107 protein-coding genes and 2 pseudogenes (2 of these 109 only partly in view) are annotated in these 115,343 nt (G+C 62.0%); 49 read left to right on the forward strand and 60 right to left on the reverse strand.

Features of this window, described 5'->3' with window-relative positions:
- The 3 genes in view from I7X09_RS10085 to I7X09_RS10095 are tightly spaced (at most 42 nt apart) and all read right to left on the reverse strand, a layout consistent with a single transcriptional unit that may run on beyond the window.
- On the reverse strand, positions 1–679 hold the 5' portion of the coding sequence (locus I7X09_RS10085) for a class I adenylate-forming enzyme family protein (protein WP_200316596.1). The gene continues 1,016 nt to the left of window position 1, outside the view; 679 of the gene's 1,695 nt are visible here — the first part of the coding sequence; its start codon is at positions 677–679; its stop codon lies off the left edge, out of view.
- A 42-nt stretch (positions 680–721) separates the two neighbouring features.
- Complete coding sequence (locus I7X09_RS10090; RefSeq protein WP_095968614.1) at positions 722–1,603, reverse strand: acyl-CoA thioesterase; 882 nt, start codon at positions 1,601–1,603, stop codon at positions 722–724.
- A 10-nt stretch (positions 1,604–1,613) separates the two neighbouring features.
- Entirely contained in the window at positions 1,614–2,975 is a 1,362-nt protein-coding gene (locus I7X09_RS10095) for an MFS transporter (RefSeq protein ID WP_442800595.1), read from the reverse strand.
- 296 nt (positions 2,976–3,271) lie between these two features.
- Between I7X09_RS10095 and I7X09_RS10100 the strand changes: the two genes are divergently transcribed.
- The 11 genes and pseudogenes from I7X09_RS10100 (at position 3,272) to I7X09_RS10150 (ending at position 15,148) form a co-directional block, all read left to right on the forward strand.
- Positions 3,272–4,438, forward strand: coding sequence for a thiolase family protein (locus tag I7X09_RS10100; RefSeq protein ID WP_200316600.1), 1,167 nt, complete (start codon positions 3,272–3,274; stop codon positions 4,436–4,438).
- A 37-nt stretch (positions 4,439–4,475) separates the two neighbouring features.
- Positions 4,476–6,008 (forward strand): acyl-CoA synthetase, encoded by a 1,533-nt coding sequence (locus tag I7X09_RS10105; RefSeq protein ID WP_200316602.1) that lies wholly within the window; start codon positions 4,476–4,478, stop codon positions 6,006–6,008.
- Between the two features lie 164 nt (positions 6,009–6,172).
- Positions 6,173–6,625 carry a MaoC family dehydratase N-terminal domain-containing protein gene (locus I7X09_RS10110; protein WP_200316604.1) on the forward strand — a complete coding sequence of 151 codons (453 nt, stop codon included), beginning with the start codon at positions 6,173–6,175 and terminating at the stop codon, positions 6,623–6,625.
- Between the two features lie 37 nt (positions 6,626–6,662).
- Positions 6,663–7,466 carry an SDR family NAD(P)-dependent oxidoreductase gene (locus I7X09_RS10115; RefSeq protein WP_124567733.1) on the forward strand — a complete coding sequence of 268 codons (804 nt, stop codon included), beginning with the start codon at positions 6,663–6,665 and terminating at the stop codon, positions 7,464–7,466.
- Positions 7,467–7,496: 30 nt separating this feature from the next.
- Positions 7,497–8,624, forward strand: coding sequence for a CaiB/BaiF CoA transferase family protein (locus I7X09_RS10120; RefSeq protein ID WP_234036874.1), 1,128 nt, complete (start codon positions 7,497–7,499; stop codon positions 8,622–8,624).
- A gap of 19 nt (positions 8,625–8,643) precedes the next feature.
- Positions 8,644–9,447 carry an SDR family NAD(P)-dependent oxidoreductase gene (locus I7X09_RS10125; RefSeq protein ID WP_095968607.1) on the forward strand — a complete coding sequence of 268 codons (804 nt, stop codon included), beginning with the start codon at positions 8,644–8,646 and terminating at the stop codon, positions 9,445–9,447.
- Positions 9,448–9,477: 30 nt separating this feature from the next.
- Positions 9,478–10,665 (forward strand): annotated as a pseudogene (locus I7X09_RS10130) (lipid-transfer protein).
- A gap of 1 nt (position 10,666) precedes the next feature.
- A pseudogene (locus I7X09_RS10135) lies at positions 10,667–11,048 on the forward strand (MaoC/PaaZ C-terminal domain-containing protein).
- A gap of 24 nt (positions 11,049–11,072) precedes the next feature.
- Entirely contained in the window at positions 11,073–12,230 is a 1,158-nt protein-coding gene (locus I7X09_RS10140) for an acyl-CoA dehydrogenase family protein (protein WP_200316608.1), read from the forward strand.
- 49 nt (positions 12,231–12,279) lie between these two features.
- Complete coding sequence (locus I7X09_RS10145) at positions 12,280–13,446, forward strand: thiolase family protein (RefSeq protein WP_200316610.1); 1,167 nt, start codon at positions 12,280–12,282, stop codon at positions 13,444–13,446.
- 31 nt (positions 13,447–13,477) lie between these two features.
- Complete coding sequence (locus tag I7X09_RS10150; protein WP_200316613.1) at positions 13,478–15,148, forward strand: class I adenylate-forming enzyme family protein; 1,671 nt, start codon at positions 13,478–13,480, stop codon at positions 15,146–15,148.
- Positions 15,149–15,231: 83 nt separating this feature from the next.
- Here the strand turns inward: I7X09_RS10150 and I7X09_RS10155 are convergent, their stop codons facing one another.
- The 5 genes from I7X09_RS10155 to I7X09_RS10175 all read right to left on the reverse strand — a co-directional run bounded on the left by I7X09_RS10155 (position 15,232) and on the right by I7X09_RS10175 (position 20,124).
- The gene (locus tag I7X09_RS10155; RefSeq protein WP_095968864.1) at positions 15,232–15,879 is read right to left on the reverse strand and encodes a GntR family transcriptional regulator; all 648 of its coding nucleotides are present in this window, start codon (positions 15,877–15,879) and stop codon (positions 15,232–15,234) included.
- A gap of 28 nt (positions 15,880–15,907) precedes the next feature.
- Positions 15,908–16,675, reverse strand: a complete 768-nt coding sequence (locus tag I7X09_RS10160) for an enoyl-CoA hydratase/isomerase family protein (protein WP_200316615.1) — start codon at positions 16,673–16,675, stop codon at positions 15,908–15,910.
- Entirely contained in the window at positions 16,672–17,742 is a 1,071-nt protein-coding gene (locus tag I7X09_RS10165) for an acyl-CoA dehydrogenase family protein (protein WP_200316617.1), read from the reverse strand. The genes I7X09_RS10160 and I7X09_RS10165 overlap by 4 nt, the downstream gene beginning before the upstream one ends.
- Positions 17,739–18,866 (reverse strand): acyl-CoA dehydrogenase family protein, encoded by a 1,128-nt coding sequence (locus tag I7X09_RS10170; protein ID WP_200316619.1) that lies wholly within the window; start codon positions 18,864–18,866, stop codon positions 17,739–17,741. The genes I7X09_RS10165 and I7X09_RS10170 overlap by 4 nt, the downstream gene beginning before the upstream one ends.
- A 109-nt stretch (positions 18,867–18,975) precedes the next feature.
- A complete protein-coding gene (locus I7X09_RS10175; protein WP_095968598.1) occupies positions 18,976–20,124 on the reverse strand; it encodes a TetR/AcrR family transcriptional regulator in 1,149 nt (382 codons plus the stop codon).
- Positions 20,125–20,326: 202 nt separating this feature from the next.
- On the opposite strand from I7X09_RS10175, the gene I7X09_RS10180 reads away from it, so the two are divergent.
- Positions 20,327–21,484: an acyl-CoA dehydrogenase family protein gene (locus I7X09_RS10180; RefSeq protein WP_095968597.1), complete on the forward strand. Its 1,158-nt coding sequence runs from the start codon at positions 20,327–20,329 to the stop codon at positions 21,482–21,484.
- Positions 21,485–21,574: 90 nt separating this feature from the next.
- Here the strand turns inward: I7X09_RS10180 and I7X09_RS10185 are convergent, their stop codons facing one another.
- Positions 21,575–23,020, reverse strand: a complete 1,446-nt coding sequence (locus I7X09_RS10185) for an aldehyde dehydrogenase (protein WP_200316621.1) — start codon at positions 23,018–23,020, stop codon at positions 21,575–21,577.
- A 185-nt stretch (positions 23,021–23,205) separates the two neighbouring features.
- On the opposite strand from I7X09_RS10185, the gene I7X09_RS10190 reads away from it, so the two are divergent.
- Complete coding sequence (locus I7X09_RS10190; RefSeq protein WP_095968595.1) at positions 23,206–24,159, forward strand: TauD/TfdA dioxygenase family protein; 954 nt, start codon at positions 23,206–23,208, stop codon at positions 24,157–24,159.
- 10 nt (positions 24,160–24,169) lie between these two features.
- Here I7X09_RS10190 and I7X09_RS10195 read toward each other — a convergent pair whose 3' ends face one another.
- On the reverse strand, positions 24,170–24,724 hold the full coding sequence (locus I7X09_RS10195; RefSeq protein ID WP_200316623.1) for a TetR/AcrR family transcriptional regulator: 555 nt from the start codon (positions 24,722–24,724) through the stop codon (positions 24,170–24,172).
- 185 nt (positions 24,725–24,909) lie between these two features.
- Between I7X09_RS10195 and I7X09_RS10200 the strand changes: the two genes are divergently transcribed.
- Positions 24,910–26,133, forward strand: coding sequence for a cytochrome P450 (locus I7X09_RS10200; protein WP_200316625.1), 1,224 nt, complete (start codon positions 24,910–24,912; stop codon positions 26,131–26,133).
- A 401-nt stretch (positions 26,134–26,534) separates the two neighbouring features.
- Positions 26,535–27,155 (forward strand): hypothetical protein, encoded by a 621-nt coding sequence (locus tag I7X09_RS10205; protein WP_200316627.1) that lies wholly within the window; start codon positions 26,535–26,537, stop codon positions 27,153–27,155.
- 99 nt (positions 27,156–27,254) lie between these two features.
- Here the strand turns inward: I7X09_RS10205 and I7X09_RS10210 are convergent, their stop codons facing one another.
- From I7X09_RS10210 to I7X09_RS10245, 8 genes are all read right to left on the reverse strand, one after another.
- Positions 27,255–27,872 (reverse strand): alternate-type signal peptide domain-containing protein, encoded by a 618-nt coding sequence (locus I7X09_RS10210; RefSeq protein WP_200316629.1) that lies wholly within the window; start codon positions 27,870–27,872, stop codon positions 27,255–27,257.
- A 41-nt stretch (positions 27,873–27,913) separates the two neighbouring features.
- Positions 27,914–29,512, reverse strand: coding sequence for a signal peptidase I (locus tag I7X09_RS10215; RefSeq protein WP_234036875.1), 1,599 nt, complete (start codon positions 29,510–29,512; stop codon positions 27,914–27,916).
- 82 nt (positions 29,513–29,594) lie between these two features.
- A complete protein-coding gene (locus I7X09_RS10220) occupies positions 29,595–30,191 on the reverse strand; it encodes a SipW-dependent-type signal peptide-containing protein (protein ID WP_200316633.1) in 597 nt (198 codons plus the stop codon).
- A complete protein-coding gene (locus tag I7X09_RS10225; RefSeq protein ID WP_095968588.1) occupies positions 30,184–30,819 on the reverse strand; it encodes a signal peptidase I in 636 nt (211 codons plus the stop codon). The genes I7X09_RS10220 and I7X09_RS10225 overlap by 8 nt, the downstream gene beginning before the upstream one ends.
- Complete coding sequence (locus I7X09_RS10230; protein ID WP_124567752.1) at positions 30,816–31,370, reverse strand: hypothetical protein; 555 nt, start codon at positions 31,368–31,370, stop codon at positions 30,816–30,818. Before I7X09_RS10230 ends, I7X09_RS10225 begins: the two co-directional genes overlap by 4 nt.
- A gap of 3 nt (positions 31,371–31,373) precedes the next feature.
- The gene (locus tag I7X09_RS10235; RefSeq protein ID WP_200316635.1) at positions 31,374–31,916 is read right to left on the reverse strand and encodes an alternate-type signal peptide domain-containing protein; all 543 of its coding nucleotides are present in this window, start codon (positions 31,914–31,916) and stop codon (positions 31,374–31,376) included.
- A 515-nt stretch (positions 31,917–32,431) separates the two neighbouring features.
- Positions 32,432–34,027: an amidohydrolase gene (locus I7X09_RS10240; protein WP_200316637.1), complete on the reverse strand. Its 1,596-nt coding sequence runs from the start codon at positions 34,025–34,027 to the stop codon at positions 32,432–32,434.
- Entirely contained in the window at positions 34,024–34,983 is a 960-nt protein-coding gene (locus I7X09_RS10245; RefSeq protein ID WP_124567754.1) for a DMT family transporter, read from the reverse strand. Before I7X09_RS10245 ends, I7X09_RS10240 begins: the two co-directional genes overlap by 4 nt.
- A gap of 51 nt (positions 34,984–35,034) precedes the next feature.
- Here I7X09_RS10245 and I7X09_RS10250 point away from each other — a divergent pair, with 51 nt between their 5' ends.
- Both I7X09_RS10250 and I7X09_RS10255 read left to right on the forward strand, forming a co-directional pair.
- Positions 35,035–35,592, forward strand: a complete 558-nt coding sequence (locus I7X09_RS10250) for a TetR/AcrR family transcriptional regulator (protein WP_200316639.1) — start codon at positions 35,035–35,037, stop codon at positions 35,590–35,592.
- A 207-nt stretch (positions 35,593–35,799) separates the two neighbouring features.
- Positions 35,800–37,440 (forward strand): ABC-F family ATP-binding cassette domain-containing protein, encoded by a 1,641-nt coding sequence (locus tag I7X09_RS10255; RefSeq protein ID WP_200316641.1) that lies wholly within the window; start codon positions 35,800–35,802, stop codon positions 37,438–37,440.
- Positions 37,441–37,509: 69 nt separating this feature from the next.
- Here the strand turns inward: I7X09_RS10255 and I7X09_RS10260 are convergent, their stop codons facing one another.
- From I7X09_RS10260 to I7X09_RS10285, 6 genes are all read right to left on the reverse strand, one after another.
- Positions 37,510–37,998 carry a nuclear transport factor 2 family protein gene (locus I7X09_RS10260; protein WP_095968581.1) on the reverse strand — a complete coding sequence of 163 codons (489 nt, stop codon included), beginning with the start codon at positions 37,996–37,998 and terminating at the stop codon, positions 37,510–37,512.
- A 27-nt stretch (positions 37,999–38,025) separates the two neighbouring features.
- A complete protein-coding gene (locus I7X09_RS10265; RefSeq protein ID WP_007731424.1) occupies positions 38,026–39,339 on the reverse strand; it encodes an MFS transporter in 1,314 nt (437 codons plus the stop codon).
- 76 nt (positions 39,340–39,415) lie between these two features.
- A complete protein-coding gene (locus I7X09_RS10270) occupies positions 39,416–40,873 on the reverse strand; it encodes an FAD-dependent oxidoreductase (protein ID WP_200316643.1) in 1,458 nt (485 codons plus the stop codon).
- Positions 40,870–41,652, reverse strand: coding sequence for an SDR family NAD(P)-dependent oxidoreductase (locus tag I7X09_RS10275; protein ID WP_124567757.1), 783 nt, complete (start codon positions 41,650–41,652; stop codon positions 40,870–40,872). The genes I7X09_RS10270 and I7X09_RS10275 overlap by 4 nt, the downstream gene beginning before the upstream one ends.
- Complete coding sequence (locus tag I7X09_RS10280; protein ID WP_007731420.1) at positions 41,645–42,481, reverse strand: SDR family NAD(P)-dependent oxidoreductase; 837 nt, start codon at positions 42,479–42,481, stop codon at positions 41,645–41,647. The genes I7X09_RS10275 and I7X09_RS10280 overlap by 8 nt, the downstream gene beginning before the upstream one ends.
- A 49-nt stretch (positions 42,482–42,530) precedes the next feature.
- Complete coding sequence (locus tag I7X09_RS10285; RefSeq protein WP_200316645.1) at positions 42,531–42,980, reverse strand: nuclear transport factor 2 family protein; 450 nt, start codon at positions 42,978–42,980, stop codon at positions 42,531–42,533.
- 138 nt (positions 42,981–43,118) lie between these two features.
- Between I7X09_RS10285 and I7X09_RS10290 the strand changes: the two genes are divergently transcribed.
- The 6 genes from I7X09_RS10290 (at position 43,119) to I7X09_RS10315 (ending at position 48,604) form a co-directional block, all read left to right on the forward strand.
- Positions 43,119–43,841, forward strand: a complete 723-nt coding sequence (locus tag I7X09_RS10290; RefSeq protein WP_200316647.1) for an IclR family transcriptional regulator — start codon at positions 43,119–43,121, stop codon at positions 43,839–43,841.
- 131 nt (positions 43,842–43,972) lie between these two features.
- The gene (locus tag I7X09_RS10295; protein ID WP_200316649.1) at positions 43,973–44,938 is read left to right on the forward strand and encodes a pirin family protein; all 966 of its coding nucleotides are present in this window, start codon (positions 43,973–43,975) and stop codon (positions 44,936–44,938) included.
- 1 nt (position 44,939) lies between these two features.
- Positions 44,940–45,686 carry a pirin family protein gene (locus I7X09_RS10300; protein ID WP_200316658.1) on the forward strand — a complete coding sequence of 249 codons (747 nt, stop codon included), beginning with the start codon at positions 44,940–44,942 and terminating at the stop codon, positions 45,684–45,686.
- A gap of 114 nt (positions 45,687–45,800) precedes the next feature.
- Positions 45,801–46,583: a pirin family protein gene (locus I7X09_RS10305; protein WP_095968860.1), complete on the forward strand. Its 783-nt coding sequence runs from the start codon at positions 45,801–45,803 to the stop codon at positions 46,581–46,583.
- A gap of 44 nt (positions 46,584–46,627) precedes the next feature.
- Positions 46,628–47,554, forward strand: coding sequence for a PaaI family thioesterase (locus I7X09_RS10310; RefSeq protein WP_124567760.1), 927 nt, complete (start codon positions 46,628–46,630; stop codon positions 47,552–47,554).
- A gap of 66 nt (positions 47,555–47,620) precedes the next feature.
- Entirely contained in the window at positions 47,621–48,604 is a 984-nt protein-coding gene (locus tag I7X09_RS10315) for an intradiol ring-cleavage dioxygenase (RefSeq protein ID WP_200316660.1), read from the forward strand.
- A gap of 13 nt (positions 48,605–48,617) precedes the next feature.
- Here the strand turns inward: I7X09_RS10315 and I7X09_RS10320 are convergent, their stop codons facing one another.
- From I7X09_RS10320 to I7X09_RS10330, 3 genes are read right to left on the reverse strand one after another with little or no spacing between them, the layout of a single operon-like run.
- Complete coding sequence (locus I7X09_RS10320) at positions 48,618–50,978, reverse strand: ATP-binding cassette domain-containing protein (RefSeq protein WP_200316662.1); 2,361 nt, start codon at positions 50,976–50,978, stop codon at positions 48,618–48,620.
- Between the two features lie 52 nt (positions 50,979–51,030).
- Positions 51,031–51,441, reverse strand: a complete 411-nt coding sequence (locus I7X09_RS10325) for a VOC family protein (RefSeq protein WP_095968859.1) — start codon at positions 51,439–51,441, stop codon at positions 51,031–51,033.
- Between the two features lie 5 nt (positions 51,442–51,446).
- Positions 51,447–51,896: a helix-turn-helix transcriptional regulator gene (locus I7X09_RS10330; protein WP_095968571.1), complete on the reverse strand. Its 450-nt coding sequence runs from the start codon at positions 51,894–51,896 to the stop codon at positions 51,447–51,449.
- 112 nt (positions 51,897–52,008) lie between these two features.
- Here I7X09_RS10330 and I7X09_RS10335 point away from each other — a divergent pair, with 112 nt between their 5' ends.
- Positions 52,009–53,967 (forward strand): M13 family metallopeptidase, encoded by a 1,959-nt coding sequence (locus I7X09_RS10335; RefSeq protein WP_166809173.1) that lies wholly within the window; start codon positions 52,009–52,011, stop codon positions 53,965–53,967.
- Positions 53,968–54,038: 71 nt separating this feature from the next.
- On the opposite strand, the gene I7X09_RS10340 is transcribed toward I7X09_RS10335, so the two are convergent.
- The 13 genes from I7X09_RS10340 to I7X09_RS10400 all read right to left on the reverse strand — a co-directional run bounded on the left by I7X09_RS10340 (position 54,039) and on the right by I7X09_RS10400 (position 66,830).
- Entirely contained in the window at positions 54,039–54,365 is a 327-nt protein-coding gene (locus tag I7X09_RS10340; RefSeq protein WP_003940244.1) for a YnfA family protein, read from the reverse strand.
- A gap of 16 nt (positions 54,366–54,381) precedes the next feature.
- Entirely contained in the window at positions 54,382–55,467 is a 1,086-nt protein-coding gene (locus tag I7X09_RS10345; protein WP_095968569.1) for an ABC transporter ATP-binding protein, read from the reverse strand.
- A 15-nt stretch (positions 55,468–55,482) separates the two neighbouring features.
- Positions 55,483–56,814, reverse strand: a complete 1,332-nt coding sequence (locus I7X09_RS10350) for an ABC transporter substrate-binding protein (protein ID WP_200316664.1) — start codon at positions 56,812–56,814, stop codon at positions 55,483–55,485.
- A 37-nt stretch (positions 56,815–56,851) separates the two neighbouring features.
- On the reverse strand, positions 56,852–57,754 hold the full coding sequence (locus I7X09_RS10355; RefSeq protein WP_200316666.1) for a carbohydrate ABC transporter permease: 903 nt from the start codon (positions 57,752–57,754) through the stop codon (positions 56,852–56,854).
- Positions 57,751–58,725: a carbohydrate ABC transporter permease gene (locus tag I7X09_RS10360; RefSeq protein WP_200316668.1), complete on the reverse strand. Its 975-nt coding sequence runs from the start codon at positions 58,723–58,725 to the stop codon at positions 57,751–57,753. Before I7X09_RS10360 ends, I7X09_RS10355 begins: the two co-directional genes overlap by 4 nt.
- Before the next feature lie 74 nt (positions 58,726–58,799).
- Positions 58,800–59,723, reverse strand: coding sequence for a L,D-transpeptidase (locus I7X09_RS10365; RefSeq protein ID WP_124567765.1), 924 nt, complete (start codon positions 59,721–59,723; stop codon positions 58,800–58,802).
- A gap of 215 nt (positions 59,724–59,938) precedes the next feature.
- Positions 59,939–61,621, reverse strand: coding sequence for an FAD-dependent oxidoreductase (locus I7X09_RS10370; protein WP_200316670.1), 1,683 nt, complete (start codon positions 61,619–61,621; stop codon positions 59,939–59,941).
- Between the two features lie 81 nt (positions 61,622–61,702).
- Positions 61,703–62,584, reverse strand: coding sequence for a hypothetical protein (locus I7X09_RS10375; protein ID WP_200316672.1), 882 nt, complete (start codon positions 62,582–62,584; stop codon positions 61,703–61,705).
- 10 nt (positions 62,585–62,594) lie between these two features.
- Positions 62,595–62,813, reverse strand: a complete 219-nt coding sequence (locus I7X09_RS10380; RefSeq protein ID WP_003939815.1) for a dodecin — start codon at positions 62,811–62,813, stop codon at positions 62,595–62,597.
- A 15-nt stretch (positions 62,814–62,828) separates the two neighbouring features.
- Positions 62,829–64,040: a serine hydrolase domain-containing protein gene (locus tag I7X09_RS10385; protein ID WP_095968563.1), complete on the reverse strand. Its 1,212-nt coding sequence runs from the start codon at positions 64,038–64,040 to the stop codon at positions 62,829–62,831.
- A gap of 109 nt (positions 64,041–64,149) precedes the next feature.
- Positions 64,150–64,665 (reverse strand): DUF6764 family protein, encoded by a 516-nt coding sequence (locus I7X09_RS10390; protein ID WP_095968562.1) that lies wholly within the window; start codon positions 64,663–64,665, stop codon positions 64,150–64,152.
- A gap of 78 nt (positions 64,666–64,743) precedes the next feature.
- Complete coding sequence (ligD, locus tag I7X09_RS10395) at positions 64,744–65,784, reverse strand: non-homologous end-joining DNA ligase (RefSeq protein WP_200316673.1); 1,041 nt, start codon at positions 65,782–65,784, stop codon at positions 64,744–64,746.
- On the reverse strand, positions 65,784–66,830 hold the full coding sequence (locus tag I7X09_RS10400) for an ATP-dependent DNA ligase (protein WP_039973226.1): 1,047 nt from the start codon (positions 66,828–66,830) through the stop codon (positions 65,784–65,786). The genes ligD and I7X09_RS10400 overlap by 1 nt, the downstream gene beginning before the upstream one ends.
- Before the next feature lie 109 nt (positions 66,831–66,939).
- Between I7X09_RS10400 and lppU the strand changes: the two genes are divergently transcribed.
- Positions 66,940–67,557: an LppU family putative lipoprotein gene (lppU, locus tag I7X09_RS10405; RefSeq protein ID WP_019745226.1), complete on the forward strand. Its 618-nt coding sequence runs from the start codon at positions 66,940–66,942 to the stop codon at positions 67,555–67,557.
- 104 nt (positions 67,558–67,661) lie between these two features.
- Here the strand turns inward: lppU and I7X09_RS10410 are convergent, their stop codons facing one another.
- Positions 67,662–68,813, reverse strand: a complete 1,152-nt coding sequence (locus I7X09_RS10410; RefSeq protein ID WP_007731382.1) for a magnesium and cobalt transport protein CorA — start codon at positions 68,811–68,813, stop codon at positions 67,662–67,664.
- A gap of 302 nt (positions 68,814–69,115) precedes the next feature.
- On the reverse strand, positions 69,116–69,733 hold the full coding sequence (locus I7X09_RS10415; RefSeq protein ID WP_200316674.1) for a TetR/AcrR family transcriptional regulator: 618 nt from the start codon (positions 69,731–69,733) through the stop codon (positions 69,116–69,118).
- A 100-nt stretch (positions 69,734–69,833) separates the two neighbouring features.
- Between I7X09_RS10415 and I7X09_RS10420 the strand changes: the two genes are divergently transcribed.
- From I7X09_RS10420 to I7X09_RS10475, 12 genes are all read left to right on the forward strand, one after another.
- Complete coding sequence (locus tag I7X09_RS10420; RefSeq protein ID WP_166809165.1) at positions 69,834–70,748, forward strand: SDR family NAD(P)-dependent oxidoreductase; 915 nt, start codon at positions 69,834–69,836, stop codon at positions 70,746–70,748.
- Between the two features lie 49 nt (positions 70,749–70,797).
- Positions 70,798–72,399, forward strand: coding sequence for a PucR family transcriptional regulator (locus I7X09_RS10425; RefSeq protein WP_095968858.1), 1,602 nt, complete (start codon positions 70,798–70,800; stop codon positions 72,397–72,399).
- A gap of 145 nt (positions 72,400–72,544) precedes the next feature.
- Positions 72,545–74,143, forward strand: a complete 1,599-nt coding sequence (locus I7X09_RS10430; protein ID WP_200316675.1) for an ABC transporter substrate-binding protein — start codon at positions 72,545–72,547, stop codon at positions 74,141–74,143.
- A 227-nt stretch (positions 74,144–74,370) separates the two neighbouring features.
- Positions 74,371–75,975, forward strand: coding sequence for an ABC transporter substrate-binding protein (locus I7X09_RS10435; protein ID WP_200316676.1), 1,605 nt, complete (start codon positions 74,371–74,373; stop codon positions 75,973–75,975).
- Positions 75,976–76,035: 60 nt separating this feature from the next.
- A complete protein-coding gene (locus tag I7X09_RS10440) occupies positions 76,036–77,049 on the forward strand; it encodes an ABC transporter permease (RefSeq protein ID WP_095968556.1) in 1,014 nt (337 codons plus the stop codon).
- A 1-nt stretch (position 77,050) separates the two neighbouring features.
- Entirely contained in the window at positions 77,051–78,931 is a 1,881-nt protein-coding gene (locus I7X09_RS10445; protein WP_234036876.1) for a dipeptide/oligopeptide/nickel ABC transporter permease/ATP-binding protein, read from the forward strand.
- Positions 78,928–79,719 carry an ABC transporter ATP-binding protein gene (locus I7X09_RS10450; RefSeq protein ID WP_003940215.1) on the forward strand — a complete coding sequence of 264 codons (792 nt, stop codon included), beginning with the start codon at positions 78,928–78,930 and terminating at the stop codon, positions 79,717–79,719. The genes I7X09_RS10445 and I7X09_RS10450 overlap by 4 nt, the downstream gene beginning before the upstream one ends.
- Positions 79,716–83,075: a serine hydrolase gene (locus tag I7X09_RS10455; RefSeq protein ID WP_200316677.1), complete on the forward strand. Its 3,360-nt coding sequence runs from the start codon at positions 79,716–79,718 to the stop codon at positions 83,073–83,075. Before I7X09_RS10450 ends, I7X09_RS10455 begins: the two co-directional genes overlap by 4 nt.
- A complete protein-coding gene (locus tag I7X09_RS10460; RefSeq protein ID WP_200316678.1) occupies positions 83,072–84,235 on the forward strand; it encodes a M20/M25/M40 family metallo-hydrolase in 1,164 nt (387 codons plus the stop codon). The genes I7X09_RS10455 and I7X09_RS10460 overlap by 4 nt, the downstream gene beginning before the upstream one ends.
- A complete protein-coding gene (locus I7X09_RS10465; RefSeq protein ID WP_021345496.1) occupies positions 84,213–85,034 on the forward strand; it encodes a GNAT family N-acetyltransferase in 822 nt (273 codons plus the stop codon). The genes I7X09_RS10460 and I7X09_RS10465 overlap by 23 nt, the downstream gene beginning before the upstream one ends.
- The gene (menC, locus tag I7X09_RS10470; protein ID WP_200316680.1) at positions 85,024–86,157 is read left to right on the forward strand and encodes an o-succinylbenzoate synthase; all 1,134 of its coding nucleotides are present in this window, start codon (positions 85,024–85,026) and stop codon (positions 86,155–86,157) included. The genes I7X09_RS10465 and menC overlap by 11 nt, the downstream gene beginning before the upstream one ends.
- Before the next feature lie 120 nt (positions 86,158–86,277).
- A complete protein-coding gene (locus I7X09_RS10475) occupies positions 86,278–86,958 on the forward strand; it encodes a 3'-5' exonuclease (protein ID WP_200316682.1) in 681 nt (226 codons plus the stop codon).
- A gap of 30 nt (positions 86,959–86,988) precedes the next feature.
- On the opposite strand, the gene I7X09_RS10480 is transcribed toward I7X09_RS10475, so the two are convergent.
- The gene (locus tag I7X09_RS10480) at positions 86,989–88,416 is read right to left on the reverse strand and encodes an amidase (protein ID WP_200316684.1); all 1,428 of its coding nucleotides are present in this window, start codon (positions 88,414–88,416) and stop codon (positions 86,989–86,991) included.
- A 115-nt stretch (positions 88,417–88,531) separates the two neighbouring features.
- A complete protein-coding gene (locus tag I7X09_RS10485; protein ID WP_200316686.1) occupies positions 88,532–89,398 on the reverse strand; it encodes a helix-turn-helix transcriptional regulator in 867 nt (288 codons plus the stop codon).
- Between the two features lie 131 nt (positions 89,399–89,529).
- On the opposite strand from I7X09_RS10485, the gene I7X09_RS10490 reads away from it, so the two are divergent.
- Positions 89,530–91,134: an AMP-binding protein gene (locus I7X09_RS10490; protein ID WP_200316688.1), complete on the forward strand. Its 1,605-nt coding sequence runs from the start codon at positions 89,530–89,532 to the stop codon at positions 91,132–91,134.
- A gap of 15 nt (positions 91,135–91,149) precedes the next feature.
- On the opposite strand, the gene I7X09_RS10495 is transcribed toward I7X09_RS10490, so the two are convergent.
- Positions 91,150–92,490, reverse strand: a complete 1,341-nt coding sequence (locus I7X09_RS10495; protein WP_200316690.1) for a cytochrome P450 — start codon at positions 92,488–92,490, stop codon at positions 91,150–91,152.
- A 117-nt stretch (positions 92,491–92,607) separates the two neighbouring features.
- Between I7X09_RS10495 and I7X09_RS10500 the strand changes: the two genes are divergently transcribed.
- The 6 genes from I7X09_RS10500 to I7X09_RS10525 all read left to right on the forward strand — a co-directional run bounded on the left by I7X09_RS10500 (position 92,608) and on the right by I7X09_RS10525 (position 97,708).
- Positions 92,608–93,228 (forward strand): TetR/AcrR family transcriptional regulator, encoded by a 621-nt coding sequence (locus tag I7X09_RS10500; RefSeq protein ID WP_124567781.1) that lies wholly within the window; start codon positions 92,608–92,610, stop codon positions 93,226–93,228.
- Positions 93,229–93,300: 72 nt separating this feature from the next.
- Positions 93,301–93,993, forward strand: a complete 693-nt coding sequence (locus I7X09_RS10505) for a TetR family transcriptional regulator (RefSeq protein ID WP_095968854.1) — start codon at positions 93,301–93,303, stop codon at positions 93,991–93,993.
- 159 nt (positions 93,994–94,152) lie between these two features.
- On the forward strand, positions 94,153–95,310 hold the full coding sequence (locus I7X09_RS10510) for an acyl-CoA dehydrogenase (RefSeq protein WP_003939784.1): 1,158 nt from the start codon (positions 94,153–94,155) through the stop codon (positions 95,308–95,310).
- Positions 95,311–95,402: 92 nt separating this feature from the next.
- Positions 95,403–96,251 carry a 3-hydroxybutyryl-CoA dehydrogenase gene (locus I7X09_RS10515; protein ID WP_020909078.1) on the forward strand — a complete coding sequence of 283 codons (849 nt, stop codon included), beginning with the start codon at positions 95,403–95,405 and terminating at the stop codon, positions 96,249–96,251.
- A 137-nt stretch (positions 96,252–96,388) separates the two neighbouring features.
- The gene (locus tag I7X09_RS10520; protein WP_234036877.1) at positions 96,389–97,291 is read left to right on the forward strand and encodes an oxygenase MpaB family protein; all 903 of its coding nucleotides are present in this window, start codon (positions 96,389–96,391) and stop codon (positions 97,289–97,291) included.
- Between the two features lie 24 nt (positions 97,292–97,315).
- Positions 97,316–97,708: an RNA-binding S4 domain-containing protein gene (locus tag I7X09_RS10525; RefSeq protein WP_003940158.1), complete on the forward strand. Its 393-nt coding sequence runs from the start codon at positions 97,316–97,318 to the stop codon at positions 97,706–97,708.
- 17 nt (positions 97,709–97,725) lie between these two features.
- On the opposite strand, the gene I7X09_RS10530 is transcribed toward I7X09_RS10525, so the two are convergent.
- Positions 97,726–98,358, reverse strand: coding sequence for a GyrI-like domain-containing protein (locus I7X09_RS10530; RefSeq protein WP_095968533.1), 633 nt, complete (start codon positions 98,356–98,358; stop codon positions 97,726–97,728).
- Between the two features lie 121 nt (positions 98,359–98,479).
- Between I7X09_RS10530 and I7X09_RS10535 the strand changes: the two genes are divergently transcribed.
- A complete protein-coding gene (locus I7X09_RS10535) occupies positions 98,480–99,664 on the forward strand; it encodes a metallophosphoesterase (RefSeq protein WP_133727069.1) in 1,185 nt (394 codons plus the stop codon).
- 6 nt (positions 99,665–99,670) lie between these two features.
- On the opposite strand, the gene I7X09_RS10540 is transcribed toward I7X09_RS10535, so the two are convergent.
- From I7X09_RS10540 to I7X09_RS10580, 9 genes are all read right to left on the reverse strand, one after another.
- Positions 99,671–100,357 carry a TetR/AcrR family transcriptional regulator gene (locus I7X09_RS10540; RefSeq protein WP_200316692.1) on the reverse strand — a complete coding sequence of 229 codons (687 nt, stop codon included), beginning with the start codon at positions 100,355–100,357 and terminating at the stop codon, positions 99,671–99,673.
- A 47-nt stretch (positions 100,358–100,404) separates the two neighbouring features.
- A complete protein-coding gene (locus I7X09_RS10545; protein WP_133727070.1) occupies positions 100,405–101,232 on the reverse strand; it encodes a potassium channel family protein in 828 nt (275 codons plus the stop codon).
- A 46-nt stretch (positions 101,233–101,278) separates the two neighbouring features.
- On the reverse strand, positions 101,279–102,145 hold the full coding sequence (locus I7X09_RS10550) for a diacylglycerol kinase (protein WP_044480093.1): 867 nt from the start codon (positions 102,143–102,145) through the stop codon (positions 101,279–101,281).
- Between the two features lie 47 nt (positions 102,146–102,192).
- Positions 102,193–103,773, reverse strand: a complete 1,581-nt coding sequence (locus tag I7X09_RS10555; protein WP_133727401.1) for an FAD-binding oxidoreductase — start codon at positions 103,771–103,773, stop codon at positions 102,193–102,195.
- Between the two features lie 92 nt (positions 103,774–103,865).
- Positions 103,866–104,405 (reverse strand): DinB family protein, encoded by a 540-nt coding sequence (locus I7X09_RS10560; RefSeq protein WP_095968853.1) that lies wholly within the window; start codon positions 104,403–104,405, stop codon positions 103,866–103,868.
- 169 nt (positions 104,406–104,574) lie between these two features.
- Positions 104,575–106,503, reverse strand: coding sequence for a molecular chaperone HtpG (gene htpG / locus I7X09_RS10565; RefSeq protein ID WP_095968529.1), 1,929 nt, complete (start codon positions 106,501–106,503; stop codon positions 104,575–104,577).
- 131 nt (positions 106,504–106,634) lie between these two features.
- Positions 106,635–107,768 carry an acyl-CoA dehydrogenase family protein gene (locus I7X09_RS10570; protein ID WP_200316694.1) on the reverse strand — a complete coding sequence of 378 codons (1,134 nt, stop codon included), beginning with the start codon at positions 107,766–107,768 and terminating at the stop codon, positions 106,635–106,637.
- A 9-nt stretch (positions 107,769–107,777) separates the two neighbouring features.
- Positions 107,778–108,950 carry an acyl-CoA dehydrogenase family protein gene (locus I7X09_RS10575; RefSeq protein ID WP_200316696.1) on the reverse strand — a complete coding sequence of 391 codons (1,173 nt, stop codon included), beginning with the start codon at positions 108,948–108,950 and terminating at the stop codon, positions 107,778–107,780.
- Positions 108,951–108,978: 28 nt separating this feature from the next.
- Positions 108,979–109,440, reverse strand: coding sequence for a MaoC family dehydratase (locus I7X09_RS10580; RefSeq protein ID WP_124567788.1), 462 nt, complete (start codon positions 109,438–109,440; stop codon positions 108,979–108,981).
- Between the two features lie 94 nt (positions 109,441–109,534).
- On the opposite strand from I7X09_RS10580, the gene I7X09_RS10585 reads away from it, so the two are divergent.
- Positions 109,535–110,173 carry a TetR/AcrR family transcriptional regulator gene (locus I7X09_RS10585; protein WP_124567789.1) on the forward strand — a complete coding sequence of 213 codons (639 nt, stop codon included), beginning with the start codon at positions 109,535–109,537 and terminating at the stop codon, positions 110,171–110,173.
- A 19-nt stretch (positions 110,174–110,192) separates the two neighbouring features.
- On the opposite strand, the gene I7X09_RS10590 is transcribed toward I7X09_RS10585, so the two are convergent.
- Positions 110,193–110,639 carry a MarR family winged helix-turn-helix transcriptional regulator gene (locus I7X09_RS10590; RefSeq protein ID WP_200316698.1) on the reverse strand — a complete coding sequence of 149 codons (447 nt, stop codon included), beginning with the start codon at positions 110,637–110,639 and terminating at the stop codon, positions 110,193–110,195.
- Between the two features lie 12 nt (positions 110,640–110,651).
- A complete protein-coding gene (locus tag I7X09_RS10595; RefSeq protein ID WP_200316706.1) occupies positions 110,652–111,056 on the reverse strand; it encodes an EVE domain-containing protein in 405 nt (134 codons plus the stop codon).
- 145 nt (positions 111,057–111,201) lie between these two features.
- Here I7X09_RS10595 and I7X09_RS10600 point away from each other — a divergent pair, with 145 nt between their 5' ends.
- Together I7X09_RS10600 and I7X09_RS10605 are read left to right on the forward strand one after the other, a co-directional pair.
- Positions 111,202–111,879, forward strand: coding sequence for a TetR/AcrR family transcriptional regulator (locus tag I7X09_RS10600; protein WP_200316708.1), 678 nt, complete (start codon positions 111,202–111,204; stop codon positions 111,877–111,879).
- Positions 111,876–112,796 (forward strand): TIGR01777 family oxidoreductase, encoded by a 921-nt coding sequence (locus I7X09_RS10605; RefSeq protein WP_069145617.1) that lies wholly within the window; start codon positions 111,876–111,878, stop codon positions 112,794–112,796. Before I7X09_RS10600 ends, I7X09_RS10605 begins: the two co-directional genes overlap by 4 nt.
- On the opposite strand, the gene I7X09_RS10610 is transcribed toward I7X09_RS10605, so the two are convergent.
- A complete protein-coding gene (locus I7X09_RS10610; protein WP_069145616.1) occupies positions 112,754–113,722 on the reverse strand; it encodes an NAD(P)/FAD-dependent oxidoreductase in 969 nt (322 codons plus the stop codon). The two genes, I7X09_RS10605 and I7X09_RS10610, sit on opposite strands and share 43 nt — an antisense overlap.
- 95 nt (positions 113,723–113,817) lie before the next feature.
- Here I7X09_RS10610 and I7X09_RS10615 point away from each other — a divergent pair, with 95 nt between their 5' ends.
- On the forward strand, positions 113,818–114,330 hold the full coding sequence (locus I7X09_RS10615) for a MarR family winged helix-turn-helix transcriptional regulator (protein WP_024487435.1): 513 nt from the start codon (positions 113,818–113,820) through the stop codon (positions 114,328–114,330).
- A gap of 6 nt (positions 114,331–114,336) precedes the next feature.
- Here I7X09_RS10615 and I7X09_RS10620 read toward each other — a convergent pair whose 3' ends face one another.
- Both I7X09_RS10620 and I7X09_RS10625 read right to left on the reverse strand, forming a co-directional pair.
- On the reverse strand, positions 114,337–114,810 hold the full coding sequence (locus I7X09_RS10620) for a MerR family transcriptional regulator (RefSeq protein ID WP_020970761.1): 474 nt from the start codon (positions 114,808–114,810) through the stop codon (positions 114,337–114,339).
- Between the two features lie 10 nt (positions 114,811–114,820).
- Positions 114,821–115,343, reverse strand: the 3' portion of a protein-coding gene (locus tag I7X09_RS10625; RefSeq protein WP_200316710.1) for an SDR family NAD(P)-dependent oxidoreductase. Its footprint extends 338 nt past the window's final position; the window shows 523 of its 861 coding nt (coding positions 339–861); its start codon lies beyond the right edge, outside the window — the gene reads right to left on this strand; it ends in the stop codon at positions 114,821–114,823.

The following is a 115,343-nucleotide window of genomic DNA, read 5'->3' on the forward strand; positions in this document are numbered from 1 at the left end:
CGAGTTCGTCGAGTTCGGTGAGAAGCCCAGATCGCCAGGATGCCATCTGGATGACATTCGAGACCAGGTTACGGTTCAGTACGCGAACAGCTTTGGAGCGTCCGGTCGTACCGCCGGTCAGCTGAAGATGAGCGACGAGCTCCGGATCGACACTGTACGACGTCAGCGGATGCGCCTGCAACAGATCCCCGAATGCAAGAACGCCCTCCGGCAGAGCCGTTTCGGCCGTCGGCGCCGAAGGTGTCGCGGATACGCACACCACAGCGTCGACGCACTGCGCGGCCGCTGCCAGAACGATTCCGACGGATTCGGGGTGCGAGATGACCACGCGTGCCTCCACATCGTCCAACTGATCGCGGAGACCGGCCGGCGGGAGAGTCGGATTGACCGGCGCCACAGCAGCACCCGCACACAGCGCCCCGTAGTACGCCACGACATACCACAGGTTGTTCGCCATATGGAGCGCCACCACGTCCCCCGGTTGGGCCCCGAGTGCACGCAATCCCCCGGCCGCTCGCTGTGCACGGTCGTACAGCTCGGCGAAGGTGAGTTCAAGGTCGCCGTCTTGCAGCGCAATTCGGTCAGGGTACGCGCGAGCAGCCCCTGCCAGAACTGCGTCGATTCCTGTCGTCGGATAGTCGAGGCACCGAGGCATATCGGCCGGCCAGGCGAGCGTCATGAGTAAAACCTCCAGCTGTTCGGAATGGATGGAATGAATCTTCTAGTCGATCCGGCGGACCAACGACTCTTGGACCACAGTGGCTACCAAATCTCCTTTCCTACTCCAGAAATGCCCACTCGAGAGACCGCGCCCGTCGCAGGACGACGGACTGGTTTGCGAGAACAGCATCCAGTCGTCCGCCCGGAACGGGCGGTGGAACCACACAGCGTGATCGAGGGAGGTCACGATCGCCCTGGATTCTCCTTTGAGCATCGAACGATGCGGCTGGATATCGAGTGACGCTGTCGACGCCAGTGTCATGTCGGAGCCGTACGTGAGCGCGCAGACGTGGAGCAATGGATTGTCCGGCAAAGCCTGAGCAGGTTTCAGCCACACTGTCTGCTCCGAAAGTCCCGGTACTGCACGGTAGTCCGATACCCGATCCTGCGGTACGAAGCGCAGTGACATCACCCGAACCGTAGTCGCGGCCTGATATTCCTCAGGTCGCTCTTTCGCCCAGTGCTCGTACGGATCCGGAAGGTCCTCGGGTGGTGGCACTTCAGGCATGACCAACTGTCGATCCGCACCGTCTTCGGACAACTTGAAGGAGGCCGACAACGTGAAGATCGGTTCTCCGCCTTGTCTCGCGGTGACCCGACGACTCCGATACGACCGCCCGTCTCGGAGTCGTTCCACCTCGTAGACGATCGGCTTGGTGGGATCGCCTGCACTGAGGAAGTAGCCGTGAAGAGAGTGCGCGAGATTTTCCGATGGAACGGAATTTCCCGCTGCGGTCAGAGCCTGGGCTGCCACCTGCCCACCGAACGCCCTCATCGGATGCCCGGCGTGACAGTATCCGCGAAACTCCTTGCTGCTCAGCTTTTCCAAGGTCAGCAAACTCTCGAAGTCAGGCGAAACATGATGATCGAGGATGGAGGTCATCGAAATCGGCCTATCGGGCAGCGACAACGGGAGCGTGGGGGCGCACCGAGTTCTTGTCACGGGCAGGATCGATGATGACGATGCCGATGACGGCCACGACGAGCGCTACCCCACCGAGGATCTGGAAGGCGGTCGCGTAGCCGTCGCCTCCGTCACCGGCCGCGTCGACGATGCGTCCCATCATGTACGGCGCGATGAACCCGCCGAACGCCATGAGCGACAGGAACACCCCGAGTACCCCGGAAATTTGCTTCGGCGGGCACAATTCGCTGACACACGCATTGAGAAGCGGAAGTACCGGAGTACATATCGCGTAGCCCAACGACACCATGAACACAGCCATGACAGGCGCATCGACGAACGGCAGGAACACCAACAACGTGCCGCCGATCAGCATGCCGACCGCCGGAAAGACAACCCGAGCAGCACGCATACCGACGCCTCGGGTGATGAGCTTGTCGCTCAACCACGTGCTGCTCAACATGATCGCAAGACCGATGAGGCTGGGGATGGAGAACATCGATCCAGCCTGAAGTCGCGAATAACCAAGGCCCAGTTCGAAGTACGACGGCAACCAGGTGAGGACTACCGCTGCCAGTGCATAGGCGGCTGCAATGAGCAGAACACCACCGATGAAGGTGCGGGTGCGGAAGATGTGCAACCAGGGCACGGCCGGCTCAGCGTCAGTCGCAGGTGCTGCAACCATTTTGGGGCTCGAGCCGTCAGGGCCCGGGTCGGCATCATCTGCCTTACCCGAGTTGGCAGCTCGTCCGTACGGACCCTCCTTCCACACCGCCAGCCACAGCACAGCCCACAAAAGCCCCGCGATCGCCAATGCGACCAGCGCAGAGCGCCAGCCCCAGGTGACCGCGACGTACGCGAGAATGGGCGCGATCGCAATCTTGGCGATCGACGCCGAGCAGGTCAGGACGGCTCCGGGCAAGCCGCGGCGCGCCGGCGCATGCCAGGAGTACGCGGCGGAAAACAGTAGCGGCGAGTTGGGACCTTCGGCGAAACCGAGAATCATCCGACTCACGAGCAGGGTCACGAAACTGGCTGAGAGCATGAGCGGCAGCATCGCCACGGACCACAGGACGACCAGCAGAACGAGCGCCCAGCGCAGTCCGAGCCACTTGTCGAGGGCACCGGAGAACAAACCACCGAGCGAGAGCATCAGAAAGAAGGCACTTCCAGCCAGGCCGATGTCGGAAGCGGAGAGCCCCAATTCCTTGGCCAAGGGCTGGGCGATGATGCCGAGGACTGCTTTGTCGGCAAAGTTGATGACGTACATGGCGACCAGCACACTGGTCATTCCCCAGGCGACTGTCCTGGATTCGCCTGCTTCTCCGAGCTTGGCCCGAGGCCGACTCACCTGCTGTTCGAGTACCACTAAATCTCCTTGGACTGGTAAGGGAAGATTCGCCACGACTTCGCCTTTGGCGCTGACATTCCCAACCTGGTGATGGGCATCACATCGTGGACTGGGCAGAATTCAATCACTAAAAGAGCTTCCTAGCAAGGAATTCGCCGGATAATGTGAATTTGCCATAACTTGAAGCACGGTCGAGATCAATCTAGATACAAACCGCGAAACAAGTTATCGTCTATTCACTTAACTGTTTGTCTACGAAGAGCCGACCCCTCAGGTCGGCAACGAAGGAGCCCGCCATGAACGACGCCGTCATCGTCGATGCAGTTCGCACCCCGATCGGAAAGCGGAACGGAGGACTGTCCGGGGTCCACCCGGTCGACCTGTCCGCCCACGTTCTTCGCGCCCTCACCGAACGCAACGACCTCGATCCGAGCACGGTCGACGACGTTTTGTGGGGTTGCGTCAGCCAGGTCGGTGAGCAGGCCGGCGGCGTCGGCCGATACGCCGTGCTCGCCGCAGGTTGGCCCGAGTCGGTCACCGGTGTGACCGTGGATCGGGCATGCGGGTCCTCGCAGCAGTCCTTGCATTTCGCCGCGGCCGGAATCATCAGCGGCCACTACGACATCGCGGTCGCCGGTGGCGTCGAGAGCATGAGCCGCGTCCCCATCGGCTCCGCGCGCAGCGCCACGCAATTCGGCAAGCCGTTCGGCCCGTTGGTCCGGCAGCGATACAACGGCGTGGAGTTCAACCAGGGCGTGGGCGCGGAAATGATCGCCGAGAACTTCGGACTGACCCGAACGCAGCTGGATCAGCACGCTCTCGACTCTCACGAGCGAGCAGCCGCGGCCATCGACGCGGGTGCATTCGAGAGTCAGATCAGCCCCGTGAAGACCACGGCAGAGGACGGAACCGTGTCCATCGTCGACACCGACGAGGGAGTCCGTCGCGGGTCGACTCTCGGGCGGTTGGCCGCGCTGCCTACCCCGTTCAAGGACGACGGGCGTGTCACCGCTGCCAACTCGTCACAGATCTCCGACGGCGCTGCTGCACTACTGGTCACCAGCAGCGAATTGGCGGCTCGCCGAGGATGGAAGCCCATCGCCAGGGTCCACACCGTGGCATTGGCAGGCGTCGACCCGATCACCATGGCCACCGGTCCCATTCCGGCCACCGCCAAGGCCCTCGAGCGTTCGGGACTGTCGCTGTCCGACATCGGGGCATTCGAGATCAACGAGGCTTTCGCTTCGGTCACTCTGGCTTGGCTGCAGGCGACCGGCGCCGATTATGCCAAGCTCAACCCTCTCGGCGGCGCGATGGCGCTCGGTCATCCGCTCGGCGGTTCGGGCGCACGTCTAACGACGACCCTCGTACACCACATGCGCGACAACGGCATTCGGTACGGATTGCAGTCGATGTGCGAGGCTGGCGGTCAGGCCAATGCCATGATCCTGGAACTGATCTGAATCAGGCCACGCGCCACGGACTCCTTGGAGGAAGCACATGCAACTGACTCAATTCATTCACCGATCCATGCGAGCGGCCCCGGAAACCCCGATGACGGTGTTCGGAGATCGAGTCCGAAGCTGCCGGGAATCGGTCGAACGAATCACGAAACTGGCGGGCGGATTGCAGGCGATGGGACTGAAACCCGGTGATCGCGTCGCGATACTGGCATTGAATTCGGACTGGTATCACGAGGCACTCCTCGCCTGTTGGTGGTCGGGAGCGGTGGCCAGTCCCGTCAATACTCGTTGGAGCCCAGCGGAAATCACGTACGCGCTCGAGGATTCCGGCTCGACCTTCCTACTGGTCGACGACAACTTCGCTTCCGCCGTGGGCGCCCTCCGCGAATCGTGCCCGAGTCTGGCGACTGTGATCTACTGCGGCGACGGACAGGCTCCCGAGGGAATGCTCGACTACGAACGGGTGATCTCGGAATCGGTGGCCGTCGCCGATCTACGCGTCGGCGGCGACACCCTGGCACTGCTGCTGTACACCGGTGGTACGACGGGCGTACCGAAAGGTGTGATGGTCAGCCATCGATCGCTGATCACTTCGGCCTTGGGCACACTCGCCGCAGGAAATGTCGCCGTCAGCGGCGGAGTGAACCTCGCTGTCAATCCTCTGTTCCACATCGCGGGGATAGTCGGGTGGCTGGCCCAGTCGCTGATGGGCGGCACTCAGGTCTTCTTGTCGAGATTCAATCCGGCCGTATTCCTCGAGGCGGTCGACCGACATCGGCCGACAACCGTCGGCCTGGTCCCGACGATGCTTCAGATGTTGATCTCGCACGAGGACACGGCTTCCTACGATCTGACCAGTGTTCGAGTCCTGAGGTATGGGGCCTCTCCCATTTCTCCGACGCTTCTGGGGCAAGTCATGCAGATGTTCCCCAACAGTGCCTTCGCGCAGGGCTACGGGATGACGGAAACCGCCCACATCAGTGTTCTCAGCCCTGCCGATCATCTGGAAGGCGGCGAGTTGCTCCGTAGCGCCGGTCGCATTCTCCCGCACTGCGAGGTCCGGATCGTCGATCCGGCCGGCACGGAACTGCCTCCGGGTGAAGTAGGTGAAATCGTCACGTTCGGCAGCCACATCATGCTCGGGTACTGGAACAAACCGATCGAGACCGCCGAGGTACTACGTGACGGATGGATGCACACGGGTGATGCGGGATACCTCGACGAGCGCGGTTACCTGTTCATCGTCGATCGAATCAAGGACATGATCGTCACCGGAGGCGAGAACGTCTATTCCACCGAGGTCGAAAACGCCTTGGCTCGACACGAATCCGTGGCAGCGTGCTCTGTCATCGGCCTTCCCGATTCCCAGTGGGGCGAACGCGTACATGCCGTGGTTGTTCTTCGAGCGGATTCGAGCATGGACGCCGACGCCTTGCGCGCGCACGTGAAGACACTCATCGCCGGGTACAAGGTTCCTCGCTCCTTCCAGTTCGTCGATGCGTTGCCGGTCAACGGCGCCGGAAAGGTGCTCAAACGCGATCTGCGTGCCCTGGCCGCCGCGTCTGAGTAGTCAGCCTCCCCCGCCGAACTCGGGAATCAACCATCACTTGCATCAGGTTCTGAAACTTCTTGACAACTGCAGATATCTGGGTCAAAGTGAATATGCGCTAACCGCGATTCGAAGATCACTCATCAGCTGGCGGACACTTTCGCCCAGATTCCGAGGAGTTTGTCATGACCAGCCTCGACGCCGGAGTCATCGGCACCCGAATTCCCGAGCACTCGGTGGAGGTCGAGCGTGGGCGACTCGCCTTCTTCGCCCGCGCCACCGGACAGGACGATCCGATCTACACCGACCGGAGCGCCGCCGAGCAGGCCGGACACCGCGACCTCCCCGTCCCACCGACCTTCCTGTTCTGTCTCGACATGGAGCGGCCGAATCCGTCCACGTTCTACGCGGATCTCGGAATCGACATCAGGACGATCCTGCACGGCGAGCAGGAGTTCACCTACCTCCAGACCGCGTATGCAGGTGACACTCTCCAATTCTCCACAGCGGTCACGGATTGCTACGCGAAAAAGGCTGGTGCACTGCAGTTCCTGGTCCGCACCACCGAGGTGACCCGCGAGGGTCAAGCGATTGCAACCCTCCGCTCCACCACGGTCATCCGTGATCCTCGAGCTTGAAAACACTCATTCCACCTAGACTGCAAGGACATCGAACATGGGCACTCTCGACGGCAAGGTCGCCATCGTCTCCGGTTCCGGCCGCGGGATCGGCCGCGACATCGCACTCCGCCTCGCTTCCGAAGGCGCATCCGTGGTGGTCAACGACCTCGATCCCGAACCGGCACACGAAACGGTCGAAGACATCAAGGCTGCAGGCGGGCACGCAATCGCCTGTGTCGGATCCGTGACGGACACCGATTTCGCGGAGCGTTTCGTCGGTACCGCGATCGATGCGTTCGACGGGCTCGACATCATCGTCAACAACGCCGGATTCACCTGGGACACCGTCATCCAGAAGATGACCGACGAGCAGTGGGACACCATTCTCGACGTCCATCTGAAGGCACCGTTCCGCATTCTTCGGGCCGCACAGCCCTACATCAAGGCCAACCCCACCACCTACCACCGCAAGGTCGTCAACGTCTCTTCGGTGGCCGGCCTCTACGGAAACCCCGGACAGTCCAACTACGCAGCCGCAAAGGCTGGAATCGTCGGACTGACAAAGACTCTCGCCAAGGAGTGGGGACGCTACAAGGTCAATGTCAATGCGGTTGCCTACGGGTTCATCCTCACCCGAATGACCGAAGCGGTTGCCGGCGACGATTCGTTCGTCGAGATCGGCGGCCGCAAGATCAAGGCCGGTGTCAGCACCGCTGTCATGGAACGAGTCAAGACGTCCAACCCACTCGGTCGCCCGGGTACTCCCGCCGAGGCTGCCGGAGCAGTGTACGTGCTCTGCACGCAGGACACCGACTACGTCAGCGGGCAGTGCCTGACCGTCGATGCGGGCTCGCGCTAGTCTCCCTACCAGCGAAAGATGTCTATTTCCATGACGACTGACGCCAGTCCCAACGGTCCACTCGCGGGCCTTCGTATTGTCGAGCTCGGTGGTATCGGACCTGGCCCGTTCTGCGGAATGCTACTAGCCGATCAAGGCGCCGACGTGATTCGGATCGACCGAAGCACCGAGGTCGGAAACCAGTCCGGACATCCTGTCCTGCATCGTAACCGGCGTTCAGTAGCACTGGATCTCAAGGATCCGCACGACGTCGACACCGTCTTGAAGATCATCGACACCGCCGACGCGGTCATCGAGGGCTTCAGGCCGGGAGTCACCGAGCGTCTGGGGCTCGGCCCGGACACCTGCCTGTCCAGGAACCCGAAGCTCGTGTACGGCCGGATGACCGGGTGGGGCCAGGATGGGCCGTTGGCGCAGGAACCCGGCCACGACCTCAACTACATTGCCCTGACCGGCGCACTCGGAGCCATGGGAGCCCCGGGGAAGGTCCCTCCGGTTCCTCTGAATCTGGTCGGAGACATGGGCGGTGGCGGAATGTTGCTGGCACTCGGCATCACAACCGCAATGCTCCGGGCACGAATCGACGGCCGCGGACAAGTGGTCGACGCGGCGATGACCGACGGCACCGCCGTCCAGTTGGCATTGATCCACGGACTACTCGCGCGAGATCGCTGGGTGGACGAGCGCGCATCCAACATGTTCGACGGCGGCGCTCCCTTCTACCGGAACTATCGTTGCGCCGACGGCGGATTCATGGCTGTTGGTTGCGTGGAGCCGCAGTTCTACACCGCGACCATGAGAGTGCTCGGCCTGACCGAAGATCCACTGTTCGCACAGCAACACAACAGAGACGCGTGGACGGCGATGGCCGACCGACTTGCCGAATTGTTCGCGACCCGTACCCGCGACGAATGGGACGCTGCATTCGACATGCAGGGCGCCTGCGTCTCCCCGGTATTGAATTTCGACGAAGCAGCGGCACACCCGCACAACGCCTTCCGTGCGACGTTCGGCAAGTTCGGCAACGGGCACATCCAACCGAATCCAGCTCCGCGTTACTCCGATACACCGGCCGATGACCCGCGTCCCGCACCCGTCATCGGTCAACACACCGACGAAGTGCTCGCCGAAATCGGCGTAGTCACCGCCGCACGCTGAAACCGAAAAGGATCGCATCATGGGAACACTCGACGGCAAGGTTGCCATCGTCTCGGGCTCGGGCCGCGGCATCGGCCGCGAAATCGCACTCAAGCTCGCCTCCGAAGGAGCCTCGGTAGTGGTCAACGACCTCGATCCCGAGCCCGCCGCTCAGACTGAGCACGACATCAAAGCCGCAGGTGGACAGGCAGTCTCGTGCGTCGGTTCCGTTGCCGAGGACGGATTTGCCGAACGCTTCGTGGACACCGCCGTCGAATCATTCGGTGGACTCGACGTCATCGTCAACAACGCGGGATACACCTGGGACAGTGTGATCCAGAAGATGACCGACGAGCAATGGGACACCATCCTCGACGTCAACCTCAAGGCGCCGTTCCGGATCCTGCGTGCCGCTCAGCCGTTCGTCAAAGCCAATCCCACCGACTACCACCGCAAGGTCGTCAACATCTCGTCCACCTCGGGTGTCTTCGGCAATGCAGGACAATCCAATTACGGCAGCGCGAAAGCCGGCATCGTCGGTCTCACCAAAACGCTGGCCAAGGAGTGGGGCCGTTACAAGGTCAACGTCAACGCGGTCGCCTTCGGCTTCGTCGTGACCCGAATGACCGAGGTGACAGCCGATTCCGACACCAAGATCACGATCGACGGCCGCGACATTCGTGTCGGAGTCAATCCCGACCGCATGGCAGCCATGGCAACCACCATCCCCTTCGGCCGAGGAGCAACTCCGGTGGAAGCCGCAGGCGCCGTGTACCTGCTCTGCATACCGGAGTCCGACTACGTCAACAGCCAATGCCTGGTTGTCGACGGCGGACGAGTCTGACACCGCTCCCCTCGATCATTCGGAGAAACGATGAGCCGTAAGGCATTTGTAGTCGGGGTCGGCATGATCCCGTTCACCAAACCAGGTAAGAGTGACGACTACGACGTCATGGGTGCAAGAGCGGCCACCGCAGCGTTGAGGGACGCGGACCTCGAGTACTCGAAGGTTCAGCAGGCCTACGTCGGGTATGTGTACGGCGATTCCACCAGTGGCCAGCGAGCGCTGTACAACCTCGGCGAGACCGGCATTCCGGTGGTCAACGTCAACAACAACTGCGCCACCGGTTCGACTGCGCTCTAGCTGGCTCGACAGGCAGTCGAGAGCGGCGCGGTGGAATGTGCTCTGGCGCTCGGCTTCGAGCAGATGCAGCCCGGAGCCCTCAAGGGTGCCTGGACTGACCGCCCGCGGCCGCTCGGTCGCTTCGACGAGGTTCTCGAGGCTGCCGCCGGGATCGACGCATCAGTTCCGCGGGCTGCGCAGTACTTCGGTGTAGCGGGTATGGAATACATGGAGAAGTTCGGCATGAAGGCCGAAACGTTCGCCAAGGTTCAGGTCAAGGCACGCAAGCACTCGGCCGGCAACCCGTACTCGGTGTTCCGCACACAACTCACCGAAGACGAAGTGATGGCAGCGCCGACACTCTTCGGACCCGTCACGCGGTATCAGGCCTGCCCACCCACGTGTGGCGCCGCGGCAGCGATCATCTGCACCGAAGAATTCGCCCGCGCCAACGGACTTCGCACAGACGTCGCGATCAAAGCCCAGTCGATGACGTCGGATCTGCCCAGCACCTTCAACGAAGGAAGCATGATCAAGGCTGTCGGCTACGACGTCACCGCTTCGGCGGCTCACAACGTCTACGAGGCCTCGGGCGTCGACCCCCGCGACATCAGGGTCGTCGAACTTCACGACTGCTTCACGGTGAACGAGGTGCTCTGCTACGAGGCTCTCGGGCTCGTGGAAGAGGGCGGCGCCGAGCAGTTCATCCTGAACGGCGACAACACCTACGGCGGACGAGTGGTGGTCAACCCGTCCGGCGGCCTTCTGTCCAAGGGCCACCCACTCGGCGCCACCGGCCTCGCCCAATGTGCGGAGTTGGTATGGCAGCTTCGTGGCGACGCCGGCCCACGTCAGGTGGACGGTGCAACCCTCGCTCTGCAGCACAACCTCGGCCTCGGCGGTGCCGGAGTCGTCACCCTCTACGAAAAGGTGAGCTGAGATGAATACCGGAGACACCTTGGACCTGACGGTCCCGAAGATCACTCGCACCACACTTGCTCTGTACGCCGGGGCTTCGGGTGACCACAATCCCGTTCACATCGACACGGGATGCCTGTGCAGCAGTTGGTATTCCCGACGTCTTCGCCCACGGCATGTTGTCCATGGCTTACCTCGGACGACTTCTCACCGATCGCTACGAGCAGGATCGCATCCATTCCTTCTCCGTCCGGTTTTCTGCAATCACCCCGGTGAACTCGACGCCGCAGTGCACCGGCACGGTCGTCAAGGTCGAAGACGGCCTCGGTCACCTCGATCTCACCATGACGCTGCCCGACGGCACCGTGACACTGCGTGGTTCCGCAGTCGTCGCGGTCAACTAACCCTCCACGAGAAAGCAGAACGAGATGAAGCGCAACCTCTTCACCCAAGAGCACGAGGATTTCCGCGAAACGATCCGCACGTTCATCGCCAAGGAGGTCACTCCGTTCTACGCAGACTGGGAACGTGACAACCGCGTCCCACGTGAGTTGTTCAACAAGCTCGGCGATCTCGGTGTCATGGGTTTCGACATCCCCGAGGAGTACGGCGGAACCGGCACGATCAGCTACAAGTTCCAGGCGGTGATGGACGAGGAAACCTCGCGCGCGGCGGTGAGCTTCGGCCATTACACGGTCAGTACCGGAATCGTCCTGCCGTACCTCCTGCGTCTGGCGAACGAAGAACAGAAGCAGCGCTGGCTCCCGTCGATCGCTACCGGTGAGAAGACGCTGTGCATCGCCATGACCGAACCCGGCACCGGTTCCGATCTGGCCGGCATCCGCACCACGGCCAAGCTCTCCGACGACGGCACGCACTACGTACTCAACGGAGCGAAGACCTTCATCACCGGAGCGGTGAATTCCGAACTGTGCGTGGTGGTTGCACGCACGTCCGCGCCCGCAGAGGACGATCGACGCTTCGGGCTGAGCCTGATGGTGATTCCCACCGATGCGCCGGGATTCGAATACGGTCGCAAGCTCGAGAAGCTCGGCCTCCGCGCCAGTGACACCAGCGAACTTTCGTTCACCGACGTCAAGGTTCCGGTTGCCGATCTCCTCGGCGAGCAGGACAAGGGCTTCTCGTATCTGGGGCAGAACCTGCCGCGCGAGCGCCTCTCGATCGGTAGTCGCGGCGTGGCATCTGCCCGGGCGGCAATCGAATTCGCAAAGGCATATGTCCAGGAACGTCAGGTGTTCGGCAAGCCCGTCGCGGCGTTCCAGAACACCAAGTTCGTTCTCGCCGAGTGCTCTGCCGAGGTCGAGGCCGCGCAGGCACTCGCCGATCGCGGCATCGAACTCGACGATTCGGGCGAACTCACCGCCGCGGACGCCGCGCGCATCAAGCTGTTCGGTACCGAGGTAGCCGCGCGCGTCATCGACAAGTGCCTGCAATTGCATGGCGGCTACGGCTACATGCTCGAGTACCCGATCGCACGCCTGTACGCGGACACTCGTGTGAGCCGCATCTACGGCGGTACGAGCGAAGTCATGAAGACGATCATCGCCAAGGACATGGGTCTGTAGAGACCAGAGCTAGATCTTCCCAGTCACACGAACGATCGAAGGAGTTCCCATGCGTGACGCAGTCATCGTCGACGCCGTCCGGACCGCAGTCGGTAAACGGAACGGTGCACTTTCCCGAATGCATGCAGTCTCGCTGTCTGCACATGTTCTCGAGTCCTTGGCCGATCGCGTAGATCTCGATCCGGCGCTCGTGGACGACGTGATCTGGGGCTGTGTCGGCACGCTCGGGATGCAGTCCGGTTGCATCGCCCGGTCTTCGGTCCTGGCGGCCGGTTGGCCCGAACATGTACCCGGGGTTACCGTCGATCGCCAGTGCGGATCGTCTCAGCAGGCCGTTCATCAGGCGGCCGCTGGCGTGATCTCCGGCCAGTACGACGTCGCAATCGCGGGCGGCGTCGAAATGATGAGCGCTGTACCGATGGGCTCCGCGCGTGCGGACGCGCGTTTCGGTGAGCCGCACGGGCCACTTGTGTGGGAGCGCTACAACGGCATTCGTTTCAACCAGGGTGTGGGCGCCCAGATGATTGCCGAAAAGTACGGCATCTCGCGAGCCGAACTGGATCAGCACGCACTGGATTCACACGAGCGCGCCGCCGCCGCCGTCGACGAAGGTCGCTTCAAGGATCAGATCACTGCTGTGACGGTGACCGATGCCGACGGCCGCAGCAGTGTCTTCGAGAAGGACGAGGGTGTGCGCCGCGGTGGCACCCTCGAAAAGCTCGGATCGCTCAAACCTGCTTTTTCCGAGGATGGTTCGATCACCGCTGGTAATTCGTCGCAGATCTCCGACGGTTCGGGCGCGCTGCTCGTGACCACGAGCGAGTTCGCGAAGTCTCAGGGTTGGACGCCCATCGCGCGTATTCACACCGCGGTGGTCACCGGAACGGATCCGGTCACCATGCTCGAGGGTCCGATTCCGGCTACGGCGAAAGCTCTTGCAAAGTCCGGTCTCTCGATCGGTGACATCGGCGCATTCGAGATCAACGAGGCTTTCGCCTCGGTGTCGCTCGCGTGGCTCCGTGAGACCGGCGCCGACTACGAACGCATGAACCCAAACGGTGGCGCGATGGCACTGGGCCATCCGATCGGCGGTTCTGGCGCACGTCTGATGACCACTCTGGTACATCACATGCGAGAGAACGGCATCCGCTACGGATTGCAGTCCATGTGTGAAGGCGGCGGAATGGCCAATGCCACGATTCTCGAGCTGATCTGAGATGACGGCTACAGAGATCCAGAGCCCTGACATGAGTTCGAGTTGGCCACTCGGGCTGCCCCGCAGCTTGGACTATCCCGACTGTGGTGCCGATGCGATCCTGGCGGGAGCGGCCCGCTCGTACCCGGACCGCCTCGCGCTCGTCGACGGCGACACGTCGCTGACCTTCTCGCAATTGCATGATCAAGCGCTGCGCGTAGCGCAGGGTCTGCGGGAGCGCGGTGTCCAGCCGGGTGATGCAGTGGGACTACACATGCCGAATTCTATCTGGTTCATTGTCGCGTACTACGGCACACTGTGCGCCGGAGCAGCAGTGGCTCCGATAAATCCGGCGCAGCCTGTGGCCGAATTGAAGCGCCAACTCGACGACGTCGACGCCAAGGTCGTGTTCACCCATCCGTCCTGTGCTGCAACGGCAATCGAGGTCAACTCACAGTCCACACCGCCTCGCATCCTGGTACTGGTTCCGGGAGCCGACGCGCAGTCCGGCCATTGCGGAGGTCTCACCTCCATCACGGACCTCGCCTCGTCGAAACCACTGGCCGACTACCGGGTGGATCCCGAACTTGTTGCTCACCTGCAATTGACCGGCGGCACGACCGGAAAGTCCAAGGCCGTACGAGTACTCCATCGGAATCTCGTGGCCAACGTACTCCAATCCGCCTGTTGGCGCTCCGGTCATCGGACCGAACTCGTCGACGGTGCACTTCTCGTCCGACCGATCGACGGGGCAGTGACGCGTTACTCCATCGTTCCGGGTGAGGGTGCGTCGATCTCGATCGCACCTCTGTTCCACGGTCTCGGTCTGGTCAGCCACAACTTCACCACCTTGCTCGGCGGCACAGTGGTACTCGGGACGCGCTTCGATCCGGACCGATTTCTCGCCGACGTCGACAGGTATCAGGTGACGTACATCGGCGGGTCTCCCACCATGTACTACGCATTGCTACGCGCACGGACTCTGCGTGAGCACGATCTGGGTTCGGTTCGGATTCTCGGATCCGGAGCGGCCCCGCTCGACACCACAGCGATCCGCACATTGCGCGAGGTCTTTCCGAACGCGCTCGTCACCGAAGGCTACGGACTCAGTGAAGCAACAATGGGGCTGACGATGGGTTCTCCGTGCGAAGAACGCCCTACCCCGTTGGGGAGCGTCGGGCTCCCCTTCCCCGACACCGAGATTCAGATCCGCGACGAAGTCACCGAAGCTGTCCTGGCAACGGGTGAGACCGGACAGATCTGGGCCCGCGGGCCACAGATCACCGACGGATACCACAACGAACCCGAACTCAGTGCCGGTCAGTTCATCGACGGTTGGCTTCATACCGGGGACATGGGTTGGCGTGACGAGCAGGGCAATCTGTTCATCGGTGGCAGATCCAAGGACTTGATCATCTACAAGGGGTACAACGTCTACCCGCAACCGCTCGAAGAGTTGGTGTGCACCCACCCCGACGTACTGCAGGCGGCCGTGGTCGGCGCGCCCGACCAACTGGCCGGGGAGATTCCGGTGGCCTTCGTCGTGGTCGCCCCGGAGTCGATCGATCGCATCGAGCAGATTGCGACCGAGATCATGGATCACGTTGCCACGCAGGTTGCTCCGTACCAGAAGATACGCGAGGTGTACGTACTCGACGAGTTGCCGTCGACGCAGACCGGGAAGATCCGTAAGAACGAACTTCGTGACAGTCTGGCGCCCTGAGCGTTCGGCCGTCCGACGAATACCGATGCGCGGTATCCGAGAATCCCACGGATACCGCGCATCTGTCTGCTCCTCGTCAACGCTCAGCGAGGTCGACCGCCGCCGAGCCTTCGCACGACCAGATCTTCGGTAGCAGATCGGTGTTCGTCGCTGGCCCGGATCAGTTCGGCCGAATCCTGATCGCGAACGGCCTGGAGAATCCGGCCGTGGTCCTCGGAAACCTTCCGACGCGACGACGGTTCGTGGATGTACAGGGCACGATAGAAGTCCGACATGTACCAGAGCCGATCCACTTCCTGCAGCACACGCTTCAGGGGCGAGTACGAGAACAAGCGGAAGTGGAACTGACGGTTGGCTTCCTGAAACTCGGGGCCCTCCTCGCTCGGTTCGGCCTGGTCGACCTGCTCCTGTATTCGTTCCAACTCGGCGACGTCGACGCCACCGAGATCGATCGACGCCAGGATCTCCGTTTCGAGCAGACGTCGCATCAAGTAGAGCTCGGAAAGATCTTCACTGCTGAATCTGGTGACGGTGTACCCGGTGTTCGACTTGTGTTCGAGGACGCCCTCTGCCTGCAAGGTCGACAGTGCCTCACGGACCGGAATTCGGCTGACGTTCAACCGCTCGGCGAGCTCGCTTTGGTGGACTTTCTGTCCAGGCAGCAGCTCGCCCGAGACGATCATCTGCCTGATCTGTTGCAGGCAGCGTTGTGCACCGGTTGGTTCCTTCACAGTGGACACGATAGTGGTCGCGCCGACCTCACCTCGCGTTGAACTGCGGTTGCACTCGTGCAAGATTGGCCTCGATGCCGGCGACGCAGTCCTCGGTCCCCCACAGAACTACCTGCTCCGCCAACTCGCGCTCGAGGACAGTGGCGACCTCGTCCCGTAGCCCCGCGCGCAACGTCGCCTTCATGGAGCGGACGGCCAACGGTGCACTCGAGGCAATTTCGTGTGCATATTCGAGCGCCTCCTGCCGAATGTTCGCATCTTCGGCCAGACGGTCCACCAAGCCGCGTTCGTGCGCCTGTGTCCCCGTCAGCCGCCGCGCCGTGTACAGCAGGTCGGCTGCGCATTGTGCCGAGACGATTCGAGGCAAGGTGACGCTGAGCCCGAATCCCTGATGGAACCCCAACGCAGCGAAGTTCGCGTGCAACCGTGTCGACGGCCCGGCAACGCGAAAGTCCGCCGCGCAGGCGAGGCCGAGCCCACCGCCCACCGCGGATCCCTGCACTGCCGCAATCACGGGAACCGGAATCTCGAACAACCGCAACGCCTCGGTGTAGATCGCGCGTACCGTGTCGGCACGATCGGGCCCAAGTCCGCCCTCACCGAAGTTCGCGCCGGCGCAGAAGTGTTTGCCCGCCGAGGCGAGAACGATCGCTCGAATGTCTCCTCCCTCGACGAGATCAGCTGCTGCATCAGCGATTTGCCGCAAGAGTGCCTGATCGAAGTAATTGGCGGGCGGGCGTGAGAACTCGATGGTTCCTACGTGTCCGTCGATTTCCACGTGTACGGCGTCGGTCATGATTTCAGCTCCAAGGTCGGTTGCGGGTCGGTGATCAAGCGGGGCAAGGAGGGCGTCGCCGCGACGGCCGTTCCGAGCTGCGTCGCCAGTGCGATTTCGTCGCCGAACTCCGATCTCCAGGCATGCAGTCGACGGGTGAGTTGTTGCAAGCGGTACTCGCGGGTCATGCCGATCGCACCGTGCGCCTGGTGGGCGGCGCGCACGGTCGCTAGCGCATTCTGCGAAATCACCAATTTGGTTGCGTACACTTCGAAGTCGGCGTCACGGCTGGTGAGCGCATGCGCAGTGCGATCCACAGCCAGCGTCGACATCGATGCCATCTGCGCGAGAGTGACGACGTGCTGCTGGACGGCTTGAAATTGCGCGACGGGCTTGCCGAACTGCACCCGCTCCGACACGTAGCGCCGAGTCAACGTCGACACCGCCTCCATGGCTCCCGCCATCTGCACCGAACGCAAGAATGCGCCGAGTCTACCGAGAATTCGGGGATCAACCGGGTTTTCACCGTCAACGGTACGCGCTTCGGAGAACGTCAGACTCTCACTCGGTTGCCCCGCAAGATCCGTTCCGGAACCGATCTCGGCGTCGGAGATGTTCAGGAGTACGACTCGATCACCGAGAACTGCCGCCAGCACTGACGCGGCGCTCCCCCACGGCACATCGTGAAACGTTCCGGATACGAGACCGTCGCCGATCCGACGCGCATCGTCGCGCTGTGAACCCGGTGCGACGGTTGCGATTCCGGAGGGCACCGGTAGCCCGGCCGCGGCTGCCAGCCTGCCCGCCAGGTAGGTCTCGGCGAGCGGCAACGGCGCAGCGTGCTTGGCCGCCGCGCGCTGGACAGTCACGGCGTCGAGGAGCGAGCCACCGGAACCACCAGCAGATTCGGGAAGACCGACCAGCGGCAACCCCAGTTCCACTGCCGCATACCACAATCCGGTGGGCAGGCCGTCGATCTCCGCCTGCGCTACCACCTCGGTGCCGGACTTCTCGGAGAAGAATTGCTCGACCATCGCTTCGAGGTCGGCGTCGAATGTGTACGCGTTGATCTCTGACCTCGAATTCATCGGTTCAACCCTTTCACGATCACAGTGCGCAGAATTTCGTTGGTACCGCCGCGAATCGACCACGACGGCGCCACCAGCACGGCCCGGGCGAGCAGTGACTCGTACGGATCGTCGGATGCAAGGTCTGGTGCCCGGCCGAGGTGCCGCGCGACGGTCGCAACACAGTCCTGTTCGAAGCGTGTGGCCATCTCCTTGATCAGCGCCGCCTCCGTGACCGGCGAGCGGCCGCCGTCGACCATCCGTGCAATGGACAGCGACATTCCGCGAAAAGCCCAGCAGCGTGCAGCAATCGAGCCCAGATCGGCAAGGGCAGCCGGCCCGCCCTGCGCTGCTTGGTTGGCTGCCCAGTTCTCGAGGACCGGCATCAGCGACATCCAACGGTCGACGCCACCTCGCTCGAGTGCCAGTTCACCGGTGTTTTGTCCCCAGCCCGCTCCGACGTCGCCGAGGCGACGCGAATCCGGCACGAAAACGTCCTGGAACGACACCTCGCAGAAGTCCTCACTACCGTCGATGAACGGAATGGGTGAGACGGACAGGCCGTCGCTGTCGCGATCGACGATCAGCTGAGTGAGTCCGTTGTGCTTGTCCGCCGAGGTTCGGAGCAGGGCGAGTATGTGTGTGGCGTGGAAGGCGCCGGTGGTCCAGATCTTGGTGCCATTGACTTTCCAGCCACCATCGACACGTTCGGCGCGAGTGCGTACCGATGCCAGGTCCGAACCCGAGTCGGGCTCACTCATCCCGATCGAGAACGAGAACTCACCGCCGGCGATACCGGGAAGGAAGTACCGCTTCTGTTCCTCCGTGCCGTTGGCGGCGATGCTCGGACCAGACTGCCTGTCTCCGATCCAGTGATACCCGACCGGTGCTCCCCGCGCGAGAAGTTCTTCCACGACGACCAATCGATCCACTGCTGACCGTCCGCCCCCGCCGTATTCCTTCGGCAGCGACATGCCGAGCCACCCACGGCTACCGAGATCTCGCGAGAACACCGGGTCCACCGCCCCCGACATCCCGAGTCCGAGTGGATAGCTACCGGGGGTCAGCCGCTTGTCGAGGTATTCCCGTACTTCTGCCTGAAGTTCGAGTTCCTCGATCGTCAGTTCTGTTGCGTCGAAACGCATGGACGTCTCCGATCAGTTGATTCATCGACTGGGTTCATTGCAACGTATACAAAAATGTATACCATCTTGAATATGGCTGTCTGCCAACAGCACCCGGCTGATCGCGCGACTACCTGGCCAGCAAGACGGCGGAGCCGATCTCGAACAGACGCTCAGGCAGGTCGTCACGACGACGTAGTCGGCCGATACGCACGGCGTTCTCCACAACCGTCAGAGCAGCATTGACGGTGATTCTGGCCGTCGCGGGTTCAAGTCCCGGACGAACGTCGTCGAGCATCTTGACCCACAACGCGACGTACTCACGCTGATTCTGTTCACACGTGCGGCGGAACTTGTCCGGCAATTGGTCGAGCTCACTGATCAACAAACCGATCAGATGACGCTCGTTGATTGCGAAATCGATGTGTGCCGCAAGCAATCCCGCTAACGCGTCCTCCGGCCCGGTTGCCGCAGCGAGCGCCTGCGCGACACCGATCCGCCGCCGCTCACCACCCCTCGAGACCGCCGCAATCAGCAGGTCGATCTTGGCATCGAAGTGGTTGTACACATTGGGGCCCGTAGTTCCGGCGGCCTCACCGATGTCCTCGGTGTTGACCGCCTGATACCCACGCTCGTCGAACAGACGAATGGCTTCGGTCAACAAGAGTTCACGCCTCGGCATCGCGACCGGAACGTGACCGGTCGGCGTCTCCACCTTCGCCTCGGAGTGGCCGAGTTCCGTGTGCACCGCCCGCTCCGCCAACTCTGCCAACAGCAGTTCCATCTGACGTCTCGGCAGGGACACTCGATGCGAGGACACGCTGTTGAAGACAGCGATGAGAGCCCAGGCGAGCAGATAGCTGTCTTCCTCGTCGAGTTCGGGGCGTTCCGTTCGGATCAGCGCAGCATCGCGGGCCGCAGCGCTCTTGAGCGTCGCGCGCATTTCCTCCCGTTGCTCGTCGGGCAGGTAGCGAGCTTCGCGTTGCCACAGGAGCGACAAACCTCGACGACGAGATACCGACGCCGCAAGCTCGGCGATCATCGATTTCAGATCCTCGGACCCGGCGACCCGGTCGTAGAGCGACTCGATGCCCGCGTTGACCGCTGCGTAGAGAAGATCCGGCTTGTTCTTGAAGTGTCGATACAGGGCAGGCGCCGTGATTCCGACTGCCGCAGCCACCTGTGCAACGGACACGTTGTGATAGCCGTGCTCACGGAAAAGTTCGCCTGCAGCAGCAAGAATCTGCTGTTTGCGGTCGTGGGGCCGACGTACGACCATCGTGACTCTCTCCTTCGCGACAACTGGAAATCTCGAACAACCAAAGCTGCATCGTCAAACACACATCTATGAGTTATTATTCACTTATTGTCGGAAAACAACAGCTCATTCCGCAATCTTCTCTCAACATCTGGTTAGAGAACCTTACCTCACCTCAGAACCGGACACCTGGCTTCAGGGTACCGAGCCCAAGGAGAATCACGTGCAACGAACCGTCTACAACAGCGATCACGATACGTTCCGTCACATGATTCGGACGTTCATCGCCCGTGAGGTCGTCCCACACTTCCCGGAATGGGAGGAAGCCGGCATGGTTCCCCGGTCACTGTATCGACAGTTGGGTGACCTCGGAATATTCGGAATCGAGCTACCGGAGGAGTATGGCGGCGGCGGCGAGACGAGCTTCAAGTATCAGGCCGTGATCCGTGAGGAGACCGCACGGGCAGGGGTCACTTTCGGCGCCGACGTCGTCCACACGTGCCTCGTCCTGCCCTATCTGGTCGAGTACGGCAACGACGAACAGAAAGCGCGGTGGCTTCCCGGATTCCTCTCCGGTGAACTGATGACCGCCATCGCGATGACGGAACCGGGCGCCGGTTCCGACCTTGCCGGGATCAAGACAACCGCGAGACTGTCCGCCGACGGCAGCCACTACATCCTCAACGGATCCAAGACGTTCATCACCGGCGGAGTGCAGGCCGACTTGATTCTCGTGGTCGCCCGCACCAGTCCGGCAAGCGATGCAGACCGACGTGCTGGTCTGTCGATACTCTGCGTCGACACCACGTCGGAAGGCTTCAGCGTCGGCCGCAAGCTCGAGAAGCTGGGGCTACGAGCGCAGGACACCGCAGAACTGTCGTTCACCGATGTCCGCGTGCCGATCGAGAACCTCCTGGGCGACGAGGGTGCGGGGTTCGGCTACCTCACCCGAAATCTCGTCCGGGAGCGACTCGGCGCCGCGGTGGGGTCGTACGCGAATGCAAGCGCAGCAATCGAGTTCACGACCGCATACGTCAAGGAGCGCGAGGTCTTCGGCACGCCTGTGGCTCAGTTCCAGAACACGAAATTCGTCTTGGCAGAATGCTCGGCAGAGGTTGCGGCCGCGCAAGCTGCGGTCGACCGCGCACTCGATCTGGACGAGATCCGTGAGCTGACCGTCGCGGATGCGGCGAGGATCAAGCTCTTCTGCACCGAGACTGCCGGCCGCGTCATCGACAAATGCCTGCAACTACACGGTGGATACGGTTACATGCGCGAGTACCCGATCTCTCGTCTGTATGCGGACACACGGGTCAACCGAATCTATGCGGGTTCGAGTGAAGTGATGAAGACGATCATCGCCAAGGACATCGGAATCTGACGCCAGTCAAGGACATTGGCATCGGACACGAGCTGATTCAGCCCCACCTCGACAATAGAAGTGGGGCTGAATCTTTGTGATTTCGCCTGATCAAGCAGGGAGGAAGATGCTCTTGGCTTCGAGGTACGCCGCCAGACCTTCCGGGCCGAATTCGCGCCCCACCCCCGAATTCTTGTAACCGCCGAAGGGACCAACGACGTCGAATCGTTGGCAGTTGACCGAGAAGGTACCGGTCCGAATCTGCCGTGCCACCTCGACGCCGCGAGCAGTGTCCGCGGTCCACACCGCTCCCGAGAGTCCGAGGTCGGAATCGTTGGCAATCGCGATCGCGTGAGCTTCGTCCTCGAACGCGATCAGGCAGACGACCGGCCCGAAGATTTCCTCGCGAGCAATCCGCATGGAGTTGTCGACGTTGCCGAAGACCGTGGGTTCGACGTACCAGCCTGTCGAAAGCCCCTCCGGAACAGACCCTCCCGTCAATATCTTCGCACCCTCTGCCTCACCGATTTCGACGTAGTCGAGCACTCGTTGCTGCTGCGCCGCACTGGTCATCGGGCCGATCACAGTCGCCGGATCGGTCGGATCGCCAACTTTCATCGCCGCGACCGCAGCAGCACACTTCTCTGCGATCTCGTCATATCTGCTGACTGGCAACAGAATACGCGTCAACGCGACGCAGGCTTGACCACTGTTGGCAAAGGATCCGGCCAGAATGTTGGGCAGCGCTCGATCGATATCTGCGTCTTCGAGGACTATCGCAGCCGACTTGCCACCGAGTTCGAGTGTCACTCGTGTGAGATTGGCGGCCGCAGCAGCCATGATCGCCTTACCTGCTGCCACCGAACCGGTGAAGGCCACCTTGTCGATTCCGGGGTGGGACACCAGATGTGCGCTCACGTCCCGGTCGGCTGGCAAGACGCTGAGCACTCCCTTCGGAAGTCCTGCCTGTGAACAGATCTCGGCCAGCAAGTTCGAATCGAGCGGCGTCTCCGGAGCCGGTTTCAAGATCACCGCACATCCGCTCAGAAGTGCCGGTGCAAGTTTCGCAGCGATCACCAACTGTGGCACGTTCCACGGAACTATTGCTGCCACGACACCCACGGGTTCGTGACGGATCAACATCGGGCCGCCGACGCCCTCACGCGACTCTTCGAACGGAAACTGCGCCGCAACGGCACACGCCGCGCCGTATGCCGCAACGGCTCCCAACACCTGCGTGCGCATCGCCGAACTGGACGGAGCACCGTTCTGCCGCGAGATCAGCGCTGCGAATTCCTCACTCCTGGCGAGAATCGCGTCCTTGATGCGGGTGACGACCGCGATGCGATCAGCAAGGGGTGTCTGTGCCCACTGTCCGGAATCACATGCCGCTCTCGCGATCTCCACTGCGCGGTCGACATCTGCCGTCGACGCCGCTGGGACCGAACCGATCACGCTCTCCGTATGCGGCGATATCACCTCGATGACGCCGCTGTCGGATGGTGTAACCCATTCGCCGCCGATGAATAGTTCGGTGTACTCGACACATGCTTTCATGCTCGCCCACTCCTCAGATTTAGTGTTCAGCGGATCAGCGCTCAGATCTCGCCGGTATGCCGTAGACCATATCTTTCAGATAATAAAGTTAATTGACAATAATGCAAACACGCGACTCCACCACTCTTGACACGATTAAGGATTACGCCTTACCGTAGCGAAGCACTCCAACCGAACGAGTAAGGATGACGGACATGACGGCATTCGTGAACGGACAGATCTACCCGGTAGCAACCGATCCACTCGCTGCTTACGGGCCACTCGTGGCGTCGCGCACCGCGGAGGGATTCGACGTGTTGCCCTACACACGTTTCACACTCACTCCGACGACGCCTACCATCGGTGCAGAAATCTCGGGAATCCAACTGAGCGGGCAGCTCTCGGACGAGACGATGTCGGAACTTCGCCGAGCACTACTCGAATGGAAAGTACTCTTCTTCCGCGATCAAACTATCGACCGCAGCGAACACCGAGATTTCGCGAGTCGATGGGGCTCACTGGAACAGCATCCGTTTTTCAAGTACACCCAACCAGGCCAGAGCGAAGCCGACATCGTCACTCTCGCCAAAGATGCGATGACCGGCGGCGTGGAGAACAACTGGCACAACGACGTCAGTTGGCACGAGTTCCCCTCGTTCGCAGCGGTCCTGCGTGCGGTCGAGGTTCCTCCGGTCGGCGGCGATACCTTGTGGGCCGATACCGGAGCGGCGTACGAACTACTCCCGCAGGACATCAAAGAACGCATTGATCGGCTTGTTGCCGAGCATGATTGGATCAATTCGTTCGGCAAGCACATGGATCCGTCGACGGTGGCGAAGTTGCGCCCACAGTTCCCTGCGGTTCGACATCCTGTGGTGCGGGTGATCCCCGAGACCGGGCGGAAGGTCCTCTTCGTCAATCTCAGCTTCACTCAGAGGATCGTCGGGGTATCCGAAGCCGAGTCCAACGAGCTACTCACCCTGCTCTACCGACACGTACATCGTCCCGAGTTCCAAGTACGCCTCAAATGGCGGAAGAACACGATTGCGTTCTGGGACAACCGAACTTGTCAGCATTACGCGGCCAGCGACTACTTTCCCGCTCGCAGAGTGATGGATCGAATATCGATCGTCGGCGACAGGCCTGTGGGCGCTCGCTGACACCGGAGTCTCAGGAGCTGACGAACGACTCGACCATCCGTCGTTCATCGGTCTCGTCTGCGAGAGGCCATGCCAACAGCATCAACACGATCCGCACCACCCACTGCGACTTCTGCCCTTCGGGATCCAATCCGGCAAGTTCCAGTGCAGTACGCGGCAGCAGCGGCGAAGACACGAGATACTCGTCGATCCCGTTGGCCCGCGCTGCCGCAAGGCCGTGGCTCATGGCAGCGTCGGATCGTATCGCGTCGACGGCGACGAGAATCGACTCCACGATCCGCTCGTCGCCGTGCAGTGATTCGACGGCAGCCGCAACCTGCCTCGCCACGGAAGCCGCACCTCGGGACAACAGCCCTTCGCGAATCGCGGACTTGCCAACCACGTAGCGGTAGAGCGTTGCCCGCGAACAGCCTGCGCGCGAAGCGACGTCGTCGGCATTGAACCGATCGAATCCGTGTTCTCGAATCAGCTCTGCTGCAGCCGCGAAGATGCGCTCGGTAGCGAGTTCACGACGATTACCGCCGGCCAGCCAATCGGCGGCGTGGCGCTCGTTCGCACCGGTCACTCTCCGTCACCTCGTCTCACTCTGAGACAGATTCAATCAGAAATCTCTACGTTCCGGAAGGCGGGGAGCCTCTGACCTGGGAGAAGCAGGGAAGTCAGAATGTGCGTGAGATTTTCTCAAAATGCCAGTTCAGAGGCATTTTCTACCTGTTGACTTCTCCTTCCGGGGCGTGAAATCTTCCCTTCGTGACACCATCGACGCTCGACATCAATCCCTTCCTCCCGTCGAACATCGACGACCCGTACCCGCTCTACGACGTACTCCGGCGCGAGCACCCCGTGTACCGAATTCCCGATACCGACTTCTATCTGGTGTCGACGTGGGAACTGGTCACCGAGGCCGTTTCCCGTACGGAGGACTTCTCCTCCAACCTCACCGGCGTGCTGGTCCGTACACCGGACGGTTCGGCCCTGACCTTCGATATGGACAGCGGCGGGCAAGCTGTTCACTTTCTCGCGACTGCCGACGAGCCCGACCATCAGCACCAGCGCAAACTTGTGCTGCCGACACTGGTCGCCAAACGCATACGAGCACTCGAGCCGACGATGCTCGAGTACACGCAGCAGTTGTGGGACAACGGCTTCGACGGTCGACAGATCGAATGGGTCACGTCGGTAGCGGACACACTGCCGCTGCAGATGGTTGCCACACTGATCGGCCTGCCGGCACACGACGTCCCCCAATTGCTGGAGTGGTCGTACGACAGCACCGAACTTCTCAGCGGCATCGTGACGGCGGAACGGTTGACAGACGTCGTCACCTCGGCTACCGAACTCACCGGGTACCTCTACGGCAAGTTTCGTGAGGCGCGGACAAACCCGGTCGACGATCTACTCGGAGACCTCGTTCACTGCTGTGACGCAGGCGAACTCAGCGAAGACGTGGCCGTGCTGATGCTGGTGCAACTCGTCGGTGCGGGTGGCGAATCAACCGCCGGACTGATCGCCAACTCTGCACGGCTACCCGCCGAGCGCCCTGAGATCCAGATCCAATTGCGCGAGGACCCGATGCTCCTGGGCGCGTTCCTGGAGGAGACGCTCAGACTCGAGTCGCCTTTTCGCGGACACCACCGACATGTCAATGCGGACACAACACTCGGCGGAGTGGCGCTACCCGCCGGAAGTCATCTCATATTGCTGTGGGGCTCGGCGAACCGCGACCCGGAGTCGTTCGCCGAGCCACAGGTGATGAACCTCGACAGGGCCAATCTCCGAGCGCATTTCGCCTTCGGCAAAGGCACACATTTCTGTGTTGGGGCCGCGCTGGCTCGCCTGGAAGCTAAGACCGCAATCGCAGTCCTTCTCGAGAACAGTTCACACGTCTCAGTCGATTCCCAATCCCCACCCCGTTGGGTCCCCAGCATGTTCGTGCGCCGCCATCAGAGTTTGCATCTCGCTGTCACTGGATAAATTCACTCAGTTGTCGAAATCTGTGTAAGAAATACCAATACCGAATCAACATCGCTGCAGCGACTGAAGTCATTGCAGATGCTAATCCGTTACCCCGCATGGCCGGCATGGCACTAACTCGACAAGCGATCGACCAGCTATTCGCGCTCCCAATCTGCCTGCCACATCAGCTCCGGCCACAGTTTCTTTTCAGCTCTCACGTGTTTGAATGATCGAACTTTCGAAAATTGTTGTACAACATACCGATAACTCTCGCAACTCCTGACGCTTGGACGTTCGTCCGACTAGAATTCGGAGGTATGAAAACTATCAGTTACTCATTTCAGTGGCCTGGCGTGCTCTGGAGCACAGCCATAGGGATACTCACAGCCCTCGTACTTGCACTAATGGGTGGAGCACTGATGCCGTCGCTCGCTCATGCCGCAGATGGTGAGAGCGGAATCCTCGAGTACTCCGCCGACAACTCGACCTGGGGGGATACATCCAAAATCCTTTGGAGCACAGACATACTCATCCCCGGTGGGACCAACACAACCACATTCCACGTCCGAAACGCATCGGACCGCGCAGGTGAAGCACACTTCTACGTCGGAGATTACAAAATCAGCGACGGCATGGAAGCATTCCTTCGTGTCGACGTAAACGGCGCTGCCGGCAATCCGCTCACCGTTACCGGCAATGTCGCCACACCGGGGACCCAGTTGAACTCGGTCCGCCTAGCACCGGGCGAAAGCGCCAAGGTTGCCTTCGTCATCGGAATGCCCTTCGAGGCAGGGAATTCCTCGCAGAACGGCAGTATCACGCCGAATTGGAGCGTGGACCTCACGCTCGATTCCACCGATACCCCTGTCACGCCCGAAGGAACCGGATCACTCGATTTCGGTTCCCTGAGCTTCGGTTCGGCTGACTTCGGCTCGGCGAGCTTCGGTTCACTCGACACCGGATCAGTGAAGACTGGATCTGTCAGCTCCGGATCGCTTGATGTCGGGTCGCTCGGCAATCCGGTCACATACATCGGATAAGCAACCCCTACAACAACTCACAAAGTGAGGCCGGGTAGCAGATCTGCTACCCGGCCTCACTTCTGAACAGCTACAGCGCTCGTGCTGCCCGCACCGACATCATGCAGGAATCTGCACCAGGTTCACGTCGAATCGCGCCAAGTTCAACGACTGATCCATCGACAACGCTGTCGCGGCATCCTTGTCGAAGGTGAAACGTATTGTCACGTCGACGATCTTGCCGTCCTTCGACGTACTGACCACAGTTCCGTCGGCACCGACAGGCACTGGCACCCCGTCGAGCTTGACTTCGGTGACCGGCTTCAGCTGGGCAACCAGCGCAGCTCCCCCGGAGACCCCCAGATCACTGGTCGACAACTTCGCCTTCATTTCAGTTCCCTTGATCTCCAACGCGAAACTGGCGTGATAGGTCAGAATATCGCCCGGGACGACAACCATGGTCGACAGGTCGATCGGACCGTTCTGGTCCGTCCATGTTGGCGCGGCGACGGTTTTCAGCGCCAACGAACCGGATTCGACCGGAGTAGTCACGACAGGGGTAGTTGTAGCCGGAACGGACGTAGTCGTGGTGGGCTTGCCACCGCCGGACGAACCCAACGAGCCGGTATCAGCACAGCCAGTCAGGAAGGCTGCTCCGCCGAGCATGACCAGCGATACGCCGATCATTTTGGTACGTCGCGCATTCCATCGACTTGCGGGAACGATGCGGTCATTCATCCGAACTCTCCCGTCCCCGAATTCCGTCTCTTCTGTATGCATCACTTCTGCCCGTCGATCCAGGCAGCGATCTCTGCGGGAGCTTCGCCGGAGGGGTTCTTCTCCGAAACACCCGTTACGGCATTGACTCGATACACGTTGGCGCCGTCCACGATCCACAGCTCATCTGCGTCGGACTGCCACATCGCCGTTGCGGTAGCACTCACCGGCGTGCTCGACACCTCTGCACCCGAACTGTCCGTGACCACCACGGCGACGCTGGCGCCGTCCTGCATCAATGTTGCGCTGTAGCCCGTCAGCGACGTTTCCGCCGCACCCAATGCCACCGGCGCTTCCTTCGTGGTCGTGCTGATTGTCGTCGTTGCATCCGTTGTCGTTGTCGGAGTTGTCGACTGAGTCGTAGTGCTGGTCGAGGTCTCCGTTGTTGTGGTGGGACCGGTCGTGGTTGTCACGTCAGCCGTAGTGGGAGCCGTCGTCGACGTGCCTGTCGTTGCCGGCGTACTGGACGTGGTGGTCTCGGCAGCCGTCGTGGTTGTCGGTGCAACTCCGCGAGCAAGCTGCTCAGTTTCAGCGACAGCCGCGCCGGCGATCGAGCCTGCCTCACCTTGGCAGTAAATGCTTGTCTGAGACGCAGGTTGGCGTAGGTTCCACCCTCGCCAGTCCGTTGAAGACTCGCCCGTAATTCGATTGATCGTGTAGATGCGAAGCGTGTACGTATACGAGTTGAAAACGCTGTAACCAGCGTCTGTGTAGTAGATAGTGGATGAAACCTGGGTTCCTACTGCGGCACCAACACCCGGGTCGTATCCCCACGTTTTCATCAACGAGTTTCCGTTGTAGTAACGTGCCTCGTAGCGGTATTGGGGACCTATGTGACTCCACTTGACGGTGGATGATTGAGAGCCACCAATGCCGTTTGTCGTGCAACTGACGCTGCTCGTTGCGGGATTGATCTTCCCGCTCACGGTCATGGCACCACTCGTTGCGACCGCGGTGTCTGTGAAAGCCGCTGCGGTGCCACTAACCTGCGTGACACCGATCAGTGCAAATGCCGAAACACCGAGAATTGCAAACTTTCGCAGCGAGAACGCCGAGGGATATCCGCCTGTCCCGCTGCTCGACGAAACCATCGGAAATTCCATCGTTGCAGCGGCTTCCGTGTCCACGCTGCCAATTCCTCCGCTCGGACCGTCATCCGTATCCTTGCTGCGAGAGTTGGGCCGGAAGGCAATGACCACCAGTCCGCCGACCAGCGCACCACCGAGGAAGAGCGCGAGTGGACTGGAGAGCCAGGCAACTGCGTAGCCCAGACCCCCGACACTGTAGAAGATGCGGTCAGCTTCGGTGATGAAGTAGGGCTCCACGTCAGGCTTGGCATTTGCGTCACCCTTGAGAGTCACCGTGACAGAGTTGCCGGCCTGCTGGTCAAGTTCGTACACGCGGTGTGTGATGCGCGTGCCTTGTCCGTTGACGACGCTTACGACGTCGCCCACTGCGAGGTCGGTGGCGGGCACGGTACGGGCCAATGCCAAGGAACCAGTGGTGATTTCGGGAGACATCGAACCCGAACGGAAGACGAGCGGCTTGATGCCGAACAGCATCGATGCCGCGGCGGCGAGAACACAGATGAGTCCAGCCACCGCCCCTATTGTCAGAGCGAGTTCGCGACCAGCACGTGCCGATCTCGAACTGCCGGGAGTTGTGTGATCAGACATGGTCACCTCAGGCCGTCGTCGCCGCGAACTGGAACGAAACATTGATCGACTTGTTCTGTTGTGCCGAAAGCACTCCCGTATCGAGAGCAACCTTGAAGCACAGAGTCTCAGAACCTGTATTCGCAGCCAACTGACGGCCTGTTGTGATGATCGGAGTCGCGGCAGTCGTCGACAAGCCGACCGGGCCGGCAATCGGGGTTGTGCAACTCTGATCGAGAACAGTCACCTTCATGAAGGGGGCAAGCGCGGCCTCGCCTGTTGCGGTTGCTGCCATGGTGTATTTGAACTGTGCCGCGCCAGTGTTCTGTACCGGCAGAGTTGCTGTGACACTGTCGCCCGGCATCATGCCAGTCTTGGTCAACGCAGTGAAGCCGTAAGCAGTTGGATCTCCCGGGTCGCCGTTGAGCTTCATCTCGATCGAACCGGTGCTGAATACACCGGAAGTCGCTGTAGCGTTGTCAGTCCACGCAGCAAGAGTACCTACGGCGCCGAGGCCCAGGACAATTCCCGCGGACATGAACGCGCGTGCGCGACCGCTGGTTGCGCCCCGGACCAGACGTGTACCGAGCGAGGCGGGCGCCTGCTGCTCCTCGTGCTTAGACATGGCTGTGCCTTTCTTGCTGCTCAACTCGAGGCGCCGACGCACTCGGTTCGGAAGGTTGGGGGTCTGCAGACGCAGATCGCCGCCGGGTACGGTCACGGACCGATCCGACGAACATGAACACGGCATAGATCGACAATCCGCCGACGACAACCGTCAGCATCACCGAGCGCATCTGCCCTGTGATGGCGTTGTACACGTATCCGATATACGGCACGCTGTACCACACCTTGCCGCGAATCTGCTCCGGTACAACGGGATTATGATCCGCTATCGGATTTGCATCGCCTTGTGTGACGAAGGTGAGATCACCGGCGGAGTTGAGTCGCACCATCGTGATTCGGTGCGTAACCACATCGGGCTTCCCCGACTCGATTTGGTAGGTGATCGCATCACCTGCCTGCAATTGGGCAGCGTCCTGCGGTTTCACCACGATAAGGGTGCCGGGTGGATAGGTGGGCTGCATCGAACCGGTCAACACAGTGAAGGGCGTCGACCCCGTCAAACGTGGAACAACGACTGTCGACACCAGAATCGCCAGAACACCCAGCAGCAGAGCCCACGAGACGATATTGCGGATCCACCACCACGCGCCGGTTCTCTGATCAGAACCCTTCACTGCGTGCGTCATACCGACTCCGCTTCGAATGAGAAGTGCACACTCGTGGAGACACCAGAAGCAACGTCAGGACCGACAGTGCCACGCAGGCACAAGATATCGGTACCGCCGGCAGCGACCGTGCGCCATCCTGGAGCTGTCGGTACCTGAGCACCGACCATGGGCCCGTCGTAGATCGCGGTGCCGGAAGCTGCACCTTGGGCAGGGCAGCCAGCTTCGGAAGTCACCGGCGTCACCGCGAGTGAGAGCGGAACATCAGCGGAAGACTGCGTGACGTTCTGGATCCGATAAATGAGTGGAACGCTACCGGAGTTGTGAACTGTCAACGGAGCCTGTGCATATGCGTTGGGGAACATACCGGTAGCGCCCAGAGCAGTGAAGTCGTAACTGCTCTGGCCGCTACCGGCACTGCCCACCGTCAGGTCGAGGATCCCGGACTGGATCGTGCCACCGGACAGTGTTTCAGCGGCCGTCCACCGCGCGCTGGTCTGCTGCACCGATACGAAGATCAGTCCGATGACCAGCGCGGCGGCGGTTGCCCACCAACGATAGTGCTTACGCAAGCCTTAGACCTGTTCAAGCTTGACGTTGAAGTTCGCCAAGCTTGCCGACTGGTCCTGACTGGCGTTGTTGGCTGTGTTGTCAGGCAACACTGTGCCCTTGGGGAAGTCGAAGGTCACCACAACGTCAACTGTCGTGCCGTCGTTGGCTTCAGTCAGCTGAGTGAGCGGCTGCCCAGCGAGGGTGGTCGAGGTCGTGGTTGTCAGGGCAGTAGCCAACGAGCCGGTAATCGTGGTCGTGTCAGCAACAACTTGAGCCTTGAGATTCTTACCGTCGATACCGACCTTTACCTTGCCTGTGTAGGTGATCTTGTCACCGGGAGAAACGCGATAGGTCGCGATGTCGACATTGGTTTCCGTTGTTGCCCCATTGGTGACGGTCCAACTCGGCAGAGCAGAGGGGTCAGCGCTGAGAGTCAGATGACCTGCGGTGATCGTTCCGCCGGTCATCGGTGCGTTTGCATTCCACGCCGCCATGGTTCCCGCGCCACCGGCGAGGAGAAGTGCTGCTGCACCGGCCGCGACTGCGCCCTTGGTTGCCTTGTTCATGGAGAACACTCATTTCGTCTGGTCCCCGTGGCGGGGAGCTTGCAGGGTGAGAAAGCTGGTCGGATCCAGTCACGTGCGCCCTGGTACGGGCAGAGGGTTTCGTTCATCCGTGGTCAGTGAGGGGTCGTAGCGGTAAGTGCAGAGCGAGAGCGTGTTGCGGAAAGATTGCGAGCCGTTCTCACGAACGGGCCATTCCTCTCTCGTGCTGTCGACGTCCGCTTGCGTCGTTTAAATTTTTACCACACGTATCAGGAATTTTTGGCGAAAAGCTGGTCGAATGTCCAGAAGATTGTTGAAACCTGAACTTGACTACAGAATCGCCTCTCACCTGGACCATTGGAAAGTCGCTGCGCTTTGTTGCAACCCGTTTGCTGAAGTAACTTTCGACCGGATGGTCCTCGCCGCCCGAAAATCAACTGAAACAGGTTCTACAAACTTTTGGTCTGTTTTAGGAATCGCTCGATTGCCCCTGCTTCAAAAGCAGCGACAATCGAGCAACAACTAAGGCGAACGCCCTACGCCTCGAAGACGGTCTCACCGCCGACAACCGTGCGCAGAACCGATAGTTCGTTCAACTCCCCGGCAGCGCTGTGCAACGGATCTCCGTCGAGCACAACAAAATCCGCCAAAAGTCCCACCGCTATCCGACCTTTGTCCGATGACTCACCGGTGAGACGAGCAGCAGCGCTTGTGTAGCCGGCCAGCGCGTCGGACGTGGACACCCGTTGATCTGCACCCAGAACATGACCTTCTCGCGTCACACGGTGTACGGCGGTGTTCATCGTGAAGAGCGGGTTCACAGGAGTGACAGGACAGTCGCAATGCAGCGCGTAGGCAAGCCCGGCCGCCACGACCGAAGCCACGGGGCTGATCCGCTCGCCGCGACCCGGTCCGAGGAACCGATCACGGTGCCGGTCTCCCCAGTAGTAGACGTGGTTCACGAAGATCGACGCCACCACCCCGAGTTCGACCATCCGCGCGATCTGATCCTCCCGCAACGTCTGAACGTGCTCGAGTCGATGTGAAACCTCGACGCCCCGGTGCGCTGCCCGCGCCGCGGCAATTGCGTCCAGTGCGAAATCGATGGCCTGATCACCATTGGTATGAATCGCAACCTGTCGCCCGGCAGCGTGATGCTCCTCGACGAGCGCCCCGAGTGCGCCTGCCGGGATTGCCATTCCGCCGCAGTGGCATCCATCCAGATCGTAGTACGGCTCGGTCAGCGCAGCGGTGTGCAACTGAATCGACCCGTCCGAAATGAGTTTGACGCCACCCACCTGGACTCGGGTCGTCGGATCGGCGAGTTCGCCCAACTGATCGTGCACTCCGTGACCGAGATAGAGACGCGCACGCAGACGCAGATCACCATCGGCATCGAGTTGCCGGTACGCCTCGTACATCTCGGCCGTGACATACATGTCGTGGAAGCTCGTCACGCCCACCGACGCCATGACTTCCTGCGCCCGCAGCATCGCGATCTTGGACGCATCCGGGTTCATCTCCGGAACAAGGCCGTGCACCAGAGACATTGCCGGAACCTCGCACAGTTCACCAGTGGGTACACCGTCACTGTCGCGAACGATGACACCGCCCTCCGGATCGACCGTTGCGGAATCGATCCCGGCCTTCTCCAGTGCAACCGAGTTGACGTAGATCCCATGAGCAGACAAGTGCCGCAGCAGAATCGGATGCTCGGTGGAAGCCTTGTCCAGATCAGCCGCGGTCAGACCTCGATCTTCCGCCACGAGGCTGTCGTCGAAGCCCCACGCTTCGATCGGCTCACCGACTGGTGTGATCGCGGCCCGCGCAGCCAACGCCGTGATCAACTTCTCGACGGTCGGGCACGCACTTGTCGTTGCGTCGACCCCACTGAGCATCAAACCCCACATCATCGGATGTAGATGAGTCTCGATGAACCCCGGCACAACCACCGCGCCGGCGAGATCGACAACGGAAGTGCCCGAATCGGTCAGCGCCGAGATCTCGGCATCAGTTCCGAGGGCAACGAATCGGCCGTCCTTGACCGCCACAGCGGTCGGGTTTTCGCCGACCGCTCCGTCCATGGGCCTGAAGTCGCCGTTGATGTAGATGTGGTCAGCCGCCGTAGTCATACGCTTGTCTCCATTCGTTTTCCGACAACAGTCGTCGAGGACTTCTTCGCGGGCATCCGCGTCGCCACAACCACTCCGGCCAAAATCATTCCGGCACCCGCGAGTTGGACGAGAGTTGGGGTCTGCGCGAGCAGCACCGCGCCGAACACCATCGCCGACGCAGATTGCAACACAAGGCTGGCGGCGACTGCACTGGCAGGCAGACGCTGACTGGCACTGGCCACCAGCAGCCACCCGATCACCTGAGACACCAACGCGAGCAGCACAAGCCAGCCTTGAGCTGCGAGCGAAGGCGTCAGATCCAAGGTTCCACTCACGAGGCCGTATGCACCTGCGGTGAGGGCAGTAGCTCCCGTCGAGACGAACATCGGCAGAGCCGTTCTACCCGCCGCCCGAGTAGCCAGACCCATCAGGAAGATGTAGACCGCGTAGGCACCTGCGGCAATCACGGCAAACGACACTCCGACAGCGGGATTCGATCCCGTGAGCGTCGTGCTCGTCCCGGCTACCAGAGCAACTCCGACAAAGAGCAACGGAAGGCTGGCGACCAGTTCTCGGCCGATCCGTTGGCGCAGAACAACATAGCCGAGGATTGCGACGAACAGCACCTGCAGGTTCAGTATCACAGTCGAAAGACCGGCCCCGATCGAATGAATCGACTCGTGCCAGAGCACCAGATCGATTCCGAGGAAAGCGCCGGCGAGTAGAGACTTCACGATCCAGGGCGTTGCCGTCGACGGTCGTGGTGACCGGCGGCGCTGGACGAGCACGAGCACGCCGAGAGGGATGAGCGCATAGAGACACCGAAAGAATGCACCCGTCGACGGAGACACTCCCGAGAGTTCGTAGAGCACCGAGGTCAACCCGAGGATGCATGCTCCGGCGACGACTACGCGCAGGTCACGACGGCGTAGTTGACCGCCGGACAGCTCGCGCGGCGATACCTCATCACTCATGGTGATAATGTATCACCCGCACGGGGACCGTCATACGGGGAAGATGCGTGCATGAGAACTCCGGTGACCCGTGAACGCGTGATCGCTGCCGCAGCCGACCTGGTCGACAGCAAAGGCGCTGACGCTCTGGTACTGAGTCAACTCGCCGAGACCCTCGACGTCCGGCAGTCAGCCCTGTACAAACACGTCGACGGGGTCGACGACGTCCACCATCAACTCAGCCTCCTCGCACGCAACCTTCTCGCCGAACAACTGCGCGCTGCCGCGGTCGGTCTCTCGCGCGACGACGCCGTCATGGCGCTCGCGGACGCATGGCGTGCTTTCGTCCGAGTGCACCCCGGTCTCTACGCCATCACCGACCGCTACCCCACTGCTCCGCATCCCGATCTGGTCTCCGCCGTCGGCGAGGTGGTCGACGTCATCGACAAGGTGATCGCGGGATACGGTCTGAGCCCGGATGATTCGGAGCAGGCGGCGTGGTCTCTTCGCAGCGCGCTGCACGGCTTCTGCATCCTCGAATCGGTCGAGGGACAACCGGCCGGCACCGACCCGGATCGGGTGTATCGAAGACTGGTCGAACTTCTCTGCGCCGGTATTGCTCGTATGTAGATACCGGCTCCTGTTATCGTCGGATGAAACGACACAGACCACAAAGGATCAGACATGGTTGGTGAACTCGACATCTCCGGATAAAACCGGGCATGACGGCCACCGGCAGACGCCTCGAGCGCTGCCGTCGTGGCCATGTTGTCGTTCACTCACCCGACTTTTTGCGGAGCAGCGTAGCCGCGCCCGCACGACACCTGAGGTCTATTCATGTCCGATACCTACATCGTTTGCTCGAATCTGTCTTTTGCCTGGCCGGACGACACTCCGGTCTTCGACGAATTGTCCTTCTCCGTGCCCGGTGGCCGAACCGGGCTGGTCGCCCAGAACGGCGTCGGGAAAAGCACTCTGCTCAGATTGATCGCCGGCCAACTGCGCCCACGCGCCGGCAGTGTGTCCGTCGACGGCGTTCTCGGATACCTTCCGCAGGACCTGCCACTGACGGGCGATCTGACCGTTGCCGAGGTCTTGGGCATCGCCCCGACGCTCGCTGCGTTGGACGCAGTCGAATCCGGGGACACACGAGAAGAACACTTCACGACAATCGGGTCCGACTGGGATATCGAGGAACGAACGCGAGCCCAACTCGGTCGACTCGGTTTGGCCGACATGACGTTCGATCGTCGCCTCGACACTCTGAGCGGCGGGCAGGTCGTCTCGCTCGGACTGGCAGCTCAACTCCTGCGACGCCCCGATGTCCTTCTCCTCGACGAACCCACCAACAACCTCGACCTGGACGCGCGCCGCAGGCTTTACGACGTTCTCGACGACTGGAATGGTTGTCTGTTGGTCGTCAGTCACGATCGAGGACTACTCGACCGTATGGACCGCATCGCCGAACTTCACAGCGGCGAGATCAGCTTCTACGGTGGCAATTTCACCGACTACGAAGCCGCGGCACGCTCTGCTCGCGAAGTGGCGGAGAAGAACATCCGCAACGCCGAGCAAGAGGTCAAGCGCGAGAAGCGCGAACTGCAGCAGGCCCGAGAACGCGCTTCACGACGCGCAAGTAACGCCGCCCGCAATCTCGGAAACGCGGGCTTGCCCAAGATCTTTGCGGGGACCATGAAGCGCAATGCTCAGGAGTCGGCCGGCAAGGCCAACGAGACACACCTCGCCCGGGTCGACGCGGCGAAGGACCGGCTCGATCAAGCCGGCCGCGCTCTTCGAGACGACCAGACGATTTCACTCGAATTGCCAGGCACTCACGTACCCGCCGGACGCATGGTGTTCCTTGGTGAGCGAATGCAATTCGCGTTCGGCGATCGTGCGATCTTCACCGACCCCGGCATTGACCTGGCCATTCGAGGACCGGAGCGCATCGCGTTGACCGGGCCGAACGGCGTCGGAAAGTCGACGTTATTACGCATCGTCGACGGCGATGTGGCGCCGACTTCCGGTGAGGTCAAACGAGCCGACGGTCGAGTGGCATACCTGTCGCAGAGGCTCGACCTTCTCGACCCCGCGCAGACGGTCGCAGAGAACTTTGCATTGTCCGCTCCGGGACTTCCAGCACCAGAACGCATGAACATCCTGGCGCGCTTTCTCTTTCGGGGTGCGGGTGCTCACCTACCCGTCGCTGCGCTCTCGGGCGGTGAACGATTGCGGGCTACGTTGGCGTGCGTGCTCTTCGCCGATCCGGCCCCGCAACTGCTTCTTCTCGACGAGCCGACCAACAACCTCGACTTGGTGAGCGTCGCGCAACTCGAAAGCGCCCTGAACGCGTACCAGGGGGCGTTCGTGGTGGTCAGCCACGACGAGAGATTCCTGGCCGAAGTGAAGGTCGAACGCTGGCTGAGGCTCTCGGACAGCCGTTTGACCGAGGTCGCCGCACCGGAGGCAGCGGGCTGATCCGAGCAGTGAACAGACGAAAGGCCTTCACACACGATGTGTGTGAAGGCCTTTCGTCTGCATGGCCGGTCAGGGAGTTCTGGTAAAGACCGGGTCGTCGAACGATCGACGTTGTGTCACCCAGTCCGTGGGCAAGACGTTCTCGATCACGTCTTCACGGGACTCGTCGAACACGACGATGCGATCGGCGATTCGCCACTCACCACGGCGCCTTTCGAACCTGTCGACGTAACGGCACTTGATCGTCGCAAGCGTCTGCACCGACTCCGAACCGGAACGCTCCTGACGGAGGAAGCACAAGCAGTACGACTCGCACTGAGCGACATCGCCGTTGACGTCGATCAGTACGTTGGAGATGCAGTGAATCGACGAGTCGATCGTCTTGTGTCTGAGCTTCATGTCTTCGATGAGCCCGTCGACGGTTCCGATGTAACCACCGTGGTTGTCTATCGCGTCGTCGAAGTAGCAGAGAGCTACGCTGTCGAAATCCTTCCGATCGACGGCCCGAGCGTAGCGATACAGAACTTCGGTGATTTCTTGCTTGTCAGCGAGGGACACGGTCAGGCTCCTGTTCTCACGAGGTGATCAATCAACCTGCAGTTCGACACCCTTGGTCTCCTTGATGAAGAAGACCGTGACGAGGGTGATCACGGCACAGAACACGAAGTATCCGGCCGGGGCGAGAGAGTTACCGGTCAAGCTGATGAGATAGGTGGCGATGAATGGCGCGGTGCCACCGAGGAACATGTTGGTGACGTTGTTACCCAATGCCAGACCGCTGTATCGCACAGATGCTTTCAGCATTTCGACATAGGTCACGTACGAAGCACCGTTGACAACGGAAACGCAGATGAAGAGAACAGACTGACCGACTACCGCCTGCCAGATACCAGAACCGGCCATCATCATGAACATCGGGATTCCGAGAACCACTGCGGCGGCACTACCGGCGAACAGCACCGGTCGACGCCCGTACTTGTCTGCCATGTATCCCGAGATCGGCAAGGTGATGACGCCGAGAACCAGTGCAAGAGAAGTGGAAAGGAACGCAACCCGTGACGAATGACCGCCCGTGGTCTGCAGGTAGGTCGCGGCGTACACCGAGGCGATGTAGTAACCGCCGGTGATGAGTGCGCCCAGCAGGATGATCTTGACGACGCTGCCACCGGAGGTGCTGAGCAGTTCCCGGATGGGCAGCTTCTTGGTCTCACCCTTGTCCTGCAGTTCTTCGAACTGAGGAGTGTCTTCCATCTGGCTACGGATCCAGATACCGATGCCACCGATCAGCAGGCTGAGCAGGAACGGGATACGCCACGCCCATTCGAGGATCTGCTCCTGCGAGAACACCGAGGTCAGGCCGAGCGCCATGAGCGAAGCTGCCAGCGAACCCAGGTAGGTGCCGGTGTTGACCATCGACGTCTGTGTGGCACGCCACCGCTTGGGAGCGGACTCGGAGACGAACGCGTTGGCGCCTCCGAGTTCACCGCCTGCCGCGAAGCCCTGAAGGCAACGAGCCAGAACGAGGATGGACGTGGCCCACACACCCAGCGTGGCGTACGTCGGCAGCAAGCCCATGCCCGCTGTCGCCAGAACCATCAGAAGGATGGTCCAGGAGAGAGCATTCTTTCGGCCGTACTTGTCGCCGATGTGGCCGAAGAAGATTCCGCCGGGCACGCGTAGGAAGAAGGCCACGGCAAATGCTGCAAAGGTACCGAGCAGTGCCGCATTCGGGTCGTGGGAGACGAAGAACAGCGCGGCGATGGTGGTGGCCATGTATCCGTAGATACCGAAGTCGTAGTACTCGACGACGGTACCGACGATGGCCGCGCGAATTACCTTCGTCGTCGACTGTCGTTCGGTTGCCACGCTGCTGCCCTCGGTGGATTCGGCTCTCGCCATGGTCTCATTCTCTGACATGTTGTTCCCTGCCTGGATTGGATACTGACTGGATTCGGTGCCGCGCAGACGTCGGACGTCAGGAGTGCGCGATGGAATGGACCGGTGCGCTGTCAGCGCTGGTCCTTGTGTAGTTCGCCGCATTACGTCCCGCTACGCGGCCCATGGTCAAAGCGTTGGCAACTGCATTGCCGCCACCCACGTATCTCAGTCCGAGGATTCCGGCGCCGGCCTCACCCGCGGCGTACAGACCCTCGATAGGTACTCCGGTGCTGCCGAGCACGGCCGCATCGGTGTTGATCTCCATTCCCGCGTGCGTGCAGACGAGCTCTGCCGGAAGGATTTTCGCGGCATAGAACGGAGCTGCCGCAATAGGATCCGGGTTGCCGACGGCGCCCTTGTTACGCAGCGTGCGATGGCGGAGGAAGTCGTCGTCGTGACCGCTGGGCAATTGCTCGTTCCATCGACGCAGGGTTTGCGTCAACGTCGTAACCGGAACACCCGTCGCCACTGCGAGGTCTTCGATCGTGTCCGCGCGAATCGTGCCACCGGCGGCGACTTCTTCCTCGATACGTTCGGGATTCCAATCCGCATATCCCGGAGCCAGATTCACGCGAGCGTTCTCGTCGAAGATCATCCAACCGTATCCACCCTGATGGTCGATGATGCCGGTCGAGACCGCGTACGAGCTGTCCTCGTCCATGAATCGACGGCCGTCCTGGTTGACGTAGATCCGCGACTTCGGCGGAAAACCGGCCTGCCAGTGATGGAATCGTTGGAAGTAGACGGTGGGCAGCATCAGGCCCCATCCGTCGCCCACTACGGAAGCACCGAGGTCTTCGGCAAAACGAAGATGGTCTCCGCGGCTCCCCTCGGCTGCGACGACGAACAGTGAGTCTCCGGCCTTGTTCGCGTCCGGGAAGTGGCGCTTGACCAACCCCGGATCTTGCGCGAATCCACCGGATGCAACAACGACGGCGCCCGCAGGTACCTCGATGTCGTCGGCGACAACACCGACAACCCGACCGTCTTCCTCCATCAACTTCTGTACTCGCGTCCCGAAGATGACCTCGATGCCGTGCTTACGACGCGCTTTGTCGAGCACCTGAATCAGTCCGTATCCCTGATCCTTGGGCACGTGGCCGCGCCAGACGTCCTCGACGCCGGCCTGCGCGAGCCCCGGCTGGTGTGCGTTGCCCGAGATCGCCGCGGGAACCTCGACGCCGAGTCCGATCAGCCATTCCAGTGTCGGACCGGCGTTTTCGCAGAACGCACGAATCAGCCCGGGTGAGAGCATCCACTGGTTGAGGTCCATGTAGTGCTGGAAGAACTTCTCCGCCGAGTCGTCGACGCCGAGGCCGGCCTGCACGCTTGTTCCGGCGGCCGTGAAGATTCCGGCCGACAGCGCAGTGGATCCACCGAGTTCGGTTTCGGACTCGAACAGCAGAACGGATGCGCCTTCTTCAGCTGCGGACACCGCAGCGGCGAGGCCTGCTCCACCGCCGCCGATGACAACGACGTCCCAGTGCTCGGTCATGAAAGTTCTCCAGTCTCCGCGATGATGCGGTGGTAAAGACCGTTCGACACCAACCCGCCGTCGACAGTGAGTTCCGTACCGGTGGTGTAGGTCGAACTGTTCGAGAGCAGGAACAGCACTGCTTCGGTGATCTCGTCGAGAGTTCCCATGCGTCCGAAGGGAACCGACTTCAGTGATGCGGCGACGAAGTCGTTTGCGCCGCCGAGCAGCGCTGTGCCGACCAGTCCCGGGTGCACAGAGTTGACGCGAATCCCCCACTGCGCGAAATTGCCTGCGGCCGACTTCGACAGACCGGTCAGACCCCACTTGCTCGACGAGTAAGCCGGAGAAAAGTATCCGATCTGACCGGCAATGGACGAGATGTTGACGATCGATCCACCGCCACTCTCACGCATCAGCGGTGCCACCGCCTTCATACCGTAGAACGGGCCGAAGAGGTTGATCTTCATGGTCAGTTCCCAGATGTCGTTCGGGGTGTCCATGAATTCGAGCCGCCGCGAGATGCCGGCGTTGTTGACCAGTCCGCCGAGTTCTCCACGAGTAGTGCGAATTTCGTCGACGACCCGGACCCAAGCTTCGGCATCGGTGACGTCGAGGAGATGAGCCGAAGCTGATCCACCGGCCGAGACGATGTCGTCGACCACGCCGGATGAATCGGAAACATCGGCGATGCAGACGTGCGAACCACGGGCCGCGAGGGTCCGTGCGTGGTGCGCTCCCATCCCGGCAGCACCGCCGGTGACGAGAACGACGCCGGGGTATGTCATGGACTCAGACATGCCGCGAACCACCGTCGACCGCAATGCTGTGCCCGGTGACGTAACGCGCGCTGTCCGAGAGCAGGAACAGCAGCGGTCCGAAGACCTCTTCGGGCGAGCCCAGACGATGCAGCGGCACCGCGTCGAGTGCGTTCGCGAGTGCGATCGGATCTTCCTGAACCCACTTCGTCATCGCCGTGTCGATGTAGCCGGGCGCGATGGAGTTCACCCGAATACCCTTGTCACCGAACTCCACTGCGAGAGACTCCGTGAGGTGCGCGACGGCGGCTTTCGACGTGCAGTATGCGCCTCTCCCCTTCCGCACCCGCAGTGCAGATACCGAGGACATGTTGACGATGGCGCCGCCGGGACCGAGGTGGCGCGCCGCCGCCTGAGCGCCGTAGAGCACTCCTTCGACATTGACACTCAGCGTTGCGCCGATCTGCTCCGGGGTGATCTCCTCAGCCAGCGCGAACGGGAAGATACCCGCATTGTTGATCCAGAAATCGACCCTGCCGAACTCCTTCAACGCCAACTGCGCAAGCAGTTCGTGCTCGTCGGGCTTGGTGACGTCGACCCGAGCTCCGACGACGCGACCCGGCTTGTCCGCCAGTGCATTCGATTCCAGGTCCGTGTTGATTCGTGCGGCCGTGGCGAGCATCTGCTCTTCGTTGATGTCAGCACCGACGACGTGTACGCCGCGTGTTGCCAGTCCTTCGGCGAACGTCGCACCCATACCCTGGGCCGCGCCGGTCACCACTGCGACCTTGCCTGCCAACTCCGGGTACACCGCCGACATCTGCGTCACAACGGTACGGCCCGGGTTCGTCTGGTCAGAGCTTTCGGTCATGATGTACTTCTCCTACTGAATATTGTTGTGCAAGAAACTTTTCGGTACTTCAGACTTGTTCGGACACTCGAGGTGCGTCGTCTCGGGAGACGGTGCGGCGGGCGATCTTCCATTCCTCACCGACCTGAACCATGCGATCAGCAACAGTCGTCATCCGCACCAGTCGCGACTCGCCGCCGCGCGCTGTGGCAACGATCTGCAGGTACCCGTTCACTGCGAGGGCACTGTCGCCCACCGCTTCGACGACGACGTTCGTCACAACATGCCGATGCACCTCGTCGACGGCTTCCGCCGCAGCGTAGAAGCGAGCAGCGAACGCTGCAAGGTCGTCGAAACCGACCACGGGTTCCGGATAACTGGGGGAATGAAATTCACCGTTGTCGGTGAATGTCTGCGCCCAATCCTGGTGGCGCCCAGAGTCTATGCAATGACTCTGATGGCCGTACAGCTGATGGATTGCGACAACATCCTCCGTTGCCACGACGCGATAGTTGCTCATGAAGGTTCTCTCCGAACACGCTGCGCTGCATCTGCCCGAAGGTTGTGCAGCTCCGTAAAGTGTGCGATAATCGCACACACTGTGCGATATGTTCAAAGCGTAGGTGGCATACCTCACAAACGTCAAGAAAGGGATTTGATGTCAGAGCTGAGCGAGGAACACCGACCGCGCAAAAGTGCAGTTCAAGTGGACTCCAGCATGTCGAAAACGCTGCACCACGGACTCGAGATCTTGGAACTCCTGACGTCCTACCCGCATGGCCTTTCGGTCACCGACATCGCCGACGGAGTGGGAGTCCACCGAACCGTCGCCCATCGGTTGATTCGAACACTCGAGGCACATCACCTGTGTCGCAAGGACTCCTTCAAGCGCGTCACTCTCGGCGCCGGCCTGGTCACCCTCGCCGAACCGGTGGAACAGGATTTGCGCACTCTCGCCCGCCCGATACTTCAAGAACTCGCCGAGGCCACCGAGGCGACCGCGCACCTGGTGGTCCGCGAGAGCGCCACCGAAGTGCGCGCACTGATGGTGGTCGAGCCGCGCAGCGCCAAGGTTCACGTCGCGTTTCATCCAGGGCAGGTCGATCCGATCGACCGCGGCTCCGCCGGGCTTTCCATCCTTGCTTCACTCCCGCCGACGAGCGGGGAACGAGAGGAAGTGACGGCCGCCCGTGCTCGCGGCTACGCAGTGACCGTCGGCGAAGTCATCCCGTCCGTCCTGGGAATCTCGGCAGTGATCCCCGGCCGACGCCGCGACGCCATCTCCAGCCTCGGAATTTCCGTCTTCGACTCCGAGGACCAAGCAGCGCTGGGCGCCGAGGTCATGGCGGCTGCAAAGACCCTAGGCAGCATGTTGCGCTGATCCAGACAACAGGCTGATCCGAACACCAGTCGAGCCCCGGGAATACCCGGGGCTCGACTTTGTTGACTCCTGATGAGATAGTTGAACAATCAACTACCTGACATCAGCTTCACGGATACAAGGAGTACGACATGCCTGCTGTGACAGTCGAGAACATCTTGGCCCTGCCCCGTCTCGACGAGCCGGCAGAGTCAGCAGTCGACCGCCCCGTCAAGAGCATCACCACCGCACCGGTCGGATACGAAGGTGAAGGCTTTCCCGTTCACCGCGCCTTCGCGGGCATCGACCTCTCCGCTCTCGATCCCTTCATCCACATGGACCAGATGGGTGAAGTCAACTACGCCCCCGGAGAGCCCAAGGGCACTCCGTGGCACCCGCACCGCGGCTTCGAAACCGTCACGTACATGATCGACGGCATCATGGAGCACCAGGACTCCAACGGCGGCGGCGGTGTGATCGGCGGCGGCGACACCCAGTGGATGACCGCCGGCGGCGGCATCCTCCACATCGAAACTCCGCCGGAGCACCTCGTCGTCAGTGGTGGCCTGTTCCACGGCGTCCAACTGTGGGTCAACCTGCCCCGCGACAACAAGATGGCAGCGCCGCGGTACCAGGACATCACCGGCAACAAGGTGGCCCTGCTTTCCTCGTCGGACGGCGGAGCCCTGGTACGCGTCATCGCCGGAGACATCGCCGGCCACGCCGGACCCGGATCGACCTACACGCCCATCGCGCTCTCCCACACCACTGTCGCCCCGGGTGCGAGCCTGACTCTTCCCTGGAACCCCGAGTTCAACGCCATCGTCTACGTGCTCGCCGGCGAAGGAACGGTCGGAGCCGAGCGTCGACCCATTCGAACCGGGCAGACGGCTGTCTTCGGACGCGGTGACTCCATCACCGTCGCTGCTTCCGATCGCCAGGATTCACGGACCGAATCCCTCGAGGTCTTCGTCCTCGGCGGCAAGCCGATCCGCGAGCCGATCGCCATGGCCGGACCGTTCGTCATGAACACCAAGTCCGAGGTCATGCAGGCTTTCGAGGACTTCCAGGCCGGACGCCTAGGATCCATCCCGGCAGCACACGAGAAGCTGAGCTGACATGTCGTCGACGGTCGTCCAACGAGCGGACGAACGTAGGCACCTCGACTACGGCTGGCTCACGGCGCGTCACAGTTTCCCCTTCGCGGGAAACTTCGATCACGCCGCGTACGCGCACGGACTTCTGTTGGTGAACAACGACGACATCATCGAAGCCGACTCCGGTTTCGACACCCATCAGCACCGCGACACCGAGATCGTGACGTGGGTGCTCAGCGGATCGCTGGTTCACCAGGATTCCGCCGGGCACTCCGGTGTCATCCATCGTGGCCTCGCACAGAGAATGAGCGCCGGCTCCGGAATCCTGCACTCCGAGCGCAACGATCGCTGGCGGGCCGATGGCTCCCGTGTCACCGAACCCGTTCACCTCGTCCAGATGTGGATTCCGCCGGACGAATCCGGAGTCACTCCGAGTTATCAGGAACTCGACATCAATTCCGAACTCGACGGTGGCGGCCTGATCACCTTGGCGTCGGGGATGCCCGCGCATCGCGATCACAGCGCGATCAGTCTGCACAACAAACATGCGGCACTTCATGTTGCACGCCTCGAGACCGGCGGGTCGGTATTCCTACCGGACGCACCGTACGTGCACGGGTTCGTTGCCCGCGGCACCGTCGACGTCGAGGGAGTCGGACTACTCGGAGCGGGAGATTCGTTGCGACTCAAGGATACTGGAGGTCACCTCGTCCAGGGAATCGACGATGCCGAGATACTCGTGTGGGAGATGCACGCGTCGGCGAACTGACGACACCACCGAGTACGCCCAATGCTCGGACTACACAGCAGGTTCGTCGTAGGGTGGATGCCGGTAGTGGTGGATCCGGCAGTGGTGGATCCCGGTGGCACAGAAGGAGGAGCCATGGCATCTGGTCGAGCACAGGCCCCACGGACGACACCGCACATCGATGTGCACCGCTCCGGTGATCGCTTGAAATCCCGCGTCTCCTGGCTGGATTCGAAGCATTCGTTCTCGTTCGGACAGCACTACGATCCGGACAACACCCATCACGGACTGCTGCTCGTGAACAACGACGACACCGTACTGGCGGGAACCGGCTTCGACACCCACCCCCACAAGGACATGGAAATCGTGACGTGGGTGCTTCGCGGTTCACTCGTGCACCAGGACTCCATCGGCCACAGCGGCGTCATCTATCCCGGACTCGCCCAGCGTATGAGTGCCGGCACCGGAATCATGCACAGCGAGAAGAACGATTCGTGGCGCCTCGGCGGCGAACAGCATTCCGACCCCGTACATTTCGTGCAGATGTGGGTGGTACCGGACGAAGGCGGACTCACACCCGGGTACGAGCAACTCGAGATCGACGACGAACTGCTGCGCGGCGGTCTGATCCCGGTCGCCTCCGGAATGGACCGTTACAAGGATCATTCGGCGATTCGCATCAACAACAAGAACGCTGCCATGCACGTCGCTCGCATTCTGCCCGGCACCTCCGTTCATCTTCCCAGCGCACCGTTCCTGCATGTCTTCGTCGCGCAGGGCACCGCCGAGATGGAGGGTGTCGGCACACTGTACGAGGGCGATGCCGTCCGGTTGAGCGATTCGGGTGGGCAGCAACTGACCTCCGACGCCGGGGCCGAAGTCCTCGTCTGGGAAATGCATTCCCGTATCGGAGGTTGAGACCCGGTCTCGGCCGGACTGTGCGCGCTGGAGATACTCGACGGATGAGCATCGACAACTCCGCCGCGCCCGTCAAGAAGCTTGATCCCCTCAACACCTTGATGGGTGTGCGTGCCGTGTCGGTTGTGCCCGGGGACCTGGGCTTCGCCCAGTCCGTCGGCCCGCGATTCCACGATCACCGTGGCAAGACCGTGCTCGGTTCCATCGGAGTCATGATCGACGGAGCCATGGGCGGCGCGGTGTACTCGGGACTGACTTCCGGGCATCAGTCCGTACTCGCGCAGGTCACGGTCAGTGCCGGCGCAGACATCCCCGCCGTCGCGGACGTCGGTGCCACCGGCACACTCGTGCATCTCGACGACGGCGTCGGCCTGGCATCCGGGCAACTTCACGACGACAACGGCACCCTCCTGGCAGTGATGGCCGGCCGCGCCATGGTGGTCTCGCGTCCTCCCGTCGTCGGAATCGACGACTACGTGGAGGGTGAGCCACTGCCCGTCCCGGTACCGGAGAAGACCAGCGACCTGCGCGGGCTGTCCGGATCCGACGTCGTCGAAGGAATCCGCGACGGCAAACTCGAACGCGGCCCGCTCGCCGGACTCCTCGATCTTGCGGTCGTCGACGTGACCCCGGGTTCCGTCGTGGGCGAGTTCGCCCCGGTCACCTGGATGGCCAACCCACTGGGCGCTGTTCAGGGCGGTGTCTTGATCTCGGCGGTCGACGCGGTTACCGGCCTGGCAGCACAAACCCTGACCAGCATCGATCAGGACTATCGCGTCCTCGACCACAAGATCGACTTCCTGCGCTCGCCGGACATCGGTGGACCGATCATGCGCGCCGAGGCCGTCGTGATTCGTGCCGGGCGCAGGCTCGCGCTGATCGAAACTCGCATCGTCGACGCCGGCGGACAGGTCTACGTGCGGGCCACGTCGAGCATCCAGATGCTCTCCCAGCAAGTTCACAGCGGATAACCAGTTCCGCACCAGGCCGCCCGTCCACCATTGAGACAACAGCCCACACAATGGAGGTACAGCGGCGTGAACAAAGACATCGAAGCAAGCCGGCTACGCGTGAGCCGTCGACGGGCCCTCGCCCTCGGCGGAACCATCAGTCTCGGCGGGCTCATCGCAGCGTGTTCCGGTAACAGTGGCACCGCCACGACGACTTCAACTGCGGCTGCGTCGACGACACCCGCGTCCGGAACTTCCGCCGCTGCCACGTCCGGCGATGCCGTCACCGCGCTTCTGGCCAAGGCGCCGCAGTGCGTCATGAGCAAGGAAGAGACGCAGGGGCCCTACTGGTTCGACGTCGACTCCATTCGCGGCGATATCCGCGAAGACCGTCCGGGCACCACACTGCAGGTGGCAATGCGCGTGCAGGACAACAGCCAGTGCAACGTCGACGGCAGCATCGGCGCGGTCTCCAACGCCGTCGTCGAGATCTGGCACTGCGACGCCGGCGGCGTGTACTCCGGTTTCGAATCCGGATCCCTGAGCGCCAACGGCGGTGGCGGCGGCGGAACTCCCCCGGCCGGCGGAATGGGCGAACCTCCGTCAGGTGCACCCGGGGGTGGAATGGGCGAACCTCCGTCAGGCACACCCGGAGGGATGGGCGGCGGGATGGGTGGTTCCGGTGAGACCTCCGACGGTTCGTACAGCTTCGGTGACACCGAAGCAGCCACCACCGACGACGGCACCTACCTGCGCGGTGCCCAGACCACCGATGCAAACGGCATCGCGCAGTTCACCACGATCTTTCCCGGCTGGTACATGGGCCGCACCACTCACATTCACGTCAAGGTGCACATCGACAAGAAGACGGTCCTCACGTCGCAGACCTTCTTCGACGAGACCCTTCTCGACGAGGTGTACTCGCAGTCCCCGTACAGCGAGCACACCGGTCGTGAGAACAACACGAACAACGCCAGTGACGGCATCTACGACGACACCGGCCTCATGACCGTCGAGAAGCAGTCGGACGGTTCCTACCTCGCCGTCATCAACCTCGGTATCGACGCCTGAGGTAGGAGCCGACTCAGCTGCCCACGTATGCCGCGAGGTGCTTTCCGGTGAGGGTGGAGCCGTCGGCAACCAGCTCCTCGGGAGTGCCCTCGAAGACGATCCGGCCACCGTCGTGACCGGCGCCCGGGCCGAGGTCGATGATCCAGTCGGCATGCGCCATCACGGCCTGGTGGTGCTCGATGACGATGACCGACTTACCGGAATCGACGAGTCGATCGAGCAGGCCGAGCAACTGCTCTACGTCGGCCAGATGCAGTCCGGTGGTCGGCTCGTCCAGGACGTACACACCACCCTTCTCCCCCAGGTGTGTTGCCAGCTTGATGCGCTGACGCTCACCGCCCGACAGCGTCGTCAACGGCTGGCCGATCGTGAGGTACCCGAGCCCCACGTCGACCAGTCGGACGAGGATCTTGTGCGCCGCAAGCGTCTTGGCCTCACCGTCTCCGAAGAACTCCTCGGCCTCGGCCACCGACATCGTGAGAACCTCGTTGATGTCCTTATCACCGAATTTGTACTCGAGAACTTCCGCCTGGAAGCGCTTGCCCTCGCACTCCTCGCAGAGCGTGGCAACTCCGGCCATCATCGCCAGGTCGCTGTAGATGACGCCGTTGCCGTTGCACGTCGGGCAGGCACCCTCGGAGTTGGCACTGAACAGCGCCGGCTTCACGCCGTTGGCCTTGGCGAATGCCTTGCGGATCGGATCGAGCAGCCCGGTGTAGGTTGCCGGGTTGCTCCGACGCGAGCCGCGGATTGCGCTCTGATCGACCGACACCACGTCTTCGCGTTTCGCGAGCGATCCGTGGATCAGCGAACTCTTACCCGATCCGGCCACACCGGTCACCACGACGAGTACGCCGAGCGGCACGTCGACGTCGACGTCCTGCAGATTGTGCGAGTTCGCTCCACGGATCTCGATTGCTCCGGTGGACTCGCGCACGGTCTCCTTGATTGCGGCCCGATCGTCGAAGTGACGCCCCGTGACGGTGTCGCTGGCACGAAGGCCTTCGACAGTGCCCTCGAAGCAGACGTTTCCGCCGGCGCTACCCGCGCCCGGACCGAGGTCGACGATGTGGTCGGCGATCACGATCGTCTCCGGCTTGTGCTCGACAACGAGCACCGTGTTGCCCTTGTCCCGCAGGCGCAGCAGAAGGTCGTTCATCCTCGCGATGTCGTGCGGATGCAGGCCGGTGGTGGGCTCGTCGAAGACATACGTGATGTCGGTGAGCGAGGAACCCAGGTGACGAATCATCTTGGTGCGCTGAGCTTCACCGCCGGACAGTGTTCCCGACGGACGGTCGAGACTGAGGTAACCGAGTCCGATCTCCACGAACGAGTCGAGCGTTTCACCGAGCGTCGTGAGCAACGGAGCGACCGACGGCTCCTTCAATCCGCTGACCCATTCCGCGAGATCGCTGATCTGCATCGAGCAGGCGTCGGCGATGTTGACGCCCTTGATCTTCGACGACCTGGCACCCTCGCTCAGTCGCGTCCCGTCACATTCGGGGCAGGTGGTGAACGTGATCGCACGCTCCACGAAGGCCCGGATATGGGGTTGCATTGCGTCGACGTCCTTGGCCAGGAACGACTTCTGAATCTGCGGAATCAGACCCGTGTACGTCAGGTTGATTCCTTCGACCTTGATCTTGGTCGGCTCCTTGTAGAGCAGATCGTTCAGTTCTTTCTTGGTGTACTTCTTGATCGGCTTGTCGGGATCGAAGAAGCCGCAGCCGCGATAGATCCGGCCGTACCAACCTTCCATGCTGTAACCGGGAACCGTGATCGCACTCTCGTTGAGCGACTTGGTGTCGTCGTACAACGCGGTCAGATCGAAATCGTTGACCGCCCCTCGTCCCTCACAGCGCGGACACATGCCGCCGGTGATCTTGAAGCTACGACGCTCTTTCGTCTGACGGCCTCCACGTTCCATGGTGACCGCGCCTGCTCCGGAGATCGAGGCCACGTTGAACGAAAACGCCTGAGGCGAACCGATGTGAGGCTTTCCGAGACGGCTGAACAAGATGCGGAGCATCGCGTTGGCGTCGGTCGCGGTTCCGACTGTCGAGCGCGGGTCGACGCCCATCCGCTGCTGATCGACGATGATCGCGGTGGTCAGGCCGTCCAGAACATCGACGTCCGGCCGCGCGAGCGTCGGCATGAATCCTTGAACGAAAGCGCCGTAGGTCTCGTTGATCATCCGCTGCGATTCCGCGGCGATCGTACTGAACACCAGCGAACTCTTGCCCGAACCGGAGACGCCGGTGAAAACCGTCAGCCTCCGCTTCGGGATCTCGACGCTGATGTCTTCGAGATTGTTCACCCGCGCGCCTTGCACGCGGATCAAATCGTGGCTGTCTGCAGTGTGCAAGGCAGTCATCGTGTCTCCATCTATCAGTCGATCGCCGACGGTCTCAGCGCAGTTGACGGTCTCAGCGCAGTTCTTGAATACGGATCAGGTTTCCCGCTGGATCGCGGACGGCGCAATCGCGGACGCCGTACGGCTGCTCGGTCGGTTCTTGGACTATGTCGATGTCGCCGGCCTGAAGCCGCTCGAACGTATCGTCCAGATCTTTGGTGGCCAGGAGAAGTCCGCCGTACGTGCCCTTGGCCATCATCTCGATGATGGTGCGGCGCTCGTCGTCGGTGATTCCGGGATCGACGGCCGGCGGATGCAGCACGATGGAGGTGCCGGGCTGGCCGGGCGGCCCCACCGTGATCCAACGCATGCCGTCGTAGCCGACGTCGTTGCGAACCTCGAAGCCGAGGGTGTCGCGATAGAAGTTCAGGGCGGCGTCAGGGTCGTCCTGCGGAAGGAAGCTCGAGTGAATGGTGATGTCCATGGCGATCACGTTAATTGCGGTTGTGGGGTCTGCGCTTCTCGATTCCTGATCGGTCTGGTGACTTGTTTGGACACGCAGGATGGCATTCCGGCCGTCGACTGCTCGGCCTCGCGCCGATAGACGCTGGGTGGAACCCCCACCAATTCGGTGAACTTGCTGCTGAAAGTGCCGAGAGAGCTGCAACCGACCTCGAAGCAGACGTCCGTGACACTGAGGTCTCCGCGCCGCAGCAACGCCATCGCTCGCTCGATTCGCCTGGTCATCAAGTAGGCGTACGGCGGTTCGCCGTACGCCTGACGGAATTGGCGACTGAGATGCCCCGCAGACATGTTCACTCCCCGCGCGAGCGCCTCCACGTCCAGAGGCCGCGCGTACTCCCGGTCGATACGGTCTCGCACGCGTCGTAGTCGCGCGAGGTCCTGCAGGTGCGGATCTGCGGCAGGTCTGCTGGTCACGTATTCGATCGTGCCATGCCATACCGACGTTGCCCAGCACAAGAGATGAACTCGGCGTGGAGCGATCGCGCACACACCGAGCAGTTCGTCATGATCGTGTAAGGATGGAGAAATGACCACGGCTCATCGCTCAGGCATCGACCTCACCCACCTCGACGGCGACACACGGGCGCAGGACGATCTGTTCGTCCACGTCAACGGAAAATGGCTCGCCGAATACGAGATTCCGGCAGACCGCGCTGTCGACGGGGCCTTCCGGACGCTCTACGACAAGGCCGAAGAAGACGTACAGACCATCATCACCGAAGCCGCGGAGTCCAACTCTGCCGCCGGTACCGATGCACAGCGCATCGGCGATCTGTACTCGAGCTTCATGGACGCCGACGCCGTGGAGGCCGCGGGCCTCGGCCCCATCGACGACGAGCTCGACGCCGTCGCCGATGCGCCCGACCGGTCGTCGTTGGCCACCGTGATCGGACGCCACCAGCGCGTGGGCGTCGGCGGTGCCATCTCGCATTACGTCGACACCGATGCCAAGAACTCCGAGCGGTACCTGATCCACTTCAGCCAGTCGGGAATCAGCCTGCCCGACGAGTCGTACTACCGCGAGGACAACTACGCGGAGATCCGCGAGAAGTACGTCGCGCACATCGACAAGATGTTCACCCTCGCCGGCGTCGGCTACGACGCCCAGCGTGTGTTCGAACTCGAGAAGAAGATCGCGGCCGGGCACTGGGACGTCGTCAAGCGTCGTGACGCAGATCTGAGTTACAACCTCGTGGGCTTCGAGGAACTGACCGAACAGAACCCCGGTTTGGACTGGGCGGCATGGCTGTCCGGTCTCGGCGCCGATTCGGAGAAGTTCGCCGAAATCGTGGTCCGTCAGCCCGATTTCCTGCACACATTCACCGCACTCTGGGCGTCCGAGTCACTCGACGACTGGAAGGCCTGGGCGGCGTGGAAGGTGCTGCACGCCCGTTCCCCCTACCTGCATTCGGCGCTGGTCGACGAGACCTTCGCTTTCTACGGCACCACGCTCTCGGGAACCGAAGAGAACCGTGAGCGTTGGAAGCGCGGAGTCAGCTTGGTTCAGGATCTGCTCGGCGAGGCCGTCGGAAAGCTCTACGTCGACCGTCACTTCCCTGCTGAGGCGAAGACCCGCATGCTGGAACTGGTCGCCAACCTGCAGGAGGCGTACCGCCGCAACATCGCCGACCTCGAGTGGATGAGCCCGCAGACTCGTGAGGCCGCATTGGCCAAGCTCGAGAAGTTCACCCCGAAGATCGGTTACCCCGACAAGTGGCGTGACTACGCCGGTCTCGATATCTCGGCTACCGACCTGGTGGGCAACTACCGTCGTGGATACGCCGCCGAGTACGACCGCGACCTGGCCAAGCTTGGCGGCCCCGTGGACCGTGACGAGTGGTTCATGACGCCGCAGACCGTCAACGCCTACTACAACCCGGGCATGAACGAAATCGTCTTCCCCGCAGCCATTCTCCAGCCGCCGTTCTTCGACGCCGCAGCCGACGACGCTGCAAACTACGGCGGCATCGGCGCCGTCATCGGCCACGAGATCGGGCACGGATTCGACGATCAGGGCGCCAAGTACGACGGCGACGGCAACATGGTCGACTGGTGGACCGACGAGGACCGCAGCGAATTCGGCAAGCGCACAAAGGCTCTCATCGAGCAGTACAACGAGTTCGAACCCAAGGAACTGCCGGGCCACCATGTCAACGGTGAGTTCACGATCGGCGAGAACATCGGCGACCTCGGCGGTCTGTCGATCGCGATCGCGGCGTACAAGATCGCGACCGAAGGTACCGAACCGCCGGTCATCGACGGCCTCACCGGCTTGCAGCGCGTGTTCTTCGGGTGGGCTCAGGTATGGCGCACGAAGGCTCGCGAAGCCGAGGCGATTCGCCGTCTAGCCGTCGACCCGCACTCGCCGCCGGAGTTCCGGTGCAACGGCGTCGTCCGTAACCTCGACACGTTCCACGAGGAGTTCGACGTCAAGCCAGGTGACGCACTGTATTTGGATCCGGAGAAGCGTGTGAAGATCTGGTAGCAGCAGGGGCAAGCCCCCGTGCGCGCTTAAGGACCCTCTGGACTCCCTGAGCGCGCACGGGGCCGAAGGCCCTACCTGGCGTACATGATCACCCCGACACCGACCAGACAGATCAGCGCACCGGCGATGTCGAAACGATCCGGGCGGAATCCGTCCATCACCACCGCCCAGAGCAGTGAACCCGCTACGAAGATCCCGCCGTACGCGGCGAGGATGCGCCCGAAGTTGGCATCCGGTTGCATCGTGGCGACCAGACCGTAGAGGCCGAGCGAGATGACGCCGAGCCCTACCCAGATCCATCCCTTGTGTTCGCGAATTCCCTGCCACACCAACCACGCGCCCCCGATTTCGAGCAGCGCGGCGAGTACGAACAGCAACAGCGAACGTGCGACGGTCATGCCGCACACAGTATCGCTACAGACGTACCCCGGTCTCTGCGGAGAAGAAGTACACCTCGCCGGCCTTGGGCAGCAGATGAAGCGACTCCCCCGGTGCCACCGACATCTTCCGGTCGACGCGAATGACGATCCGTCCGGATCGGCTCTGCCACTGGCAATCCGGCGTACCCTTCGCGTACACGAACGATTCGGCGCCCAACTCTTCGAGCAGGTCGGCGTCAACGGCCAGCGAGCCCTTTCGCCACGCCCCCACCAGATCCCACGACTCCGGGCGGACTCCCACGACTACCCGATCCCGCTCGGACGCCCCGGTGGGCAGCGGAATCCGCAGGTCACCGAGCACTGCGACGGTGCCCTCGACCGGCGCTTCGATCAGGTTCATGCCGGGCGATCCGATGAAGGCGGCCACAAAGGTGTTGACGGGGTTGTCGTAGAGTTCCCGCGGCTTTGCCACCTGCTGCAAGCGACCGTCCAGCATTACCGCGACGCGGTCTCCCATCGTCATCGCCTCTACCTGATCGTGGGTGACGTAGACCGTGGTGGTGCCGAGACGGCGCTGCAAGGCGGCGATCTGCGACCGCGTGCTGACGCGCAGTTTGGCGTCCAGATTACTGAGCGGTTCGTCCATGCAGAACACCTTGGGATGACGAACAATGGCTCTACCCATGGCAACTCGCTGACGTTGCCCACCGGACAGCTTGGCCGGTTTGCGTCCGAGCAGCGGTTCGAGTTCGAGCATCCGCGCGGCCTCGAGCACCCGCTCTCGGCGCTCGGTCTTTCCCACTCCCGCATTCTGCAGCGCGAAACCCATGTTCTGCTCGACGGTCATGTTCGGGTACAGCGCGTAACTCTGAAACACCATGGCGACATCGCGCGCCCGCGGAGCGAGGTGCGTGACGTCCGTGCCGCCGATCTCGATCCGGCCGTCCGACGCGGATTCGAGACCGGCGAGCATTCGCAGGCTGGTGGACTTACCGCAACCGGAAGGTCCTACGAGTACCAGGAACTCACCGTCGGCGATGTCGAGGTCGAGACGGTCGACCGCCGGTCGATCGGTTCCTTCGTAGCGGTGCGTGACTCCCGCGAATTGCACGTTGGCCATGAGTGCTCTCTCCTACTACTTCGGCAGCTTGGGGGTGATCTGCCGGTCGATGATCTGCTGCAACTGGGTGGCAACGCCGGCGAATGTCGATGCGACGTCGGCCTTCTGGAGAGCGATCTGCTCGAGTCCCGTGCCGATGATCTGATCCCCACCCGGGACGAACACGCGTGCGTAGTCCTGCGAGCGCGTACGCGAAAGCTGATCCACGGCGGTACGGGAGTTGGGGTTCGCGTCGAGGAACGCCTTCATGCTCGGCTCCGAGGTTGCCGACTTGCGGACCGGCATGTAGCCGACGTTCTGCGAGAAGTACGCCGTGTTCTCACCGTTGGTGATGAAGTCGATGAACTTGAGCGCGTTCTTCTTACGCCGATCGGAGATCTTGGACGGGATGGCAAGTCCGGCGCCGCCGGTGGGGCAACCGGGAGTTCCGTCCACTGCCGGGAGGAAAGCGGTACCGAAGTCGAAGTTCGCAGTCTTCTTGATGCCGGAGAGGTCACCCGTGGACGCGATGGTCGACGCCAGAATGCCGGTACCGAATTCGTTGGCGATGTCGGTGGAGACCGCGGCGTACTTCTTGTCGTGAATCATGCTGGAGAGGAATTGACCTGCAGCAATGGTCTTCTCGTTGTCGAGCTGCAGATTCCACTGGTCGGAGTACGATCCGCCGAAGGTCCAGATGGGGCCTTCGTAGGTCCAGCCGAGGTAATCCTTCGCGTTGCCCCACCCGTGTGCCAATTTGCCGTTGCCCACGACCTTCTGCAGCTCTGGTCCCCACTCGTCGAACTCCTGCCACGTCGCCGGCCCACGGTCGGGAAGACCGGCCTGCGACCAGACCGCCTTGTTGTAGTAGAACAACGGCGTCGACCGTGCGTAGGGAAGCGCGTAGTGCTTGCCCTGGAACAGGTAGTCGGCGAGCAGTGAATCGACGTAGTCGGCCGAGTCGACGCCCACCTCGGAGAAGAGTCCGTCGAGCGGCTCGATCGCTCCGGCAAGTGCGTAGTTGAACCACCAGACATCCGACAGCACAACTACATCGGGCACATCTCCGCCGGAGAGGGCAGCGTTGAACTTTTGTGCCACCTCTTCGTAGTTCTTGCCGCCGTCCACCAAGTTGACCTTCAGGTCCGGGTACTTGGTCTGGAAGCGGTTGATCAGTTCCTTCTCCACGTCGGTGGACTTACCCGGGTGGTTCGACCAGAAGGTGATGGTGTTGGAATCACCCGACGCACCGGATGTTCCCGCAGCATCAGCGCTCGACCCGCCGGAACCCGCGCACGCGGTGAGTGCGGCGCCGGCGGCGATTGCACCGCCGAGGCTCAAGAATCCGCGCCTGTTCATGTTTGCCATTACTGCTCCTCGAAAAAGAAATGTGACGGAAAAACTGTCAGCCCTTGACCGCACCGGAGGTGAGGCCCTTGATCATGTGTCGTTGCAGCACAAGGAAAATCACCAGAATCGGCAGCATCGTCAGCACCGTTCCTGCCATGACCGGACCCCAGTTGGTGAGTCCGTCGTTGTTCTGCAGTTGGGTCAATCCGATCGGCAGCGGCGCTACCGAGGAATCGTCGGACATGAGGAACGGCCACAGGTACTCGTTCCACTCGTTGACCACCGTGATGATGCCGAACGCCACCATCGTGGGTCCGGAAACGGGGAGCACCACGCGCCAGAGAAGCCGCCAGTGACCGGCGCCGTCCATCCGCGCCGCCTCGGTGATCTCCGAAGGAATCGAGAGGAAGTGGTTGCGCATGAGGAACGTACCGAAGGCTACACCCGCGAGCGGAACTATGATGCCCTGGAACGTGTTACGCCAGCCCCACTCTGCCACGAGTGCGTAGTTCGAGATCACGGTGATCTGATTCGGCACCATCAAGGCGGCGATGATGCCGAGAAAGACGAAGTTCTTCCCCGGGAAGCGCAGGAACACCAACCCGTACGCACTGAGAGTGCCCAGAACGAACTTCGCCGCGGACAGAATCGTCGTGATGACTATCGAGTTCCGCAGAAACATCCAGAACGGGACCGATGTTGTTGCTTCGGAGTAGTTTTCGGGATGCAGCGACGACGGCCACCACGTTGCCGGCTGAGTGTAGATCTCCGGCCGCTCCTTGAACGAGGTCATTACGATCCAGTAGAGCGGCAGGACGATGATGATCAGGGCGATCACCATTACCGCGTACCCGAGGACCTTCACGCCGACCTCACGCCGGTCCACGTTCCTGCGGTCCGGGCCGGGTCGAACGACGGAAGTCGGAGCAGCGCTTTTCTTTTCCTCTACCGCTGTCATTTTTCTTCTCCCCGATCCATGGCACGAACCTGGTAGACGGTGATGATCAGCAGGATCAGGAACATGATGGTCGCAACCGTCGCGCCGTAGCCCGCCCGGAAGTTTCGGAACGTCTCGTTGTACACCTGGTAGACCATGGTCGTCGTCCCTGTCCCCAGCGGGCCACCTCGGGTCATGACGTTGATGATGTCGAAGACCTGGAGCGAGTTGAGCATGACGGTGATCGAGAGGAAGAACGTCGTCGGACGCAACTGAGGCAGAAGAACCCGGCGGAACTTGGTCCACGGCTTGGCGCCGTCGATTTCGGCAGCTTCGTTCAACTCCTGCCGAACTCCTTGCAGCGCAGCAAGGTAGATGACAAACGTGTAGCCGAGGTTCTTCCACATGTACGTCACGGTCACCATGAACAGCGCCCAGTGGGGATCCTGATAGAAGTCGGGCGATTGGAGTCCGACACGGTGCAGGAGATCCTGGATCAGACCGAAGTTGGGGTCGAAGACGAACTGAAACGCGACACCGATCGCTGCACCGGAGATCACGAACGGCGCGAAGATGGCCGACCGGACCAGGTTTCGCCCGACGAGCTTGCGATCGAGCAGCATGGCCAACGCCAAACCGATGACCATCGAACCCACAACGGTGACCAACGTGAATACCACTGTGTTGGTGACGATCTGCCAGGTATCGCTTCGTCCGAACCACTCGCGGTAGTTGCTCAGCCCGATGAACGTCGCCTTCGGGTCCGCAATATTCCAGTCGAAGAAAGAAAGTCGGATGTTGTCCACCAGCGGGCGATAAGTGAACAAGATCAACAACGCGAGATTGGGACCTACGAAGAGCGCAAAGAGCGCGTAGTCACGCCATGGTCTGCCCCACAGACCTGGCTTGCCTGAAGTGGGCAGCGTTCTTTCCGGACTCGATCTCACTGAGGCAGTCTGACCGCCCGCAACGAATGAATGGTGAACGTACAAGACACTCGAGTTGAACGCGACACGAAAAAGGCCCTGCGCGAATACTTCTCGCGCAGGGCCTTCGTCGACTGTGTCTAGCGGTTCCAGTCGCCCAATCCGTCGGCGCCGCTGAGGACTCCACCTGCGGTGTTCTGCACGATCACCGGGTCGCCCTTGCCTGCGTTCTCGAAGAACCACTTGGCGTCCTCGGTGCTGACGTTGAGGCAGCCGTGGCTGACGTTGGTGAATCCCTGTTGCGCAACCGACCACGGAGCAGCATGAACGAAGATGCCACTGTAGGAAATTCGCGTCGCGTACTCGACGTAGGTCCGGTATCCCTCTGGAGAATCGATCGGAACTCCGTACGTGGACGAATCCATGTACATGTCGCGCAGCTGCTCGCCGACGATGTACGTGCCGTTCGGTGTTTCGTGGCCCGGCTTACCGAACGACGTCGGCATGGTGCGCACGACCTCGCCGTTGCGGGTGACGGTGACCTGCTTGGTGTTGTCGTCCGCGACGGTGACGAGTGCGTCACCGATGTTGAACGTGGAGTGCGAATCACCGGCGTCGACGGTCACGGAGATGTTCGCCGGCCAGAACTGTGCCGGCTTCCAACGGACCTGGCTGTCGTTGATCCAGTAGAAGCTGCCCTCGACCGGAGGATCGGTGGTTACGCGAATAGCGCGTTCAGCCGTGGCACGGTCGCCGACCGCCTCGTTGAAACGAATGATGATCGGCTGTGCGATACCGACTGTCTCACCTGCGGACGGGTTGAGCGAAGGCGCGGAGAAGTTGGGAGCGCCGATGGGCGCCTGAATCGGTGTACCCGGGATGCCCGGAACCGGAATCGCCGGATCGAGGTACGGCACCCCTGGAATGACGGGCAAAGGAATGTCCGGTCCACCGGGGAAGAGAGGAACGGCCGCGGAAGGTCCGGCGAGAGCAAGGCCGGCAGCCACCGCTCCGACGATTGCCACGGCAACCCGTGACGTCCGACGACCCTGTTTGCTGCCCATGTCACTACCTTCGCTCGACTGACCACGTACTCACGTGGATTTTGCGCGGCCGGCATCGATACCCGCCTGGTACCGATGCCGATGCACATTCGGACGCACCCGCTGGGAGCACACCTACACACCCGAGCACGCCAAAGAGAGCAAACCGCACATTTCCATAGTCATTAACACACAAAAGCGGCAATCGAGCAATTCGGATGTTCGCCCAAACGTTGCTATCCCTCGCTGCGGGCAGCCGCCAACATGGATTCGATGGAGATGAGTTTGGTTCGCGGTCGCCCGGCGGCGGCACCGGATGCGCGTTCTGCCTTGTCGATACGCTGCCACCCTTGATAGTCCACCTGATCCGGCGACCGGTCTGCCAGCAGAACCTGCAACTTGTCGGCATCCTCGGCGGGGGTTGCGAGGCGTCCACCAGCGAAGTCGTCGAAGATCATCGACACGGTCTCGGCAGAGCAGTACTTGTTGGTGCCGATCACGCCAGTCGGTCCGCGCTTGATCCAACCCGCGACGTAGACACCCGGGATCGGCGTGCCGGTCTCGGTGTCGATCACTCTGCCGTTCTCGTTGGGGATCACGCCGCGAGCGTCGTCGAAGGGCAAGTCGGCCATCGGTGTGCCGCGGTATCCGACCGACCGAAGCACCAGTGAAGTGTCGATCGTCTCCTCGGTTTCAGTAGGCCGGGCGGAGAGCTGACCGGTCGGCGTTGCCACCAATTCGTTTTTCACGATCCGCACCTGTGAGACTGCACCGTCGCCGAGGATCTCGACGGGAGAGGTGAGGAACCGGAGAACGATCCGCTTGCGAGAAGGATCCGCGGTACGTGAAGCAAATTCCTGCGCCTGCTTGACCTTGAGCAGGACGGACGGCTCGGCGGCATCGCTGTCCACGAACGCCTGACTGGCCTCGTCGAGTTCGGCTTCGATCGGGTCGACGACTACGTCCACGTTCGCCATCTGTCCTAGCGCCAACAGTTCGGGATTGGTGTACGCGGCCTGCGCCGGCCCGCGACGCCCGAGAATGACGACCTCACGAATCTTGCTGTCACGCAGAGCTTCCAATGCGTGCTCGGCGAGGTCCGTCTTCGCAAGCTGGTCAGGGTCGGTCACCAGGATGCGTGCGACGTCGAGTGCGACGTTGCCGTTTCCGACGATCACCGCTCGCTCGCCGGACAGATCGAAAGTCCGATCGGCATATCCCGGGTGGCCGTTGTACCAGGCGACGAACTCGGTGGCAGCGTGACTTCCCGGCAGATCCTCGCCTGGGATCTCGAGCTTGCGATCCCCGGCAGCGCCCACCGCGTAGATCACTGCGTGGTGATGGTCCAAGAGTTCCGAATGCGAGATGTGGGTGCCCACCTCGACGTTGAAGTGGCAGCGCACAGTCTTCTTCGCGACGACGGCGCGGAACTGGTCGGTGACGCCTTTGGTTCCGGGATGGTCCGGCGCCACGCCGGCGCGCACCAATCCGTAGGGAGTGGGAAGTCGATCGAACATGTCGACCTCGACGCGCGGCTTGCCGGTCAGTTCCATCGCCGCGTAACAGGCGGCCGGGCCGGATCCGACGATCGCCACTTTCAGCGTTCCGAGCTCGGGATCGATCTTGGCCATCGTGATCGGCTCGGGCCAGTCCGGGCCCATCGGATGCTTCTCGAAGTACGACGCGTTCATCTGCAGATACGGCGCGTCGTCCTCGTCGAGTTCGTTGTCCGGGAAGATCGCCTCGACCGGGCATTCGTCCACACACGCACCACAATCGATGCAGGTGTCGGGATCGATGTAGAGCATTTCGGTGGTCGCGAACGGAGCTTCGTCCGGTGTCGGGTGAATGCAATTGACCGGACACACGTCAACACACGAGGCGTCGTTGCAGCACGGCTGCGTGATCACATACGCCATGACATTCCCCTATCCCTGAAACACGAAGCACGAACTGATTCCCAGACTATAACGTGTTCCAATTTGGCGCGAGAATCGTTTTCAGATCACCCCATTGCGCTTCAGCACCCATACCGCCTGCACGGTGGCGTGACCTCGCCATTCCAACGCCGCGGCGGGCGAATAGCTGTCGAAATCCACCGCCCAGCCGCCGTCGTCGTGTTGCCTCGCAGCGAGTGCCGACAGTTCGGAGTCGATCACCGCCGCATCGAACAACGCGCGGGTCGGCCCGCCGGGAAGCGGTGAGAAATCGAGGGGCCGCATGAATTCGCCCTCAGCTCCCCCGTCCACGTGCACCAAGCCGTCGGCCGGGATTCGTTTACCCAGTGCATTCACCAACGACGACACCTCGGGGTTCGAGCTGTGTACCGCGTCGAGAAACTGCAAGGCAAAGGCCAACTCGAGGGCATGCAGAGAATCCGCCCCGGCGATCGCGTCGAGGCAATATCGAACGGCAGAGGCGAACCACGGATGTTCGGCGACGGCCTCGTCGAATTCGGCGACGCGAGCCGCTGCAGCACACACGATGCTGGTGATCTGCAACGACGGCGCCGTCGAATCGGCGTCCACCCAGAAGGGTGCACACCCAGCCGGGTCGGAGATCGGGAAGGAGAACGGCAAACCGCCGCCTGCCGGCGAATTGGTCTGCAACCAATCGCACAGCTCGACCGCTCTGGGCGTCGGCGTTCCGATGTCGGCAAAGGCCTCGAAGGCATGCAGCGCTCCGCCCGGTTGGCTGGTTGCCGAGCGGAGATCCGGTTCGAGTCCCCAGCCGTACCCGCCGTCAGGGTTGCGATAACCGTCCACGGCCGAAAAAGCCGCGGCCGGGTCACCCTGTCCGAGAATCAGATTCAGTCGATGCCGATCGAGAGTCCGGGCATGTCCCGCCATGAACCCGACGGCCGCCGTGAGATCAACACTCATGAAGGACGGTTCAGGATTCGTCGCCGTCGAGCCGGAAGCCGACCTTCAACGTGACCTGGAAATGCGCCACGGCGCCGTTCTCGATGTGGCCGCGAGTTTCCACCACCTCGAACCATTCGAGGTTGCGCACCGTCTCGTTCGCCCGAGCGATGGCGGTGCGAATTGCCGCGTCACTGCTCTCGGTGGACGAGCCGACGATCTCGGTCACCCGGTACACGTTGCTGCTCATGGCATTCCCTTCGTGTCAGATTCGACGAACCAACTCCTGCGCCTCGGCGCCGAGCCTCGCAAGGCGAAGATCACCGAGAGCTGTCACAGCACTACCCAACCTGTTGGTGGTGAAACCGAGCGAGAGTCCACTGGACAGGTCCGCATACGCTCCTGAACCGCCGACTCCGTAGTGGCCAATCGCATTCCGCGGCTGCCGCCGCGCGGCAATGATCGGCGGGTGGTAACCGAGAGTCCAGTTGGGCCGCACCGCGAGCACGTAGTCCCGATCGCGAGTCTGGATGGTCGACATCTGGTCGATGGTCGACTCCTTCAGGAACCGCTTCCCGTCGATCACACCGCCGTTCGCGATGGCGCCGTACATCTTCGCGAGCGCACGGGCGCTGAACACGCCGTTCCACCCCGGCATCACTGCGTCGTTGACAGCCGGGTTGCGCACCATGACGTCGAAACCGTCGGGCATCGCGGCCTCCGCAAGTCCGCGAGTCGGACCGACGTGTGAGAGCACGGTCGAGGCGAAGGCCCAGTTCAGGCCCGCAGGGTTGATGTGCGGGAACAGCTTCGCGATTCGTGGACGCTCGGTTTCGGGTACGCGATACCAGAATTCGTCGACTCCGAGAGGCTTCGCTATTTCCGCTTGCACGACGTCGATGAACGGCTGGCCGGACACCCTGGCTACAAGTTCGGCTACCAACCACCCGTAAGTCACAGCGTGATAGCCGGGCCCTCGGAGCCGACGCGGATCCGGCTTCTCGGCAGCCAAGGCGGCAACGACGGCGTCGTAGTCCATCAGGTCGAGAGGATGCGGCATCAGTCCACGCACTCGGTGAAGACCCGCTCGATGTGACATCAGTTCGCGGACGGTGATCTTGTCCTTGCCTGCCGCTGCGAATTCGGGCCAGTACTGGGCGACCGGAGCGTCGTAGTCGATGAGCCCGCGTTCGGCGAGTCGATGAACGACGGTGCTGGCTACGCCTTTGCCCGTCGAGAAGGACAGCGACACCGTGTCGTGGTCCCAGCGCCTATCACGGTCGGCATTGCCGGCCCAGATGTCGAGTACTTTCTCGCCGCCCAGGTACACGACCAGCGCGCCGCCTCCTTGTTGCGGTTGGCGATACATCGCGAAGAAGCGGTCGGCCAGGGGAAGGAATCGCCGGTCCACGTACAGCTCGGTGCGCGAAGGCACCTCCACCCGGGCGAGCGAACCCCGTCGTGCGTTGGGAGTCATCGCGTCCTCCGATCCCCACTGATTCAAGTTGTCCGGTCACCGGATCGGTGGCGGGAGCTTGACACCATTGTGACCACTGTCACGCAAGGGGTTCAGGACCGGGGTGCACTCACGGGGTGACCCACGTCGAAGTGCCGTCGCTGAAACATCCCTGACCTGTGGCAATGTTGAAAACAAGGGTGGGTCCGCCTGAGCAGATGGCTCCGACGTCTGCGTCACCCACCGCCGCTCTGCCTCCTGGTCCGCTGAGCACCACGGCAAAGGGTGAGGAATCGGTGCGGCCGAGTGCGAGCGAACCCGGGCCGTACGCAATGGCAGCAAGCACTCCACCGCGCGACTCGGCGGCAGCGACGCCGCCGAAGAGCCCCACGCCTGCAGACCTGCCGCCGTCGCGTGAATCTGCGACGCCGACGCCGTCACCCTCCACGTGCGAAATCGCATAACTGGAGGGATCGGCCACCGCTCGGCATGCGGATGACCCGTCGACGATCGTCTGATCTTGGCCGCGCGCCGAACAATCCAACGTCGCAGCAGAGGCCGTTCCGCTACCGAGAGACAATCCGAAGGCGGCCAGAACGATGCCGCCCGCCGCCAAACCTGCTGCTCGCTGTTTCCGGCGATCCATATCCAACCCCCACAGTGCATTCGACGTGACCGTACATTCGACGTCTAATCGAATTACCCGATATGTCCGCCTCTGACGCTACCCGTCTTTGTTCTTCCTATCTCGGTCCTTGCTCGGTTGAACACGTTTGGGTTCACCGGGCATTTTGGGATAGTTCGGGGGGTACGGCAGATCGCCCAGTCCTGCCGCCAGATCCTTCTCCCACATCTCCAGCAGAACGTCGAGGGCAAAGGCCTTGTCGTGCATCGCTTCCATCGGATCACCACGGTCGGCGAGCAGGCCGGGAACCGTGGCAATGGTGCAGTCGTCTGGATGCACGTCGCGCAGTTCGTCCCAGGTCACCGGCGTCGACACTGTTGCGATCGGAGTCTTACGGGCTGAGTACGCCGCCGCGATGGTCCGGTCGCGGGCATTCTGATTGAAATCGATGAAGATTCGCTCCCCCCGCTCTTCCTTCCACCATGCCGTGGTGGCGCGATCGCCACTACGACGCTCGACTTCGCGAGCAAGCGCGATACCCGCGTGACGGACCTCGACGAAATCCCAGCGCGCTTCGAGCGGGATGTAGACGTGAAGGCCTCGGCCACCGGAAGTCTTGGGGAATCCTTCCAATCCCAACTCGTCGAGTAGCGGACGAAGGACTTCGTCCGCGATCGCTACGGCCTCGTCGAACCCGGTCCCCGGTTGCGGATCGAGATCGATGCGGAGCTCGTCCGGATGGTCGGTGTCCGGGCACCGCACGGCCCACGGATGAAACGTGACGGTACCGAGATTGGCGGCCCACACGATGTTCGCAGCACTGCGCACTCGAAGGACGTCGGCCTTGCGACCCGACGGGAACGTGACCTCGCAGGATTCGACGTGCTCTGGCCGCTTCGCCGGCAGCCGCTTCTGGTAGACCTCTTCGCCCTCGATGCCGTCGGGGAACCGCTGAAGATGTGTGGGCCGATCTCGGAGCGCACGCAACGCTGCACCCTGCAGTGCCACTGTTCGGTAGTACTCGACAAGATGCCGCTTGGTTCCGCCGTCCTCACCCAACTGCGGATAGTAGATCTTGTCCGGGCTCGACAACCGGACCGCGATCCCGTCGACGTCCAGTTCCTCTGCCGGGCTCGCCATCACTTACCGCCTGCAAGTACATCCGCGAAGTCGTATCGCACCGGAACCTCCAACTGATCGAATGTGCATTCGTCGGGCACCCTGTCCGGACGCCAGCGCAGGAACCGCGCGGCGTGTCGAAAGCGTTCCCCTTCCATCTGGTCGTACGCCACTTCGAGCACCCGCTCAGGACGAAGCGGAATCCAGGAGCGGTCTGCGGCCGATCTCCACCGGCTGGCCTCCCCCTCGGCCACTACGTCGTCCCCGAGGCGCAACGGTTCGAGTTCGGCCAACAACTCGATCCGCCGCGCCGCGGTGAAAGCAGAAGCGCCACCGACCATCTTCAATTCGGAACCGTCGTACAGACCAAGAAGCATCGACCCGATACCCGGCTGGCTCTTGTGGGGACGGTAGCCCAGCAGTACGACATCCGCGGTCCTGGCGTGTTTCACCTTGATCATCTCGCGTTTGTTCGGCAGGTACGGTCCCGCCAGCTTCTTGGCGACAACCCCGTCGAGACCCGCGCCTTCGAAGGTCTCGAACCAGGCCATTGCTTCGGCGCTGTCGGCCGTCGCTGCAGTGACGTGGCAACTCGGCCCGCCACCGACGCAATCGAGGAGCAACGCACGTCGCACACCGAAGTCCTCGATCGAGACGTCGCGATCCCCGAGCGCCAGTAAATCGAACCCGACAAATTGCGCGGGTGTCTGTTCCGACAACAATGCGACGCGACTCGCGGCGGGATGAATCCGCTCGGAGAGCGCTTCCCAACTCAGGCGCGTCACACCGTCGATCTCACGGGGAACCACCAGTTCTCCGTCCACCACACATTTTTCGGGCAATTCGGACTTGACGGCTTCCACCGCCTCGGGAAAGTACCGCGCCAAGTCCTTTCCTCCTCGCGACCCGAGTACCACTTCGTCACCGTCACGAAAGATGATTGCTCGAAATCCGTCCCATTTCGGCTCGTACGACCACGTCGGGTCACCGGACTCGGGCTGAGGCGGCACAGTGGCCGCAGCCTTCGCGAGCATCGGGGCAAGCGGCGGCATCAGGGGTAGCTCCACCTACCCATACTGACAGTCCGGTTGGCAATTCGACTACCGATGTATTGGAATAGGTCCCGAACAATCTACGAACCAACAGAATTATCCAAGAATCAACAAAGGGGTCCTTATGTCCGGAATCGTCCGGCGACTTTGCACTGCGGTGATCGCAACTTCTGCAATCGCCGCCTTCACCGTCGGTTGCGGTTCCGACATCGAGCCGAAAGCCATTGCGGAATCGTCTTCCTCGGTTGCCGATTCGACCACTACCTCCGCGGCCCCGACCACCTCGAAGATCACCGGCCAGGAGGGCTCCGACGACGGCGGCGACGTCGACATCGACGTGTCGATCGGTGATTGCGTCAAACTCGGCGGTACCACGACGGCCGCGGAAATCGACAACGCGGACTGCGGTAGCAAGGATTCCAACTACAAGGTGGTCGCCAAGGTTCCCACCTCTGATCAGTGTGCCTCCGATGTCGACTCGTACTACTACGAGACCCTCGCGGGTGACGAGCAGGGCGCTGTCTGTCTCGACGTCGACTGGGTAGTCGGCGGATGCATGGACCTCGGCAGCGGAATGGATGAGCCCGCCCGCATCGAATGCTCGGATACCAGCGGCACCAATGTAGTCGAGGTCGTCGAAATCCTGCAGAACTCCACGTCGATCGACGAATGCGGTTCGGGGGCAGACTCGGGATTCGAGCACCCGGAACGTAAGTTCACGGTCTGCGTCGCAACGCTCTGATTCGAGCGCCCTCCCGAAAAACACCTGTGCGCCTTGCCAACCGATCTCGGTTGGCAAGGCGCACAGCGCTTTCTACAACCAACGCTTTCTACAACCAGCGCTTTCTACAACCAGCCCCGACGTTTGAAGATCGTGTAGAGACTTCCACACGTCAAGAACATCATCGAGAGCGCAAACGGATAGCCCAAGTGCCAGTGCAGTTCCGGCATGTCGTCGAAGTTCATTCCGTACACGGTTCCGATGAGCGTCGGCGCGAAGAGAATTGCCGCCCACGCCGAGACCTTCTTGATCTCCTCGTTCTGCGCGTAACTCGCCTGCGTCAGATTGCGCATCTCCTCGTTCTGGTTCTGCGACACCAGAGTTGCGTTCACCGTGAGGATGTTTCCGAGCAACTGACGAAATCCGTCGGCCCGCTCCACCACAGTCGTCGCATGGTCGGTGACGTCGCGGAGGTAACGCTGGAGTTCCTCGTCCGTGTGGTACTTGTCGAATCCTGCCGACAACCCACGCAGCATCCCCAGCAGCGGACGAGTCGCCCGCTGGAATTCGATCACCTCACGGGTCAGTTCGTAGATGCGGCGCGAAACTCCGGGATCGCCACTGAACACTTCGGTTTCGATCTCGTCGATGTCGTTCTGCAGGCCGGCCACCACCGGGGCGTACCCGTCGACGACTGCGTCGAGAATGGCGTAGAGAACGGCCTCGGTACCCAACCGCAACAGGTCAGGATCGTTCTCCATGCGAGTCCGCACCGCCGAGAGATCCGGCGATTCACTGTGACGGACGGTCAGAATGAAGTTCGGACCACAGAAGATGTGCAACTCGCCGAATTCGACCCGCTCGGTCTCGTCGCGGTACCGCGCAGCACGCAGGACCACGAACAGTGTCTTGCCGTAGCGCTCGAGCTTCGGGCGCTGGTGCGCGACAATCGCATCCTCGACCGCCAGCTCGTGGAGATCGAAATGCTGTGCAGCGGCATACAACTGGGCGTCATCGGGCCGGTACATCCCGATCCACGCCATCGACTGCGAATCAGGAAGGCATGACAGTGCTTCCGCCAGGGTGGACGGTGACGCTATCCGCTCGCCGTCGCGGTACACGCCACTGTTGACGACAGTCGATTCGACGGGCGCCACCGCCTCGGGCGGGGCAGCCTTGACGACGGTGCGTGCGGCACGCGAGTGCCCGGGATGAGAGTCACCGAGACCCGCAGAACGACGTGGCAGTACCGAACGTGAACGACGAAATTCGCGCATGCTGAACAGCTTTCGAGGGAAGAGTGAACGACGACGCTTGCTTCACAGCAAAGCCGAAGCCGATGAACACACGATGAAGCTGCAGCAAAATACCGGATCAACCCGGGCGGCTACAGCTTCAGTTGGTACTCGGAGGTTGGCCACGCATTACAGCCACACCTCCTCTTCCCTGAATTCCCGCGCAAGTCCGCGCACGACGCCAACATGCTACCCCGACTGCCAGGGCACGACAAACCGAACGACAAGCCGCAGGACCGCACGAGCCTGCCGAAGGAATCCCGCTCGGTGAATGCAGCTTTCAGTCAGCTCGCGGCGCGCAATCCGCCGATCAACAGTTCGACGATCTCGTCCGCCAACGACTCCGTCTCCGCCAACGTCTGCCCTTCGCGCCTTCGGTACCAGAGGTCGATGCCGTTGAGACTGCTGAGGAGTACTTTTGCCGCCATCCGAGGTGAGCCCACGCGAATGGAACCATCCGCGACACCTTCGGTCATCACGTCGACGAACAGATTCTCGTAGTCGAGTCGCAGCGAATTCAGTTCCACGAGGACTTGCTGTTGCCTCGGCTTGAGCGCGGAGTTCATCTGGCCCCGGACACCTTGGTGGATCGTGTGGTGGTACCCGAGATGTGTCATGAGATTGACCAGGTGGGCGTGCGACATCGCTTCGAGACGCGCGAGGCCGCTGTCTGCGCCGTCCATTCGAGACTCGACTTCGGCGCGGAGCAGGCTCATCCCGCGCTCGTAGATTGCCAGGTAGATGTCGAACTTCGAACGGAAGTGGTAGTAGACAAGACCTTTGGTGGCGCCGATTCGATCGGCCAGTAGATCGACAGTCGTGGCCGCGTAACCGTCTTCGGCAAAGGCATCGGCGGCGCTCGTGATGATCGCGGATCGCACGTCCGGAAGATCACTACTCATTCGACTTCCACTCCCATTCACACTGCCTGCCGGCCCTTGACTGTTTCCACGCTATCGCATAGTAATACTGAGTAGTATCCCAGATCAGAGAGGTTTTCCAATGTCGTTGGATTTTTCCGGCAAGGTAGCGATCATCACGGGCGCAGGCGGCGGACTCGGCCGTTCGCACGCATTGGCCCTCGCCGCGCGCGGCGCTCGCGTAGTCGTCAATGACATGGGTGGTTCGGTCAACGGCAGCGGCGGCGCCGATACTGCGGCAGCCAAAGTAGTGGCAGAGATCGTCGAGCTGGGCGGCGAAGCGATCGCGGACCACTGCGACATCACCGACGTCGACGCCGTTGCTGCCATGGTCGCGACGGCTGTGGACAAGTGGGGCCGCGTGGACATCCTCATCAACAACGCCGGAATCCTGCGCGACAAGTCGTTCATCAAGGCCGAGCTCGACGACTTCCGCAAAGTCATCGACGTGCATCTGATGGGTTCCGTCATCTGTTCGAAGGCAGTCTGGCCGCACATGGTCGAACAGAACTACGGACGCATCCTCATGACCACGTCGGCATCGGGAATTTACGGCAACTTCGGCCAGGCAAACTACGGCGCCGCGAAGTCCGGCGTCGTCGGCCTGATGAACGTTCTCGCCATCGAGGGTGAACGCAAGGGCATCCGCGTCAACTCGCTGGCGCCGACCGCCGCGACCCGCATGACCGAAGACCTCCTCGACGAGAAGACTCTCGCTCTGCTTGCACCCGAATCGATTTCACCCGGCGCACTGTTCATGGTCTCCGATGACGCACCGACCAAGACCATCCTCAGCGCCGGCGCCGGCGTCTTCGCGATCGCTCGCATGGAAGAGTCGCAGGGCGTGTACATCCCCGAAGGCGCACTCTCCCCCGAGGTCGTCGCCGAACGGTGGTCCGAGATCAGTGACATGACCAATTCCGTCCAGGTGCCCGCGGCGTTCGATCAGACCCGCCGGTTCGTCGAGAAAGCTGTAGCCGAGCAGCCGACCACCTGAGCAGGGCAACCAGCCAACTGATCGATCCTGCTCCCCCTAAGGTGTGGTGGTGACCACACCCACGGGAGTTTCGATCGTCGACATCGTCGACAGACTGGGAATGACGTTCCTCAGCGGAGGCGACACCGTCGACGACGCCCGCACTGTCAGCCGAGTGACCCTGCACGAAGGGTCCGGAGTTACGCAGGACAGTGCGGGCGCCGTCGTGCTCGGCGCAGGACTCGCCGGGTCGGCCGACATTGCCACTGCAGTAAAAGAATACGGTTCGGCCGGAGCCGTCGCGCTGATCGTCAGGGAGCCATTGGCTGTCGACGAAAGCGTCGCACGGGCGGTCGCCGAAGCCGATATCGCACTACTTGGAATGGTCAAGGATGCAAGTTGGCTGCAAAGTGCGTCGCTGATCAACGAGATCCTCGAATCCGGCAACAACGGGGACCACACGTCGGCCGCCGACGCCGACCTGTTCGATCTTGCCAACTCGATCGCTCAGGTACTGAACGGCCCGGTCACCATCGAGAATCAGTCGAGCCGGATCCTCGCGTTCTCGGCAGATCAAGCCTTCGGTGACGAGGCACGTAAGCAGAGCGTCCTCGGACATCAAGTGCCGCAGCACTATTCCGACCGACTCCGATCGATGGGGTACTTCAACAAGATCTACGGCTCCACCCTGCCGGTATTTCTACCGGGTATCGGGCCAGGCATCAGGCCCCGAGTCGGCATGCGAATACATGCGGCATCCCAGATCCTCGGTTCGATCTGGGTGATCTTGGACGAGGAGCCGAACGAATTGCAGGTCAAAACGCTCGTCGAGGCGGCGGGCGTAGCCGCGATGAGTTTGCTTCGCGCCAAGCTGGCAGCCGATTCCGCACGACGACTGAGGTTGGGCGAGGTGATCACGCTACTGAGTGGCGGCACTTCGGCCAAGGAAGCGGCCGAGCGACTGGGGTACGGCCGTTCGAAGGCAAACGTGCTTGCGGCCGGCTTCCGTAGCGGCGCCGGCGCATCGTTGGAGGCCGAAGCCGACGTCGATCAACTGGCCCTGACACTCAATACCTACCTCCACCAAGTATTTCCGCTGTCGGTGGCGGCAGCGATCGGCGGCACCGTCTACGCCGTCATCCCACACACCCGGCACCAGACCGACGACGACTACGTGCGTCGGATTGCGTCGGAGTTTGCAGACCGTTCCCGTTCGGAAAAGTCGGTGGTCATCGGAATAGGTGCGACAGTGGCCGACGTGATGACGCTGGAGAAGTCACGCGACGAAGCCGACCGAGCGCTTCGCGTTCTGAGGTCGACGTGGAATTCCTCGGGCCGGACCGTCGCGCGCGCCGACGACGTGCAGATCAATTCCCTGCTACTGCGCCTCTCCGACGCCCTGGCGGACGAGGACGAGACCGCGTCGGGACCGCTCGCGGTACTGCGTGAGTACGACCGCACTCACGACATCAACCTCGTCGACACCCTCCGCGCCTGGCTCGACACGTTCGGCGACATTCCGGCGGCCGCGTCGTTGGTTCACATCCACGTCAACACGTTTCGATACCGCCTCAAGAAGCTTGCCGGGATTGCCGGAATCGATCTCGACGATCCGGAAACTCGATTCAGCCTGATGCTCCAGCTTCGTCTCTTCTATCCGACAGCGTTGTAGCGATCTACCAAATCTCACGAAACATTCGTAAATCCGGACGATGTTCTCCATCTTTTGTTGGGTGAAGATTCAAGCAATCGACTTTTGCTCCTGACCCGACAGACCTCGCGTCACTCGGGGCGGGACTACACCTTCCGGAGGCACCATGAAACAACGGTCCTACGCACTACTGGCTGCGGCAACTGGCACCGTTCTTGCCCTGAGCGCATGCTCATCGGGTGGCTCGTCGGGTTCGGGTGGGGGTGAACCCGTCACGGACGGCACCTTCAAATTGGCTCTCGTGGCCGACCCCGGCGCTCTGAATCCGCTGATGACCGCCGCATCGCCGGCGCACCAACTGGCACGTCTGAGCTACGACTATCTGGTCCACCCGGATCCCGATACCGGTGTCACCAAGCCGTGGCTCGCCGAAAAATGGGAAGAGACAACCACTTCCGCGTCCTTCACCATTCGCGACGGCGTTACGTGTAACGACGGATCCGCTCTGACTGCCCAGACGGTCGCGGACAACGTCAATTTCATCACCAACGCAGCAAACAAATCCGCTCTCCGCGGGGTGTACGCCCCGGCTACCGCGAGCGCCACCGCCGACCCGGCGACCCGGACAGTAACGGTCACAACTCCGGAGCCCTCTCCGTTCCTGCTTCTCAACCTGGCGCGAATACCGATCATGTGCGAGGCCGGGTTGAAGGATCCGACGGCGGCAAACAAGACGACCTTCGGGTCGGGCATGTTCCAGATGACCGAGGCAGTCGCCAACGATCACTACTCCTACGTTCGGCGCGACGGATACAACTGGGGACCGGACGGCACTACCTCCGATACTGCCGGAGTACCCAAGAATGTCGTCGCATCCATCATCACGAACAACAGCACAGCGGCCAACCAGGTGTTGTCCGGTGATCTGAATGCCGCAGCGGTTTCCGGCCCCGATCAGGATCGCATGAACGCCGCGAACCTGGATACCGTCAAGCAGCCTGCTCCGGCGGGCGAGATGTTCTTCAACCACAGTCCTGGCAATCCGACGAGCGATCCTGCCGTACGCAAGGCTCTGGTCCAGGCTCTCAATCTCGACGACCTCGCCGAGATCTTCACGGCCGGTCGCGGAACCCGATCGACCACGATGGTGTCCATCGAACCGCGGGCCTGCATCTACGACTCTGTCGCCGGAAACCTGCCGGACTTCGATACCAGTGCAGCCGCAGCAACTCTCGAGTCTGCGGGCTGGAAGGCCGGCGTGGACGGTAAGCGCAGCAAGGACGGCACATCGCTCCGAATTCGGATGGTCTACGAGACGTTCGGTGACGCGACCGATGCTGCCGCCGACGTCGCGGTCAATGCGTGGAACGACCTGGGCGCCACCGTTGAACTCACCAGTGGAGACTCGAACAAGATTCTCGATGTAGCACTCAGCGGCAAGGACAACACGGCATGGGATGTCGCGTGGGAGCCGATCAACGTCGCGCTGCCCAGCATGCTGGTCCCCTTCCTCTCCGGTCCGGTGCCCGCTGCGGGAATGAATTTTGCGTCGATCTCCAACCCGGCCTACGACGCAGCCGTCGAAAAGGCTTCCGGGCTGACAGGCGAGGACGCTTGTGCCGCTTGGGCAGACGCCGAATCCGAAATCATCAAAGCAAACTCGGCGGTACCTTTTGCCGACAAGATCACGACTCTCTACTTCAACAATGCCGGTCTTGCATTCGGCCGCAATTTCATCGGTTCGGCCCTGCGCCTGTACCAGTAGACCACCGGTAGCGACCGGGGAAATCGTTCTGTTTCGCCGGTCGCTGTCGGTATACGGACAGGTATTCACTGATCCCGCCGGTTTTCGTGGGAGCGGACGAAAATCGACCCGATTTTCGTGAGGATCGACAGAGATGCGCGTCACGTCATACGCCAAGATTTAGCAGTCAACACTCAATCGCGCCCTCACGTTTTTCGCTCGGGCCCCTGCTCCATCCCGGAGGCACCATGAAACACCGCTCCTATCCAACACTTGCGGCAGCCGCAGGGCTCACGCTCGTGTTGTCTGCCTGTGGCTCGGGAGGCACGTCCTCGGGCGCCAGCGGCGGTGAACCGGCCACGGACGGGACCTTCCGGTTCGCGATGCAGGCCGATCCGGGCGCACTCAACCCGATCATGGCGGCGTCCTCGGCAACTGGCGAGATGTCAAAGTTGGCTTACGACTACCTGATCTACCAGGACCCCGATACCAGTGAAATCAAACCGTGGTTGGCGGAGAAGTGGGAGGAGACCCCGACCTCGGCGTCCTTCACCATCCGTGACGGGGTGACCTGTACCGACGGATCAACACTGACCCCGCAGACCGTTGCCGACAACATCAATTTCGTGGCCAACCCGGACAACGGTTCGCAGTTGCGCGGCCAGACCGTGCCGACCGGCGCGACTGCAACCGCCGATCCGGCAACGCGCGTTGTCACGGTGACCACTCCGGCGCCGAGCCCGTTCCTTCTTCTCAACGTCGGCGCCCGTCTGGCGATCATGTGTGACGCCGGGCTCAAGGATCCGACGGCTTCGAACAAGAAGTCTCTCGGTACCGGCATGTTCGAACTCACCGAAGTTGTCCCCAACGACCACTACACGTTCCAGCGACGTGAGGGCTACAACTGGGGCCCGGACGGAACCACCTCCGACACCCCCGGTGTCCCCAAGACGGTCGTCGCCGCCATGGCACCCAATGTCAGCACCGCCGCCAACCAGCTTCTCTCGGGTGAGCTCAATGCCGCCCCGATCGGAGGGCCGGACAAGGACCGCGTCGACGCCGCCAACCTGGACTCAGTCCTGAGGCCGAATCCCGCCGGTCAGATGTACTTCAATCAGATCGCGAGCAATCCCACCAGTGATCCCGCAGTGCGCAAGGCACTGCTCCAAGCAGTCAATCTCGACGACCTCACTCAGGTCATCACCGCTGGGCGCGGTGTACGGGCCACCAGTCTCGTCGGCGTCGAACCGCGCGCCTGTGTCTACGACTCTGTCGCAGGCAACATTCCGGACTTCGATCTGACTGCCGCCAAGGCAACACTGGACGCTGCAGGTTGGACCGCAGGCGCAGATGGCAAGCGAAGCAAGGACGGAAAGCCGCTGAACCTTCGACTCGTCTACGACGGCACCGACGATCCGCGCAACGCGGCAGCCGAACTCGCTCAGTCGGCGTGGTCCGAACTCGGCGCAAACGTCGAGGTGACCGGAGGCGACTCGAACAAGATCATCGACGTCATCCTGAGCGGCAAGGACAACTCTGCCTGGGACATCGCGTGGGTCCAGATCAACACTCCGCTCCCCAGCACCTTCGCCGCGTACTTCGCCGGGCCGATTCCCGCGGCAGGCAAGAACTTCGCGTCGATCAGCAACCCCGCCTACGAAGCAGCGGCAACTAAGGCCTCTGGCCTGACCGGCGACGCGGCTTGTGATGCCTGGGCCGAGGCCGAGTCGGAGATCACCAAGTCGTTCTCCGCTGTACCCTTCGCCGACTCAGTCATGAACGTGTACTTCAACAAAGCTGGACTCGCATTCGGTAAGTCCTACACCGGTTCTGCGTTGCGTCTGTACCAGTAGGCAGCATCCCGCACTGAATATCTTCCCGCCCCAGCATCCCGCCCTCCGGAAAGACAGCCCATGAGTCAAACTATTGAAGCCGCGAAACCAGAAGCGGCGCCTCAGGCTCGAGCAAAGTGGCTCGAGTCCGACAGCTGGCCCGCATATCTTCTGCGTCGTTTCGGCACCTTCGTGATTTCACTCTGGGCGCTGGTGACTGCGGCGTTCCTGATGCTCCAACTGATTCCGGGCGACCCGGTTCGGTTGGCTCTGGGAATGAACGCACCGGTCGAACTGGTCGAGACAACGAGGTCTCAGCTCGGTTACGACCTTCCCTTGTGGCAGCAGTACTTCCGATTCGTCGGCGGGTTGCTGAGCGGGAATCCCGGTGACTCGATCACCTTGAGGACTCCGGTCTTCGAGGTGATCGCGTCCCGCCTCCCTGCAACACTCGAACTGGCTGTACTCACAGTCGTCACGGTGCTGCTGTTGGGCATTCCGATCGGCCTCATCTTCGCTGCACTGACCCGCAACGGCCGACGACGCGGAGTCGAGATCGGTTACACCGCAACGTCGGGCACCATCGCCGTGATCCCCGAGTTCATGTTCGGCACGGCGCTGGTCTACCTCTTTGCCGTCACGTTCCCTGTTCTGCCCGTCGCCGGCCGCGGTGGACCGGAAAGTTACATCCTTCCGGTCGCGGCCATGTCGATCGGTGCCATCGCCTCGATGTCGCGCATCGTCCGTGCAGAGGCGCTCGGCGTGTTGGACATGGACTACATCCGTACGGCGCGCGCCAAGCGAATGACCGTGGCACGAATCTACTTCCGTCATGCAATGCCCAACCTCATGACGTCGACGCTGACGCTCGCCGGACTCCTCCTTGGTGGTCTGATTGCCGGCACCGTGCTCATCGAGAGCATCTTCGCCTGGCCCGGTATGGGCATGGCGCTGGTCAAGTCCATCACCGAGAAGGACTACCCGCTCGCCCAGACACTGGTCGTGATCTACGGCGCCATCGTCCTTCTCATCAATTTCATCGTCGACGTGGTGCTCGCTCTCATCGACCCACGATCCACAATTCGGGAGAACTGAGTTGAGCACCTCACCTACGGCCCCCACTGCGGCCCCCAAGACGCCCCCGCGACGACACTGGATCGTCGGAACGTTCCGCACCCCACTGGGAATCCTGGCCCTCACCTTCCTGACCGCTCTGATCGCCCTCGTCATCTTCGGACCGATGATCTGGGGTGACGCCGCCGTCGCAGCCAACCCGAAGGCGCTGTCTCAGGGACCGAGTTCCGAGCACATCTTCGGCACCGACGCCGGCGGGCGTGACGTCTTCGCCCGCACGATGACCGCCGCGAGACTGTCGGTGCTCATGGCTCTCGGAGCCGTCGCACTCGGTGTCACAATTGGCCTGATACTCGGTACGCTCCCGACGCTCGCTCCCCGCTGGGTCGGACGCATGGTCGTGGCATTCCTCAACTTCGCCATCGCATTCCCCGGACTGCTCCTCGCGATCTTCCTGTTGGTCGTTCTCGGACAGGGTGCGGGCAGCGCGGTGATCGCCATCGGTCTTGCCCTGGCCTCGCCGTTCGCGAGGTTGACGTACGCACTGGCTTCGTCGGTCAACGGACGCGATTTCATCGACGCAGCACGCATCCTCGGGGTCACCAAGCCCGGGTTGCTGTTCCGCCACATTCTCCCCAATATCCGTGAACCACTCATCGTCAATGCCAGCATCGCTGTCGGCAGCGGCCTCGTGGTCTTCGCCGGACTCTCGTTCCTCGGCTTGGGCATTCAGCCGCCTGCATTCGACTGGGGCCGGATGCTCAACGAAGGTCTGTCGAAGATCTTCGTCAACCCGGCCACCGCACTTGCCCCCGGCATCGCCGTCGTGCTCGCCGGCTTGACCTTCACGCTGCTCGGCGAGGCCATTGCTCGCGGCTCGGGAGTTCGCAGCCCGATCAGCAGTCGCCTACCGAAGTGGAAGCCGATCAACCGGAAAACTGCCCAGGCCGATTCGGTACCCAGCGACGAGGACGCAGTTCTCACCGTCCGCAACATGTCCGTCGCAGTCCCCGCGGGTGACGACTGGCGTCGCCCCGTCGACAACATCAGTTTTACAGTTCATCGCGGCGAAACCGTGGGCATCGTCGGTGAATCCGGCTCCGGAAAGTCACTGAGTTGCATGGCAATCGCGCAGCTGACCGACCACCCCACCGTGGTCGACGCCGGGCTCATCGAGTTCGACGGCACCGTGCTGATGAAGGACGGGAAGCGGCCGGACAACGCGGCTTCGCGCAAGGTTGCCCGCCAACTCGGCACACGTATGGCGATGGTGTTCCAGGATCCGATGTCGTCCATGAATCCGTCTCTCAAGGTCGGATACCAGGTCGCCGAGATCGGTTGGCTCCACGAAGGTATGAGCAAGGCCGACGCGAAGAAGGCGGCAGTCGAGCGACTGAACGCCGTCAAGATCCCCGACGCGCCCAGGCGTGCGAAGCAGTACCCCCACGAGTTCTCCGGCGGTATGCGTCAGCGCGCGATGATCGCCATGGGTCTGATGGGCAAGCCCGCTCTGATCATCGCGGACGAACCCACCACCGCGCTCGACGTGACCGTTCAGCGTGAGGTCCTCGGGCTGCTCCACGAGGTTCGCGAAGAAACCGGTGCCGCAATCCTTCTCATCTCGCACGACATGGCCGTCATCACCGGCATGTGCACCCGTGTCCTGGTCATGTTTGCCGGCGAAATCGTCGAAGACATCGCAGTCGACGATCTGATTGCCGGTCGTGCAAAGCATCCGTACACCCGCGCGCTGATCGCCGCGGTCCCCACCATGAGCACAGATCGCGACAAGCCGCTTGCCACCGTTGACGAAGCCTGGCAGGTGGAGAGCCTCGACGCCGAGGAGAGCACCGCCGACATCGAGTTGGAAGAACTGTTGGCTGTTGCAGAGGAGATCCGATGAGCAGGCTCGAATTCCGTGACGTCAACGTCCACCTCGGTAGCGGTTCGAAAAAATTCCACGCCGTCAAGAACATCAATCTCGACATCCCCTCCGGATCGGTGGTCGGGCTCGTCGGTGAATCGGGTTCCGGAAAGTCGACTCTGGCGCGAGCAACTGTCGGCCTGGCCGAGCCCAGTTCCGGCCAGATCCTTCTCGACGGTGTGGACGTCGCTCACGCCCGCGGCGCGACGGCTCGTCTGCGCCACCGGATCCAGATGGTCTTCCAAGATCCGTACTCGTGCCTCGACCCACGAATGACCATCGGCCAGTCACTCGCCGAGGCTCTGCGGTCCACCGAGCGTCGTGACAAAGCTCGCCGCAGCCGCGGCGACCGCGCTGCCGAGGTGGCTCGACTCCTCACCACCGTCCAACTTCCGGTGGAGAAGGCGCACGAATACCCGTCGTCGTTGTCTGGTGGTCAGCGCCAACGCGTTGCCCTCGCACGGGCATTGGCAGCCGCACCGGCAGTTCTGCTTGCCGACGAAATCACCTCTGCACTCGACGTATCCGTACAGGGCGCGGTTCTGAATCTCTTGGTGGATCTGCAGAAGCAACTAGGTCTGACAGTTCTGTTCGTCAGTCACAACCTTGCGGTGATCCGCTATGTCTGTGACCACGTCGCAGTCATGCTCGGCGGCGAGATCGTCGAACACGGGCCGGTTCTCGACGTGATCGATTCGCCCAAGGAGCCGTACACGGCAAAGCTGTTGTCCGCGATCCCGACCTTCGGGGAGCCGATGTTCCAATGACAACACCGACTACTCTCGAATCCCCTGCTGCCGTACCCCGTGCCGAAGAACGTCGTTCGGCACGAATCCACGATTACGCATCAGTGGTCACACCAACCGGCATCGCTGTATCGGCGTCGGGACGCATTGCATACGTACGTACGGAGTCGAACCCGGGCGCAGATACCAACGAGCACTCGATCTGGTTGGCTTCCCCGCAACTACAGCTCACGGTAGGTCCTGCCGACACCTCGCCGGCGTGGCATCCCGTTTCCACGCTGTTGGTCTTCGTGCGGCCGGATTCCTCGGGCACACCACAACTGTGGAAGATCGATGCCGGCGGTGGGCCCGCCGTTCAGATGACCACCGCGGAACAACTCCCGCTCGGTGCTGGGGCACCGGTGTTCTCTCCCGACGGCGCTCGAATCGCCTTCAGTGCTCCGGTCGACCGCACTGCCGCCGGATCGTCACACCTCTTGGTGGCGAAACGCCTCAACTACAAGGTCGACGGATCCGGTGTCCGGGGCAGCGTTCGGGCGCACCTGTTCGAGTTCGATCTGGCCGCCGGGTCGCTACGGCAACTGACGGACGGCGATTGGGACGCTTCGCATCCCGCGTACAGTCCCGACGGCACCGAACTTGCTTTCACCGCAGCGATGGACGGCGACGCCGATCTGACGCGGGCGAGTTCCGCCTGGACCGTGTCGCTGACTGATCTCGCCGCCGCTCCGCGGATGTTGGGGCACGCACGCGGGATCGCCGGACCACTTGCGTGGACGCCGGCCGGCGACGCCGTCGTAGCAGTCGGATGGCACACGCCGATCATTCACAACAGCGAACTTCTCGTCCTGCATCGCGACCAGCGAATGGAAGACCGCAGCCTGACGTCCGAACTCGACCGAAACGTCATGCCTGGCGGGACCGGTTATCCCGGTGGCGCACCGAGTTTCACCGCGGACGGCAACATCGTCTTCTGCATCCGCAACCACGGCTCCACCGAACTGCACAAGGTGGATTTCGGATCAGGCTCCGTCTCACCACTTCTCATCGGAGAGCAGACAGTGGTCTCCGGCCTGGCCTTGGTATCCGGGCGGGCCGTCGTCGCGCTGGCAACGGCGACGTCCTTCGGTGAGGTCGCCGTCATCGATCTCGAGACTCGCGCCGTCGAGATCGTCACCGAATTGAACACGGAACTGACAACTTCCGTCGCGTTTCCCGTCGCCACCGAGCGTTGGTTCGACATCAGCGACGGCACCCGAGTTCAGGGTTGGATCCTGCGCGACCCGAACCTCACGGGCACCGGACCACTGGTCCTGGACGTCCATGGTGGGCCGCATAATGCCTGGACCGGTACCCCCACCCTCATGCACGCGTACCACGCGGAATTGGTTGCGCTCGGATACACGGTCTTGATGATCAATCCGCGTGGAAGTGACGGCTACGGAAACGACTTCTTCGACGGTGTGCGGGACGGCTGGGGCGAGGCGGATCGTGCAGACCTGCTCGAACCGGTCGAAACCCTTGTCGCCGAAGGGGTAGCCGATCCGAAGCAACTGGTGCTCACGGGCTACAGCTATGGCGGATTCATGACGTGCGCCCTGACGTCCGTCACCGATCGGTTTGCCGTCGCAGTCGCCGGTGGCCTCGTTTGCGACATCGCGAATACGGCCGGCCCCTCGGACGAGGGCATTTTGCTACAGACGATCGAATTCGACCCGCAGTCATCTCGGGTACAGGAACTTTCGCCGCTGGGGCGAGTCTCCCAGGTGACGACACCGACGCTGATTCTTCACGGCGGCAGCGACGTCCGCTGCCCGGTCAACCAGGCAGAACAGTGGTTCGGTGGACTGCGTTTGGCCGGCACCCCGACCGAGCTGGTGGTCTTCCCGGACGCGTCGCATGCCTTCGTGCTGACGGGTCGGCCGTCCCACCGTCTGGGCTACAGCACTCGTCTCGTCGACTGGATCGAACGCCACCTCTCCCCTACGCCGGCACTGACCACGGTCGATCCCGACTACTGGCAGTACCGACTCGACACCCTGAGTGCGAAATACGGGGTACCTGGTGCCTCGCTGGGAATTCTGACCACTACCCGCAGCGGTTTCGACCGCACCGTGGTCACGTCCGGTGTGGTCAGCACCCGCACGGGGGTCGCGGCGACTCCCGACACGTTGTTCCAGATGGGTTCGATCAGCAAGGTCTGGACGGCCACGCTGATCATGCAACTCGTGGAGGAAGGGTTGCTCGACCTCGATGCACCTGTTCGGAACATACTGCCGGACTTCGCAGTCGACGATGCGGTAGCCACTGCAACAGTCACGACGCGTCAACTGTTGACTCACACCAGCGGCATCGACGGTGACGTCTTCATCGATGGCGGCCGCGGCGACGACTGCGTCGAGCGTTACGTTGCTGCCCTGAAGTCGACGGTGCAACTCTTCGCACCCGGCACCGATTGGTCGTACTGCAACACCGGCTTCGTGATCGCCGGACGAATCATCGAGGTTCTCCGAGGCAAGAGTTGGGATGCGGTTCTGCGCGAGCGAATCATCGAGCCGCTCGGCCTGGCCAAGACCACGACCCTGCCTGAGGAGACGGCGCTGCACCGCGCTGCAGTCGGGCACGTCGGCGGTGGCGACAATCTCGCGCAGACACCACAATTCCTCATCCCTCGCTCGATGGGCCCGGCCGGCCTCATCAACAGCACAGCCGAAGATCTACTCCTGTTCGCGCAGGATTCGATGCGCGAGGATCCGATTCTGCTTCAGCGTTCCACTCATCTGGCGATGCTCGAGGAGCGCCGCCAGATCGGTGACGTGTCGTCTGCAGACATCATGGGAACCACGTGGCTACTGCACAATTGGGACGGAGTGCTGGCACATGGCCACAACGGCGGAACTCTCGGACAGCAGTCCTTCTTGAGGGTGGTCCCCTCCTGCGGCATTGCCGTAGTCCTGATGGCCAACGGCGGTGCGATGGACGCACTCTCGGGCGACCTTCTCGCCGAAGTGATCGGTTCCATCGGCGGCGTCGCCGTGACACCGGCATTTTCGCCTGGAGACCCTCACACCCGCACCACATCCTCACCTGAGGAACTCGATGCACTGTGCGGTCTGTACCGCGATGCTGCAGCCGATTTCGTCCTGGAGAGGACCGGCGATTCCCTGACCGCCCGCCGCACCGATCACATCGACCCTTCGATCAACGCCGAAAGCGCAGAGTCCATCTCTCTCAGCCTGATCGAAGTTCACCCTGGAGTATTCGCGACCCAACTACCGCAATCAGCGGGTTGGATCCGGATCACTTTCTCCGACACCGGGAGTACACAATTGCTACACGTCGGAAGCCGCGCGTATCCGCGAGTGAACAACCGATGACCATTCTCCGCGATCTGGCCGAGCGCCAACTTCCTCAGATCCTCGAGGATGCCATCGCGCTCATCGAAGTCGAGTCGCCGTCGCACGATCTCGAAGCTGTTGCACGCAGCGCGAAATGGACGTCAGACCTTGTCCACGAACGACTCGGCGTAACACCGGAGTCCATAGTGACGGAAGGCCGTACCCACCTGGTGACCCGCTTCGGCGATTCCCCGACGCGGTTGATGCTCCTCGGTCATCACGACACCGTGTGGCCCATCGGCACCCTGACGCGCCTACCCGCAGCGGTGACCGACGGAGCCCTTCGGGGCCCGGGGGGTCTCGACATGAAACTTGGTGTCGTTCAGGCAATTCACGCCCTTTCGATCGTCCGGGAGTTGCACGGCGACGATGCACTCGACGGAATCACACTCCTGGTCACCGGTGACGAAGAAATCGGTTCACCCACGTCGCGAACCCTCATCGAGGAACTTGCCGCAGGCGCGGTGCTCGTCCTCGAAGCCGGCGGCGACGGTGGCGAACTCAAGACCGTCCGCAAGGGAGTGTCGCTGTATCGGATCCATGTTGCCGGTCGCGCAGCGCACGCCGGGTTGGAGCCGGAAAAGGGCATCAACTCCGCAGTCGAACTGGCTCGCCTCGTGATCGCGATCAACGACTTGTCCTCGCCGGCGCAGGCAACCACTGTCACCCCGACCGTCATTTCAGCCGGAACCACAACCAACACCGTTCCGGCAGAAGCCTTTGTCGACGTGGACGTACGCGCAACCAGCGCTGCCGAGCAGGAGCGCGTCGATTCGAACATCCGAGCCCTGCAGGCAATCCACCCCGAAGCCGTAGTCACGGTCTCGGGTGGCGTCAACCGTCCACCTCTCGAAGCGACGATGTCCGCACCGTTGCTGGCGTTGGCGGAACGCGTTGCGCTCGAGCATGATCTGACTCCTCCCGTCGGACTCGCCGTCGGCGGAGCCTCGGACGGAAACTTCACTGCCGGCATCGGCATCCCCACCCTCGACGGCCTCGGTGGCGTCGGCGGCGGTGCACACGCCGAGACCGAGCATGCGCTCGTGTCCGCTATCGCCCCGAGAACGGCGTTGGTTGCGGGCCTTATTCGTTCGATCACGTCTGAAGGGGGCCCTCGTGTCGAAAAGCAAAGCGGTTGAGTTTCGAGAACTGGTCGACACCCGCGAAATAGCTGATCTGTCTGCCGTTTTCGACGAGATCTGGGCTACAAGTCCCGGACCGGCTCATTTCGGAACGGCGATGTTGGTTGCGCTTCACCACGGTGGTCATTACGTGGTGGGAGCCTTCTCTGAAGGCGAAATGATCGGAGGTTGCGTCGGATTCTTCGTCGAGCCTCTCGGCGAGGTCCTGCACTCACACATCGCCGGAGTTCTACCCGGGCATGCAGGCAAGGGAATCGGCCGCGCCCTCAAGCATCATCAGCGTGACTGGTGCATCGAGCGCGGCGTCAGGACGATTCGGTGGACCTTCGATCCACTCGTCGCACGAAATGCCTACTTCAACATCCAGCGTCTCGGTGCCGAACCCGCCGAATACAACCCGGATTTCTACGGATCGATGGCAGACGGCATCAATGCCGGCGACGCCAGCGACCGCATGCTGGTCAGCTGGGATCTCGACGCCGACGGAGCTCCGAGTTCTTCTGTGGCCGTTGATGATACATTCAAGGTGCTCCAACCCACCGAGGACGGGACGCCTCGGATGCTCCCGATCCCACCCGACTGCGTCGACATCGCGGTCGGAATACCCAGAGACATAGAGCATCTGAGAACCGTCGACCGCGCTTCTGCCTTCGCCTGGCGACACGCGCTTCGCGAGTACCTCGAACCACTGATCGCCTCGAAGGAATGGCAATCGACCGGCTTCGACCCCAGCGGCTATTACATGTTCACGAAAATCTGCGAGACAACCGGAGAAGAGCAAGTCCATGCACATTGAGTCCGTCGAATTGCGCGAACTGCGCATCCCTCTCGTCTCCCCCTTCACCACGTCGTTCAGCACCCAACTCGAGCGCAACACCCTCGTCCTGAAGGTGAGTGGCACCACCGACGGCCCCAATGGCCCGGTGGAGACTGTCGGCTGGGGCGAGTGCGGCTCGCTGAGCGATCCGTACTACAACTCGGAGTACACCGCCGGTGCGCGCGCGATGCTTCGCGAGTATCTCGTTCCGACGCTGCGTAAGTCGCAGTCGGATCAGCCGCTCACCGCCGAGACCGTCGGCAGCGCGCTTCACCACATCGTGGGTCACCAGATGTCCAAGTCTGCCATCGAAATGGCAATCCTCGACGCCGAATTGCGCGCTCGTGGACAATCTTTCGCTCGATACCTCGGTGCAACGCGCACACGAGTTCCCTCGGGAGTATCCGTCGGCATCCAGGACAGCATTCCGCAGTTGCTCGAGACCGTCGGCAACTATCTGTCGCAGGGATACGTGCGAATCAAACTGAAGATCAAGCCGGGCTGGGACATCGCTCCCGTGGCGGCGGTGCGCAAGGAGTTCGGCTACGACGTGCCCCTACAGGTCGATGCGAACGCCGCGTACACCCTCGTCGACGCACAGTTGCTGCGTCGCCTGGACGAATTTGCACTGCTCCTCATCGAACAGCCGCTGGCCGAGGACGATTTGGTGCAGCACGCCAAGCTCGCCCAGTCTCTCTCGACTCCGATCTGCCTCGACGAGTCGGTCGAGTCGGCCAAGGATGCAGCGGATGCCATCACGCTCGGTGCCGCTTCGGTCATCAACATCAAGCCGAGCCGTGTCGGTGGATACCTGGAAGCCAAGCGGATCCATGATCTCGCCTCGGCGCACGGTATCGCGGTGTGGTGCGGCGGGATGCTCGAGACCGGAATCGGACGCGCCGCCAACGCCGCACTCGCAGCACTGGACGGCTTCACACTGCCCGGTGACATCTCGGCGTCCGATCGCTTCTACAAGGAAGACATCACCGAACCGTTTGTCATCGAGGACGGCCACATCTCCGTGCCGCAGGGACCGGGCTTCGGTGTGACTCCGCGTGAAGACGTCATGGAGCGCTTCACCGTCGGAACCGAGATTCTGTAGGTTCCCGGCGTCAGCTGCAGTCACCTCCACCTCACCCGGTGGAGGTGACTGTTCGTCGTTTGTGTCGGTAGCTCGGTGCATAGTGATTCGGACATGACGTACTGCACCGAAAGGCCCCCGATGAGTAGCTGGTCCGATCGCCCGATCTGCGCGTTCGACCTCGAAACCACGGGACGGAATCCGTCGACCGCCCGCATCGTCAGTGCCTGCGTCGCGGTGATCGACGGTGCGAAGGTCGAAACACGCACGTGGCTACTCGATCCCGGCGTCGACATCCCCGCCGGTGCCTCGGCCATTCACGGCATCAGCACCGAGTACGCGGCGCAACACGGCCAGAACTACTCCGAGGGCTACGAAGAGATTCGCGAGGCTCTGCACAATTCCTGGGCGCGCGATCACGCCGTCGTAGCGTTCAACGCCTCCTACGATCTGACGGTCATGCATGCCGAAGGTCTGCGCATCGGTAAGCCCGCCTTCGTTCCGGGGTTGGTCATCGATCCGTACGTGATCGATCGCGCGATGGACACGTTCCGCAAGGGCAAACGAACGCTCGCAGCCGTGTGCGAGCACTACGGGATTTCCCTCGAGTCTGCCCACGAAGCCGAGGCCGATGCCAAAGCAGCGGCGGCGTTGGCCCGCGAGCTCGCCGTACGGTTCCCCGACATCCTGGGGCTCGATCTCATGGTCGATCAGGCCGATTGGCATGCCGAGCGGCAACGCGAATTCGCCGAGTACCTACTCACCCAAGGGAGGGACGTGGCAGATGTGAACGGCCAGTGGCCGATTCGCATCATCGCCTGACGCCCTCCCCGGCTCGGACGGTCGCGCGCGCTACTGCGGGACCGGCGGCCACACCGGCGCAATGGACCACGGACGCGCCGTTTCGAGTTGCGACGCAACCTGAATCAGCAAATCTTCACGCCCGAACGCGCCGACCAACTGCACGCCGATCGGCACACCGGCCGAGTCATGACCCATCGGCAAGGAAATCGCAGGCTGACCGGAACTGTTGAACGGACTGGTCAAGCCGCTGTATCCGGCCGAATGCTCCCAGATCGACATGGGATTTGCCATATCGAGCAGTCCGAGCGGAGCTGCCGGCCGAGCCATCGTCGGAGTCAGCAGCAGATCGTGATCGACAAAGAACGCACCGATCACCTGGGCAGCCCGCTCGAGTTCCTGCAATGCCTTGACGACGTTCGTCGCACTTTCGGACTTCGCGCGGTCGTAGATCATCCGAGCCATCGGCTCGAGGTCGTCGTCGCGGATTGCGCGGTTCAGTGTCTCCAGCCGTTCATCGACCTCGATCGTCATCGGAATGCCCATCAACACGGAAAGTCCGGCAGTAAGGGCATCGAGTGGAAAGTTCGGGGCGCCCTCGGTGACATCGTGACCGAGTTCTTCGAGCAGGCCGGCAACACTGGTTGTGACGGCCGCGCACTCCGGGTCCACCGGGGTGCCGTCCGGCAGCACGTTGCTCAGACCAATCCGCAACCGTCCGGGATCCGCACCCACTTCCTCGATGTAGGGCCGCCTCGGCGCCAGGATCACGTAAGGATCGCCCACTGTCGGCCCGGCGGACAGATCGAGAAGCAGCGCAGTGTCGCGGACACTTCGGGTGAGTGCGTGATGAACACTCATCGGCGAGGAGAACAGCGTGCGCGCCGGTGCCGTCGGAGTGCGTCCGCGGCTGGGCTTGAGGCCTACCAAGCCACAGGCCGATGCGGGAATACGGATCGATCCACCGCCGTCACTGGCATGGCCGCCGGGCACGATCCCGACGGCAACCGCTACAGCCGTGCCACCCGAAGATCCGCCGGGTGAACGATCGAGGGCGTATGGGTTGCGGGTGGGCCCGAACAGCGCAGGTTCGGTACTCGCGTTCTTACCGAACTCCGGGGTGTTCGTCTTGCCGATGACAACCAGACCGGCCTCACGGTATCGCTCCACGAGCGTCGAATCTTTTTCTGCCACAGCGTCGGCGAACAATCGAGATCCGTTGGTGCTCGGCAATCCTGCGACGTCCAAGCCCAGGTCTTTGATCACGAACGGGACGCCGTGCAATGGACCTTCCGGCAGGCCGTTCGATACTTCGTTGCGCGCTTCCTCGCGACGCTCACTGATCACCGCATTGACTGCAGGGTTGCGCTCGTCGAGTCTGTCCAGGCTGAACTCGAGGACTTCCTTGGCTGAGACGTCACCGCTCTTGATCGCTTCGGCAAGGCCGGTCATGTCGTTGTTGTCGAACAAATCCTGCATCGATGCCCTCATCACTCGTGTAGAACTCTGCCGATAGTGAGGTCCGTCATATCAACCGGGACGGCGACGCAGTTCCGAAATTCCGCTTGGCGGGACCGATCAGAGAATCAAGCCCTCACAGAATCAAACCCTGCCGCCGCGCTTCCACAACAGCTTCGTGACGACTGCGGACATCGAGCTTTCCCATCAGATTCCGCATGTACGTCTTGATCGTTTCGACGCTCAACGACAACCTCTCGGCTATCTCGGCGTTGCGCAGTCCGAGAGCGACGTAGCCCATCACCTCCCGCTCGCGTGGCGACAGGACGACACTGTTCACAGCTGGAGTGTTCGTCGAAGGCTTCGGCGACACCAAAGCACGCAGCTTGGCCTCGACGGCATGGACCTGTGCGCTGAGAGCAGTGTCCTCGAGGTTCGCCGCGATCTCGCCGAGCGCCAGAACGCTCTCGGTCAGCCCTTCGGATATCTGGGCGTCTCGGTTCGAACCATGTTCCACCGCAGCGGTATCGAGCATCGCCACCCGCCGATCCACCTCGTCGCGGATCTCGAATTCGCGGGCCAACGCGTACGACGATCGCATCATCGTCTCGGCAATCACGTCTCCGATCGGCAGGTTGGCACGCAGTCCTCCGTAGATCGCTCCGCGGGTAACCCCGCGTACGACGATCGGCACCGCCATCAAGGATTCGATCGCTTCGGTGCCCACTTCGTAGTCGTAGTCGTGAGTGATGTGCGACGAGTTCGCGTAGTCCTGGACCGCGCCCGGTCGTTGTTCTGCGATCGCCCGACCGCCGAGTCCGCATTCGGCGTCGATCCGAAGGTTTCGCAGGATGTTGCTGCGCGTGCCGACGTGACCGGTGATGGTCAGCGACCGGTGGCTGACGCAGCCGCCGAACAGAACCGGCAACTCGGTTCTGGGGTGCAGCCGACGCAGTTCGGCGCGCAACGCGTCGTCGTCGCTCGGTCTCAGTACCCTGCTCACTCTCACCTCCACGTACCCAATTCAGAGGGTAGCGGCACCTTCGGCTGGGCAATAGCGTGCATCCAGGCCATTTGTAGTGCCGATCACACTTATCGTGACACCAACCGTGTCACGTCGCCTTCGGAGGAACCGTGTCTGTCTCGACAGCTCTCGCAGCCAACAACACCCCGCTCAGTCCGCTGCGCTTTCTCGAGCGCAGCGCTGCGGTGTTCCCCGATCGCACCGCCGTAGTTCACGGCGACCGGACGTACACGTACCGAGAGTTCGGCGACGAGGTCGCCGCGCTGGCCCGCGTCCTACGTGAGCGCATTCAGCCCGGTGACCGCGTTGCATACCTGGCGCCGAACGTTCCCGAGATGCTGTTCGCGCATTTTGCCGTCCCGCTCGCCGGTGGGGTCCTGATCGCCCTGAACTCGCGTCTCGCCGGACCTGAGCTCGAGTACATCCTCGATCATTCGGGAACCGCGATCCTGTTCGTCGACTCCGAATTCGTCGGCTCTGTCTCCTCGTCCAAGACAAACGTCGCAAGCCTTCGCGAGATCATCGAGATCCCGGACTCCACCGTGCCGTACCCGGAGGTCCCCGCCGGAATCGTCACCGGGCAGTACGCCGATCTGATTGCCGAAGCCGAAGCACTCGCCGATCAGCCATTGTACTGGGGCGTCGACGACGAGCAGCAGTGCATCGCCATCAACTACACCTCGGGCACCACCGGAAAACCCAAGGGCGTCATGTACTCCCACCGCGGGGCGTACCTGAACTCGCTCGGCGAGACCTTCCACAACGGCTTCGACGGATCGACGAAGTACCTGTGGACGCTGCCGATGTTCCACTGCAACGGGTGGTGCACGCCCTGGGCCGTCACCCAGGCCGCCGGCACACACATCTGCCTCCGTGCGGTCCGCGCCGACGCGATCTGGGATGCCATCGACAATCTGGGCGTGACACATCTGTGCGGCGCCCCCACCGTCTGCTCGACCATCGCGGATGCCGAGCAGGCCCACAAGGTCGACGCACTACGCATCACGACGGCCGGGGCTCCGCCGTCGCCGACGATCATCGGAAAACTCGAAGACATCGGCGTCACCGTCGTTCACGTCTACGGCCTCACCGAGGTGTACGGTCCGTACACGATCTGCGAGTACCAGGAAGCCTGGGACGACAAGCCGCAGTCCGAGCGCGCCGCACTGCTCTCCCGCCAGGGAGTCGGCATGGTGCAGGCCGAAAATGCCCGCGTTGTCGATGCCGAGATGAACGACGTTCCCGCCGACGGTCGGACGATGGGTGAGATCGTGCTCCGCGGCAACAACGTGATGCTCGGGTACTACCGAGACGAGACCGCGACCGCCGAAGCGTTTGCCGGTGGTTGGTTCCATTCCGGCGACCTCGGCGTCATGCATCCCGACGGTTACATTCAGCTCAAGGACCGCGCGAAGGACATCATCATCTCGGGCGGCGAGAACATTTCCACGGTCGAGGTGGAGCAGGCGATCATGAGTCACCCGGCCGTGGTCGACGTGGCAGTCGTCGGCGTCCCCGACGAGAAGTGGGGCGAGCGTCCGAAGGCATTCGTTGTGCTGGGCAAGGGATTGCAGGCTTCCGCAGAAGAGATCGTCGAGCACACCCGCACCTTGCTGGCCGGGTACAAGGTTCCCCGCGACATCGTCTTCCCGCTCGACCTTCCGCGCACCCCGACAGGCAAGGTTCTCAAGTTCGAACTGCGTGCGTCGAAGTAACTCTGCCGACGGGTCTCAGCGCACCGGAGAATATCGCCGGCGCAGATCGACAGGTTGTCCGTCCGAAGGGAAAGGCAACGACGTGAAGTCGAGCGGAGCGACGTAATCTGCGTCGACGTTCCAGTCGAAGCGCGTGAGGAGGTGGTGCATGATCGCCTTGATCTCGGCGCCGGCGAAGTGCATCCCCAGACATTTGTGCACTCCACCGCCGAACGGCTCCCACGCGTACCGATGAACCTTGTCTTCGCGTCGATTCTCGGCGAAACGCTCGGGATCGAAACGCTCGGGATCGGGCCAGTACTGCGCCATGTGGTGTGTGAAGTGAGGGGCGACGGAAACATACGTTCCCGCAGGCACGAAGTGACCGCGTACTCGAGTGTCGCGGACCGCTCGCCGCGCCATGACCGGTACGGGCGAGACGAGTCGGAGGCATTCCTTCATCACCAGGTCAAGGCTGCTCAGGCCGTCCAGATCTGCATAACTCGGCGTCGAGGTCGCCAGGGCGAGCGACTCGGCGCGGCACCTGTCCTGCCACTTCGGGTGTTGCCCCAGGTACTGCATCATCGTGGACAGGGTGATCGTCGAAGTGTCGTGTGCGGCCATCAGGAGAAAGATCATGTGATCGATCACTTCGTCGTCGCTGAAGCGTTGTCCCGCTTCGGATTCGATGTGACAGAGCACGGAGAAGAGGTCGTCGGTTTCGAGATTTCGACGCGCCGGCAGGTACCGACGGAAGAACTCTTCGAGAACCCGCCGGCCGTCCAGGCCGCGCTTCCATCGCGTCCCCGGCACCGGGTAGCGAATCAGAGAGGTTGCTGCCTGGACACAATCGACGAAAGCCTTCTTCACCGAGGATATTTCACTCTCGGTGCTTCCTTCCACCCCGCCCATGAAGATGTCGGTCGCGAGATCGAGGGTCAGTGTCTTCAATGCCGTGTAGGCACGGAATTCGTCAGTGGGCGACCACGCGTCGAGCGCCGAGTCGATTGCGGGATTGAGAGCGTCGACAGACTTCTCGATCCGTGTCCGGGTGAACGCCTGCTGCATGATTCGACGGTGTCGTAGATGTTCCTCCGAATCGAGCAGCATCAGCCCGCCGTGAAAGAAGGGGCCGATAAGTACCGACCAGCCGTCGCTGTTGACGAATGCCCGATCCTTGTTCTGCAGCACCTCCTGACACGCGTCAGGCCCGAGTACAGCGATCCATTTCCGACCGACCATCGAGAACCAGGACACCTCACCGAATCGATCCCAATTCTCTTGCATCAGAGCGAGCGGATCGCGAATGTAGGCGAGCGCGTGTCCGACCAGGGGCAGCCCGGAACGGCCCGAAATCGGTTGCAACTGCGAGTTCATGGGGGGACGAGCCAGGATCTTGGATACTGTGACCTCTATTCTCGCTCAATCTGACAGTAGCCCCTGTCAGATTGACTGTAGTCTGCGTCACACCGAAGCGTCTGTCAATATCGACCTATGACTTCTCCTACGCCGCGGCGGTATGCCGGCCTGAGCGGCGACCAGCGCTCAGCACTGCGGCGCGAGAGCTTGCTCGAGGCAGGGTTGGAACTGTTCGCGGCCGCGGGCAGTCGAGGCGCCACGATGACCGCGATCTGTGCGCGAGCGAAGTTGACGGAACGCTACTTCTACGAAAGTTTTTCCAGCAGAGACGAACTGCTGGAAAAGATCCTGGACGGAATTGCCGACGAGGTTCGCGACGCCGGCCTGGCCGCGCTACGAACGAGCGAGGGGACGCTCGAGGAGCGCGCACGAGATGCCATCACGTCGTTCGTCAGCCTCCTCACCGACGATCCCCGCAAGGGGCGTGTGGCAATGATCGAATCCGCTGCATACGAACCGCTTCGCGCACACCGGCGCGCGGTACTGCACGGCTTCGCCCAGATGGTCGCGGACGAAGCCACGCGAATGTACGGCGACCGAGCTTGGCCACCTCATCAAGGTCAGATCAACGGACTGCTCTTCGTCGGGGGCCTTGCCGAACTGGTCACCGCGTGGCTGAACGAGGAGATCGCTATTACCCCTGACGAGATCGTCGAGGCGGCAACTTACCAATTCACGTCCACCGCACACCGTTGAGATGGAACCGATCGGCATGCGGTTGCTGCCCGCCACACCGGGATGGCGCGAACAGGCGCAATACTTGTCCCCATGAGTGAACGCGCAGACCTGCCCGGAACTGACCCCGCACAGTTTCGGGTACACGTCGCGTCTCAAGCGATCCGGTTGTTCTCGGAGAACGGGTACGAAGCCACCACCGTCGAGCAGATCGCCGCTGCCGCGGGCGTGTCACGTCGGACGTTCTTCCGGCAGTTCCGCTCCAAGGAAGACGTGATCTTCGCCGATCACGAGTCCCTCCTCGAACACGTGGCCGAGTTCCTGGCGTCCGATTCCGCCGACCCCTGGGCATCGGTGTGCGAGGCGGCGGGACTGGTCTTCGATTTCTTCCGCCGGAACCGTGACCTGTCGATGCGGCGATACCGCGTCGTACAGCACGTCCCCGCTCTTCGCGACCGCGAGCTCGTCACCGGATTCCGTTACGAGCGCCTCTTCGTCGACTACCTACGCAGCGCTGTCCCCCGCGAACCTGTCCTCGAGGTTGTCGGTTTTGCCGCAGCTGTCACCGCGTGCCACAACTACCTCCTGCGAAGCATGATCAAGGGTGACGAGGACGCCACGGCCGATGCGCTGAGTCAAGCACTGCTCGACGTTCGGCGGACGTACGGCGTGGCCCCTGGATCCAAGACCAGCGCGCCGGAATCGAAGTCCGTGCTGGTAGTAGCATTTCCCCCGGGCACTTCTGCCGAGGAGATCAGCAGAAAGATCCACGAACAACTCGGCTGACACTCCTCGTGCACCGAAACTTCACACACCCATCCCTTGACCTGGCACTCAGTGCCGTGTTTGACTGGGGTCATTGGCACCGGTCTGTCCGCGAATCTCGTCGGTAACGCCGGAGCCGCACCAACCGCCTTCAAGCCACCTTCACCAAGGAGCGTTCCCATGGCAGGAAACCCGGATTTCAATCTCTTCGCGTTGAACGAAGAGCACGACGAACTGCGGGCTGCTATCCGCGGACTCTCCGAGAAGGAAATCGCGCCGTACGCCAAGGACGTCGACGAGAACGCACGCTTCCCCGAGGAAGCACTCACCGCTCTCAACGCATCGGGCTTCAACGCCATCCACGTTCCCGAGGCTTACGACGGGCAGGGCGCCGACTCCGTCGCCACCTGCATCGTCATCGAGGAAGTTGCCCGCGTCTGTGGCTCCTCCTCGCTGATCCCCGCCGTGAACAAGCTCGGCACCATGGGCCTGATCCTCAAGGGTTCCGAAGAGCTCAAGTCCAAGGTGCTCCCGGATCTGGTCAACGGCGGAATGGCGTCGTACGCGCTGTCCGAGCGTGAAGCCGGATCCGACGCGGCCTCGATGCGTACCCGCGCGAAGGCTGATGGTGACGACTGGATCCTCAACGGCTCCAAGTGCTGGATCACCAACGGCGGCAAGTCGACCTGGTACACCGTCATGGCTGTCACAGATCCCGACAAGGGTGCAAACGGCATCTCCTCCTTCATGGTCCACAAGGACGACGAGGGCTTTGTCGTCGGACCGAAGGAAAAGAAGCTCGGCATCAAGGGCTCCCCCACCGCTGAGCTGTACTTCGAGAACTGCCGCATCCCCGGCGACCGCATCATCGGCGAACCGGGCACCGGCTTCAAGACGGCACTCGAGACCCTCGACCACACGCGTCCCACCATCGGCGCACAGGCTGTCGGCCTCGCCCAGGGCGCACTCGACGCGGCTCTGGCGTACACCAAGGACCGCAAGCAGTTCGGCAAGTCCATCAGCGACTTCCAGGCTGTTCAGTTCATGCTCGCCGACATGGCGATGAAGGTCGAAGCAGCACGCCTTATGGTCTACACCTCCGCTGCCCGCGCCGAGCGCGGCGAGAAGAACCTCGGCTTCATCTCCGCCGCCGCCAAGTGCTTCGCTTCGGACGTTGCCATGGAGGTCACCACCGACGCCGTGCAGCTGTTCGGTGGCGCCGGCTACACCACCGATTTCCCGGTCGAGCGCATGATGCGCGACGCCAAGATCACGCAGATCTACGAGGGCACCAACCAGATTCAGCGCGTCGTGATGTCGCGTGCGCTACTGAAGTAGGGCCTCCGGCCCTGTGCGCGGTTAGGCAGTCCATAGACTCCTTAACCGCGCACGGGGGCTTGTCCCCTGTCTGAAGAATCTTGAGGAGAATCGTGGAACTCGTAGGCGTAATCGGCGGCGGCACCATGGGTGCCGGCATTGCCGAAGTTTGTGCAAAAGCCGGTAGCTCGGTACTGGTGCTCGAAACCAAGGAAGAATTTGCCGCCGCTGCTCGCGAACGGATCGCCAAGTCGATCAACCGCGGCGTAGCCAAGGGCAAGATCACGCAGGAAGACGCCGACGCCGCCATCGCACGCGTTCGCGTCACCCTGGACATGGAAGAGTTCGCCGATCGCGATCTGGTGATCGAGGCGGCTCCCGAGATCGAAGCTCTCAAGTACGAGATCTTCGGCAAGCTCGACAAGATCGTCAAGCCTGCAGGCATTCTGGCGACCAACACCTCGTCGATCCCCGTCATCAAGATCGCCAAGGCCACCTCGCGCCCCGGCCAGGTTGTGGGCGTTCACTTCTTCAACCCCGTGCCGGTCATGCCGCTCGTGGAGATCGTGGTCAGCCTCACGACGTCCGAAGAGACCGTCCTCGCCGTCACCGACTACGCCAAGAACACGTTGCGTAAGAAGACGGTCCGCGCGGGCGACCGCTCGGGCTTCATCGTCAACGCTCTGCTCATCCCTTACCTGTGCCAGGCAGTCCGGATGCTCGAATCCGGCTACGCCACAGCAGAAGACATCGACGAGGCCATGAAGGGCGGCTGCGGCTACCCGATGGGCCCGCTGACGCTCCTCGACACCGTCGGTCTCGACATTGCCCTCGCAGCAGCCGAGTCCCTGTACGCGGAATTCGCAGAACCGCATTACGCTCCGCCGGCGCTGCTTCGTCGCATGGTCGACGCCGGTCGCCTCGGAAAGAAGACCGGTCGCGGCTTCTACGAATACGCCTGAGTCCGCCCGCTTCACTCTTCCGGCCCCTTACCTGTTGCAGGTGAGGGGCCGGAGTTGTTTCGGACAGATCTTGTCGAATCCATTGACAAATTCGCGTGGCGCAGCAAAAGTCATCATGTGACAACAACCGTTGTCACATGAGCGCAGGCGGAGGGGCCACCCAGATGAGCAGCGATGCAGACACGGGCACTCGTCGATCGAAGCCTCGAGAACTACGAGCCGATCCGATCGGCCCCGGCTCCCTGACATGGACACACTTCGGCGACGTTCGCGGTCTGCTGTATCTCGGACGCGCAGGCACCCTGCAGAACATGCACCCCGCGGTAAGTGGAGCGCTGCAGGATCATTCGAATTTCTTCGACAACCCGCTCGACCGCCTGTTCCGCTCACTGCCGCCCATCTACGGCGTCGTGTACGACCGGACCGAAGAGGGCACAGGCACGCTTGTTCGCAACTTCCACACCGATCTCAAAGGGATCGACGAAACCGGCGGGCGCTACCACGCCCTCGCTCCTGACACTTTCTGGTGGACACACGTCACGTTCTTCGAGGTGATTCTCGATTTCAACGAGCGATTCGCGTACAGGAAGTTCACGGCGGAGCAGAAGGACCAGCTTGTCCGTGAGGCCGTAACCTGGTGGCGCTGTTACGGACTCACCGATCGGCCGGCTTTCGACGACTACGCCAGCTTCCGCACGTATTGGGAAGACATGCTCAACAACCACTTGATCAACACCCACACCACAAAATGGTCGACGCGCATCGCCGAGCACGACATCGCGCCTGCTCCGAAGGTTCCGACGTGGCTGTGGCGTCTTACCTCACGCCCCACGATGGCTGTGGCGAACTGGATCGGCAAGGCACTGATGCCGGCGAAGGCGCGTGAGACCCTCGAATGGGAGTGGACGCTGCGCGACGAACGGATGTACTTCTGGTTCGCCCGCTTCCTGACATTGACAGATCGATTCTGGCATCTGCTGCCGCTACGACTGCGGTATGCACCGCGCGCCTACTCGGGCATCCGCGCGCAGGGTCTGTGAGCGCTCGTCGGTAGGCTGGAGTGCGTGCCAGCTCATCTCCCCTCCGACGCGATCAGTGTCCGCGTGGACAGCTGGACGTGGGCGGTTCGGCTGTTCAAGACACGCTCGCAGGCGGCGACGGCCTGCCGATCGGGACACGTTCGGGTCAATGGAACGTCGGCAAAGGCGGCTCAGCAGGTGAAAGCCGGCGACGAGGTGCGGGTGCGTGTATCCGGCATCGAACGCATTGTCGTCGTGGTCAAGCCGATCACGAAGCGAGTCAGCGCGGTGCTGGCCGCCGATTGCCTGCAGGACAATTCACCACCCCCACCGCCTCCCGAACTGATTGCGTCCATTCCGCGACGTGATCGCGGCGCCGGCAGACCGACCAAGCGCGAGCGACGTGACCTCGAGAAGTTGCGCGGCCTCGAGCCGTAACCACCGCCTCGAACGCGTCACGACCTCGAAACAGGCTGACGCAGAACCGTCTTCAGTTTCTCGGGCGCTGTCCGGCGAGCGTCACCGAGATAGATCTCGTGATGATCGCCGTTGAAGCTCAGGCCGTTCGCCGGGATGAACGTATTGTGCAAGCGGTCAAGGGTGGGAGCCTCGTCGTCGTAGGAACCTACGTGAAGAATCTGGACGGACAGGCCCTCCTCCAATTCGAGGAACCGCACCTTGTCCAAAGCCGCCACGTTCTTCTTGGCGCGGACCGCTTTGGCTCGAACTGAGGCGATCGCCCCAGACAGTTCGGCCTGAGTGATCCATTCCGGTTGCGAGATCATCATCGTCCAATCCCACGACGCCTTGTCCCGTGTCACGAACACTTCGGGATCATCTGCCCGCCACAACCCTTCCAGCGGGCCAACGACGAAGTCGCGATCCAGTTCCTTCTTGCTCGCGAATTTTGTCGAGTACGACACTGAATACAGCGCTTCGAGCGCGTCCGCGTACTCGGTGGCAGTGTTGGGGTCGCCGTGACCGTCGACAGCGAAGTAGCCGAAGCGTGGAACGGTCACGAGGGCAAAATCGCGGCGCCCGGGCGAATAGAGTTCCTTGTAGACCTTTTTGACGTCGTACTTCTCCATGCGGCACCTACCTGAGCTCGGACCAAGTTCAACATCAGGAAACTAGCCGAAGGTGCCGACAACCGAATAGCGAACCAGCGTCCCCTTGTTAATAGACCAGTGGACCTTTACTCTGGACGGGGTGACTACACACCAGACGACCGACGTCGCCCCAGCAGCACGTCGCAGACCGTTGCGGATCGTGGCTATTTCGGCGATTGTCGCGTCGATCTTGGCTCTATTGTTCGTGTATCCGTGGTGGAGCTTGTTCGTCCGACCGGACTGGCCGACGGCAGTCACAGTCTTCGGCACCGTTCTGTTTGCCGCCCTCCTGGTCACTCTGCCTGTCACCATGGTGCTCAGCCACGGACACACCGATCGTGATCCCATTCGCCTGGTCGGCGACGCACTCCTCGGAATCATCTGGGTCGTGTTCGTGTGGACGTTGCTCGGCGAAGTCCTGAGACTCGGACTGCTCGTCGGCGGCGTGGATGACCCGCTTCGATCGAGAATCGTTGCCGTTGCGGCCCTGATCACCTCGGCCGCTCTGCTGATCTGGGGCCACCGGGAAGCCATGAGACTGCCACGGATCAAGCAGGTCGACGTCACCATCCCTCGCCTTGGTGCGGGGATGGACAAACTTCGGGTAGTCGCGATCACCGACACTCACTTCGGGCCGATCAATCGCGAGAAGTGGTCCGAGCGCGTCATCGCGGCAGTCAACGATCTCGACGCCGACATCGTGGCCCACGTCGGTGACATCGCCGACGGAACGGTAGAGCAACGCCTCGGCCAAGCGACGCCCCTCGCATCGGTCGAAGCCAGGCTCGCTCGCGTCTACGTGACCGGCAATCACGAGTACTTCCACGAGGCTCAGGAGTGGCTCGACTACATGACCTCGATCGGCTGGGACGCGCTGCACAACCGCCACCTCGTGGTCACCAAGGGCGGAGACAGACTGGTCATCGCCGGAGTCGACGATGCGACAGCGTTGGGATCGAAACTCGACGGGCACGGCGCGAACTTCGACATGGCCCTGGCCGGCTCCGACCCCGAATTGCCGATCCTGATGCTCGCCCACCAACCGAAGCAGGTTACTCAGTCCGCTTCTGCGGGAGTGGATCTGCAGCTCGCCGGTCATACCCACGGCGGACAGATCTGGCCCTTCAACTTTCTGGTGAAACTCGATCAACCGTCGGTACACGGGCTTACCAGGCACGGAGAACGTACGCAGCTGTACACCAGCCGGGGAACCGGATTCTGGGGTCCGCCCTTCAGGGTGTTCGCACCGAGCGAGATAACCGTTCTGACGCTGCACAGCGCCTGATCGTTCTCAGCTCGTTCGGGTTGCCGCTCGCGCCGACAACCCGACGAGCTGGTTGATCAGACCTTCACGCAGGCCGACTGCGAACATGTCGGAGGCCGGGGGCGCCTGCATCTCGTTCAGTACGACGACCATGGATTCAGTCGGCTCGGCGGTCGGCCACAAGCCGGCAACGATCACCAGGGTCACCTTGGCGAATTGAGCGGCGTCGCCCTCCGAGAGATGGGACAGTTGCGAATGAATCAGCGACGCAAACCTTCCCGAGTTGACCGTCGCCCGCTTCTTGAAGTCACGGGCGAAGTCGACGGAGATGTTTCTTTCGAGAACACCGGCCATGACACTCATCAACTCGCACAGTAACCGCTGTGAGACAAGCGATTCCGCAACCGCGGATGCCACATGAATTTCAGCGGCGAACGGTGACTCGTCACCGGCCGGAGTCAACGACTCGGACAACCCGTCCAACCACGCAACCCAGTTCTCGTCGAGCACTTCGAGAAAGATGGCTTCGCGACTGTCGAAGTACCGGAGCACGTTCGACTTCGCCAGGCCGACGCTCTCACTGAGCTCACGCAGGCTGATGTCGGCGACGGGTCTGGACCCGAGCATCGCGCGGGCTGCATCGAGAATCGCGCACCGACGTGCTTCGATCTGCTCGGGCCTGCGCGCGCGCTGGAATCCGTGGGTCGCCACCATCACGTAAGATTATCAGACCATCGTTCTATTGTTTGCTGCACTGCGGGTCAATTGTCCGAAGGTGCATGCTGCGCCACGACTCCCCTCGACGCCAGTTCGCGACGCAGCGAATCGGTATCGACGGACGCGAGATCGACTCGGTGCGTGCGGGTGGCCAAAGCTCGGACCTCCACGGACAGATCTGCCACCTGCTTACGCGTCGCGGCCTGCCCTGCCTCGTCCTGTTCCGCCACTCGCTCGACCAACCAGGAAGCGAGTGTGGCAGTTACGATGCCCAGCAATGCAATTCCGCCGATCATCAACGCTCCGGCGATCAGGCGCCCGGTTGTAGTGACAGGAGCCATGTCTCCGTAACCGACGGTCGTAACCGTCTCCATCGCCCACCACAACGCCGTCCCGTACGACGTGATGGCGGCGCCCTCAGCGTGCCGCTCGGCGTCGAGCATGGCCAGTGCCGCGACACCGATCAGCAAGGCCGTAGCCCCGGTGGCGTAAACAACCACTCGTCCACGCAAGCTTTGCCCGCTCGAGCGGTGGACTATAGCAAGCAGGGTGACCAGTCGAAGGAGGCGCAAGGGACGCAGCATGGGTAGCACCACCATCGCCAAATCCAAGAGATGCCTGACGAACCAGCGACCGCGAGCAGGAGCCAACCACAGGCGAACTGCGTAGTCGACGGCAAATACGACCCACGCGGCCCACATGATCCATTCGGTCAGGCGATGCGGGAAGCCAGTCGGTTGCGCCAGGACTTGGTACGCGTACGCCACCAAGAACAGGCAGGCCGCAGCGGTCAAGGGGATGTCGGTGGTGAGCTGCCACCGCTCCGACGTCCACGCAGTGCGGCGGTGCACCGACTTCGTCGATTCGTTCATCCGAGAAGTCTTACACCACTGCTACCGCGTGACCGGCAGAACCGACTCAGATCCGAGTGTGCGTCAAGATGTTGAGCGCCATGGGAACTGCCTCGATCGTGATGGGCAACGGCCCCACCCGATCGCCGTCCGCGTAGGCGATGATGCCCTCGGAGACCAACCGCACCTTCTTCGACCGATACGTCTGCACCGCATCCAAGGAGACGTGAGTTCCCTTGTACACCCGCGGAAACAGGCGCACCAGACGCAACCTCGAACCGTGCCCGACGACGGTCAGATCCAGCAACCCGTCCGACTTCGACGCTCCTGGCGTGATGAGCATGCCGCCACCGTACGAGCGCCCGTTGCCGACAGCCACGAGCGTCGCGTCCACCGTGATGACCTCGTCGTCGAGTTCGATCCGGTACGGCAACGGCTTCATCTTCGCCAACTCGGCGAGCATCGCCAAGTTGTAGCGCATCGGCCCCTTGGGCCAGGACATCCGATTGGCCCGTTCACTGACCAGCGAATCGAATCCGCTCGCGATGATCGTTCCCGACCAGACGACGGAACCGTCGGCAAGCGTGATCTTCGCCAGGTCGGACTGCTGCACGACGCCGTCGGCGATCACATCGGCGGCTGCCTCGGGATCGCCTGTGGGAATGCCGAACTCACGGGCGTGATCGTTACCGGTGCCTGCCGGGATGAGCCCGATGGGCGTGTCGGTCAAGGCAGCAGCCTGCAATCCGATACTGATGGCGCCGTCGCCGCCGACCACCACCAGCGCGTCGGTACCTTCCTCGATCGCACGACGCGCCAACTTCTTGGCGTCGTCGGCGTCGGTTCCGATGATCTCGGTGACGGCAACTCCCCGAGCACGCAGTCGCGCAACACCTTTGCGTCCGGCCGCAGGCGCGTGACCATGCCCCGCCATCGGATTGATCAGGACGGTAACCTTCTCGATCTGACTGCGGGTTTCGGTCACGGAATCAGCTTTCCAGGATTGAGGATGCCGGCAGGGTCCACTGCATTCTTCACTGCGCGAAGGATATTCGCGCCCAATTCGCCGATCTCGTCCTTCATCCACGGGCGATGATCAGCGCCGACTGCATGATGATGGGTGATCGTGCCGCCGGCCGAAATGATCGCATCGCCCGCGGCAGTCTTCGCCTTGTGCCACTGAGCGATCGGGTCTTCGGTCTGCGCGCTGACCACTGTGAAGTACAGCGAAGCGCCGGTCTTGTAGGTGTGCGAAATGTGGCACATGACGAGCGGCTGAGTACCCTGCTCGACGAGAGCCTTCGTCAGTGCCTCGGTGACCGAGGAGCGCAGGTTCGCGAGGTTGCCCCAGGTGGTCGCCGTCTCGAGGGTTTCACACAGCGCACCGACATCGAGGAGAGCGTCACGCAGATACGGTGCATCGAATCGCCCGTGCTCCCAACTATTTCCGGGCTCCTCACCGAGCGAAGTTCCACCGTGAGCGGTGAGAATTGCGCGGGCCTCCGCCATCCGTTCAGCGGTGTGCGAAGCCGTGCCCTCGTAGGTGGTGATCCCGAGGCAACCACCGGTGAAGGCGTTCTCACCGATCTTGTCGGTGGTCGCCAGATTCACGCCACTCTCGGCCTCGTCGGACAACCGCAGGACGGTCGGAGCCGATCCTTCCTGAACCAGCTCACGCAATGCGGCTGCGCCGGTAGCGAAGTCGGGGAAGCTCCATCCCTCGCGCACGGTGGTTTCGGGCAGGCGGTGAACCCTTACACGCACGTGCGTGATGACGCCGAACGTGCCCTCGGAGCCGACAAAAAGCTCACCCAGATCGGGGCCTGCAGCGGATGCCGGCGCACGCCCGGTCTCGATCACGCCACTCGGGGTGACAACGGTGAGGCCCTGAACCATGTCCTCGAAGCGCCCGTATCCAGCCGACGCCTGCCCCGAAGAACGGGTGGCGGCGAACCCGCCCAGAGTGGCGAACAGGAAGCTCTGCGGGAAGTGCCCCACCGAGAAGCCGTGCTCACGCAGAAGCTCCTCGGCGCGTGGACCGGTGGTTCCGCCGCCGAACGTCGCGATACCCGATTCCTCGTCCAACCCGACGAGCTGATCGAACCTGCGCAGATCGAGAGATAGAACTGCGTCGAACCCGTCACGAATGGGATCGAGCCCGCCGACGACGCTGGTGCCACCACCGAACGGGACCACTGCGATCCGGTTGGCAGAGCAGTATCGGAGAACCTGTTCGACCTCTGCGTCTGTCCCTGGAGTGACGACTACGTCCGGTGCGTCCTGCGGCTCGGCGCTACGACGGCGGAGCAGATCCGGGGTGCTCTTGCCACCGGCCCGAAGGATTCGATCCGAATCCTTGGTGCTGACGTACTCCGCCCCGACCATCCCGGCCAGCGCTTCGACGTGCGACTGAGCCATAGCGGACGGAACCACCTGGACGTCTTCGATCGCGAGGCGCGATCGCGTCGGTGCGGAGACACCGAGAAATCCGGTCAACAGTGATGTGACTGCGTCCGACAGTTCACGCTTCTTGGCCGGATCGCCCCAGGCGTCCCACTGCATCGGCGGTTGCAAGGCAGACTTTTCGGTGCTCATAGACACTAGTGTTACATATTTGTGTGATGTGTAAACATCCCGGTTGATCGAGCTGTCGATCAACCCATCGTCTTGGATCCGTCGATGGCTTCACGAAGCATGTCCGCGTGGCCCGCATGCTGGGCCGTCTCGGCGATGATGTGCAGCAGTGCGCGCCGCGCTGACCAGCGAGCTCCCACTTCGAACCACGGCGCCGACGGCAGTGGATGCGAGATGTCGAGGCTGTCCAGCGAGGCCACCAACTCGTCGGTCCTCGCCGCGATCCCCTCGTATTCGGACACGATGCTTGCCAAGGTCTCACCCTCGACCATGGCAAATTCGTTCGCCCGTTCCTGCTGCATCTCTTCCGACCACTGGGTCGGGTCGAAGTCACCACCAAGTCCGGCCGGCCCTTGCAGAATGAAGTCGACCCAACCCTTTTCTGCCTGACCTACATGCTTGACCAATCCGCCGAGGCACAGTTCGCTCACGGTCGGCCTCGAAGCAGCCTGGTCGTCGGTGAGGTTCTTGACGGTGAAGAGCAAGAATTCGCGATGCTGACGCAGGCTCTGGAGGAGATCCGCGCGCTCGCCGGTGACGGTGGCAGTCGGTGCGTTCATGATGTTTTCCTTCGCTCGTGGGTTCTTGTCTGTGAGAACTACGTTAGAAGTCATTGCGGACAGAAACGGTCCTCAATAGAAAACGATCAAGAAAAAACTCCCGGCACCCACCCATGAAGGTGAGTGCCGGGAGTACGAGCGAGCTACGACGAAATAGGACTGCGCGAGATCAGACCGTGCGGGCCAAACGATCGGCCAGCAGACGCGTGAAGTGCGCCGGATCGCTGAGCTCGCCGCCCTCGGCAAGCAACGCCATGCCGTAGAGCAACTGAGCCGTCTCCGTCAGGTTCTCCGCATTGTCGTTGGCGGCCTGCGCCTCCCGCAGCCCCGAAACAAGAGGGTGCTCCGGGTTGAGCTCGAGGATGCGCTTGCTGTGCGGAACAGGCTGACCCGAAGCCTTGTACATCTTCTCGAGCGTCGGAGACATGCTGAACGCGTCGCCGACGATGCAGGCGGCCGACGTGGTCAGTCGCGTCGACAGACGCGTTTCCTTGATGTCGTCGGACAGGGTTTCGGTCAGCCACGTCAGCAACTCGCCGAATTCCTTCTCCTTCTCTTCGCGCTCGGCCTCGGCCGCCTTCTTCTCGTCCTCGGTGTCGAGGTCGACCTCGCCCTTGGCGATCGACTGGAAGGTCTTGCCGTCGAAGTCCGAGACGGCGTCGACCCACATCTCGTCCACGGGGTCGGTGAGAACCAGAACCTCGAGGCCCTTGGCCTTGAAAGCCTCCATGTGCGGGGAGCTTTCGATGAGGTGACGAGATTCGCCGGTCATGAAGTAGATCTGTTCCTGACCGTCCTTCATTCGCTCCACGTACTCCGCGAGAGTGGTCACGCCCTCTTCGCTGTTGGTCGAGGCGAAGGACGAGACGTCGAGCAAGGTCTTACGGTTGTCGACATCGGCCATCAGGCCTTCCTTGAGCGCGCGCCCGAACTCCGTCCAGAAGGTCGAGTACTTCTCGGGCTCGTTCGCCTTCATGTCCTTGATGGTCGAGAGGACCTTCTTGGTCAGACGACGACGGATGGCAGCGATCTGCCGGTCCTGCTGCAGAATTTCACGAGAGACGTTGAGCGAGAGGTCTTGTGCGTCGACCACACCCTTGACGAAGCGCAGGTAATCGGGCACCAACTCTTCGCAGTCGTCCATGATGAAGACGCGCTTGACGTAGAGGTGGATGCCGGCCTTGCGCTCACGCATGAACAGATCGAACGGCGCCGTCGACGGAATGAACAGCAGCGCTTGGTATTCGAAAGTACCTTCGGCCTTCATCGGGATGACCTCGAGAGGCTCGTCCCAGGCGTGGCTGACGTGCTTGTAGAACTCCTTGTACTCGTCCTCGGACACCTCGTCCTTGGAGCGAGTCCACAGAGCCTTCATCGAGTTGATCGTCTCGGTCTCGATGGTGACCTCGGGCTCTTCGCCCTCCGCCGGCGTCGACGTACGAGCGACATCCATGCGGATGGGCCACGCGATGAAGTCGGAGTACTTCTTGACCAGTTCCTTGATCTTCCATTCCGACGTGTAGTCGTGCAGGCCGTTCTCGGAATCCTCGGGCATCAGGTGCAAGGTCACGGAGCTGCCCTGCGGCGCCTCGTTCACATGCTCGAGCGTGTACGTGCCTTCGCCGGTCGACTCCCAGCGCGTCGCGTGATCTTCACCGGCGCGACGGGTCAGCAACGTGACCTTGTCCGCCACCATGAACGTGGAGTAGAAGCCGATGCCGAACTGACCGATCAGTTCTTCGGATGCCGCTGCATCCTTGGCTTCCTTGAGCTTACGACGCACCTCGGCGGTGCCGGACTTGGCGAGCGTGCCGATCAGGTCGACGACCTCGTCACGCGACATTCCGATGCCGTTGTCGCGGATGGTCAGGGTGCGTGCCGCCTTGTCGATGTCGATCTCGATATGCAGATCGGAGACGTCGACGTCGAGGTCTTTGTCCTGGTACGACTCGAGGCGGAGTTTGTCCAGCGCGTCCGAAGCGTTGGAGATCAACTCACGAAGGAAGCTGTCCTTGTTCGTATAGATTGAATGAACCATCAGATCCAGCAGCTGACGTGTTTCTGCTTGGAACTCGAGCTGCTCGGTATGCGCGGTCACTTCGATCCCTTTCTCTTCTCGGACTGATCACAGGGATTTTACTCGACCTCGAATACCGCGGGCCGGCCCCCGCACAGACAAGGGAGGCCACGCGACCTGCGCATGACCTCCCGTTATCTTCACCCACCGATCTACTCGGTGACGTTCACCATCGAATAGTTCGAGACGCCGCCGGCCAGCACCCTGAGGTGATCGTCCGAAGCGCCCAGAGTGTGTTCGATGGCCACCAGCCGCGAGACGTAGTGCCCGACCGGATACTCGGCCGTCATTCCGATACCACCGTGCATCTGAATTGCTTCCTGACCGATCTGATGCGCAGCGCGACCGACAGCCAGCTTCGCTCGCGACGCGATGGTCGGATCGATCACCCCGTCGGCGATGGCCATGGTGGCGTACAGACTCATGCTGCTCGCCAGTTCGAGAGCGACGTACATGTCGGCCGCACGATGCGTCAGCGTCTGGAACTTCGCGAGCGGAACACCGAACTGCTTGCGCTGCTTCAGATAATCCGTCGTCAGTCGGAGCGCCTCGGCCATGATTCCGATGGCCTCGGCACACAGAGCTGCCTGCGCCCGGACCTCTGCTTCGACGATCGCCGCCGTGACATCGCCGCCCTCACCAAGTTGTTCGGCCGCGGCATCGGTGAACGTGAACTGCGCACCGCGACGGCCGTCGTGGGTGGCGTACGCAGTCCGGGTGACACCCGCACCTTCTGCATCCACCAGGAAGAGCCCGGTGCCGCCGCCTGGAAGTGCGGCGCTGACGATCACGACGTGCGCGCTGTCGCCCTGCAGGACCGGGTTCTTGACGCCGGTGATCGTCCACCCCGATCCCGCCTGCGAGGCCGCGGTCGTGACAGTGGCGACCGGCCAGCGCGTGCCAGGTTCCGTATGGGCAAAGGCCGACAAAGTGGTTCCGTCGCTGAGCACCGGCAGGAGTCGCGCCCGCTGATCTGCCGAACCGATCGCAGCAATCAAACCGCCGGGGATCAGAACACCACCCAAATACGGCTCGGGTGCAAGCGCGCGGCCCAGTTCGGTCATCACCACCATGGTCTCGACCGGCCCAGCGCCCATCCCGCCATCGGCCTCCGCGAATGGTAGGCCGAGCAGCCCGAGCTCTGCGAACTGCTTCCACACCGAGGCAGTCCATCCCTCGTCGGTGGCCGAGGTGGCGTTGCGCTTCTCTGCGTCGTAGCTGCGGCTGAGTAATTCGCGTGTTGTGTCGCGAAGCATCGTCTGTTCGTCGTCGAGTTCGAAATTCATGTCACACGCTCACAATCCGAGGATCGAGGAGGCAATGATGGAGCGCTGCACCTCACTTGATCCGCTGTAGATGGAAACCTTCCGGTAGTTCAAGTAGCGCGGCGCCGCCTGCTGCGCCCACTCCGGCGAGTCGATGTCGGCGATATCTACCGGCAGTGAGTCCGGCCCGGCAACGTCCATCAGCAATTCCGTTGCTGCCTGCTGCAATTCGGAGCCGCGGAGTTTGAGCAGCGAGGACGCCGGATTCGGCTTTCCGTCTGCCGAACTCGCCACAACTCGCAGTTGAGTTAGATCCAGTGCAAGCAATTCGTTTTCCAACTCGGCCAATCGAGCCGCGAACAACGGATCCTCGAGGAGGGTGCCCGTTCCGACGCGAACCTCCCGCGCCTTCTCTTTTGCCGTGGCGACAAGGGTTTTGGAGAACCCGACCCGTGTGACCCCCGTGCGTTCGTTGCCGAGCAGGAACTTGGCGTAGTCCCAGCCCTTGTTCTCCTCGCCGACAAGATTTTCCGCAGGTACGCGGACGTTGTCGAAGAACACTTCGTTGACCTCGACGCTGCCGTCGATCAGTTTGATGGGACGAACCGTGATGCCAGGAGTCGCCAGATCGATGAGCAGGAACGAAATTCCTGCCTGACGCTTCTGGGCACTGGCATCTGTCCGCACCAGACAGAAGATCCACTCGGCGTGCTGCGCGAGAGTAGTCCACGTCTTCTGACCGTTGACGATGTAATCCGCGCCGTCACGGACAGCGGCCGTCTTGAGTGAAGCGAGATCCGAGCCTGCTTCTGGTTCCGAAAAACCCTGGCACCACCAGATATCGGCGTTGGCCGTCGCCGGGAGAAACTTCTCCTTCTGCTCCTGCGAGCCGAAGGCCGCGATAACGGGCCCAACCATGCTCACGTTGAACGGCAACGGGTTGGGTACCGACGCCAACTGCATTTCCTCGGAATAGATGTGGCGCTGTACCGGAGTCCAGTCCTTGCCGCCCCATTCGACCGGCCAGTGCGGAACCGCCAGTCCGTGAGCGTTCAGAATCTGTTGGCCCGAAACGATATCTTCACGCGTCAGCTTTCCGAATCCTGCTGCACGTGCACGAAGTTCGGGCGAAAATTCTGTGGTGAAGAACTTTCGCATCTCCTCGCGGAACGCAACTTCCTCACCGGTCAATTCGAGATTCATGTGGAGTCTGCTTTCTTATGTCAGGAATTCAGAACAAGATTCGTGCGACGGTCTGCGCAACAACGGCGGGCTTGTCCACGCCTTCGATCTCGACGGTGTTGGTGATCTGACTCTGCAGCGAACCGTTCGGCAACTCTTCGATCGCGGAGAGCACTGCAGTGTTTCGAACCATGGCTCCGACCGGCACCGGACTCGGGAATCGAACCTTGTCGGACCCGTAGTTGATGACCATCTTCGCCCCGTCGATGCGGTACACGGACTTCGACAGAAGCGGCAGGAGCGAGAGGGTCAGATACCCGTGGGCAATCGGACCACCGAAAGGTGATTCACGCCTTGCCCTTTCGTCGTCGACGTGGATCCACTGATGATCACCGGTCGCGTCGGCGAATTGATGGACCATCTCGCGGGTGACCTCGACCCACTCGCTCGAGCCCAGCGTTTCACCGACCGCCCCCAGGAGATCTGACTTGTTCTCGAACACCCGTGTCATCTGATCCTCCACGTTCCCGAACACTGTTAGGTTAATTGGATAATAAACTCACAGTGTAAGGTTGTCCAGTACTCAGACGAAAGGTTTCTGTGCGATGGCGCGACCGCGGGTTCCACTCCTGAGCAAGCCGATCATCAGGGACACCGCCCTGAAACTGGTGGACGAGCACGGTTTGACAGACTTCTCGATGCGCAAACTCGCCACCGTCCTCGGCGTGCAGGCACCGTCGCTGTACAGCCACTACGCCAACAAGGACGAATTGCTCGACGACGTCGCGAACGTCATCATGGAGTCCGTCGACGTGAGCGGCTTCGACTCAGACGATTGGCGCGGTGCGCTGCGCACGTGGGCGCGGTCCTACCATGCGGCCCTGGGCAAGCATCCCAACATCGTTCCCTACTTGGCCTACGGTCCGAGCGTCAGGCCCATCGCCCTTGACCGCGCCAACGCCATACATGGCGGCCTGGTGCGGGCCGGATGGCCGCAGCGCACGGCAACGCTGATCGGCGCTTCCGTCAAGTACGTGGTCATGGGTGCTGCGACAGCGACGTTCTCCGGCGGATTCGTGGACGATCCGGCGATCTACGCCGAGCGTTACCCGCACCTCACGCGAGCACACCTGCTACGCGAGCGTGCTGCGGAAATCGACGGTGCCAGTTTCGAACTCGCGCTGGAATCCCTGTTGGACGGGCTGGAAGCCAAATATGCACTTCTGCCACGAACTTCGAAGTAATGCCTGAAATTGGGAGTCGCTACTTTCGATCAAGCGCGCCGAGCATCGCGACGAAGGCTGCCTGACGATCCCCGAGAGCGGCAAAGAATTCCCGGTCCGATGCTTCCACCGAGCGATTCGCCTTGCCTGCCAAGGTCGCACCCGTCTGGGTCACCACCAGTGAACGCGCCCGGGCATCGGTCGGGTGTGGACGTCGTTCGACAAACCCTTTGGATTCGAGGGTCCGTATCACCTGTGACGTCATCATCGGATCGGTGCGCGCATACTCGGCAAGATCGCGTTGAGTTATCGGCGTTTCCGCGTCCAGCCAGGTCAGAGCGGCGAGCAGAACGAACTGCACGTGAGTCAGGTCGAAGGGCCGCAGCGCCGCGCGAATCGAGGCCTGCCAAGCATTGGTGACACGCCACAACATCAGACCCGGACTGTCGCCCGCGTTCTCGAAGTCGGTTTCCAGTTTCTTCGCCACAGCGTCAGTGTGTCATCTCGTTGTCGAGCGCAGAATCTCGACGTCGTTGCCATCCAACGGAATCAAGCCTCGACGCAGTTGATACCCCCAGTTCGGCGTCGAGGTCAATGCCAAACGACTCCGAACTGCCTCGAGAGGAACGGGCGCGAACTCCTCGTATCGCACTCGACGCCGAAACGGCTTGAAGCACCCCTCGTCCGCCTGCCAGATCTCACCCTCTTCGATCACACCGAGGGCTGTGAACTCGCGCAACGGATCTCGATCACCAAGGGACTCGACCGGCGAATAGTAGACAAGCACATCGCCCGCCTTCATCCGCGCCAATCCGGACCTCTTCCCGTGCCCGATCTGTGCGATTCCGAGATCCACTGCGTGACGCACATGTTCGGCAGAGACAACCCCCAACCAGGCGTTCATCGCCGACCACCTGGCGAACCGATCGCAAGTTCAATCATGAATTTAGTATGCGCGCTTATTATATTCCGCGCAACAGATCGTCTATTGAACGTGTTCAACTTCTGGGCGTACGCTGAACTTGAACACGTTCAAAGAAGGGGAGCCCATGAGCAGTCGCGGGATCGAAACCAGGGAAAAGCTGGTGGAAACAGCTTTGCGGCTCTTCCGCGACGAGGGCTTCGCAGCGACGACCATGCGCAAGATCGCGACTGAGGCAGGTGTCTCCCTCGGAAATGCCTACTACTACTTCGCCAGCAAGGACGAACTGGTTCACGAGCTGTATCTCGTCATCCAACGTGATCACCGAGAGCGTGCGCTTCCACTCCTGCGGCAAGGTGGCTCACTCGCGGAAAATCTCGCGATCGTTCTGCACACCGGACTCGATGTCATGGGGCCATATCACGGGTTCGGTGGCGCGTTTCTGCACGTTGCCCTACCAACCGCATCGCCGTCCAGCCCGTTCTCGGCCGAGTCGAGCGATGCGAGATCGATGGCCGTCGAATTGATGCGCGAAGCACTGGCGGCGTCGAAGCAGAAGACGCCGGCGTCATTGGAGACCCAGCTCCCCACACTCTTGTGGCTCAGCTATCTGGGCGTGACGCTGCATTGGGTCACCGACTCGTCTCCGGGGCAAACGCGCACTCGTTCCCTGGTCGACGGACTGGTCCCGATCATCGCGAAAACACTCGCCCTCGCCCGGCTACCGGTGGCCCGCGGCCTGGTCGGTGACGTCGCCGCCCTGATGACCAAAGTCGTTTCTCCAGAGGGGAACACAAAATCATGAAGACTGTCGTTGTATCCGGCGCGTCGGGCTACATAGGGCAATCTCTCGTTCGAGCGCTCGAACCCAACGGGGTGGACGTACGAACGATCGGCCGGGGAGGAACGAGCGATGCCACCTGGTCCGACGAGCAAGGTGTTGCCGACGTACTCAGCGGCGCGGATCTGCTGATCAACCTCGCCGGACGCTCTGTGAGCTGCCGATACAACAAGCGCAATGCCGACGAAATCTTCTCCTCCCGCATGGAAACGACCGCACTGTTGGGTCGCGCACTGGCCCGTACGCCGCAGCCACCATCGCTCTGGGCGAATGCCAGTACCGGCACGATCTACCGAGACGCGCGGGATCGACCGATGGACGAGAAGAACGGCGAACTGGGTAAGGGATTCTCCGTCTCTGTCGCGCGAGCGTGGGAGCACGAATTGTTCTCCGCCCCAACCCCGGTTCGAAAAGTAGCGCTACGAATGTCGATCGTTCTCGGAGCCGGCGGCGGAGCAATCAACCCTTTCGTCAACCTGGCCCGAACAGGCTTCGGAGGACGAATGGGCGACGGACGACAAATGTTCAGCTGGATACACATTTCCGATGTCGTTCGCTCGATCATCCACATCTACGAGCATCCGGAGATCTCAGGCCCCGTCAATATCGCATCCCCGTATCCGGTAACCAACACCGACATGATGCGGATGGTACGAGCGAAACTTGGCCGACAATACGGGTTTCCGACGCCGGGCTGGATGCTCGAGTTCGGCGCGCGAATCATCCGCACCGAGGCTGAACTGGTGACGAAGAGTCGCTGGGTTTCACCAGGGGTGCTCGCGGACAGCGGCTTCCAGTATCAATTTCCGACGTTGGAGTCTGCGCTGGAACAGATCGCTCAGGAGACCCCGCGAGGGCTGCTTCCGGTGACACTTGGCTGAAGTTCGGTCGCGGTCGCGACCGCTCGCACGATATCCTGCTCGAGCAGATAGTGATTGAGTGCAATCGCAGCCTTCGACCCAGCGGCGGCGGCGGTGATCAACTGTGCAGGCGAGTCCGACACGTTCCCGGCGGCCCACACACCAGGCGTGCTGGTACTTCCCGCAGGATCAGTTACCACCCAACCATTTTCGTCAGCGTCACATCCCAGGTCAGTCAGCAAAGCGTCGCGTGGAACAAACCGTGGACCGACAAACACCACACTCCGCGGAACAACCTGACCGGAGGCCAGCTCGACGCCGTCCAATCGACCGTCTGCCACCGAGACCCCGGCCACGTCGCCTTCTACGATGCGAATCCCCCTGACAGTCAGCCGATCCCGCTCGGTGCCGGTCAGCTCGATGCGATTCGGAAAGAAGACAACATCGTCCGACCATTGGCGCACCAACGACGCCTGATGAATCGTGAAGGGCCTGTTGTCACCACCGAGTACACCGATCGGCGTATCACGAACCTCGTACCCGTGACAGTAGGGACAATGCAAAACGTCGACTCCCCAGCGATCCTGCAGCCCAGCGATGTTCGGCAGCTCGTCACGTAACCCCGTCGCCACCAGAACAGTCCGTGCCTCCAGCGACGCAGTCGCGTCGGTTTGCACAAGAAATCCACCGTCGTCCGTTCGCTCGATTCCGATTGCGGTGCCAGTCGTCACTTCGCCGCCGTACTCGAGAACCTCCTTGCGGCCGGCCGCAAGTAATTGCCTAGGACTCTCACCGTCCCGCGTCAGGTACCCGTGCAGGTGCTCGGAGACACCATTGCGCGGGTTACCAGCATCGACGATCATCACTCGCCGCCGAGCCCGAGCCAGAACAAGCGCGGCACTCAACCCCGCCGCACCGCCACCGACAATCACCACATCGAACCTCATGCACTCCCCCAGTCCCGCAGTTCGTCCCACCCCAGACGGTGAGCTATTCTGGCAATCTAGCAAATTTGTTTACCAGTTAACAAAACTGAGGAATCGTGAACGAACCAACACTCCGCTCCCGTACGTGCAACCTTTGGGCCGAAAACAATCCTGACCTCGACACGTCGCCAATGGAAGTTGTCGCGCAACTCAAGCGGATCACGGCGCTTCTCGAACTCGCCGTCGAACCGGTGTACCGATCCGCGGACCTCACCGTTTCGGAAGTCGAACTGCTTGTGCCACTTCGATACGCCGAGGAACCGGTCACCGCGATTCGTCTCGCCGAACGCCTCGGCATGTCTCGGGCCGGAGTCAGCAAGGCACTCGCACGATTGGAGAAGCGAGGCCTTGTCTCCCGCACGAGCAATCCCGAAGACAGGCGATCTGCACTGATCACGATGACGATCCAGGGAAACGCTGTCGTCGATGACGTCTTTCCTCGCGAACTCGCCGCTCACGGTGAATTATTCACCAAACTCGGACGGGACCGCGGAAAAATTCTCGCGGCACTCGAGCAGTTGGCGCTATCCATGGAAGGCGGGCTGGATCGAACGCAGGACAAGAAGTAGCCCGCGCTACTCCTGCTCTCCGGCCCGCCCGCCGTACGTCGCAATCTTGTACTCCGTCGCAGCCAAAGACAACGTGAGCTCCTTGATCTGCCGACGAACGGTATCCCGGTGCTCGAGCAGCATGTCGAGCCTCTCCGGAACTGTCCCTTCACCGGCGTCGACCAGTTCGACGTAGTGCTGCAAGTCGCGAATCGCCATGCCCGAGATACGCATGCGGGTCAGAAACACCAACCTGCGAACAGTTTCCGGGCCGTACACACGATGTCCGCTCGCGTCACGATCGACCGCAACCAAGCCGATCTTCTCGTAGTAGCGCAGGGTATGTGCCGAAACATCCAGTAGGTCCGACACTTCGGCGATCGACATCGGATCTTCGACGTCCCCTGCATCGACGAGCCGGTGAATGACCTCGATCGACATGGGCCCGTCCACTTCCCCAAGGGCCTCGAGCGCCTTACGCATCAAGTCTTCGGTAGCCATGACTCCCAGCCTAGAACGGGCGGACAGGTCCGGCAGCATCCGCGAAATCGGCGCTGCGAGCGAGGTCGGCCCAGACGGATACCTCGGCGAGATTCTTCCGATACGACGCGGATATCCGCTCCACGGCTTCCTTTCCGAGTGGCAGACGAAGTGGCACGTTCTCACTGTGCACCAGCGCATTGATGATTGCCGCTGCTTTCTCCGGATCGCCCTCCTGAACACCGTCTGCCGCCGCCATGTCACGCAGAACGGGATCGAGCACTTCACGGTAGTCCGATGATGATTCGGCGAAACTCAGAACGCCGGGGGTGTTGAATGCCGTGCGGAATCTGCTGGGCTCGACGATCATCACTCGGATGCCGAACTGCCCGACCTCACCGGCGAGAGCCTCCGACCAACCCTCGAGCGCGAACTTCGACGCCGAATACGCCCCGACCCCGGGAAACGACATCCGGCCGCCTTGGCTGCTCATCTGCACGATCGTCCCACTTCCCTGCACTCGCATCGAAGGGAGGGCGGCGCGAACCAACGCG

Origin of the sequence: Rhodococcus sp. P-2, assembly GCF_016598535.1 — a bacterium.
Lineage (GTDB): Bacteria > Actinomycetota > Actinomycetes > Mycobacteriales > Mycobacteriaceae > Rhodococcus_F > Rhodococcus_F baikonurensis.

Coding starts and splice junctions, on each gene's coding strand:
- I7X09_RS10415 (WP_200316674.1), bottom strand. CDS start 69,733: ATGAGTAGTGATCTTCCGGACGTGCGATCCGCGATCATCACGAGCGCC.
- I7X09_RS10575 (WP_200316696.1), bottom strand. CDS start 108,950: ATGAATCTCGAATTGACCGGTGAGGAAGTTGCGTTCCGCGAGGAGATG.
- I7X09_RS10285 (WP_200316645.1), bottom strand. CDS start 42,980: ATGAGCAACTATCGCGTCGTGGCAACGGAGGATGTTGTCGCAATCCAT.
- I7X09_RS10610 (WP_069145616.1), bottom strand. CDS start 113,722: ATGAGGTTCGATGTGGTGATTGTCGGTGGCGGTGCGGCGGGGTTGAGT.
- I7X09_RS10570 (WP_200316694.1), bottom strand. CDS start 107,768: ATGAATTTCGAACTCGACGACGAACAGACGATGCTTCGCGACACAACA.
- I7X09_RS10540 (WP_200316692.1), bottom strand. CDS start 100,357: ATGGTGGCGACCCACGGATTCCAGCGCGCGCGCAGGCCCGAGCAGATC.
- ligD (WP_200316673.1), bottom strand. CDS start 65,784: ATGGCGAGCCCGGCAGAGGAACTGGACGTCGACGGGATCGCGGTCCGG.
- I7X09_RS10605 (WP_069145617.1), top strand. CDS start 111,876: ATGAAGACTGTCGTTGTATCCGGCGCGTCGGGCTACATAGGGCAATCT.
- I7X09_RS10120 (WP_234036874.1), top strand. CDS start 7,497: ATGACGACTGACGCCAGTCCCAACGGTCCACTCGCGGGCCTTCGTATT.
- I7X09_RS10555 (WP_133727401.1), bottom strand. CDS start 103,773: ATGCAGTGGGACGCCTGGGGCGATCCGGCCAAGAAGCGTGAACTGTCG.
- I7X09_RS10460 (WP_200316678.1), top strand. CDS start 83,072: ATGACCATTCTCCGCGATCTGGCCGAGCGCCAACTTCCTCAGATCCTC.
- I7X09_RS10205 (WP_200316627.1), top strand. CDS start 26,535: ATGCCGTCGCTCGCTCATGCCGCAGATGGTGAGAGCGGAATCCTCGAG.
- I7X09_RS10475 (WP_200316682.1), top strand. CDS start 86,278: ATGAGTAGCTGGTCCGATCGCCCGATCTGCGCGTTCGACCTCGAAACC.
- I7X09_RS10355 (WP_200316666.1), bottom strand. CDS start 57,754: ATGACAGCGGTAGAGGAAAAGAAAAGCGCTGCTCCGACTTCCGTCGTT.
- I7X09_RS10105 (WP_200316602.1), top strand. CDS start 4,476: ATGCAACTGACTCAATTCATTCACCGATCCATGCGAGCGGCCCCGGAA.
- I7X09_RS10225 (WP_095968588.1), bottom strand. CDS start 30,819: ATGACGCACGCAGTGAAGGGTTCTGATCAGAGAACCGGCGCGTGGTGG.
- I7X09_RS10390 (WP_095968562.1), bottom strand. CDS start 64,665: ATGGATCGCCGGAAACAGCGAGCAGCAGGTTTGGCGGCGGGCGGCATC.
- I7X09_RS10440 (WP_095968556.1), top strand. CDS start 76,036: ATGAGTCAAACTATTGAAGCCGCGAAACCAGAAGCGGCGCCTCAGGCT.
- I7X09_RS10295 (WP_200316649.1), top strand. CDS start 43,973: ATGCCTGCTGTGACAGTCGAGAACATCTTGGCCCTGCCCCGTCTCGAC.
- I7X09_RS10340 (WP_003940244.1), bottom strand. CDS start 54,365: ATGACCGTCGCACGTTCGCTGTTGCTGTTCGTACTCGCCGCGCTGCTC.
- I7X09_RS10250 (WP_200316639.1), top strand. CDS start 35,035: ATGAGAACTCCGGTGACCCGTGAACGCGTGATCGCTGCCGCAGCCGAC.
- I7X09_RS10310 (WP_124567760.1), top strand. CDS start 46,628: ATGAGCATCGACAACTCCGCCGCGCCCGTCAAGAAGCTTGATCCCCTC.
- I7X09_RS10175 (WP_095968598.1), bottom strand. CDS start 20,124: ATGGTCGTACGTCGGCCCCACGACCGCAAACAGCAGATTCTTGCTGCT.
- I7X09_RS10385 (WP_095968563.1), bottom strand. CDS start 64,040: ATGACTCCCAACGCACGACGGGGTTCGCTCGCCCGGGTGGAGGTGCCT.
- I7X09_RS10185 (WP_200316621.1), bottom strand. CDS start 23,020: ATGAAAGCATGTGTCGAGTACACCGAACTATTCATCGGCGGCGAATGG.
- I7X09_RS10270 (WP_200316643.1), bottom strand. CDS start 40,873: ATGACCGAGCACTGGGACGTCGTTGTCATCGGCGGCGGTGGAGCAGGC.
- I7X09_RS10335 (WP_166809173.1), top strand. CDS start 52,009: ATGACCACGGCTCATCGCTCAGGCATCGACCTCACCCACCTCGACGGC.
- I7X09_RS10160 (WP_200316615.1), bottom strand. CDS start 16,675: ATGACCGACGCCGTACACGTGGAAATCGACGGACACGTAGGAACCATC.
- I7X09_RS10410 (WP_007731382.1), bottom strand. CDS start 68,813: ATGCGCGAATTTCGTCGTTCACGTTCGGTACTGCCACGTCGTTCTGCG.
- I7X09_RS10545 (WP_133727070.1), bottom strand. CDS start 101,232: ATGAACGAATCGACGAAGTCGGTGCACCGCCGCACTGCGTGGACGTCG.
- I7X09_RS10505 (WP_095968854.1), top strand. CDS start 93,301: ATGAGTGAACGCGCAGACCTGCCCGGAACTGACCCCGCACAGTTTCGG.
- I7X09_RS10520 (WP_234036877.1), top strand. CDS start 96,389: ATGAGCGCAGGCGGAGGGGCCACCCAGATGAGCAGCGATGCAGACACG.
- I7X09_RS10435 (WP_200316676.1), top strand. CDS start 74,371: ATGAAACACCGCTCCTATCCAACACTTGCGGCAGCCGCAGGGCTCACG.
- I7X09_RS10290 (WP_200316647.1), top strand. CDS start 43,119: ATGTCAGAGCTGAGCGAGGAACACCGACCGCGCAAAAGTGCAGTTCAA.
- I7X09_RS10210 (WP_200316629.1), bottom strand. CDS start 27,872: ATGAATGACCGCATCGTTCCCGCAAGTCGATGGAATGCGCGACGTACC.
- I7X09_RS10365 (WP_124567765.1), bottom strand. CDS start 59,723: ATGGGCAGCAAACAGGGTCGTCGGACGTCACGGGTTGCCGTGGCAATC.
- I7X09_RS10345 (WP_095968569.1), bottom strand. CDS start 55,467: ATGGCCAACGTGCAATTCGCGGGAGTCACGCACCGCTACGAAGGAACC.
- I7X09_RS10240 (WP_200316637.1), bottom strand. CDS start 34,027: ATGACTACGGCGGCTGACCACATCTACATCAACGGCGACTTCAGGCCC.
- I7X09_RS10235 (WP_200316635.1), bottom strand. CDS start 31,916: ATGAACAAGGCAACCAAGGGCGCAGTCGCGGCCGGTGCAGCAGCACTT.
- I7X09_RS10500 (WP_124567781.1), top strand. CDS start 92,608: ATGACTTCTCCTACGCCGCGGCGGTATGCCGGCCTGAGCGGCGACCAG.
- I7X09_RS10455 (WP_200316677.1), top strand. CDS start 79,716: ATGACAACACCGACTACTCTCGAATCCCCTGCTGCCGTACCCCGTGCC.
- I7X09_RS10150 (WP_200316613.1), top strand. CDS start 13,478: ATGAGTTCGAGTTGGCCACTCGGGCTGCCCCGCAGCTTGGACTATCCC.
- I7X09_RS10165 (WP_200316617.1), bottom strand. CDS start 17,742: ATGAATTCGAGGTCAGAGATCAACGCGTACACATTCGACGCCGACCTC.
- menC (WP_200316680.1), top strand. CDS start 85,024: ATGCACATTGAGTCCGTCGAATTGCGCGAACTGCGCATCCCTCTCGTC.
- I7X09_RS10375 (WP_200316672.1), bottom strand. CDS start 62,584: ATGAGTGTTGATCTCACGGCGGCCGTCGGGTTCATGGCGGGACATGCC.
- I7X09_RS10585 (WP_124567789.1), top strand. CDS start 109,535: ATGGCGCGACCGCGGGTTCCACTCCTGAGCAAGCCGATCATCAGGGAC.
- I7X09_RS10275 (WP_124567757.1), bottom strand. CDS start 41,652: ATGTCTGAGTCCATGACATACCCCGGCGTCGTTCTCGTCACCGGCGGT.
- I7X09_RS10530 (WP_095968533.1), bottom strand. CDS start 98,358: ATGGAGAAGTACGACGTCAAAAAGGTCTACAAGGAACTCTATTCGCCC.
- I7X09_RS10600 (WP_200316708.1), top strand. CDS start 111,202: ATGAGCAGTCGCGGGATCGAAACCAGGGAAAAGCTGGTGGAAACAGCT.
- I7X09_RS10115 (WP_124567733.1), top strand. CDS start 6,663: ATGGGCACTCTCGACGGCAAGGTCGCCATCGTCTCCGGTTCCGGCCGC.
- I7X09_RS10145 (WP_200316610.1), top strand. CDS start 12,280: ATGCGTGACGCAGTCATCGTCGACGCCGTCCGGACCGCAGTCGGTAAA.
- I7X09_RS10430 (WP_200316675.1), top strand. CDS start 72,545: ATGAAACAACGGTCCTACGCACTACTGGCTGCGGCAACTGGCACCGTT.
- I7X09_RS10420 (WP_166809165.1), top strand. CDS start 69,834: ATGTCGTTGGATTTTTCCGGCAAGGTAGCGATCATCACGGGCGCAGGC.
- I7X09_RS10255 (WP_200316641.1), top strand. CDS start 35,800: ATGTCCGATACCTACATCGTTTGCTCGAATCTGTCTTTTGCCTGGCCG.
- I7X09_RS10090 (WP_095968614.1), bottom strand. CDS start 1,603: ATGACCTCCATCCTCGATCATCATGTTTCGCCTGACTTCGAGAGTTTG.
- I7X09_RS10560 (WP_095968853.1), bottom strand. CDS start 104,405: ATGAACGCACCGACTGCCACCGTCACCGGCGAGCGCGCGGATCTCCTC.
- I7X09_RS10300 (WP_200316658.1), top strand. CDS start 44,940: ATGTCGTCGACGGTCGTCCAACGAGCGGACGAACGTAGGCACCTCGAC.
- I7X09_RS10380 (WP_003939815.1), bottom strand. CDS start 62,813: ATGAGCAGCAACGTGTACCGGGTGACCGAGATCGTCGGCTCGTCCACC.
- I7X09_RS10220 (WP_200316633.1), bottom strand. CDS start 30,191: ATGTCTAAGCACGAGGAGCAGCAGGCGCCCGCCTCGCTCGGTACACGT.
- I7X09_RS10170 (WP_200316619.1), bottom strand. CDS start 18,866: ATGCGTTTCGACGCAACAGAACTGACGATCGAGGAACTCGAACTTCAG.
- I7X09_RS10280 (WP_007731420.1), bottom strand. CDS start 42,481: ATGACCGAAAGCTCTGACCAGACGAACCCGGGCCGTACCGTTGTGACG.
- lppU (WP_019745226.1), top strand. CDS start 66,940: ATGTCCGGAATCGTCCGGCGACTTTGCACTGCGGTGATCGCAACTTCT.
- I7X09_RS10595 (WP_200316706.1), bottom strand. CDS start 111,056: ATGAACGCCTGGTTGGGGGTTGTCTCTGCCGAACATGTGCGTCACGCA.
- I7X09_RS10320 (WP_200316662.1), bottom strand. CDS start 50,978: ATGACTGCCTTGCACACTGCAGACAGCCACGATTTGATCCGCGTGCAA.
- I7X09_RS10450 (WP_003940215.1), top strand. CDS start 78,928: ATGAGCAGGCTCGAATTCCGTGACGTCAACGTCCACCTCGGTAGCGGT.
- I7X09_RS10620 (WP_020970761.1), bottom strand. CDS start 114,810: ATGGCTACCGAAGACTTGATGCGTAAGGCGCTCGAGGCCCTTGGGGAA.
- I7X09_RS10350 (WP_200316664.1), bottom strand. CDS start 56,814: ATGGCAAACATGAACAGGCGCGGATTCTTGAGCCTCGGCGGTGCAATC.
- I7X09_RS10125 (WP_095968607.1), top strand. CDS start 8,644: ATGGGAACACTCGACGGCAAGGTTGCCATCGTCTCGGGCTCGGGCCGC.
- I7X09_RS10510 (WP_003939784.1), top strand. CDS start 94,153: ATGGCAGGAAACCCGGATTTCAATCTCTTCGCGTTGAACGAAGAGCAC.
- I7X09_RS10325 (WP_095968859.1), bottom strand. CDS start 51,441: ATGGACATCACCATTCACTCGAGCTTCCTTCCGCAGGACGACCCTGAC.
- I7X09_RS10495 (WP_200316690.1), bottom strand. CDS start 92,490: ATGAACTCGCAGTTGCAACCGATTTCGGGCCGTTCCGGGCTGCCCCTG.
- I7X09_RS10190 (WP_095968595.1), top strand. CDS start 23,206: ATGACGGACATGACGGCATTCGTGAACGGACAGATCTACCCGGTAGCA.
- I7X09_RS10140 (WP_200316608.1), top strand. CDS start 11,073: ATGAAGCGCAACCTCTTCACCCAAGAGCACGAGGATTTCCGCGAAACG.
- I7X09_RS10245 (WP_124567754.1), bottom strand. CDS start 34,983: ATGAGTGATGAGGTATCGCCGCGCGAGCTGTCCGGCGGTCAACTACGC.
- I7X09_RS10370 (WP_200316670.1), bottom strand. CDS start 61,621: ATGGCGTATGTGATCACGCAGCCGTGCTGCAACGACGCCTCGTGTGTT.
- I7X09_RS10305 (WP_095968860.1), top strand. CDS start 45,801: ATGGCATCTGGTCGAGCACAGGCCCCACGGACGACACCGCACATCGAT.
- I7X09_RS10550 (WP_044480093.1), bottom strand. CDS start 102,145: ATGGCGGGGCATGGTCACGCGCCTGCGGCCGGACGCAAAGGTGTTGCG.
- I7X09_RS10110 (WP_200316604.1), top strand. CDS start 6,173: ATGACCAGCCTCGACGCCGGAGTCATCGGCACCCGAATTCCCGAGCAC.
- I7X09_RS10265 (WP_007731424.1), bottom strand. CDS start 39,339: ATGGCGAGAGCCGAATCCACCGAGGGCAGCAGCGTGGCAACCGAACGA.
- I7X09_RS10480 (WP_200316684.1), bottom strand. CDS start 88,416: ATGCAGGATTTGTTCGACAACAACGACATGACCGGCCTTGCCGAAGCG.
- I7X09_RS10580 (WP_124567788.1), bottom strand. CDS start 109,440: ATGACACGGGTGTTCGAGAACAAGTCAGATCTCCTGGGGGCGGTCGGT.
- I7X09_RS10100 (WP_200316600.1), top strand. CDS start 3,272: ATGAACGACGCCGTCATCGTCGATGCAGTTCGCACCCCGATCGGAAAG.